Annotated in this window: 103 protein-coding genes and 4 pseudogenes (2 of these 107 running past the window's edge); 42 read left to right on the forward strand and 65 right to left on the reverse strand. The window is 68.2% G+C overall.

All coding sequences use genetic code 11. The features are described 5' to 3' along the window. From ACZ4UV_RS45095 to ACZ4UV_RS45115, 5 genes are all read left to right on the forward strand, one after another. Window positions 1–560, forward strand: partial view of an ATP-dependent nuclease gene (locus tag ACZ4UV_RS45095; RefSeq protein WP_467846683.1) — the 3' end only. The gene continues 1,417 nt to the left of window position 1, outside the view; 560 of the gene's 1,977 nt are visible here — the last part of the coding sequence; the start codon falls outside the window, past its left edge; its stop codon occupies window positions 558–560. 3 nt (window positions 561–563) lie between these two features. After that, window positions 564–2,486 carry a UvrD-helicase domain-containing protein gene (locus tag ACZ4UV_RS45100; protein WP_467846686.1) on the forward strand — a complete coding sequence of 641 codons (1,923 nt, stop codon included), beginning with the start codon at window positions 564–566 and terminating at the stop codon, window positions 2,484–2,486. Window positions 2,487–2,937: 451 nt separating this feature from the next. After that, window positions 2,938–3,375, forward strand: coding sequence for a hypothetical protein (locus ACZ4UV_RS45105; protein ID WP_467846690.1), 438 nt, complete (start codon window positions 2,938–2,940; stop codon window positions 3,373–3,375). Window position 3,376: 1 nt separating this feature from the next. Further along, the gene (locus ACZ4UV_RS45110; RefSeq protein ID WP_467846695.1) at window positions 3,377–5,425 is read left to right on the forward strand and encodes a hypothetical protein; all 2,049 of its coding nucleotides are present in this window, start codon (window positions 3,377–3,379) and stop codon (window positions 5,423–5,425) included. Beyond that, window positions 5,422–6,192 (forward strand): hypothetical protein, encoded by a 771-nt coding sequence (locus tag ACZ4UV_RS45115; protein WP_232646717.1) that lies wholly within the window; start codon window positions 5,422–5,424, stop codon window positions 6,190–6,192. Before ACZ4UV_RS45110 ends, ACZ4UV_RS45115 begins: the two co-directional genes overlap by 4 nt. A gap of 412 nt (window positions 6,193–6,604) precedes the next feature. Here the strand turns inward: ACZ4UV_RS45115 and ACZ4UV_RS45120 are convergent, their stop codons facing one another. Continuing rightward, window positions 6,605–7,150 (reverse strand): IS1096 element passenger TnpR family protein, encoded by a 546-nt coding sequence (locus tag ACZ4UV_RS45120; RefSeq protein ID WP_467846705.1) that lies wholly within the window; start codon window positions 7,148–7,150, stop codon window positions 6,605–6,607. A gap of 439 nt (window positions 7,151–7,589) precedes the next feature. Here ACZ4UV_RS45120 and ACZ4UV_RS45125 point away from each other — a divergent pair, with 439 nt between their 5' ends. From ACZ4UV_RS45125 to ACZ4UV_RS45140, 4 genes are all read left to right on the forward strand, one after another. After that, window positions 7,590–8,786: a helix-turn-helix domain-containing protein gene (locus tag ACZ4UV_RS45125; protein ID WP_467846711.1), complete on the forward strand. Its 1,197-nt coding sequence runs from the start codon at window positions 7,590–7,592 to the stop codon at window positions 8,784–8,786. A 37-nt stretch (window positions 8,787–8,823) separates the two neighbouring features. Continuing rightward, entirely contained in the window at window positions 8,824–9,483 is a 660-nt protein-coding gene (locus tag ACZ4UV_RS45130; protein WP_232646720.1) for a PIN domain-containing protein, read from the forward strand. Between the two features lie 321 nt (window positions 9,484–9,804). Further along, window positions 9,805–11,280, forward strand: a complete 1,476-nt coding sequence (locus ACZ4UV_RS45135) for a hypothetical protein (protein ID WP_467846713.1) — start codon at window positions 9,805–9,807, stop codon at window positions 11,278–11,280. Window positions 11,281–11,874: 594 nt separating this feature from the next. Beyond that, window positions 11,875–13,458 carry a hypothetical protein gene (locus ACZ4UV_RS45140; RefSeq protein WP_467846716.1) on the forward strand — a complete coding sequence of 528 codons (1,584 nt, stop codon included), beginning with the start codon at window positions 11,875–11,877 and terminating at the stop codon, window positions 13,456–13,458. Between the two features lie 168 nt (window positions 13,459–13,626). Here the strand turns inward: ACZ4UV_RS45140 and ACZ4UV_RS45145 are convergent, their stop codons facing one another. After that, window positions 13,627–13,803, reverse strand: a complete 177-nt coding sequence (locus ACZ4UV_RS45145; protein WP_232646723.1) for a hypothetical protein — start codon at window positions 13,801–13,803, stop codon at window positions 13,627–13,629. Between the two features lie 122 nt (window positions 13,804–13,925). After that, a complete protein-coding gene (locus ACZ4UV_RS45150; RefSeq protein ID WP_467846724.1) occupies window positions 13,926–14,828 on the reverse strand; it encodes an SRA domain-containing endonuclease in 903 nt (300 codons plus the stop codon). A gap of 642 nt (window positions 14,829–15,470) precedes the next feature. Here ACZ4UV_RS45150 and ACZ4UV_RS45155 point away from each other — a divergent pair. From ACZ4UV_RS45155 to ACZ4UV_RS45170, 4 genes are all read left to right on the forward strand, one after another. Beyond that, complete coding sequence (locus ACZ4UV_RS45155; protein ID WP_467846727.1) at window positions 15,471–16,742, forward strand: Wadjet anti-phage system protein JetD domain-containing protein; 1,272 nt, start codon at window positions 15,471–15,473, stop codon at window positions 16,740–16,742. Beyond that, window positions 16,739–18,013 carry a hypothetical protein gene (locus ACZ4UV_RS45160; protein ID WP_467846729.1) on the forward strand — a complete coding sequence of 425 codons (1,275 nt, stop codon included), beginning with the start codon at window positions 16,739–16,741 and terminating at the stop codon, window positions 18,011–18,013. The genes ACZ4UV_RS45155 and ACZ4UV_RS45160 overlap by 4 nt, the downstream gene beginning before the upstream one ends. 154 nt (window positions 18,014–18,167) lie before the next feature. After that, entirely contained in the window at window positions 18,168–19,259 is a 1,092-nt protein-coding gene (locus ACZ4UV_RS45165) for a hypothetical protein (RefSeq protein WP_467846732.1), read from the forward strand. Continuing rightward, a complete protein-coding gene (locus ACZ4UV_RS45170; protein WP_467846737.1) occupies window positions 19,256–22,405 on the forward strand; it encodes a hypothetical protein in 3,150 nt (1,049 codons plus the stop codon). Before ACZ4UV_RS45165 ends, ACZ4UV_RS45170 begins: the two co-directional genes overlap by 4 nt. 100 nt (window positions 22,406–22,505) lie before the next feature. On the opposite strand, the gene ACZ4UV_RS45175 is transcribed toward ACZ4UV_RS45170, so the two are convergent. From ACZ4UV_RS45175 to ACZ4UV_RS45205, 7 genes are all read right to left on the reverse strand, one after another. Beyond that, window positions 22,506–23,510 (reverse strand): restriction endonuclease, encoded by a 1,005-nt coding sequence (locus ACZ4UV_RS45175; protein WP_232646729.1) that lies wholly within the window; start codon window positions 23,508–23,510, stop codon window positions 22,506–22,508. A 344-nt stretch (window positions 23,511–23,854) separates the two neighbouring features. Beyond that, the gene (locus ACZ4UV_RS45180) at window positions 23,855–24,166 is read right to left on the reverse strand and encodes a hypothetical protein (protein WP_467846745.1); all 312 of its coding nucleotides are present in this window, start codon (window positions 24,164–24,166) and stop codon (window positions 23,855–23,857) included. Window positions 24,167–24,288: 122 nt separating this feature from the next. Beyond that, complete coding sequence (locus tag ACZ4UV_RS45185) at window positions 24,289–25,143, reverse strand: hypothetical protein (protein ID WP_467846753.1); 855 nt, start codon at window positions 25,141–25,143, stop codon at window positions 24,289–24,291. Further along, on the reverse strand, window positions 25,140–25,856 hold the full coding sequence (locus ACZ4UV_RS45190) for a ParA family protein (RefSeq protein WP_467846759.1): 717 nt from the start codon (window positions 25,854–25,856) through the stop codon (window positions 25,140–25,142). Before ACZ4UV_RS45190 ends, ACZ4UV_RS45185 begins: the two co-directional genes overlap by 4 nt. Further along, window positions 25,853–26,014, reverse strand: a complete 162-nt coding sequence (locus ACZ4UV_RS45195) for a hypothetical protein (protein ID WP_467846764.1) — start codon at window positions 26,012–26,014, stop codon at window positions 25,853–25,855. Before ACZ4UV_RS45195 ends, ACZ4UV_RS45190 begins: the two co-directional genes overlap by 4 nt. Continuing rightward, the gene (locus ACZ4UV_RS45200) at window positions 26,011–26,583 is read right to left on the reverse strand and encodes a helix-turn-helix domain-containing protein (protein ID WP_467846767.1); all 573 of its coding nucleotides are present in this window, start codon (window positions 26,581–26,583) and stop codon (window positions 26,011–26,013) included. Before ACZ4UV_RS45200 ends, ACZ4UV_RS45195 begins: the two co-directional genes overlap by 4 nt. Further along, window positions 26,580–28,085 (reverse strand): helix-turn-helix domain-containing protein, encoded by a 1,506-nt coding sequence (locus ACZ4UV_RS45205; RefSeq protein ID WP_467846770.1) that lies wholly within the window; start codon window positions 28,083–28,085, stop codon window positions 26,580–26,582. Before ACZ4UV_RS45205 ends, ACZ4UV_RS45200 begins: the two co-directional genes overlap by 4 nt. Window positions 28,086–28,850: 765 nt before the next feature. Between ACZ4UV_RS45205 and ACZ4UV_RS45210 the strand changes: the two genes are divergently transcribed. From ACZ4UV_RS45210 to ACZ4UV_RS45240, 7 genes and pseudogenes are all read left to right on the forward strand, one after another. Continuing rightward, a complete protein-coding gene (locus tag ACZ4UV_RS45210; protein WP_351744049.1) occupies window positions 28,851–29,027 on the forward strand; it encodes a hypothetical protein in 177 nt (58 codons plus the stop codon). 202 nt (window positions 29,028–29,229) lie between these two features. Next, window positions 29,230–29,688 (forward strand): annotated as a pseudogene (locus ACZ4UV_RS45215) (transposase); the annotation flags it as partial. A 184-nt stretch (window positions 29,689–29,872) separates the two neighbouring features. Further along, window positions 29,873–30,646, forward strand: coding sequence for a GIY-YIG nuclease family protein (locus tag ACZ4UV_RS45220; RefSeq protein ID WP_451018233.1), 774 nt, complete (start codon window positions 29,873–29,875; stop codon window positions 30,644–30,646). Then, on the forward strand, window positions 30,643–31,827 hold the full coding sequence (locus ACZ4UV_RS45225) for a PD-(D/E)XK nuclease family protein (protein WP_451018234.1): 1,185 nt from the start codon (window positions 30,643–30,645) through the stop codon (window positions 31,825–31,827). The genes ACZ4UV_RS45220 and ACZ4UV_RS45225 overlap by 4 nt, the downstream gene beginning before the upstream one ends. Then, entirely contained in the window at window positions 31,828–32,484 is a 657-nt protein-coding gene (locus ACZ4UV_RS45230; RefSeq protein ID WP_451018235.1) for a hypothetical protein, read from the forward strand. It begins immediately after the preceding gene. Window positions 32,485–32,676: 192 nt separating this feature from the next. Beyond that, the gene (locus tag ACZ4UV_RS45235) at window positions 32,677–33,429 is read left to right on the forward strand and encodes a hypothetical protein (RefSeq protein ID WP_451018236.1); all 753 of its coding nucleotides are present in this window, start codon (window positions 32,677–32,679) and stop codon (window positions 33,427–33,429) included. 383 nt (window positions 33,430–33,812) lie between these two features. Beyond that, complete coding sequence (locus ACZ4UV_RS45240; RefSeq protein ID WP_451018237.1) at window positions 33,813–34,499, forward strand: hypothetical protein; 687 nt, start codon at window positions 33,813–33,815, stop codon at window positions 34,497–34,499. Between the two features lie 57 nt (window positions 34,500–34,556). On the opposite strand, the gene ACZ4UV_RS45245 is transcribed toward ACZ4UV_RS45240, so the two are convergent. The 3 genes from ACZ4UV_RS45245 to ACZ4UV_RS45255 all read right to left on the reverse strand — a co-directional run bounded on the left by ACZ4UV_RS45245 (window position 34,557) and on the right by ACZ4UV_RS45255 (window position 39,413). After that, window positions 34,557–35,993, reverse strand: coding sequence for a hypothetical protein (locus ACZ4UV_RS45245; RefSeq protein ID WP_467846783.1), 1,437 nt, complete (start codon window positions 35,991–35,993; stop codon window positions 34,557–34,559). Beyond that, on the reverse strand, window positions 35,990–38,770 hold the full coding sequence (locus tag ACZ4UV_RS45250) for a golvesin C-terminal-like domain-containing protein (RefSeq protein ID WP_467846788.1): 2,781 nt from the start codon (window positions 38,768–38,770) through the stop codon (window positions 35,990–35,992). The genes ACZ4UV_RS45245 and ACZ4UV_RS45250 overlap by 4 nt, the downstream gene beginning before the upstream one ends. Before the next feature lie 331 nt (window positions 38,771–39,101). After that, entirely contained in the window at window positions 39,102–39,413 is a 312-nt protein-coding gene (locus ACZ4UV_RS45255; RefSeq protein WP_467846792.1) for a DUF4352 domain-containing protein, read from the reverse strand. 122 nt (window positions 39,414–39,535) lie between these two features. Between ACZ4UV_RS45255 and ACZ4UV_RS45260 the strand changes: the two genes are divergently transcribed. The 6 genes from ACZ4UV_RS45260 to ACZ4UV_RS45285 all read left to right on the forward strand — a co-directional run bounded on the left by ACZ4UV_RS45260 (window position 39,536) and on the right by ACZ4UV_RS45285 (window position 43,945). Continuing rightward, complete coding sequence (locus ACZ4UV_RS45260) at window positions 39,536–39,661, forward strand: hypothetical protein (RefSeq protein WP_467846795.1); 126 nt, start codon at window positions 39,536–39,538, stop codon at window positions 39,659–39,661. 117 nt (window positions 39,662–39,778) lie between these two features. Further along, a complete protein-coding gene (locus tag ACZ4UV_RS45265; RefSeq protein WP_451018240.1) occupies window positions 39,779–40,285 on the forward strand; it encodes a hypothetical protein in 507 nt (168 codons plus the stop codon). 64 nt (window positions 40,286–40,349) lie between these two features. Beyond that, window positions 40,350–40,661: a hypothetical protein gene (locus ACZ4UV_RS45270; protein ID WP_451018241.1), complete on the forward strand. Its 312-nt coding sequence runs from the start codon at window positions 40,350–40,352 to the stop codon at window positions 40,659–40,661. Between the two features lie 9 nt (window positions 40,662–40,670). After that, window positions 40,671–41,810 carry a hypothetical protein gene (locus tag ACZ4UV_RS45275; RefSeq protein WP_451018242.1) on the forward strand — a complete coding sequence of 380 codons (1,140 nt, stop codon included), beginning with the start codon at window positions 40,671–40,673 and terminating at the stop codon, window positions 41,808–41,810. A 201-nt stretch (window positions 41,811–42,011) separates the two neighbouring features. Continuing rightward, window positions 42,012–42,314 (forward strand): hypothetical protein, encoded by a 303-nt coding sequence (locus tag ACZ4UV_RS45280; protein WP_451018243.1) that lies wholly within the window; start codon window positions 42,012–42,014, stop codon window positions 42,312–42,314. 14 nt (window positions 42,315–42,328) lie between these two features. Continuing rightward, on the forward strand, window positions 42,329–43,945 hold the full coding sequence (locus tag ACZ4UV_RS45285) for a hypothetical protein (RefSeq protein ID WP_467846805.1): 1,617 nt from the start codon (window positions 42,329–42,331) through the stop codon (window positions 43,943–43,945). Window positions 43,946–44,077: 132 nt separating this feature from the next. Here the strand turns inward: ACZ4UV_RS45285 and ACZ4UV_RS45290 are convergent, their stop codons facing one another. From ACZ4UV_RS45290 to ACZ4UV_RS45305, 4 genes are all read right to left on the reverse strand, one after another. After that, window positions 44,078–45,754, reverse strand: a complete 1,677-nt coding sequence (locus tag ACZ4UV_RS45290; RefSeq protein ID WP_467846807.1) for a protein kinase domain-containing protein — start codon at window positions 45,752–45,754, stop codon at window positions 44,078–44,080. Between the two features lie 49 nt (window positions 45,755–45,803). Further along, on the reverse strand, window positions 45,804–46,085 hold the full coding sequence (locus tag ACZ4UV_RS45295; protein ID WP_451018246.1) for a hypothetical protein: 282 nt from the start codon (window positions 46,083–46,085) through the stop codon (window positions 45,804–45,806). Between the two features lie 113 nt (window positions 46,086–46,198). Further along, the gene (locus ACZ4UV_RS45300) at window positions 46,199–50,425 is read right to left on the reverse strand and encodes an FtsK/SpoIIIE domain-containing protein (RefSeq protein WP_451018247.1); all 4,227 of its coding nucleotides are present in this window, start codon (window positions 50,423–50,425) and stop codon (window positions 46,199–46,201) included. A gap of 138 nt (window positions 50,426–50,563) precedes the next feature. Further along, window positions 50,564–51,508, reverse strand: coding sequence for an AraC family transcriptional regulator (locus ACZ4UV_RS45305; protein ID WP_451018248.1), 945 nt, complete (start codon window positions 51,506–51,508; stop codon window positions 50,564–50,566). Between the two features lie 279 nt (window positions 51,509–51,787). Here ACZ4UV_RS45305 and ACZ4UV_RS45310 point away from each other — a divergent pair, with 279 nt between their 5' ends. After that, window positions 51,788–52,741: a helix-turn-helix domain-containing protein gene (locus ACZ4UV_RS45310; RefSeq protein ID WP_467846815.1), complete on the forward strand. Its 954-nt coding sequence runs from the start codon at window positions 51,788–51,790 to the stop codon at window positions 52,739–52,741. On the opposite strand, the gene ACZ4UV_RS45315 is transcribed toward ACZ4UV_RS45310, so the two are convergent. After that, a complete protein-coding gene (locus ACZ4UV_RS45315; protein WP_467846822.1) occupies window positions 52,719–53,069 on the reverse strand; it encodes a peptidoglycan-binding protein in 351 nt (116 codons plus the stop codon). The genes ACZ4UV_RS45310 and ACZ4UV_RS45315 overlap by 23 nt on opposite strands. A gap of 198 nt (window positions 53,070–53,267) precedes the next feature. Between ACZ4UV_RS45315 and ACZ4UV_RS45320 the strand changes: the two genes are divergently transcribed. Continuing rightward, a complete protein-coding gene (locus ACZ4UV_RS45320) occupies window positions 53,268–54,308 on the forward strand; it encodes a helix-turn-helix domain-containing protein (protein WP_451018251.1) in 1,041 nt (346 codons plus the stop codon). Between the two features lie 651 nt (window positions 54,309–54,959). Here ACZ4UV_RS45320 and ACZ4UV_RS45325 read toward each other — a convergent pair. Both ACZ4UV_RS45325 and ACZ4UV_RS45330 read right to left on the reverse strand, forming a co-directional pair. Continuing rightward, window positions 54,960–55,070, reverse strand: a pseudogene (locus tag ACZ4UV_RS45325) (3-hydroxyacyl-CoA dehydrogenase family protein); the annotation flags it as partial. Window positions 55,071–55,689: 619 nt separating this feature from the next. Next, window positions 55,690–55,860 (reverse strand): annotated as a pseudogene (locus ACZ4UV_RS45330) (pirin family protein); the annotation flags it as partial. Window positions 55,861–55,974: 114 nt separating this feature from the next. Between ACZ4UV_RS45330 and ACZ4UV_RS45335 the strand changes: the two are divergent. After that, window positions 55,975–57,102: a tyrosine-type recombinase/integrase gene (locus ACZ4UV_RS45335; RefSeq protein WP_467847444.1), complete on the forward strand. Its 1,128-nt coding sequence runs from the start codon at window positions 55,975–55,977 to the stop codon at window positions 57,100–57,102. A 348-nt stretch (window positions 57,103–57,450) separates the two neighbouring features. Here the strand turns inward: ACZ4UV_RS45335 and ACZ4UV_RS45340 are convergent, their stop codons facing one another. Beyond that, window positions 57,451–58,578: a tyrosine-type recombinase/integrase gene (locus ACZ4UV_RS45340; RefSeq protein ID WP_467846827.1), complete on the reverse strand. Its 1,128-nt coding sequence runs from the start codon at window positions 58,576–58,578 to the stop codon at window positions 57,451–57,453. Window positions 58,579–58,669: 91 nt separating this feature from the next. Further along, window positions 58,670–59,191, reverse strand: a complete 522-nt coding sequence (locus ACZ4UV_RS45345; protein ID WP_467846831.1) for a helix-turn-helix domain-containing protein — start codon at window positions 59,189–59,191, stop codon at window positions 58,670–58,672. Window positions 59,192–59,854: 663 nt separating this feature from the next. Here ACZ4UV_RS45345 and ACZ4UV_RS45350 point away from each other — a divergent pair. From ACZ4UV_RS45350 to ACZ4UV_RS45360, 3 genes are all read left to right on the forward strand, one after another. Beyond that, complete coding sequence (locus ACZ4UV_RS45350; protein WP_467846834.1) at window positions 59,855–60,190, forward strand: hypothetical protein; 336 nt, start codon at window positions 59,855–59,857, stop codon at window positions 60,188–60,190. An 810-nt stretch (window positions 60,191–61,000) separates the two neighbouring features. After that, the gene (locus tag ACZ4UV_RS45355; protein WP_099504217.1) at window positions 61,001–61,075 is read left to right on the forward strand and encodes a 50S ribosomal protein bL37; all 75 of its coding nucleotides are present in this window, start codon (window positions 61,001–61,003) and stop codon (window positions 61,073–61,075) included. 135 nt (window positions 61,076–61,210) lie between these two features. Continuing rightward, complete coding sequence (locus ACZ4UV_RS45360) at window positions 61,211–61,651, forward strand: hypothetical protein (RefSeq protein WP_467846837.1); 441 nt, start codon at window positions 61,211–61,213, stop codon at window positions 61,649–61,651. Window positions 61,652–61,659: 8 nt separating this feature from the next. Here ACZ4UV_RS45360 and ACZ4UV_RS45365 read toward each other — a convergent pair whose 3' ends face one another. Then, window positions 61,660–66,072 carry a hypothetical protein gene (locus ACZ4UV_RS45365; protein ID WP_467846840.1) on the reverse strand — a complete coding sequence of 1,471 codons (4,413 nt, stop codon included), beginning with the start codon at window positions 66,070–66,072 and terminating at the stop codon, window positions 61,660–61,662. Window positions 66,073–66,991: 919 nt separating this feature from the next. Here ACZ4UV_RS45365 and ACZ4UV_RS45370 point away from each other — a divergent pair. Further along, the gene (locus ACZ4UV_RS45370; protein ID WP_467846842.1) at window positions 66,992–68,536 is read left to right on the forward strand and encodes an ISL3 family transposase; all 1,545 of its coding nucleotides are present in this window, start codon (window positions 66,992–66,994) and stop codon (window positions 68,534–68,536) included. Window positions 68,537–68,698: 162 nt separating this feature from the next. Here the strand turns inward: ACZ4UV_RS45370 and ACZ4UV_RS45375 are convergent, their stop codons facing one another. Then, on the reverse strand, window positions 68,699–69,751 hold the full coding sequence (locus tag ACZ4UV_RS45375) for an outer membrane protein assembly factor BamB family protein (RefSeq protein WP_467846845.1): 1,053 nt from the start codon (window positions 69,749–69,751) through the stop codon (window positions 68,699–68,701). Window positions 69,752–70,356: 605 nt separating this feature from the next. Beyond that, window positions 70,357–70,875 carry a winged helix-turn-helix transcriptional regulator gene (locus tag ACZ4UV_RS45380; RefSeq protein WP_467846850.1) on the reverse strand — a complete coding sequence of 173 codons (519 nt, stop codon included), beginning with the start codon at window positions 70,873–70,875 and terminating at the stop codon, window positions 70,357–70,359. A gap of 99 nt (window positions 70,876–70,974) precedes the next feature. Between ACZ4UV_RS45380 and ACZ4UV_RS45385 the strand changes: the two genes are divergently transcribed. Further along, complete coding sequence (locus ACZ4UV_RS45385) at window positions 70,975–71,760, forward strand: SDR family oxidoreductase (RefSeq protein ID WP_467846856.1); 786 nt, start codon at window positions 70,975–70,977, stop codon at window positions 71,758–71,760. 25 nt (window positions 71,761–71,785) lie between these two features. After that, complete coding sequence (locus ACZ4UV_RS45390) at window positions 71,786–72,145, forward strand: nuclear transport factor 2 family protein (protein ID WP_467846859.1); 360 nt, start codon at window positions 71,786–71,788, stop codon at window positions 72,143–72,145. Between the two features lie 499 nt (window positions 72,146–72,644). On the opposite strand, the gene ACZ4UV_RS45395 is transcribed toward ACZ4UV_RS45390, so the two are convergent. Then, on the reverse strand, window positions 72,645–73,163 hold the full coding sequence (locus ACZ4UV_RS45395) for a MarR family winged helix-turn-helix transcriptional regulator (protein ID WP_467846866.1): 519 nt from the start codon (window positions 73,161–73,163) through the stop codon (window positions 72,645–72,647). Between the two features lie 99 nt (window positions 73,164–73,262). Here ACZ4UV_RS45395 and ACZ4UV_RS45400 point away from each other — a divergent pair, with 99 nt between their 5' ends. The 4 genes and pseudogenes from ACZ4UV_RS45400 to ACZ4UV_RS45415 all read left to right on the forward strand — a co-directional run bounded on the left by ACZ4UV_RS45400 (window position 73,263) and on the right by ACZ4UV_RS45415 (window position 77,087). Then, complete coding sequence (locus ACZ4UV_RS45400; protein WP_467846869.1) at window positions 73,263–74,741, forward strand: MFS transporter; 1,479 nt, start codon at window positions 73,263–73,265, stop codon at window positions 74,739–74,741. A gap of 27 nt (window positions 74,742–74,768) precedes the next feature. Then, window positions 74,769–75,707, forward strand: a pseudogene (locus ACZ4UV_RS45405) (cytochrome ubiquinol oxidase subunit I); the annotation flags it as partial. A 99-nt stretch (window positions 75,708–75,806) separates the two neighbouring features. Beyond that, complete coding sequence (locus ACZ4UV_RS45410) at window positions 75,807–76,004, forward strand: cupin domain-containing protein (RefSeq protein ID WP_467847447.1); 198 nt, start codon at window positions 75,807–75,809, stop codon at window positions 76,002–76,004. A gap of 426 nt (window positions 76,005–76,430) precedes the next feature. After that, window positions 76,431–77,087: a GMC oxidoreductase gene (locus ACZ4UV_RS45415; RefSeq protein ID WP_467846872.1), complete on the forward strand. Its 657-nt coding sequence runs from the start codon at window positions 76,431–76,433 to the stop codon at window positions 77,085–77,087. Window positions 77,088–77,118: 31 nt separating this feature from the next. Here the strand turns inward: ACZ4UV_RS45415 and ACZ4UV_RS45420 are convergent, their stop codons facing one another. The 3 genes from ACZ4UV_RS45420 to ACZ4UV_RS45430 are packed head-to-tail and all read right to left on the reverse strand — an operon-like array spanning window position 77,119 to window position 79,281. Further along, on the reverse strand, window positions 77,119–77,802 hold the full coding sequence (locus ACZ4UV_RS45420; protein ID WP_467846874.1) for a PaaI family thioesterase: 684 nt from the start codon (window positions 77,800–77,802) through the stop codon (window positions 77,119–77,121). A gap of 44 nt (window positions 77,803–77,846) precedes the next feature. Continuing rightward, a complete protein-coding gene (locus ACZ4UV_RS45425; protein ID WP_467846877.1) occupies window positions 77,847–78,857 on the reverse strand; it encodes a zinc-dependent alcohol dehydrogenase in 1,011 nt (336 codons plus the stop codon). After that, window positions 78,850–79,281, reverse strand: a complete 432-nt coding sequence (locus ACZ4UV_RS45430; protein ID WP_467846881.1) for a tautomerase family protein — start codon at window positions 79,279–79,281, stop codon at window positions 78,850–78,852. The genes ACZ4UV_RS45425 and ACZ4UV_RS45430 overlap by 8 nt, the downstream gene beginning before the upstream one ends. Before the next feature lie 102 nt (window positions 79,282–79,383). Between ACZ4UV_RS45430 and ACZ4UV_RS45435 the strand changes: the two genes are divergently transcribed. Beyond that, on the forward strand, window positions 79,384–79,974 hold the full coding sequence (locus ACZ4UV_RS45435; RefSeq protein WP_467846884.1) for a TetR/AcrR family transcriptional regulator: 591 nt from the start codon (window positions 79,384–79,386) through the stop codon (window positions 79,972–79,974). A 19-nt stretch (window positions 79,975–79,993) separates the two neighbouring features. Here ACZ4UV_RS45435 and ACZ4UV_RS45440 read toward each other — a convergent pair whose 3' ends face one another. Then, complete coding sequence (locus ACZ4UV_RS45440) at window positions 79,994–80,470, reverse strand: tautomerase family protein (RefSeq protein ID WP_467846887.1); 477 nt, start codon at window positions 80,468–80,470, stop codon at window positions 79,994–79,996. Window positions 80,471–81,628: 1,158 nt separating this feature from the next. Between ACZ4UV_RS45440 and ACZ4UV_RS45445 the strand changes: the two genes are divergently transcribed. Further along, window positions 81,629–82,525, forward strand: a complete 897-nt coding sequence (locus tag ACZ4UV_RS45445) for a DUF5655 domain-containing protein (protein WP_467846890.1) — start codon at window positions 81,629–81,631, stop codon at window positions 82,523–82,525. Between the two features lie 178 nt (window positions 82,526–82,703). Here the strand turns inward: ACZ4UV_RS45445 and ACZ4UV_RS45450 are convergent, their stop codons facing one another. The 3 genes from ACZ4UV_RS45450 to ACZ4UV_RS45460 form a co-directional block, all read right to left on the reverse strand. After that, the gene (locus ACZ4UV_RS45450) at window positions 82,704–84,071 is read right to left on the reverse strand and encodes an SPDY domain-containing protein (RefSeq protein ID WP_467846896.1); all 1,368 of its coding nucleotides are present in this window, start codon (window positions 84,069–84,071) and stop codon (window positions 82,704–82,706) included. A gap of 65 nt (window positions 84,072–84,136) precedes the next feature. Then, complete coding sequence (locus ACZ4UV_RS45455; RefSeq protein WP_467846899.1) at window positions 84,137–85,255, reverse strand: DnaB-like helicase N-terminal domain-containing protein; 1,119 nt, start codon at window positions 85,253–85,255, stop codon at window positions 84,137–84,139. Beyond that, complete coding sequence (locus ACZ4UV_RS45460; protein WP_467846902.1) at window positions 85,255–86,526, reverse strand: DNA cytosine methyltransferase; 1,272 nt, start codon at window positions 86,524–86,526, stop codon at window positions 85,255–85,257. Before ACZ4UV_RS45460 ends, ACZ4UV_RS45455 begins: the two co-directional genes overlap by 1 nt. A 2,049-nt stretch (window positions 86,527–88,575) precedes the next feature. On the opposite strand from ACZ4UV_RS45460, the gene ACZ4UV_RS45465 reads away from it, so the two are divergent. Continuing rightward, window positions 88,576–89,079 (forward strand): hypothetical protein, encoded by a 504-nt coding sequence (locus ACZ4UV_RS45465; protein WP_467846906.1) that lies wholly within the window; start codon window positions 88,576–88,578, stop codon window positions 89,077–89,079. A 244-nt stretch (window positions 89,080–89,323) separates the two neighbouring features. Here the strand turns inward: ACZ4UV_RS45465 and ACZ4UV_RS45470 are convergent, their stop codons facing one another. The 32 genes from ACZ4UV_RS45470 to ACZ4UV_RS45625 all read right to left on the reverse strand — a co-directional run. Then, window positions 89,324–89,545, reverse strand: a complete 222-nt coding sequence (locus ACZ4UV_RS45470; RefSeq protein ID WP_467846910.1) for a hypothetical protein — start codon at window positions 89,543–89,545, stop codon at window positions 89,324–89,326. Beyond that, entirely contained in the window at window positions 89,542–91,329 is a 1,788-nt protein-coding gene (locus ACZ4UV_RS45475) for a type IV secretory system conjugative DNA transfer family protein (protein WP_467846913.1), read from the reverse strand. The genes ACZ4UV_RS45470 and ACZ4UV_RS45475 overlap by 4 nt, the downstream gene beginning before the upstream one ends. Before the next feature lie 32 nt (window positions 91,330–91,361). Next, complete coding sequence (locus tag ACZ4UV_RS45480) at window positions 91,362–92,138, reverse strand: SPDY domain-containing protein (protein WP_467846915.1); 777 nt, start codon at window positions 92,136–92,138, stop codon at window positions 91,362–91,364. A 2-nt stretch (window positions 92,139–92,140) separates the two neighbouring features. Beyond that, window positions 92,141–92,416, reverse strand: coding sequence for a hypothetical protein (locus tag ACZ4UV_RS45485; protein WP_467846918.1), 276 nt, complete (start codon window positions 92,414–92,416; stop codon window positions 92,141–92,143). Window positions 92,417–92,727: 311 nt separating this feature from the next. Then, on the reverse strand, window positions 92,728–93,549 hold the full coding sequence (locus tag ACZ4UV_RS45490; protein ID WP_467846921.1) for an SPDY domain-containing protein: 822 nt from the start codon (window positions 93,547–93,549) through the stop codon (window positions 92,728–92,730). After that, entirely contained in the window at window positions 93,540–93,902 is a 363-nt protein-coding gene (locus ACZ4UV_RS45495) for a hypothetical protein (protein ID WP_467846924.1), read from the reverse strand. The genes ACZ4UV_RS45490 and ACZ4UV_RS45495 overlap by 10 nt, the downstream gene beginning before the upstream one ends. Window positions 93,903–93,929: 27 nt before the next feature. Then, window positions 93,930–94,724: an SPDY domain-containing protein gene (locus ACZ4UV_RS45500; RefSeq protein WP_467846931.1), complete on the reverse strand. Its 795-nt coding sequence runs from the start codon at window positions 94,722–94,724 to the stop codon at window positions 93,930–93,932. Further along, a complete protein-coding gene (locus ACZ4UV_RS45505) occupies window positions 94,721–95,104 on the reverse strand; it encodes a hypothetical protein (RefSeq protein ID WP_467846936.1) in 384 nt (127 codons plus the stop codon). The genes ACZ4UV_RS45500 and ACZ4UV_RS45505 overlap by 4 nt, the downstream gene beginning before the upstream one ends. 283 nt (window positions 95,105–95,387) lie before the next feature. Beyond that, window positions 95,388–96,035, reverse strand: coding sequence for a hypothetical protein (locus ACZ4UV_RS45510; protein ID WP_467846943.1), 648 nt, complete (start codon window positions 96,033–96,035; stop codon window positions 95,388–95,390). Next, window positions 96,032–96,790 (reverse strand): hypothetical protein, encoded by a 759-nt coding sequence (locus ACZ4UV_RS45515; RefSeq protein WP_467846946.1) that lies wholly within the window; start codon window positions 96,788–96,790, stop codon window positions 96,032–96,034. Before ACZ4UV_RS45515 ends, ACZ4UV_RS45510 begins: the two co-directional genes overlap by 4 nt. A 23-nt stretch (window positions 96,791–96,813) precedes the next feature. Then, complete coding sequence (locus ACZ4UV_RS45520) at window positions 96,814–97,302, reverse strand: hypothetical protein (protein WP_467846952.1); 489 nt, start codon at window positions 97,300–97,302, stop codon at window positions 96,814–96,816. A 220-nt stretch (window positions 97,303–97,522) separates the two neighbouring features. Beyond that, the gene (locus ACZ4UV_RS45525) at window positions 97,523–97,651 is read right to left on the reverse strand and encodes a hypothetical protein (RefSeq protein ID WP_467846959.1); all 129 of its coding nucleotides are present in this window, start codon (window positions 97,649–97,651) and stop codon (window positions 97,523–97,525) included. Then, window positions 97,642–98,112 (reverse strand): hypothetical protein, encoded by a 471-nt coding sequence (locus tag ACZ4UV_RS45530; RefSeq protein ID WP_467846962.1) that lies wholly within the window; start codon window positions 98,110–98,112, stop codon window positions 97,642–97,644. The genes ACZ4UV_RS45525 and ACZ4UV_RS45530 overlap by 10 nt, the downstream gene beginning before the upstream one ends. A 118-nt stretch (window positions 98,113–98,230) precedes the next feature. Further along, window positions 98,231–98,656, reverse strand: coding sequence for a hypothetical protein (locus tag ACZ4UV_RS45535; protein ID WP_467846966.1), 426 nt, complete (start codon window positions 98,654–98,656; stop codon window positions 98,231–98,233). A gap of 100 nt (window positions 98,657–98,756) precedes the next feature. Next, entirely contained in the window at window positions 98,757–99,254 is a 498-nt protein-coding gene (locus tag ACZ4UV_RS45540; RefSeq protein WP_467846969.1) for a hypothetical protein, read from the reverse strand. 102 nt (window positions 99,255–99,356) lie between these two features. Then, a complete protein-coding gene (locus ACZ4UV_RS45545; RefSeq protein WP_467846974.1) occupies window positions 99,357–100,502 on the reverse strand; it encodes a hypothetical protein in 1,146 nt (381 codons plus the stop codon). A 41-nt stretch (window positions 100,503–100,543) separates the two neighbouring features. Next, window positions 100,544–100,879 carry a hypothetical protein gene (locus ACZ4UV_RS45550; protein WP_467846978.1) on the reverse strand — a complete coding sequence of 112 codons (336 nt, stop codon included), beginning with the start codon at window positions 100,877–100,879 and terminating at the stop codon, window positions 100,544–100,546. A gap of 189 nt (window positions 100,880–101,068) precedes the next feature. Continuing rightward, entirely contained in the window at window positions 101,069–102,178 is a 1,110-nt protein-coding gene (locus ACZ4UV_RS45555) for a hypothetical protein (protein ID WP_467846981.1), read from the reverse strand. Continuing rightward, complete coding sequence (locus tag ACZ4UV_RS45560) at window positions 102,171–102,896, reverse strand: hypothetical protein (protein WP_467846984.1); 726 nt, start codon at window positions 102,894–102,896, stop codon at window positions 102,171–102,173. Before ACZ4UV_RS45560 ends, ACZ4UV_RS45555 begins: the two co-directional genes overlap by 8 nt. A gap of 187 nt (window positions 102,897–103,083) precedes the next feature. After that, window positions 103,084–103,611: a hypothetical protein gene (locus ACZ4UV_RS45565; protein ID WP_467846987.1), complete on the reverse strand. Its 528-nt coding sequence runs from the start codon at window positions 103,609–103,611 to the stop codon at window positions 103,084–103,086. After that, complete coding sequence (locus tag ACZ4UV_RS45570) at window positions 103,608–104,300, reverse strand: hypothetical protein (protein ID WP_467846990.1); 693 nt, start codon at window positions 104,298–104,300, stop codon at window positions 103,608–103,610. Before ACZ4UV_RS45570 ends, ACZ4UV_RS45565 begins: the two co-directional genes overlap by 4 nt. A 34-nt stretch (window positions 104,301–104,334) precedes the next feature. Further along, window positions 104,335–105,336: a DUF8094 domain-containing protein gene (locus tag ACZ4UV_RS45575; RefSeq protein ID WP_467846993.1), complete on the reverse strand. Its 1,002-nt coding sequence runs from the start codon at window positions 105,334–105,336 to the stop codon at window positions 104,335–104,337. Between the two features lie 73 nt (window positions 105,337–105,409). Continuing rightward, window positions 105,410–105,952 carry a hypothetical protein gene (locus ACZ4UV_RS45580; RefSeq protein WP_467846998.1) on the reverse strand — a complete coding sequence of 181 codons (543 nt, stop codon included), beginning with the start codon at window positions 105,950–105,952 and terminating at the stop codon, window positions 105,410–105,412. A 7-nt stretch (window positions 105,953–105,959) separates the two neighbouring features. After that, complete coding sequence (locus ACZ4UV_RS45585; RefSeq protein WP_467847002.1) at window positions 105,960–106,703, reverse strand: hypothetical protein; 744 nt, start codon at window positions 106,701–106,703, stop codon at window positions 105,960–105,962. A gap of 1,148 nt (window positions 106,704–107,851) precedes the next feature. Beyond that, window positions 107,852–108,043: a hypothetical protein gene (locus tag ACZ4UV_RS45590; protein ID WP_467847005.1), complete on the reverse strand. Its 192-nt coding sequence runs from the start codon at window positions 108,041–108,043 to the stop codon at window positions 107,852–107,854. Window positions 108,044–108,187: 144 nt separating this feature from the next. Beyond that, window positions 108,188–108,583 carry a hypothetical protein gene (locus ACZ4UV_RS45595; protein ID WP_467847007.1) on the reverse strand — a complete coding sequence of 132 codons (396 nt, stop codon included), beginning with the start codon at window positions 108,581–108,583 and terminating at the stop codon, window positions 108,188–108,190. Window positions 108,584–108,645: 62 nt separating this feature from the next. Next, the gene (locus tag ACZ4UV_RS45600; protein WP_467847010.1) at window positions 108,646–110,157 is read right to left on the reverse strand and encodes a VirB4 family type IV secretion system protein; all 1,512 of its coding nucleotides are present in this window, start codon (window positions 110,155–110,157) and stop codon (window positions 108,646–108,648) included. Window positions 110,158–110,185: 28 nt separating this feature from the next. Further along, entirely contained in the window at window positions 110,186–110,647 is a 462-nt protein-coding gene (locus tag ACZ4UV_RS45605) for a DUF6238 family protein (RefSeq protein WP_467847013.1), read from the reverse strand. 100 nt (window positions 110,648–110,747) lie between these two features. Next, entirely contained in the window at window positions 110,748–112,220 is a 1,473-nt protein-coding gene (locus ACZ4UV_RS45610; RefSeq protein WP_467847017.1) for an SCO6880 family protein, read from the reverse strand. Between the two features lie 82 nt (window positions 112,221–112,302). Continuing rightward, window positions 112,303–113,670: an SCO6881 family protein gene (locus ACZ4UV_RS45615; RefSeq protein WP_467847022.1), complete on the reverse strand. Its 1,368-nt coding sequence runs from the start codon at window positions 113,668–113,670 to the stop codon at window positions 112,303–112,305. 36 nt (window positions 113,671–113,706) lie between these two features. After that, entirely contained in the window at window positions 113,707–114,402 is a 696-nt protein-coding gene (locus ACZ4UV_RS45620) for a hypothetical protein (protein WP_467847031.1), read from the reverse strand. Continuing rightward, window positions 114,402–114,675: the 3' portion of a DUF6112 family protein gene (locus ACZ4UV_RS45625; RefSeq protein ID WP_467847034.1), read on the reverse strand. The gene runs 41 nt beyond the window's last position; the window shows 274 of its 315 coding nt (coding positions 42–315); its start codon lies beyond the right edge, outside the window; the stop codon is at window positions 114,402–114,404. Before ACZ4UV_RS45625 ends, ACZ4UV_RS45620 begins: the two co-directional genes overlap by 1 nt.

The raw sequence follows: 114,675 nt of genomic DNA on the forward strand, positions 1-114,675 counted from the left end.
TCTTCCGCTACAGCCGGATCTTCCAGCGCGGCGGCGAGCAGATACCGGTCGCCGTCGCCTGCATCCGGGACCGGGACCTGGTTCCCGCCGGTACCTCCGCGGAGATGCGCAAGAAGCTGAAGTGCTCGGCGGAGATGACCAAGCAGCAGATCGACGAGCACGTCGCCGCGCTGACGGCCGAGGACAGCGGCCATGTACGCACCTTCGTCTCCGACCACTGGACGTTGGAGTACGACCTGGCCGCCGCCTCCTGGACCATGGCGACCCTGATGCACCAGGCCGTTCGTGCCGCTGTCGCCTCCAAGACCACCTGGCCCACCGCGGACAGACTCGCCGACCTGGACCGCTTGGCGCAGGAGGAGGTCAAAAAGTGGCGCGAGGGCAACGTTCCCCTGGAAAAGGCGGCCCTGGACATTTACGAGCCGCTGCGCATGGGCCGGGGCAGTAAGCCGATCGCCGCCCACCACGCGGCCAGGCTCCTGCAGACCACCTCCGTGACCGAGGACGATCTGCCGCCCTACCTCGTAGCCGCCTTCACGTACCTGTGCAGCGAGGTCTGAGCCATGACGAACCTCTACGCGCCGGACGCCTTCATCAAGGACAAGGTCGAGGCCCTTGCCCAGCAACTCGGCCTCGACCTGCCGCACCAGGAACAGTGGAACTTCATCCAGAGCGCGGAATCCCTGGACCTTCAGGCGGCTCCCGGCTCGGGCAAGACCAGCCTGATCGGTCTCAAGCTCGCCCTCCTGGGCCAGGCCTGGGCCTCTCCCACACGCGGCATCTGCGTCCTGTCTCACACCAACACGGCCAAGGACGAGATCACCCACCGCCTCACGGCCACACCGGCGGGACGCCGCCTGCTGCAGTACCCGCACTTCATCGGCACGATCCAGGCCTTCACCAACACCTTCCTCGCCCTGCCGGCCCTACGGTCCCGGGGCATCGAAGTCCAGACCGTCGACGACCAAGCCTATGCGGACGAGGCTCTCCGGCTGCTCGAACGCCATCCCCGGTTCCGGAAACTCAACACCGCACTCGGGCACCGCACGAACGGCCCCGCACTCGTCGCTGAGGCCCGCTACGTCTGCGACGCCGGAGACCTGGTCGCGACAGGACCTGACGGCACCCCGCCCTTCAAAGCATCCAGCGACAGCGGCCAACAGTTCGCCGCGCTCAAGGAAGTGCTCACCGAGCGAGGCGTCTTCCGCTACCACGACATGTTCGCCCTCGCCGAGCACCACCTCTTCCAGCACCCCCAGCTCGCGCTGGCCGCCGCCCACCGCTTCCCCTTCGTCCTCCTGGACGAAATGCAGGACACCAGCGACCTCCAGCAACGCCTGCTCGACAAGGTCTTCGGCCCGCCGGGCGCGGTCGTTCAGCGCGTGGGTGACGTCAACCAGCGCATCTTCACCGACGCACCGGATGCCGCCCAGCCCTCGTCGTTCCCCCTGCCGCAGGCCGCTCAACTGCCCGTCAGCCGCCGGTTCGGCAGCAAGATCGCAGCACTCGCCAGCGATCTCACGGTCCACCGCCGCCAACGCATCGACGGCGCCGGCCATGAGGGGACCGTGGCCCTCCTGCTCTTCGACGACGACACCGTCGCCGAGGTCGTACCGGCCTTCGAACGGATGGCAGCCGCCACGGTCCCCCGCCAGTTGCTGCTGGACAACCCGCCCCGCGTCCTGGGCGCCCGCCTCACGCGGGGAAGCGCCAAGGCCTTTCCGCAGTCCCTCTCCTGCTACGTACCCGGCTTCACCAGCACGCCGGTCCAGACAACCGGCAGTCTCATCACGACGACACGCGCCGCCCAGGCCCAGCGGCAATCCGGCGACAACCACGCAGCGATCACACTCCTGTGGAACGCAATCCGTGACGTAGCCCGACTCGCCAGTTCCGGCGGCCTGCCCCCGCTGAGGCGACTGGACCGGGACCCGGCCACCGCCGGAGGCAGGGCACGCCTGCTCCTGCACGATCTGCTGACGAGCCCCCTCGACAGCCACGTCGAATGGGCGGTCCTCACCGCCCGGCTTCTGCGGCTGCTGCCCGACCTGACCCAGAGCCCCCTGAAGGGTGTCGCCCGTCTCGCAGATCCCCTCGCTCACATCCCCTACATCGCCCAGCCAGTCGCCGTGCTTGAGACGCCGGCTGATGCGGATCAGGGTGTGGTGGCGTCGGTTGCGGGATCGATCCAGAGCGCCAAGGGCGAAACTCATGCGGCCACACTCATCCTCGAATGCCTGGAACGCAGCGGCAAGAAGCACGACGTACACGAGGTCCTCGGACTCCTGAGCCGACAACAGGACGCCTCCAAGGCCCTGCTCACGGTCCAGCGCGCGGCACAACTCGTCTTCGTGGGCGCCACCCGCCCCACTCACCTGCTCGCCTTCGCCGCGCACCGCACACGAGCCGAACCGCATATCGAGGCGATCACGGCCCGCGGCTGGTCCGTCCACGACATCCACTCGCTCAAGGCGATGCCGATCTAGCCACAGGGGGCTCGGGCGTATCCGCAAGGCGCGGGCGCCGGATCCTCCTCGGTGATGCGGGTGGGCAGGGCGCCGCCGGGAACCCGGAGTTCTCGGAGCATCAGAAGCACCTTGGGCGCCTTCAGCTCTGTCATCCTCAGGGGTATATAGAGGGATGAAGGGCTCATACAGGCGTAGTTCAACCTGTTCTGTATTTGCGCCATTCTTGTCGACTGCTGCGGCCCGGTGAGGCAATCCCGGCTGGCCTATGCATTTCGAACTGGTTAACGCTTGCTGGATGAGACCTGGGCCTGCTGGTGGACAGGCCAGCAGTATCCGGCCATTGGGTATGACGCGGTGTTTGACCGTGCAAAGTCGGATTTCAGACGCTTCCGCGAGCTTTGGTTGCTGTCGGTCCGGTACGTCTCGCACGCTGTCCCAGGCCTACTCCAGGCGTGAAGATCGGGGGATCATGAGCCAAGAGCTGGACGTGATGGTGCTGGCCACGCACGGGGCGCAGGTACTCATCACAGAGATGCTCACCGGCGGCTGGCAGCTGCTGCGCGAGAAGATTGCGCGTTTCCTGCGCAGGGACGGCCAGGAGACGTCAAGCCGTCAGCTGGAGATGCTGGACGAGATCGAGCGAAGCCTGCCTGAGGCGTCCGAAGCAGACCGGGAAGCGATCCAGGAACGTCTGGTGCGGCAGTTTGCCGCCTACCTCGACCGCTTCCCCGAGATGGCCGACGAACTGCGTGAGCTGCTGCCGACCCAGGACGAAGCCTCTTCACCTGCGTCCACGATGGCCGCGTACAACAACACGAACAGCCAGATCCTGCAGTCCCTCGGCGACATCGATGCTGGAGACGGAGGCATCAACTACGGCGTTCCCTCAAGGAAGGGGGAGCGCTGAGGTGACCGTTGCCGCTGCGAGCGCCGAGAGAAACGGTGGCGTGCCCGCTCACCAGCTCAGCGCCGCCGATATCTCGGACTCCGTCCTGTACATGGCCGGGCGGGACATCAACCTCCACACGCGTCAGACGCTGAGCACGGTCCCCGTCTCCCGCGATGAACTGGCAGCGGTCAGGCGTGCCTGGGCGAAACGTGACCGGCAAGGGGACCTCCTTGCGACGGCTCCCGCGGTGCTGGAGTTCCTGAAGCAGGAGGAACCGGTCGTGGTGATTGCCGGAGCACGCGGCATGGGTAAGACCGCTGCTGCGGTCAAGGCGCTCACTGATTACGGCCGTGACCACGTCGCCGAGCAGGCAGGGGCGCCGTGGGTCCTGGAGCACGTCCTGCCGGACTGGGAGCAGCCGGGTGAGGGGCTCTTGCCGGCTAAGCGCCGCCGCGGCTACATCCTCGACGTCTCCGAGGAGATCGACGGGTGGGCTGACCCCGTGGCCGTGGCCAAGAAGATCGTCGGTCACGGCGACGCTCTGCTGAAAAAGGGCTCGCGCCTGATTGTCATCGCCAGCCAGGACGGCTGGCCCGCCAGCCAGACCCCGGGGCTTGGCCGCATCGTTGTTCGTGCCACGGCCGCGCCGTCGGGCAGGGAGATCGTTCAGACCCATCTCGCCCGTCTGTACCCGTCGGTGGCTGAGCGGGCCTGGCTGACGGCAAACGCTGACGACCAGGGCCACGTTCTGACCGACCTGTTGGGCGTCGATATGTATCCAAGCGACGCTGCGGCCCTGGCGTTGGAACTGAGCAGAATCGACGACTCTCCCCATGCGGTGGAGACGGCGCGTGCCGCCGCCACACACTGGCGGGACGTCGTCAAGAAGGTGTTCACCGCCACCCGCGAGAACGCAGATGACCGAGCGTTGCTGCTGGCAGCCATCGCGCTCGAAGGCCTCGCGCCGCCCGACGTTCTCGCGGCGTCCCGCCTGCTGCTGAAGGAGAAGACCTCCAAGAGCGTCCGCCAGATCCTTACCGGACCCGACCTGGTGACACGTCTGGAGGAAGTCGAAGCGCGTGTCGCTTCCGGCAAGGTCTCCTTCGCGCACAAGCCTGGATACCCCAACGCAGTTCTCGGCTATGTCTGGCGTCAACTGAGCGACGTGCAGAAACCTCTGCTGGCCTGGGTGAAGCTCCTCACCAAACACGGTGCACTCGGGTTCAGCCGGCTCTCCCAGATCGCTGACCTCCTCGTGCAACTCGCGACCGACGAACAGGATCTCGGCCCACTCGACGTCGCCCGGGCCTGGGCGACGTCCGGAGACCAGGCCGGCCGCGAGGCGGCGGCGTCGATGCTCGCCACGGCCGCGGCCGACCCCACTTTGGGGACCGTGACCCGCGCCAGACTGCGGGACTGGGCCCAGCAGGATGTGGACCCGGCACGGGTTACGGCCGTGGTCTGCCAGGGCAGTTTCGCCGCCATCTATCCCCGTCAGGCGCTCACATGCCTCCGCCACATCATGGGACGCCCCATCGTGGATGAAGCCGTCGCCGACGGTGAGAAGGCCCTGCGGGCCATGGCCGAGGACGACTTTCTGCTGCCACAGGTATGGGAGGCGATCACCGGCTGGATCGAAGGCAAAGCGAAGCCAGCCGGATGCCGGGCCTTTCTCGCGCTCCTCGACCCAAAGGCCGCACCGTCCACCGTCACCCTCCTGCTGAACGACGCCTTGGCGCACCCTGAGACCGCCGACGAACTGGTCACCGGCTGGTGCGCCTGCCTGGCTGATCCCGCCCTGGCCGATCGCTGCGAACGGCTGCTTGAGAAGTGGGCCGAAGCAGTGGCCGACCACGATCTCGCCGACGACGCAGTCGTCCACGTTCTCGACCGAGTCGTCGATGAGCACATGGTCACCGGGCCGATGGCCGCATTCCTGCTCGGCAAGGAAGGCGTCGCCTACAACTCACCCGCCATCATCGCCATGCGCGAACGACTCATGCTTCGCCGCCACGAGCGCCGAAACCACACCCCTCATGCAGGAGACGAGGGGGCTGCCGCCCTATGACGTACCGATCGGCACGATCGCGGCGGCGTGCTCTCAGGCGCGGCATCACCGAGTTCCCCGCCGTCTTGTCGAGCCTGCGCCCAGGCATTCGCTTCACCACGACCATCACCGCTTACCCCGAGGCCGGCCCATCCGGTGCCTACGACCCCGATGCGCTCGCGGACCAGGTCCGCCTCGCCCTGCGGGCAGCGGCAGCGGACGCGGTACGGCACATGGACCCACGGGACCTGCCAGCAGCCCAGGATGCATGTGCGCGAAGCCTGCGGCGATCACGCCGCATCGACACAGAATCCGGTCTTGAGGTGAGAGCCGAGTGCCGTCTCACGCTCGCATCTGACGATGATGAGGCGGTCCGGGCACTGCTTGAGGCCAGCAGGAAGCAGGGCATTCAGGAAGCCCTGACACGCCAACGCAACCGGGCCCTTGTACGCGAACTCGCGCACCCAGCGGGGGTCTTTGCCTGGTGGCTGCAGCAGGCAGCGCAGCCGGCGGCCGGACTGCCGGATCCCCCGAGCGATGAGGTCCTGCGCCAGACAGCCGATCGCCTGCGGAACTACCCCCTTGACGATGAGGAGCCCTTCGAGGCCCAACTGCTCGAAGTTCTGCGGGACTTCCTCACCACCTTCTCCCGCAACGAGCAGAAACGCATGCTGCTCAGCCTCCTCGCCGACGGCATGCGGGCTGCTCGGCAACCCGAACACGCTGTGGCCATCGAAGTCATCGCCGCTCAGAACGGAACGGGATCACGCGGTCCCGGAAGCCCATGACCACGTTACTGAGGTGCATCCTGGCGCCCCTCACCAGCTGCAGCGCCCTCCGCCTGATGTGGACCAGCCCTGACAAGCCGTCCTTCGACGTCGCTTGGCGGCAAGCACGTATCCGGCGGCACCCGGATGAGGCCCCCTTCCGGCAACACGGTCACGGCACCCCCGGTGCTCGGCGTCCCTCGGCTGCAGACGATCGGCACACTCAGAGCAGGGACTGATGCTGTTCACGCAAGCGGCAATGAAGAGGCCGCTGGCAGCCTCACCGCGTCGAGGTGCCCGAGGAGAGCTGTTCGTCGTCAGATTGCCTGCCGGCGGCCAGCAGATTTCATTTCCCCGCTCGCGGCCACTTCAGCTCCCCACCGTGGCCACTTCCCTTCCCCGCTGGCGGCCACTTCGAGTACGCAGCGTGAGGTCAACCTCGGCGGCGCTCGCCCCACCACGGCAGGATCGGGGGCAGATCGCTGAGCCCGCGGGCCGGCCGCCTCGGCATCGGCGACTCCCCGTCGTCCCCGTCCCAGCGGCGTGCGTACTGGTCCGGGAGGCTGCCCCAGCCCCAGTAGGGAACCGGGAGGTCGGGCACCTCGCCGAGTTCGTCGAGGGGATCGATGCGCTTGTCCGCCACCGTGCACAGGTTGGCCCAGTCATCACCCATGTCGAAGACATAGGCGAACCGCTCGCCGGCCTGCAGCCTGCTCAACTTGGTCGCATGGCCGTCCACGGTGCCGTCCGGGGCCTCGTCGTCCCACCAGTCCAGGGGGCTGACCCGGGCGCCGTCGGACAACGTGAACAGGTGCAGATGGGCCAGATCCCAGCGGCCGAAAGCGAGATCGATGGCCGTGGCGAACTGGGCGAAGGAATGCGAAGGCGCGCCGGCAAAGACCCGGCCGGGGCGAGGCCACAGGTCCGCACCGTGCCCAGAGACCAACTCCACCCGGATGGACAGCCAGGTACGTGCCACGATCAAAACCCCTTCATGCGCCAGATCCACGAGCCAGCACCGAGGCTACTGAGTGTGACTGACCCATAGGGAAACACGCTGCACGTACGCGGGGAATTTCCAACCGGCAGCTGACAAGCTCGGGCGTGGTCTTGCCGAAGGGGCACGCTGCAGTGGCGTCGCGTGGGAGGGCGAGCACCGAATCGGGACCTTGGCCAAGAGGGCAGTCTCCCTTTACGCCGGTCCGGCAGCAGCCGATTGGTTCCTGAGGTTCACACGGCATCGTTGCCGATCTTCACCCGTGGGATGCCACGTGGCGAACCCGTCCGCTGGCCTGCCGGGCTCCTGGCCTCCATCTGTGCTGGCAGCTCCACGGCGAGGACTGTCAGTGGCGAGTGATACACATATCACTCGCCATCGTGAATCAGACGGGTAGAATTGATTCAGAAGGAGGTGCTACGTGGATCTTGAGCTTGTGGGGGAGCGGATCCGCCGTGAGCGTGAACGCGCTGGGTTCAGCCAGCGCGACCTCGCCGCTCGCGCTCACCTCTCCCAGCCAACCTTGACACGCATCGAAAGTGGCGCCCGCGCCAACGTGACGCTCGCTGAGCTGGATCGCCTCGCAGTTGCCCTGGACGTTCCGGTGCGGCTGTTGACCAGCGGAGATCCTGTACGCAGCAGAGTGCGCATCGCGGCCAGGGTCAACGACGTGGTGACCGAGGAGCGTGAGGAGGCCCTGCGGCACACCCTGGAAGTGCTTGAGCTGGATGCTCGTCTGGACAAGCTAGGGCCCGCGGCCACCCAGCAGCGCAAGCCGGATGGCTTTTTGCCCGTGCCGGATGAGCGCCTGCCGCGGGAGCAGCAGGCGAAGGAACTGGCGCAGTGCGTTCGGGTGGCTCTCAACCTCGGCAGTGCGCCCATCGCTGACGTGGATGAGCTGATCGAGCAACTCACCGGCGTAGACACAGCAGTGCTGCAGCTGCCCAGGACGACGGACGGATTCACCGCCACAGATCCAGAGCGTGAGACCACACTCATCGCTGTGCGTGCCTGCGACGTCCCAGAACGTCAGCGGTTCAGTTTCGCTCACGAGCTTGGGCACCTGCTGTGGAACGACGGTGCCCAAGTGCACGAGCTGGATGACGGGCGAACGCCCGGGGAGCGGCGGTGTGATGCCTTCGCCCGCCACCTCTTGGCGCCGGAGGAAGGAATTAACACATGGCTATCCGCCGCTAGGCTGTCTGAAAAGGGCAGTATAAACGAGCGTACGGTAGCGCTCCTGGCCCGCCACTTCCGAGTCAGCTTCGTCGTGATTCTGATCCAGCTTGAATTGATGTCGCTGATCACGGAAATCCAGAAGAAGGAACTTCGCGGGCCGACCGGCGCCCAGCTGGCGCAGCGGTATGGCTGGGGGCCGGCATACAAGCAAGAACAGCAGGCTGCCGAAGCGGTAAGGGCTCCTCGGCGTATCCTGGAGCGCGCGGTCGAAGCATACCGTCGGAATATGATTGGAGTCCGCGCTCTGGCTATGCTTGAAGGGCGTCGTCCGGAAGAGGTCGAAGCCGGACTCAGGGAAGCTGGCATAGTTCCCAGCCCTCCGAGTCCAAAGCGCGCTAATCTCTCGCGGTTGGTCGCCCGCGGCTTGGCGAAGGACTAGTAGAGTAGTCCAGACGGAGGCGTCGAAGGGGTGGGGCTTGCCCGAGGAGCGGATAGAGGCATCCGGTGAGGACGCTTCACTGGAGCAACAGGAACCGGTCTGCATTCTGGACGCGGTCATCTGCGTGCACTTCGTCGGCGCAAACCTCCAGCGCCTCCTGGTGGACGTCCTGCAGAAGGCCGACCTCGTGCTCCTCGTGCCACAAGAAGTCTGCGACGAAGTCGCACGCAAAGACCGGAAGTACAAGGGGATCAAGCTCAGATGGGCCCGCTTCACGAACAGTGACTGCGTCAGGGTGCTGCCGGCGCTCCAAGCCCAGTCAGCACCCGACCGCGTGGTTGAGGTCTTCGTGGAAGTGCGAGGTCGTCAACTCGAAGATGCCCTGCGGGAGTCGAAGGATCTCGGCGAAGCAGTCGTCGTAGCCCACGGAGTGCACTACCAGGACCAGGGTCACGAGGTCCTGGTCGCCATCGATGACCAGGGCGGCCAGGCCCTCGCGGCAGACCGCGATCTCCAGATCATCACCGTCGAGGATGTTCTGGAAATGGCTGTCGAATTCGGAAAATTCCCCACCGAGGGTGACCTCAAGAAGATCTACGAAAAGCTTCGTAAATTCGGCGACGGGCTGCCACCCTACGGGTACACGTCACTGTCCGTCCGTTTCAAGGAATGGCTGGCCCGTAAGTCGGAGGGGTAGTGGCAGGCCCGGTTCCACTCCGTTACTCGCCTTCATCGCATCAACGAAGCAATTACTCCGTCCCCATTATCTCATGTGTGCGCCGGACAAGTGACAGATGATTGGCTCAACTGAGGGCCAGGGCAATTCGCCCAATGCCTCCCGATTCCGGTGGCGCTCAGCACTCGTGGGAAGCGACCTGCCAGCCCTGTGACCCTCGGTGGGATCCAGGTTGTCAGTGGGCGTCAGTACGATCTCGGGAGACGAGCCACATGCCCTTCGTGATCAAGGAGCATGCGGACGGCCGACACTGCAGTACCGCGTTTCGGTAAAGGGCAGGACATGACTTTCGACACGAGGTTGATTCAGACAGCAGTCCTGGGTGATCCCGACTCAGACGAGCCGGTGATCTGTCCAGAGGACCCGATCGAACTGGACATCTTCAAGGAGGAGACGCAAGGGGCCACATTCTGGTGCAGCCCCTTGTTGGGGGGATGCGGCCGGCAGCTGGGGACACGGAGATGCGTTACCCGCGCGTCCCACTTCTTCCATCTTCACGATCCGGAGGGTGTGCAGTCTGATTGCACCCGGCGTACACGGGGCGGAGGTATCGGCAGCGCCGATCACCTCTTCGTCAAGAGCGCGATGCAGAGGATGTTCCACCGCCAGGGACTGGAGCCGCGGTACCGGTTCGTAAGCCTTGATGACGCACCGGTCGGCTCGGTGGTGGACATCGAGCTCAACGGCCACAAACTACGCGTTCACATGAACAAGGACGTCCCTATCGATTGGAAAGCGGTCGGGACTGGTGAACTCATCCTGGGGCCCGGAGTCCAGATCAGCGACGACCTGCTGCAGGTGCTGCGGTATGTCAACCGCGTGAAGTTCAGGAGCGAGGGCCGTCGACGGATCATGGTCATCGGTACACAAGTCGCAGGGGAAGCCACGACCTGGGGCATCGATCCATCAGACTGCAAAATCGCAGATGACGGCTGGCTCGTGACACCCGTCGTGGAACGAGTCTGGAACACCGAGGGCCACGACCCCGCACGGCTGCAGGACGTGTGCAGGAGAGCAGGCGATGAAACGGCATCCGAAGCTTCGCCGCAGATCGGGGAGCTGATCCGCCTGATCAAGTTGGACATGCATGCCGGGCTGACAGGCTCAGTCCAGAGCCTGTGTGCACAGGCCGAGCAAGAGATCAGTAGATGTCGGGGTACAGCCCTCAGCCGGCTGAGCGCGGTGCTAGCGGAGGCCCATGACTGGCACAACGGACAGGACCGTGATCGGCAACGCCTCTTCACCCTCCTCGGCAAGGCTCAGCGAAACCGCGACGTTACCCAGACACGCGCTCTGGTCGCCCGGGCAGAAAAGCTCCTCAAGCGGGGCACGCCAGCCTCACAGGCAGAAAAGGAACTCCTGGCGTCCGCGCGGCGAATGATGGCGACACCTGCTCCGGTGCCAACGCCCAGGCCTCCCACTCCGTCTCACACGGTCAACATTCAGCCGCAACCCCAGCCCGAGCACCAGGCGCCGGCAGACCGTTCACGGCAAAAGCAGCGGGCTGAGCGCGAAGACCTGACGAAAGCCAAGGAAATTATCGTTCGTCTGCGCAACAGGAGACTGTCTGACAAAGAACGGCTGGACCTCCTTACCCGACTGGTCTCGTTGGAGGAGACCGTCGGCCACCGTTTCTCCGTCCGCGAGCGACATGACGTACAGCGCTGGAAGAGGAGGTTTCCCTCCCTGCGCGATAGTGCCGCAGCGACAGTCGTTACTGACAGTGATGTACCGGGGGTCGCTGCCATGTCCGAGTGATGGTGCACCTACTCCGGGAGAATTCGCCCTTCCCTGTTCTCCGGAGCGAGGTAAAGAGCGATGCCCGTCATGAAACTTCTGTCTCTCGCGGTTTGAGGTCGGGCGGGTAGCATTTGCGCGGAGCCAGGTGTCGAGGGCGAGGGCGACGATGTCTCCGTGCGGTACGCCCGTAGCGGCGGATCCGGCGCTGGAGCTGGAGGACTTCGGGGACGGCGTGGTTGAACTGTCCGCGTTTGGTGTGCCGGTTTGCTCCAAGAGTCACTGATGGGCGCCGGGGTGAGTACGGAGCGCGGGCGTAAAGACCACTGCCGTGTTGCTCAGTCACCGCGCGCAGCCAGCTTCGGGGGGTTGCGCAGTGTCCGCCGGCCCCAGACGCTGTCCTAGCTGGACATACCTCGGACCGCAGGGGAGACGCCTTGGAAGAAAAAGAAGAAAGAGGCAGTGGCCGCGGAACGGCGAGTGCCCCTTTAAGTCTGCTGCCAATGTAGCACGGACTCTGCTAGATGAGCAGGGCGCAGTGTGGTGATCGGCTAGGGTGCTGCGATGGCATCGCCCCCTGCTTCGGAGCCCTACGCCCGGCACGTGTTAGCCCGGATGGCGGACTACTTCACTGACGAAGGCACGCCATGGGCGCGTCGGCTGTGGGACATAGGATCCGTGCTGGCTCTGGAAGAGCTGTGGGAGGCGGGCTACTGGCAGGCCCACGGGGTGCTCTCACAGACCGCCTGTGACTGGCAACGTAATGAGCTCAACGCCTTGATCGGTCCCGATCGAGGCCTTGGCGACAGGGAGCTGCGTAAGGAGCTCACCGAGCTGCTGAAAAAGCCGCTGCCGGATCCGAGCCCCACCCGCCGCCGACTCAAGGAGATCATCGGCCACGTGCGGGCCGGCTACCTGGAACGCTGGGCAGCCGCCGTAAATGTTCCCGTCGAGGAGCGCGTCAAGCCGGAGCGCTACTCCCGCACTGTCGCCTCTCACCTCCTGGACTTGGGATATAGCGCCAGCCACCTGAAGGCATGGGCGAACGATCTTTATCAGGCTCGCGCAACCACGGCAGACATCGCAGACAGCTCCGCAGAACTCGCCAGGACCCCGGCCAGCATGTTCGAGGTGCTGGTGGTGCTGGAGAAGGTGCCCCGGCGGGAGCTGGCAGAGCCGCTTGAGAACTGGCTGGACAAAGGCAAGGTCGTGAGCTGGTTGCGCGAGCAGGGCCACGACACATCGGGTGTCCGCCCCGGAGGCGGGTTCATCTACCAGGTCCAGGCCCGCGACCCCTTCAGCGCCGCCGAGCAGGCACGGCAGCTGGTGGAGCGCATGACCGCACGCGCCCAGTTCCTGCGCAGGGACCGGGGCGGTGTAGAGCCTCTCCCGTTCATCTGGGTCGCACGCCACGCGAAGCCTGTCCCGCTCGAACCCCCGGCTCGGGGCGCGGATGTCCTGACCCTGGTCAACGAGGGACACCTCTACCGAATCGCAAGCCAGCGCAGCCGGATCGATGATGCGCTGGAGCTCGCGGCCGCGGTCAACCGTGGTCCGATGGCTCCGGCTGTCGCCGGGGCCTGGGCCGCTGTGGAATCGCTGCTTTCGCATCCGGACGATCCCAAGGAGAACGAGCGCTCGGGCAAAGCGGTGGCAGCCGACCGGATGGCGGCTATCATCGCCTGCTCTTGGCCCCGCGCCGAGCTCACCGCCCTCGCACACCGACACAAGCCCCGGGAAGCAGATGACCTCACCCGCGCAATCGCGGCCTGCACGACGAATCAGGAACGCGCCAGGCTGGTAGCCGAGGCATTGCGTACCAAAGGAGCCGGGGCACTTGACTTCACCCGGACGCCCACCAAATACTCCGACAATCCCGCTGCCCAGCGCATGGCCGACCTGGTCCAAGACCCCCGACCAGTTCTGAACGACGTCGCGGGAGCCTTTCGGATCGCGCTGCGACGCCTGTACCGCACCCGGAACATCATCCTGCACGGCGGTGCCACCCAGGGCGTGGCGCTAGAGGCGTCGCTTCGCACAGCCGCGCCGCTCGTAGGCGCAGGCCTGGACCGTATCGTGCACGCCGCGTACGCCGAGGACCTCCCCCCTCTAGACCTTGCGGCCCGGGCCGAGGTCGCCCTCCAGCTCGTCAACGGCGAAACCAGACTCTCCGTAGTCGATCTGCTGGAACCTGTCTGAACATACTGGCCGTCGGCGGTCACGCTCATGACCTGAGTAGGCCAGACAGTGAGAGAACTGGCCGCCGATGCTGAGGTATTTCGTCAGCTGCTTAAGCCGACTCCCTCGTGAGCCGATCCCGGCAACAGGTGCGACGGCCGCTCTGCGGAGAGCGGCCGTCGCGTATGGCTATCGCCTCTGCTCGAAAAGGACGAGGAAGGGGGAGACGTACCCCGAGGCCTCCAGCGGGGTGGTGTGCCCCATGATGATCAGTAGGACTCCGGCCAGCAGCGCGCTGCTGTACATGTAGAGGATCGCCGGATCGGTTCCGTGATTGCCTTCGGCAGTGGTGCCGCTATCGGACATACTGGAGAAGCTCCTGTTCAATGCTGGACATGGGTGCGGTTACTCACAGCGCCTAGGAACCCTGTGAGACCGGGAGGGCGGTCGGGATGGCGTCGCATGCCTGTGCGGTGTCATCCCGACCGTCAGTCATGGGTCGATACGAAACCTCCGTCTTCGCGTGGCCATACGACCTCGATGCACAGGGACGCGCAGAGATCGAGCAGGTCCTCTCGCGGCTGCGAGGGCAGGAGTACAGCGAGGGTCGGCGTGGGGTTGAAGAACCGCCGGAAGTCCAGCAGCTTCCCGATCGCCTCACGGACAGCAGCCCGGGTTGCGCTCCCCTTCGCCTCGATCAACCGGTTCTCCGTGGAGTCGAGCAGATCCACCCTGTAGGGCGTGGTCTCGCCGGCCAGTGTCAGCTGAGCTTGGGTCAGGCTGCGCCCCGATGCCCGCAGATGCGCGGCGTAGCTTTCCACCAGCTGTGCTTCGGTGTGCGCACGCGACGGACGTATCTCCGAGGTGTGCCTGGATTGGTAAGTCGGCTGCAGTTCGACGATGCGCACCGTTGTCGCTGGTGTCCTGGGGAGCTGCGGGCCTCCATCGGCGATCGCGCCGATGGGCCGAAGCCGAAAGATGATCACGTTGCGGTTGGTGCCGTCGTCGTCCGGGGCGTCTGCGGAGTAGTACGGCGTCTCGTCGTCCAGGCGGAAGCGTCCCAAGTGGCGATACAGCGGAGCCCCACCGGTAGGCCGATTCGGGAGCCGGTGAAACACGTGCAGCGTGCGGTTGTCTTCTTGGTGGCGTAGGAGGGAGCGGTTCCCCTGTGTCATCGTCTGGTTGCCACGGGCGCCCTGCCCCATGAAGTGGAAGGTCCCGTCGTCGCCCCACCCCGTGTAGTCCGAGGCGGGGGAACTGCCCATGGTGAAAAGCATGACCATCCGCGACGCAGAGGAGGGAGCGATGCCTCCCTGTGGGGTCCCGCCGAAACGCCGGTGCAGCTCGCGCCGCGTCAGTTCCTCGCCCACTACCAGCTCTGTATCGGTCATGCCCTCACCTCCCAGTACAGAGGGTAACTAAACCAGGTTGGTATTCGACCCTGGTTTGCATAGCAGGAAGCTCACAGAAGGCTCACTCCAGTCGATGATTTATGGATTACTGCGGACCAAAGGTGCACTCATGTGCTCCTGCTAGTTATCTATTTGTTATATTCCGTCGCGGTCGGCTGGCTTCGCGTCGCCGCGTGGACCCGGTGGGGGCGTGTGGTTGCGCTCGGGCGGACGGGTTCGATGGGGCAAGTGGCTGATTAATGGGCGTGGACTACCGATCGAACAACGTGATCATGACATTCCTGAGAAGTGATGTAGGCCTCAACTCATGTGGTCTGTCCTGTATTCAGTGCACCGATAGCCTCGATGGGGCACACGCCGCTGTTGGCCAGCACCCTGCCGTATCGAGCCGGGGAGGCCTAGCGACAGGGCTGCTGGCGAAGGCCACGGCCGGGGGGAGAGAGACCTGTGGGAGTCGCCGCGCGCACCGGGGACGGGCTGCTCTTCGGAGAGTCGTTCGGGCGGGTGCCCGTCGTACTTGAGGGAGTACCGGAGGGACTGCGTGCCGTCACAGTCCCGACACGGCGAGACGGACAGGACAGGTTGCCGCGTGATAGACGGCGGAAATTGAACGTCAGGCGGGTGGATTTGGTTCCAGCTGGCGAGGTGCCCCTGTTCGGAGCGCCTGAAGGGCTGTCGGCGTCGCACCTGGTGTGGGTCCTGGACTCCGGTCGACGCGAGTGGGTGTCCGTCGTCAAGCGATTCGGTGCGCAGGCCTTCGAGGTGGCGGCCGACCTGGTCCGCTGCGGGGCCGTGGTGTTGCGTTGTGAGGTCGACGAATTGCTCCACCTGGGTCGCCCGGTGCGCTGGACGTTGACTCAGGCCTGGCAGGAGCAAGCGGAAGATCGCCTGGCGGAACTGCGTGGTGCGCGTGATCCGCGCCGCGCGCGCCGTGAGCTTCTACAGCTAATGGAACCGGTAGAGCAGCTCGCGCAGGAGCGCCAGCTTCTTGCCGCAGTCCCCGAAGGAGCCGGGCTGGTCGTTCCAACTGGAAGCCGCGTCCAGACGGCGGCGTGGTCGGTCTACGAGGCCGCGGTCCGGGCCGCCGCGCAGTGGTGGAAGCTGCGTGGTCAGGGGGAGAAAGAAGTGACCTTGAAGCAACTGGCCGCTCACGCGCTGGGCGGCTCCAAGACGTGGACGGCACAGCAACAAGTCGGGTTTGCCAACCTCATCGGCGTGGACTTCGAGGACGCAGTGCGTGAAGAAGACACCGATCTTCGGGTGAAGGGACCCCTGTCGTGGCACATCGGCGAGGTCGCCGCGGACGCCTCGGTCGCTCAACCCTGGGTCGGGCTGCCCTCTCAGGGCATCCGAGTGATCGGCCAGGCCCAATGCAGCGCCCGCGGTGTACTGGTGATCGAGAACTCCGACACCTTCGGAGCGGTTTGTCGCAGATTGCCGGAGCTGACCGCCAAGTGGCTGTGCGTCTGGGGCGCTGGCTACGCACGCGACCAGCTCGTCACGTTCCTCCAGTGGCTGCAGCCCAGGCCGATCGTCGCCTGGTGTGATCTGGACGCCGACGGCATCGGCATCATCCATGACCTGTCCCGCCGGCTCGGCACATCGGTGCACGCCGTCGGAATGGACGTGGACCTATGGCGCGACGGCCCATACCGGCGGCGTAAGAATCCTGAGCAAGACAAGGCCCTTGACGCCGAACATGCCGCGGACCTGGCACGGCACGTGACAGGCCCTCTGCGCGAGCTGGCCCTCGCCGTCGCCGAGAGCGGGGAGTCACGAGAGCAGGAGACGCTTTACCCCTCCGTTCTTCCCCGCCTGCCCGAGCTGCTGGAGCCCTTCCTCCACCTGCCCGTACCTGAGGTCGCCTACCTGAGCCAGGAGCAGACACGGTGAGCAGCGGCCAGCTGCCCTTGGACGAGCAGGACCAGATTCTCCTCGCGCCCGGCCAACGGCTGATGAACTGGCGTGCATTCTTCGCGCCGTTGGCAGCGCACCGCGAGGCACTGGTGAAGGACCCGGAACTGGTTCGCCTGGCCGCGGACGTCGTCGCTGTCTTCGCCGAGCACGCCGCCTCCAGCGGACTGACCCGAAACCAGATGCGGGAGTTTCTGGGACCCAGCGGGAGGGGCTGGCCGTTGGCCGTCCTGGATTCGCGCCTGTCGCTGATGATTGACATGAGTTTCCTGGAGCCCTACGTCCTCAAGAAGCACCAGGACCGCTACGTCATGCGCCCCGCGGGCCTTGCCGGCGCCATCGCCGCCGAACGCCTCGCCCTGCACGGGGGAGTCGACGAACTCATCGGCCTGCTGGACCGTACACGCGAGCTGCTGGAACGAGACGACCCAGATCCCACCCCCGTGCTGGAAGCACTGCGAACGTGCCGGCACGGACTGACTGTCTTCGCACTGGATTTGCAGCGGCAGGTCATCATGGCCACGCCCGCAGAACTCATCAACGCCCAGCGCCAGCACGACCACACCGACTTCACCCGCCAAGTGACAGATCTGAACGAGCTTGTCACCCGGGCATTCTCCGGAGACCTCGTCCTGGAGGACGCGGCCACCGCGCTGATCGAAGCCGCACAGTTCTACCGCGAGCAACTCATCGCGGCCATCGACAAAATCCTGGAGCACGGCGGCGGAAGCCTGAACCTTGACGTCCTTACCCCCGCCGAGTACCTCCACCTCGCCAAAACCGCCGGCGTCGACCGTCTCGGACACTTCGGTGAGTCCCTCGTCGCCGACACGCCCCCGGTGTGGATCGACGGCCAGCACGTGATCGACACCGCAGCCTCGTACACCCCGCAGCGGCCGCCACGACCGCGTCCGGCCCCGCCCCAGCCGACACCCGACGACGCCGCCGATCCCTTCGCCGCCCTGGACGACGCCACCCAGCACGAAAACCTCCGCCAGGAAATCCTCCTGGAGGACCTCCTCGGCGGACAGCAGCACACAGCCCTCGCCGACGTACTCGAAGCACGAGGCTGGCCCGGAGCCGGACGACTGCTGGTCGACCTCCTGGCAGCCGATGCAGACCCCCTCGTCGACTGCCACATCGAGATCGCCGTGCCAGTACGCGTCGATCCCACCGCCAAGGTCACCTACCTCCACGACATCACCCTCCACGCCGGAACCGACGTGGGAGGCCACGACCGTGACCGGTGACAGCGCCCTACCGTCCCCCTCCGCGCTCCTGCTGGCCGCTATCCGAGCCGCCGGATCAGTCGCCGCCCCCCGAAGTGCCCTGCTCAAGGAAACCGCCGACGCCGCCGGGCGAGCTGGCCGGACCGTGCTGCAGCTCCGGGCCGCCGGGGAGAGCATGATGACGCTGAGACTGGGGTGGCCCGCCGGCAGCGCCCCGGACGTCGAGCAGCTGGGGGAGCAAGCTCCAGCTGCTCTGGCCCGCATTCCCACCCTGGTCTGGGCCCTTTGCCTGAAGGCCGCGTGGCCCGATCCCACCCTGCCGCACTACCCCGGGCAGCCCTTTTCCGCCCAGCTGATCGAGACCGCCTGCGCCCACCTGGGCGCGGATTGCAAGAGCGTCTCCACCGCTCTGGAACGCGTACTGCCCGGACACGGGCTCATCGTGGCGGTCGGCCCCTTGCTGCATCTGGGGCCCGCCGTGGCCACGCTGCCCGGTCCTACGATCGCCGCGCTCCGCAGAGGCCACCACCGGCTGCCCGATCCCTACCAGCAGCACGCCGTGCACTGCGCACCCCATCCCCCCGAGGCACACGCTGACGATCCAAATACCGCTACCTCGCCGCACGAGCTCACCCAGCCCGACGCGAGTCCTCAACACAGCAGTGAGCACATCAGCCGCAGCATCATCACCGCCCTGGAAATCGCACGAGGCCCACTGCCCCCACGCGACCTGCCAGCCCTCAACGACCCCGACATCCGTGCCCACGTCCAGGCCGCCTTGGCCGGCATCGGCCGCACACTCATCCGCACACCCCAGGGCAACTGGACCACCGGATACCCAGACCCGGTCGCCGAAGCACTCGCCGCAGCCGGGATCGGCACACTGAGCCCTGCCGAGCGAACCGTCCTCGCCCTCGTCCTTCTGCACACCGTCGCTCTGCCGCGAGCCCAGGGACGCCATACGCACCCGCACTGGAACGCCACCCAGCATTCCGTCACCCTGCGCGAACTCGCCCGCAACCGCGCCCTGACCAAAACCACGATCCGGGAGGCCCTGCGCACCTTGACCGCGGCAGGGATGGTCGACACCGCCGGCCAAGGAAACTACGTCCCCGGCCCGTGCCTGCAGCGCCTGAGCGAAACCCGCATCGCCGCCCTGTGGGAGGACCTCATCCTCGCCGGCCGGCCCGACGGCCACCTCGCCCGCGCCATTGCACGGCGGCGCCAAGCCGCCCGCCCCTCCTCCCCGTCCCAGGAGTACCCGTGACCATCCCGACCGGCCCCGACAGTCAGCTGTCCACCGGCATCATCGGCAGCCGGCAACTGGTCGCTGTGCAGACCTTCGCCATCGCCCGGCTCACCAGCGACCCGGTGGCACTGATTCCTGGCACCTTCATCGCTGTGACCGGCCGAGGCCCCAAGGACTCCAACGAGTCAGGCAAGACCAGCTTCCTCGCCGCCGTGGCGCTGCTCCTGGGCGACCCCGAGTGGCAGATCACCAGCAACGGCACAGCTAATACCGTCAACTTGCTCTTCGAACCCGTCATCGCCGGCGCCTCCACCCAGCTGGTCGACGCAGCCGACCGCGGCTACATCGCCGGCGTCTTCGCAGAGTCCGACGGCAGCCGCCCGCACAGCGTCTGGCTGCAGATCAGCAACGACTCACCCCATGTCCAAGTACGCCACAACCCCGGCGTTCACCTGCTCACCGATGGAACCGACGACGAACGTCACCGCGCAGCACCAGCCTTCTACCAGCAACTCGGTGTCGAGGCAGTGGGCTCCAGCGAATACGCCAACCAGCTCTACGGCCGATCGCCCAAGGTACTGGCCTACGTGGCATCCCGCGGGCAGGTACGCTCACGGCCCTCCCTGCTCAAGCTCGAAGCCGGCACCTACTCACCCGATCACATCGGCGATGCCCTGATCACCTTGTCGGGCCGCTCCAGCCTGCTCGAACACGACAAAGGACAGCGCAAGGCGCTGGAGGACAAGCGAGCCAAGTACGCCAAGGCCCTTCAACGGCACGAAGAGGCACTCGCCCGGGAAGACACCATGCTCCGCGAGGCAGAGGCCCGAGACGAACTCCGCCGCAAGATCGGCAGTGCCGTAGCCGACCGCCGCGCTGCCCTGGCCCGCACCCTGTTGGACGAGACCGCACGCCTGCGCAGTGCCGAGGTTCTCCTGCCCCAGACCGCGGCCACCCTCAAGACGACGACCGATCTTCTCGGACATCTGGAGGCCCAGAAGACCGCTGCCTCCAACCTCACCGGACTTGAGCGGGCCCGTGAAACAGCCGAGCAGACCAAAGAACAATGCCTCACCGACTTGACCAACGCGCAGACCGAGGAACGCCACCTTGTAGAAGAACTCACCAAGGCCCAAAAGACGCTAGACGAGGCCCGGAATCTCAGTGCCACGCACCCCGGCGAAACCGCTGCCGCGCTCCAAGAACAGCTGACACTGCTCGCCCAGCAGACGGCAGAAGCAGAGATCAACTGCGGCATCGCCCAACGTGACGCCCGCCATTACGCCGACCAACTCCGCAAAGCTGAGCAAGGACAAGCAGGACTCGTCGGAGAGGTCCTGAACGCGCTGGCCGCCGAGGAGGACATCAGCGGAGTCGGCCTGCTCGACCAGATCGACCTCGACGACCAGACCCGAGACAGGTGGGAAGCCGCCCTTCACCCATGGCGCCACGCCGTCTGCGTGGCACATTCCGATCTGCCCATCGCCCTGAAAGCACTGGCCGCACTGCCCGGCGCAGTCCTGATCACAGAGGACCCCGAACGGACCGTAACCGCCACATCACCCACCGGCGACGAGATCCCGTGGCCGGAAGGCATCCGCTCGGCGCCAGAACCGGCACGCGGCTTCCTGCACGCCCTCGCCGCCCAGACCCAATGGACCCAACAACCCCCGCACTCCAGCGTCGGCGCCCTCGGCGTCCACATCGTCGGATCCTTCCCCAACCCAACCGTCGGGCGGGCTGCCTTGTGCGCCCACCTGCGCGCCCGTCACGACGAGGCCCTGCTCAGCCAGCAGAAAGCGCAGAACCTCCTCGCGCACCTCGCACGCCGTATTACTCTCACTGAGGCTGAACTCAAACGGGCCCTGGCCTTCGAAGCCCTACCGCAACTGCTGAAAGACCACCGCGAAGCCACGGACAGACTCACCCACAGGCGCAGCACACTTCCCCAGGTCGCAGCACTCCTCGAAGAGGCAGTGGACGCCTGGGCCATGGCCAAAGCCGCCCTCAGCGGCCGCAAGCAACGGATCGAAGAACTCGAGCGGCGCATCCAGGAAACGAACGTCACGCTCCAAAACTGTGACGCTGAGCGCCGCGAACAAGAGGCGGTCATCGAACGACACGGCGCCGACACTGCGGCAGCCGACCGAGGGCTGGACGCGGAAGCCGCCCGTACGTTGCTGAACTGGCCCGCGGACTGGCTACCGATGCAGTACACGCAGCTTCTCACCGAAGCGCCACTTCCACCTGCTGCGCCTCACGGGGAACAGCCCCGGGAACGGCGCTCCGCAGCCCAACTCCACATGGCCGCCAACGCGACCGTCGACGGCTGCATGGTCGCCCTCTCCCTTCGGGCGGGAACCAGCGGCTATCCCACCGTCGCCCTCGCCCACGCCAGCCGCCTCGACGACGCGGACCCCGGCATGAAGGCCGACGCCGCGCTGCAGGCGCTCAGCGAGTGGCTCACCGACAACGAGGCCGCCGACGCCGACATCTACACCACCGTAGAGAAGGTGCGTGCCGAACGCCTTGAGGAGAACGTCTTCATCTCCCGCTCGGTGGAGACCCTCGCCGAGGAACTCCGACACACTCAGGAAGTTATCACCCAACGCGTTGCCGGAGCCCTCGACAACATCACCACGGCCCTGGACCAATTGAACCGCGACGCCGGTCTCTTCGGCGCCGACCTGCACTACCAGATCGACCCACCAACGGACACCGACCACAGCTGGCGCTGCTCCGTTACACCGCGATGGCGACGCAACCCCAACGGCCCGATGCTCGCCTACGACACCGTCACCAACACCGCCCAGGAAAAACTCTTCTCCATCCACCTCGTTCTCGCCGCTCTCCTGGCAGCTCCTCACGCCCAAGGGCGTGTGCTCGTCCTAGACGAACTAGGCGACTCCCTGGGCCAAGAACACCGCCGTGAAGTGCTCAGCGCGATCACCAAAGTTGCCACCGCCCACGGCATCACCGTCCTGGGCACCTGCCAAGACACACTGATGCGAGACGTAGCCCCGGTGTGCGGGCAGATTCTCTACTTCCAGTACCCCTCAAAGTCCGACTACCTCAACCGGCCCACCCGCATGTTCGGATACGACGCTCAAGCTGGCCGAGTGGAGCTCACGGCCGAACAACTGACCCGGCGACTCGCCGGCTGAGACCGACCCGGCAGCAACACCACACTGCTGCCGGGTGCCCCGCGGGTAGCCAACTCGGGCGCGTGGTGGGTGCGATCGACCCGCGCCTGGGGCAGGGCGATCAGGCTGGTGCCTCAAGGGCGCTTGCCCGCGAGATGCCAACGACCTCGTACAGGGAGTCTCCCCATGCAGCCCAGCGCTCCAGTTCCGGTGCACCGATCAAGTGGATCGCGTGATCGTTGGCGAAGTCACGCGCCGGGTCGGAGAAAGTGCCGTTCGTGACCATCAGCGCGATGTCAGCCTTGTGCTCAAGGCGCGCGGTTCCATTGAACGTCTGGACGTTCGTACTGGTCACCAGGTGCTTGGCAGACCTGCTGGTCTGCTTGCACTGCACCACCACGCGTCGGCCGTCCGGCGTCTGAGAGATGACGTCTGCCCCCCGGTCCCCGGTACCGCCGTGCTGCCGGATCACCTTCATTCCGTCGCGCTGAGTGAGCCAGGCGACGAGAATTTCGAAGTCCTTGCCATCGAGCTCCTGGATGCGCCGCAGACTGTAGCTCTTCTGGCTCTGGGCGAAGACGTTCCTTCGGTCGTCGACGACTGTGAGGCGTTCGACCTCTGCGAGTGCCCGGTCATTCATTGCCGCAAAGCGTTCTGTGCTGGGGGCGATCTCGTCCCACTGTTCGGCGATGGTGTTCAGCGGAGAGTCGACGCGGCCGGGAGCGTAGCGTGTGGATAGGTCCTCTTCAGGCAGCCTACTCAGTTCCTCGAAGGCCAGGCTTGCTTGCAGCAAGGAGCCATCGATGAGGTCGAGTTCATCGTTCACCGTCTTGATGAATGCGTCGAAGATCGAGTCAAGTTCGGCCCGAGTGAAGTCCCAGGTGCGCCCACGAAAGTGTGAGGTGCTCTTGAGGCTGCCGAGTCTTTGGAGATTCTCTCGGAGGGCATCTCTCTGCCTTCGCAGCGCAGTGCAGGCTTCGCGGCCGATCGAAACTTCCTGGACCCACAGGTACGCAGCGAGCAGATCGGCGTCGTCGGCTTTACCCAAGGCGTCGCCGATCCTGCTGCGTACGTCGCGGTCGGGGTAGCGGGGAGGGACGACGCGAGCGGTACGGTCAATGATCACCGGGGGAGCGTATACGGGGGCACTGACATCCCAAGGCGGCCTCCCGCCCTACTGTTCATGCGTGAAAGGGATACCTGCCTCGTCGCCAGCGGTGCATGTGACGCTTGATCGTCTCTGAAGATTCGCCTGTTTGATGTCCGTTCCGAATCGCGTGTGCGGTGGAGCGCTTTAGCGGACGTGGTGCTTGGGTTTGAGCCGGGAGGCAACTGAGTCGTCGGTTTGCCCGGCCAACCAGAGTTCGGCGGGTAGCCGAACACGACCGAGCGGCGGGGGATGTTTCCGCCTCCCGGTCGGTATGGGACTGCAGTAGAGGTAAGCCCCTTCGCAGTTCGTCGGCCTGCCGATCATGTTGCGGTCGTGTTGGTGGGGGTGAGGCTCGGCGGGTAGCCCTTTGCGCGGAGCCAGGTGTCGAGGGCGAGAGCGACGATGTCTCCGTGCGGTACGCCGGTGTCGGCGTTGTAGCGGCGGATCCGGCGCTGGAGCTGGAGGACTTCGGGGACGGCGTGGTTGAACTGTCCGCGTTTGGTGTGCCGGTCCTTGATGACGTCCAGGGTGTCCGGGTGCGGCGTGAGAACGTCATCGATCTGCTGGGGCTCGGCGTCGAGCGCGTCGGCGATTTCACGTAGTCGGCGGGCGTAGGGGGAGTGATCAGGCACGCGAGCTGCTCCGGTCGGTCCGGATAGGCGGATAGCTATCCGCCTATGGGGCTATTGAAATAGTCGGCACGGGGCGGCCGCCCCCTTGCGTGAGGGTGGCCGCCCTGTGCCTTGCGGTCGGGTCAGAACCCGCGGGTGGTGAGCCACTCGTCCAGGGCGACCGAGACGATGTCGCCGATGGGCAGGTGGTCGAGTTCGTTGTCCAGCGCGAAGCGCTTGAGCCGCCTCTTCAGCTTCAGCGCCGCGGGGACCGACGAATCGAGACTCTCGCGCGTGATGATGCGCTGGTTGAGAACGACGGCGGTCTCAGGAATGTCCTTGGGACGGCCGGATCCCTGAGCCCACGGTGTTCCTTCGCTGGGCGCTGCCTGTGATTGCGCCTCCTGTTCCTGGTGAGCCCGTGGAACATCGGTCCTCACCGGGAACCCGTTGCCGCCTGCCGTCGGGGAATCTGCAGGGCGAAGCGCTACCTCGGCGCCCCAGGCTGCGCCGGGAGCCGCGGATGTGCCGTGCTGCACAACGGGTGCGGCTGGCTGCGTGGGCTGGATGGCAGGTGCTGCGGGCTCGGCAGCCGGGAGTGCAGGCGATACCTGCCGCTCCATCGGCTGACCGGTGGATTCCGTCCCCGCCTCGGTGGCGGCGACGGCCGGGCGAACTGGCTGACTGGCGGCCGGCTCCGGGACGGGGTCGCTCGGGGCCTCGGCAGTCGTCTGGGCGGAGGTCTGTGCCACTTCGGGCATCGCCTCGGCCCGGCCGTGTGCCGACCCCTCGGGGTTGGGAACAGCGGAAGGAGCGGGCTGAACCTGCGGCTCGCCGACCGCGGGACGGCCTTCGCCCGGGGCCGCGGTCTGTTCGGCGGCGTACTGCTCGTGGGTGAGCTCGGCGGCCGGGGGAGGAGGCGGAGGGGTCGTCTTCCTTGCTCCGCCCAGGGTACGGCCACCGGTGCGGCGGGCCGGGGGCTTCATGCGTTCGGTCATGCCGCGGTCAGCTCCTTCATCAGCTCGGCGTACTCGCTCAGCTCGATCGGGATCTCGCCGAAGGCCTCCATGTAGTGCACCCAGGAGTGGATGGTGGTCTCGGCGAGGGGGAACGGCTCGTCGCGGTCCGGGCCGATGCCCTCGCCCTCGGCGGGGTCGAGGAGCTGGTCCTTTGCCCGGCCGGGCAGGCTGGTGCGGTCGTCGGCCTTGACCATGACGACGTGGGCGGTGACGCCGTGTTCGTTGCGGGCTGCGGCGCGTTCGGCCTCGTCGAAGGTGGCGACGAGCTTGCGGCGCTCGATCTTGGTGGGGGCGACCGGGACGAGCAGCAGGTTCGCCTCGGTAGCAGCCTCGTGGAAGATGCGGGCGCTGCCGCCGCCGGCGTCGACCACGATCGCGCCGAACTCGGCGCGCTTGGCACGGATGTACTCGGCGATGTCGTCGAACGGGTGCCGCTCGACAACCAGGTTCTCGGGAATCTCGAAGCCGGCGGCCTGGGCGACCTTGAACCAGTCGTAGGCGGACTGACTGGTCGCGTCGGCGTCCAGCAGCAACGTGGGCAGGCCGAGGACGACGGCGTAGTAGAGGGCGATGAACCAGGCCGAGGTGGTCTTGCCGGTGCCGCCCTTGAGCATGCCGACGACGATCACGAAGGCGTCCCAGGCGCTCTCAGTGGCCGCGGCCAGGGTCTTGTGACGGGTGTTCTCGTTCACGTGTGCTTGATCTCCTGGAAGGGGGAAGGGATGTTGGTTGGTGCGCGGGCCGGCGACGGGGGTGCCCGTGCTGCCTTGTGGTGGCCGGAATGGCGCACGGCCGCCTTCTTGATCTGCCAGGCAGGGTGGGGAATATCCAGGAGGATGTGGTGGCTCATGGCAGCTTCCTCGCGTCGTGGGCGGGTCCGTGGGCGTGCTGGGGCCGCATGAGGGTGCCTGCCTGGTGCAGGAGCCGGTAGACGGTGGCGACGGAGTAGCTGTGCTCCCTGGCGAGGTCCGGCACCGTTTCACCGGCCTCGTACCGTGCGCGCAGGGACAGCGCGACCTTGTGCCTTTCGGCGGCCCGTGCTGCGGCGCGCATCCGCAGGGTCTGCTGGGTGGTGCGTACGGTGCCGCCGGCCTCGATCAGCAGGCGCCGGGCACCGCGCCTCGTCTCTCCTGCTGCCGTGGCGAGTTCGGTGAGCGTTGCGCCGTGCTGCTCGTACAGGGTGCGCAGGCGGGCGGCGAGTCGCTGGCGGGCTTGTGGGTTCTGCCGCATCCGGCGGGTCTGCCAGGAGGTGCGCATGACGGTTCCGGCGTCGTGCAGCCGGTTGAGGACGGTGCCGTAGGACAGGCCGCTGGCGGTGACAAGTTCGTCGACCGTGGCACCGGACTCGTACTGCTTGCGCAGGGCTTGGGGCGTCACCGCTTCGCTCGTGCTGGGGGTGGGTGGGGGATGTGGGTTCATGCGACGGACTCCCATTCGCTGAGGGCTTCGGCATGGGCGGCGGCCAGCTCGTCGTAACTGCGCTGGTCGGATGGGGTGATGAGGATCAGGCGGCCGTCGGTGGCGATGCGCCAGTCGGCGGCCGGACGACCGGTGACGGGGTCGATGACCCGCCCGCCCGGGGCGTGCCACGGCGGTGGGATCTCGTCGGGACGCGGCACTGGTACCAGGACTTGACGGCCGTCGCGGACGATCACGAGAGCCCTGCTGCGGTGCTCCGCAAGCCGGTTCAGTGCCTTCTGGTAGGCCGCCCGCTCGGCCGTGTGCAGGGCCTTGCGCCGGGCCGCGATGCCCCAGGTGCCGTGTTGCTCGGCGACCTTGTCCCAGCCCTGTGCCGGCGCTGCGGTGTGGCTGTTGTCGGCGTCCGGGAGGCGGATACCGAAGCCCTCCAGAGCATGTGGCGCGAGGGTCCAGGTCTGCCCGGTGTGCTGGACGAGGTGGTGGTCGGCGAGGCGTTTCAGGGTCCGGTAGGTGGTGGCGCGGGAGACCGAGGAGGTGCCGACGAGCTCGGCAACGGTCTGATCCTGGCGTACGCGTAGAGCGCTGATGATCATGAGGGCAGCGCTCCCGAGGCCGTGGTGGGCAAAGGCGTCGTGGGCCATCAGACGGCCGAGGACGGTGGAGTCGATGTCGGCGGTCGTGGCCGTCGCAGGGGTGGTCCACTCCTCAAGTGCCGGGTCGGGGGGGAACTGAGTGGACCGGAAACGAGACAGCAGAGCCGGGTCGCCGTGACCGGGGATGTTGCCGTTGCCCAGGTACCAGGTGGAGCCCTCCCGGCCATGGCCCACCCGCAGACGCCGCAGCCAGCCACGCGGCCGGAGGACCGTCTCGTAGACGACCCGCAGTGTCGTGCGGGAGACCCCCGCTTCCTCCGCGGTTTGCCGCTCACTGGCGTGGTGCAGCGGGCCGCCGGCGATCTCGGCGAAGTTCAGGTGCGCTCTCAGGACCCGCAGCGCGGTCCGGCCCCGCTCCCCGCGCCACGGTGTCGTTTCGATCCGGTCGCGCAGTGCGGCGAGGACTTCGTACGCGTCATGGCGGGAGCCCAGCGTCAATGTGGTGTCGACTGCGTCCGAGGCGCTGGCCCACACCCGACGGATGTAGTACAGGGCGCGGGACTGCCCGGAGCGCAGTGCGATGTTGCGGGCGTGACGTCCGCCTTCGTGCTCGGGGTGCAGCAGGAGCTGCGTCAGCTGGTCGACGGTGCCGCCGGCCCGGGCCACGTGGCAGGCGATGGCCGCCGTGACTCTGTGGCCGTGCTCGGCCGCGCCCTGGCGATCCGCGCGCAGGACCACGCTCCGACGGTCGGAGCCGAGTTTGCTGTAACTGCCGGAGGCGTAGCGGCCGGTGAGGTCGCCGAGCAGGACGAGATCGGCCGCGGCGGGAGGCAGCCGGTGAAGCCCCAGTCGCTCGCTCGGGTGAATGGGTCGTTGGGATGGGTCTGCCTGGTGGGTGTGGTGTGGCACTGTGGGGTCGTCTCGCAAGGACGTGGACACCACCTGGGCCCGCTAAAACCACGGGTGGTGTCCGGAACCGACCTCCAATCGGTGCCAAGCGAAGCCTCCAGGATTGCCGTCCTGGAGGCCTTCGTATACCTGGCCCCGCATCAGAGGCAGGCGTCCCCATCGCGGCTCGACCGAGAACGACTCGGAGGGCCGCCAGAGGAGTCCAGATCCGTTCGACACCGCCCTGACCTCGGCCGATTCGGGGCCAAACAGAGGGCGATTGCCTCTGACTGGCTCCGAGCAGCTCGGGTCGAACCCGGGTCGAATCAGAGCGGTTTCCTCTGACTGCCTCCGATCGCCTCTGCAACCCGACCTAGCAGGTCACAACCGATCCAGCCTGCAAAGGTGCAGGTCAGAAGGGTGCTCAGGAATACCCGGCGTACAGCCCGACTCGTCTGCCGCCACCTGCGGCTTTGCCTGGGAAAGAGCCTCTGACCTGCGTCGGAGGCCCTTTCCGATCTTTCGGGGCCTTGCCGCGTTACGCGGTGGAAAGTCCCTCGGAAGTCCCTCAGACAGAGCTGAAAGTCCCTGAAAAGTCCCTGACGCAGGAAGAGCGGGGACGCCTCTGGCCTGGGGCAGATCATGGTTCTGTCGGTCTCGGTGTGAGGTCTGTGATCGCCGCGTGAGGTGGCAAGCGGCGTCCATCGCAACGTGGACCTGAAAGCGGCGGATGCAGTTCCTGGCGAACGTCAGCAGTGCCTTGCCATGCCCAGTAGCCTCGGGCCCATGACCGAAGAGACGATCATTGCGCTGAAGAACTACGACTGGCTCGTTCGGAACAAGGGCTTGGACGAGGTTGAGCTGCACTGGGACAGTGACTCGCTAATCTCGGGCGAAGGCGGCTACGAGATCTCGCTGCTGACCGATCCCGGGTTCACGCCGGCGACGAGGAAGGAATCCTGAAAGGCGATTTCGTTTGGCGTGATCTTGTGACGAGCTGGCTTGGTGGTGATGTTTGATTGCGTCTGGCTGGTTTGTTCAACGACTTGTCCACCAGGCTGTCCCGGCTCCCGTGGCCGTAGTGGCTGTTGTGACGAGTCACGTGGGTATCTGCCGTATGACCAAGTGCAGCCCGCCGAAGCGGAGTTCGAACTGTCGCAGAGGGTTGGTCACTCTCTTGGAGCGGCCTCACCCCGGCGCCCAACTGCGCTTCACCGACCTCGACGGACTGCGGCTGACCTGCTTTGCGACCAACACCAAAGGCGGCCAGCTCGCCGATCTCGAACTGCGTCACCGACGGCGGCCCCGCTGCGAGGGCCCCATCCGGGGCGCCCGCGACACCGGCCTGCGCAACCTGCCCCTGCACGAGACCGCCCAGAACCGGATCTGGCTGGAGATCGTCTCCCTCGCACTCCACCTCCTCGCCTGACTGCCGATGCTCGCCCTGACCGGCGACACCCGCCGCTGGGAACCCAAGAAGCTCCGCCTGCGGCTGTTCTCCGCCGCCGCCCAGTTCGTGAACACCGGCCGCCGCCACTGGCTGCGTCTGCCCACCCGATGGCCATGGACGCCCGTGATCACCAGCGCCATGAACCGGCTTCAGACTCTCCCGAACCCCGGCTGACCAGCCAATTCGACCGTCCTAACCACCCACACGACCACCCCGGGAGTGGAACCCGGCGCCCACCCCACGCGACAACCGGGCCATCAGCCTGCCCCACCCCCGGAAAAGCCGCACCCCACACGCACAGAGTCCCCGTCAGCGAACTGACGAGGACTCGTGAACGATCGAGGCTAACCTCCATTCCATGCAGTTCACCCTCGATGGCGAATCCTTCGAGCTGACGCCCACGCTTGTTCGTGGGCGTCTTGCTGGTCACGTGCCCGAGGAGATCCGCGCGTACTGGGTCGAAGTAGATGGTGTGCGTTGGCCGGTCAAGCAGGTCATTTCCCTAGCGACAGGTGCCAAGCGCAGCCGGTTTCAGTCGCATGACTCTCGGCGGTGGCTGCAGAACCTCGGGTTCTTGATAGGTGCCGGATCCTCGGCCACCGAGAGCGGCTCGGTCCCGCGGCTGACCGGCGCGTCTCGTCGTGGGTCTTTCGACGCGTCCCGGCTCAAGGAACTGGAGGCGCTCGACGTCCGTGTTGCGTTCTCGTGGCTGAGCGCCGGCCCGATCACGCTTGACGAAGCCAGCCTGCCGAGGTTTCCCGGACTCCCGCGAGTGCCAGGGCTCTACCGCTACGATTTCGGTGTGGACGACGACGGCATCCGTGTGCTCTACATCGGGGAGTCCGTGGAGCTGGCCAGGCGAGCCAGCAACTACCGCAACGCCAAGACGGATCGCTCTCGTCAGCGCACCAGCCGCCGCATCCACAAGGAGATCGTCGGCCACTTGGAGTCCGGTGGTTCGATCGAATTCGCCATCGCAACGTCAGTCCGATGGGGTGACGATGTCGAGCTGGACCTGCGGCTCAAGTCCGTTCGGCGCCTTGCCGAGAACGCTGCGGTGCTCCTCGCGCAGTCGCAGTCCGGGATCCGCGTGCTCAACATCGATGCGGAGCTGGGAGAGGACAGCGAGTGAGCAGTCTCCCGGACCTTCGCTTCCTGCTCTCGATCAACAGCGAGAACGCGTGGAGCGATCTGCTCGCCACCCTCATGAATGCCGACCAGGCGATCACCCGCTCCGTGCTCGGGATCGAGGCTGTTGGCCCGCTCCAGATTCGTCGGGAGGTCTCGAAGTCGCGGGGCCGGAAGGTATCGGATCGACCCGACCTGGTGGTGGAGGCGAACGGTCAGGTTGTCGCTGTCGTCGAAGTGAAGCTGCTTGCTGGCCTCGGAATTGAACAGCTGGAGCGGTACTACAAATACGTCGCCGAGGAGGACCGAGACGACTGCCAGTTCGTGGCGGTCTCGCTTCAGCGTATCCGCCTCGACACCACCCATGCCCAGGACTGGCAGAACCTCACCTGGGAGGAGCTCATCGCTCCCTTCACCTCTTCCCCGGTGCCGTGGGCCGCGACGACCGCCACAGCCTGGACGAGCCACATCGAGTCCCAGGTGCCGGAGGTGGATGGCGACACCGTCTGGAATCAGATCGACGGTATCGACCTGTACCTCGCCCTCCGGCTTCGTGCTGCCTATATGTACGACAACGTCACCTTGCCTGGCGGCTCATCGAAGTCCATCCAGGAGATCGGCTCCGGTGGCCTGTACGTCGCGATCGTGGACGCCCCGATTCCGGGCAGCGGTTACACCGTCCGCTGGGAAGCCACGGCGAGCTTGCCGACTCAGGACGTTGGCAAGCTCGCCGGGGGCAGCGGGCTTCGTGGGGTCGACTTCCGCTTCTTCCTCGTGCAGCAGCAAGTCACCTCCTCCAAGGCCTACGACTGGGATTACCTGGCGCTGCTCTGGCAGGAGTACCTCGCCCAAGAGGACTGGATTCCGTGGAGACCCCATCCGCCGCGCAAGACGGTGCAGTGGGAGAAGGATGGCGTGGCTCGGCTCAAGGAACTCGGCGCTCCAGCGTTCCTCGGCAATGGCTATGGCGAGGGGCAGGCCAAGCTCAGCGGTGAGGTCGAGTTTGGCGCGCACTTCGTGCTGCCGCCCTCAACCACACTCAAGGAAGCCGCCGAGGTGCTCAGCAGGGTGGCCGTGATCGGGTCACGGATGGCACAGCACGCGACTCAGCCGCAAGCCAAGGAGACTGTGATCGCGTTGATCGACGGAGAATCTGATAGCAGCGATGCAGGGGTGGACGGATAGATGACAGGCGACTTTGACCCCGACCGCTTGCGGCAGCTCTTCGGCGACCCGAACGAGGACGGGGTCTACCTTGTCGGCGTCGTGGAGTTTTCGGACGATGCGAGCGAGGACCAGTGGTCGTACGTCGCGAACACTCAGATGGGCACCCTGGAGTCAGTTGCCAACAGGCTCGGCTATGAGCGGCGTGACATCACGATTGCGGAGCCTTACCGAGAGCCTGGCCGTGGGGTGCTGCCGGACGGCACAGAGCTGGCAGTCACGTCGACCACCGTGCGAGGGAGCGCATCCTGGCATCGGAGTAGCCGGGAGCCAACGCCGGAGGAACGGCTCCGGTGGGCAGGGCATCCAGTGCCATCGCCACCTCCGCCCGAGCCGGTGCCGGTCGGTCCCAACATGGAGACGGCGAGGCCTCGGATCGAGGAGCACCAGGGAGAGGTCTTCTACACGAAGACCGGCAAGCCCTTCACCTACCGGACCAACCGCTACACCCTGGTCATCGTCGAGAGCCGGCGCAACGTGCAGTGGCACGAGATCAGGTCAGCGCTGGAGGCATGGCCGATCGCGGGGCCGTCGGAGATTCCACGATGCCCCGAACGTTCTGGGCGGTATGTCTACGGGATCGTGTCCGACGAGCGGATCCGGCAAGGAGACTGGTGACAACCTTGGACCTGCAGCTCTGTGGCGGCTGATGCGATGCTCGCCGAACCTGCTGAATCGTCGGACGCTACAGCTACGGTTATGGGTGAGGTTCTACTACCGCGACATCCTCGTCGACCGAGCGCCGAGGAAGACCCGAGCACTGACGAGGACGCATGACCGAGGACCAGGAGTTCGACGAGGTCGACGCAGTTGTTCGCATCCCCAAGGGGGAGCGTCTCGCGGAAGAGCGAAGGCTGGAGTCGTGGGTTCACTCCCAAGACGAGTGACAAGGGACCGGAGCACGTTGAGATCCGTCTGAAGGCCGAAGATGAGTCCGGTTTCGCAGATAAGCCCGAGATCGTCTACGTCACCGAGTACGTGGAGGATTCGCGTCCTCAGCTCACCCCCGGCCAACAGGTCGTGGCTGACATCGCTGGCCAGATCATCGATGGTCTCGTAGAAATCGCGAAACCTCTCGTTGTCCACTGGTGGCACACCCAGACCGTGCCGTTCCTCGTTGCCAAGCGCGAAGCCTTGGTGCTGAAGCAGCAGGCCCGCAGAGCCCAGAAGAAGGCCTTGCGGGCCGGGGTCACGACGACACCTCCTACTGCTGTCCCGGGGGTCGAGGCTGACGTGCCTTCCCAAGATGTGGCCACCGCGCCCAGCGACCCGAAGGTCACTGTGACGAGCGAGCAGTTCCAGCAGATGTTCATGACTTGGCTCGCTCGTGAGGACGCCCAGCAGGCGCTCTGGAGCCTCATCGTGAATGCCGAGGTCGAGGATGGCGGTGCTGCCACCCTGGCATGGCAGCAGGAACTGAAAGAGCTTTCGCCTGAGCAGCGAACCGAGCGGGTCATGGAGTTCTTCGCTACCAACCCCTCGATCCTGGAGGACTTCGCTCGTCAGCTCAATGGGGGTGCCGCCATTGGGCCCTCGTGCGAGGCTGCCAGCCATGGAGAGTGAACTGCTGGACGATCAGGACTACGCGTCGGTCCAGCCGAGATGGTGAAGCACGCACACGGCGGCGCATTCTGCGAGATGAATGTTGCTACTGCGAGGACTGACATCCGAACAGCGGCTGAGGTCGCATGCGACGAGCATATAACCCGGGTGATATGCGGTCGGTGCGCGATTCGCACGCCGTGTCCGTACAAGCCGAGGCTCTCGCAGAATTGGTTGATCATGCGACTGTTGGCTAATTCACTCACGGTCGCTATAGGTTACCCTTTAGTAACTCGGCAGTGCCTTCCCCGAAGAAGGTAGGACTGTTTCGCGCTGGCGCAATTTTTACGGAGACCCGGGGAAGCGCCGCAGTGGTGAGTATCTTTTGCAGCCGGAGGTCGAGGATGAACGACAGTCTACGGTGGCTCGGAGAGCACTGCTACGAGCCGCCCATGAGCCACCCGGGGATGCGGGGTGGCGTATCGCTGACGGCGGTGCGTGGGCTTCCCGTCGCGGAGCTCCTCAGGCGATTGAGGGCCCGGGAGGATGAAATAGCCGTTCCCGTCCATTACCGGGATTTCGGCTTCGCCGCGGATACGGCATCACGGCGGCCCTGTATGTACGGGACGTCAGGCGAGTGGAGTTATGTCCTGGAGGGCTCGGGCTCTTCCACATGGTACGAGCGTTGGTTCTACGACGATCATGTCGTGAGGCCGCTTCCCGGGGAGGAGATGGTGTGCCTCAACCCGAACATCGCGGTTCAGCCGTGCTGGCTCGCCTACGCTCCGGGCTCTGACGGCTCCGTGTGGTTCACCGAGTTCGGCGACAGCCCCTTGAGCAGCCAGCAGGTGGATACGACCGGGAAGGTGGCGGCCCTGGACGCGGCGCTGCGAGCCGTCGGCGCGGTGAACCCCGGGCCGCCTGAGTTCGAGCGCAGGCCGACGTGGGTGAAGTTCGTCAACGAACACCACGGCGGTGTGCCCGCCGTGGTGTGGCAGGCTGTGGGCGACTGCCTCGGTATTCGCATTCCACGGGTGGACGTCGAAGAGGGGAACCTTCCGATCGCCCTGCTGGACGACCCTTTTGCATGACCTGCAGGTGGGGCGGTACGGAAAATGATTCCGTACCGTCCCACTTTTCTTGTCAGGCTAGTTTGTTGTCATGGTGCACTTGATGAAGTTCCCGGTCCGTGAGTCGCAGTCTCCGGAGATCGCGGTGTCCAGCCAATAGGCGTCCTTTTTCATCAGTCGCATCTTCTTGGCGAAGCCTGCGGAGAAGGCCGCCATGGATCCCTGGTTCTGCACTCCCGAGATGGCCGAGCGTCCGCACACCTCGTTGAAGCTGGGAACCGTTCCAGGGAGATTGCGCAGGTGGATCGTTCCGTTGTCCATTTGCGCGAAGGTCTGCACGCACTCGGAACCGGAGGATACGGGATTGAGGCCTCCCAGCTCGGCCGGCATGCCCCCGCTGTTGTAGCTGGCGTTGAAGGAGAACTCGTCGCAGTTGGGGTCGTCGGCTGTGCTGTTCATCGCCTCTGGGTCGTAGTTCGTCCTGGCCCAGCCGCTCTCGTCGCAGATCTCATCCCGGTTGTCTCCGTCCCGTCCTCCGGGGAGGTAGTAGAGCGGTGTGTTGGCTGACTCCAGGCCGGGAGAGTTGGGCATCGCGTGCTGGATGAGCCACGCGTGTGCGGCGGCCTGGGGGTACTTGGCTGCGTTGAAGGTGTAGGTGGGCGCGTAGTCGGGGAGCACGCAGCCCGCTGAGGTGGTGCCGGTCAGGGTGTCGCAGCGGACCACGTCGAAGCCGCTGGAGCCTCCCAGGCTCCACTGGTAGCCGATGGTCTGGATGGGCTCGTCGTCCGCGGGGTCGATGATCCCGTTGATCTGGACGTCGGGCTTGAACTCGTAGGTCTGGCCTGTGGTGGAGTTGTCCCAGGTGTAGGCGGATGCGATCCAGGCCGTGTGCGTGTCGCCCGCGGTCCAGGTGGGCTGTCCCTTCCAGGCAGACGGGTCGGGTTCGACAGCTGTACAGGGTGAGTCGCACAGGTGCTTGTAGATGCCGAGCTGGATCTGTGCGAAGTCGGCTGGGATGGAGACCGGTTTGACGGTTAGGTACTCCTCGAAGCTGTTGACGCCGTCGAGTTCGATCAGCCGTTGGAAGATGAAGTACGCGGTGGCCTTGACCTCGCCGTTCACGCGGTGATACGCGGGTACTTCGCGGTTCTCGCAGACGAGGGTGCGGGTGGCGCGGGCGACGAGCTTGTCGTCGTCGCACCAGTCGGCGATGCCGGCCGCGCCGCCCGGGTCGTCGGCCGCGGTGAGCTTCTGCGAGCCGCCGGTGGCCCGCGTGCTCTTCTTTCCCCCGGCGCCCTTCGGGATCTTGTACGGCTTGTCCAGGGGCCGCCCGAAGCAGAACTGGCTGCCGTCCTTGACGGGTCCGCAGGACTCCTTGACCTTCTTGTCGGTGGCAGAGGAGGAGGCCTGCGGTGCCGCGACGGAGGCGCTGTCCTCGTCGACGACCAGCGGTTTGGTGACCTTGTCGGTCACCGGCTGGTCGGCCTGGTTGGGATTGGGGCTGTCGCTGTTCACAGGCGGCAGCGCGAGGTCGACGGCGTGGTCCTTCGGATGCCGTAGTCGCCGGGGACGAACGCCACGGCGTCCCATGCGATGTCGTCGTCGCCGGTCCCCGTGTACGTGGAGTTGGACAGCCTGAGCTCGGGGGCCGCGTCGTTGAAGCGGAACGCGCCCAGGTAGACCCACTGGTTGTTGTGGGTGTCCTGGTTGATCTTGACCTTAGCGGTGCCCAGGGCGCTGGGTATCTCGTAGAGCGCGTCCTTGACCTGAGCGCCGGTGTCGGGAATGTGGGCGTAGATCGCGGCCTGCCCTTGATCGACGGCCGAGTTCAGCTTCCAGTCGCCCAGGACGGTCATTCGTCCGCCGTCGCCGCCGAGGTGGTCACCGTCGCGGCTGTGTGCGTACCAGAAGTGTCCCTGGTAGCCGCCGCCGATCTGGCGGAGGTCAGCCTTGGCGTCGTACTGCCCGAGACCCGGACCGGTCGCGTTCGGGTCGGGGTAGAAGGTGAACTGGAAGGCGCCGTCTGTTGTGGTGGTGCCGCAGTTGCTCCAGGTGTTGGTGCCTGCGGGCACGGACTCGACGACCCTCGCGCCCGAGGGTGCGCCGGAGCAGACCGGTGTGCCGTACTGGAGGCGGTAGCCGCGGCCGGGCTCATTGACCAGGGTCTGGTACTTGATGTGCTCGTTGCCGCAACTGGTGGCGCAGTCGGACTTCCAGGTGACGTTGGATTCGTGCCACCAGTACTGGGCGTAGCAGGCGGCGTCGGGGCAGTCGGGTGGGTTGGCCGTGTCGCAGTTGTTCTTGGTGTTGCAGAACGCGTCGAGCGGCGGCGAGACGTGCGCCCGGCGGTATTTGCCGCTTGCTGAATCTGTGACGGACCCGGAAGTGCCGTTCCAGGAGGCGGGGTAGAAGCCGGCGGAGGAGAAGCCGGACTCGCCGGGCCAGTCCTGGCGGCCGGAGGTGGCGTAGGAGTGGCCGGTGTCCTGGGACCAGGCGGCCCAGCCCATCACCTTCTCCTCGTAGGGCCAGTTCTGTGGGTGTGCGGCGTCCTTGGCGGCCAGCGGGTCCAGGTCGGTGTTCATGAAGGCGAGCCGGGAGGCGGGGTAGACGGGGTTGGCGGGGTTGTTGTACCAGCCCAGGCCCCAGTTGCCGTTGGTTCCCGCGTCGGCCTTCTTGTTGAAGCCGAGGTTGTAGTTCCACACGGCGATAAACCAGTTCTCGGGCTTGGCCGGGTCGTCGTTGTTGACCGTGATCGTCTGGCCGGACTGGTGCACCTCGTTCCACTTGTCGGCGAGGATGTAGAGCGAGGCGGCGATGTTGGTGGTGTAGTCGATGGCGATCGCGCGCTGCGTGGTGACGTCCTTGGACTTCTCACCCGGCTTCTCGTATCCGGCCTTGCGCATGCCGTCGGTGACCTGGCCGACGCCGTAGCCGCAGTCGGACTTGTCCCAGTGGATGGTCCAGAAGTCGGCGAGGGATCCGCCGCTCTGGTGGCCGTAGTAGCCGTCGACGGCCGCGAGAGGGCTGCCCATCTGGCCGGGTATGGCACCGGGCTCGGCCTGCCACAAGTTGGACTCCTGCGCCAGGATGCCCAGTTCGACCTGGGCGGGTATGCGCTGTCCGCTGCCGGTGTTCAGCGGCGGGGAGGGAAACGTGCCCTGCGGGTCGATGGTGGAGAGCCCCGTCTGCGCGCGCCAGCCGCCCTGGGTGAGGTAGCCGGAGCGCAGATCGCCGCGGACCGCCATGTCGACGGCCCACTCGACCTGGTTCGGGGTGGGCTGGAGCGCCTGGGTAGCGACGTCGTTGCGGGGCACGGAACACCAGGCGTCGGTGTCGACGGGGTCGTGCGCCCTGGCGTCATCGGCCGTGGTCAGCATGCTCATCGTGGACAGATGCGGCTTCGAGGAACCGGTCAGCACTGGCGACTGCGAACCGCCGGCGGTGCTGCCGGGGGCGGCGACCTTCTGGCTCGTGTGCTCGCCTGTGCGTGGAACCGTACCGGTCACGGTCAGGGCATGACTGGTGTGGCCCGTTGTCGTCTCGGCGGCAGGTTCCTTGGCCGTTGCCCGAGAGAAGCCGCGGCCGGCGTTATTGATGTTGTCGACGCCCGCCTGCACGGCCGGGGAGACCACCGGGTCGACGGCCAGACACCCACGGGTGGAGACCTCCGCGTCCGGCGAGACGTTCAGTGCCTTGATGGCGCTGGTCGCGAAGTTCTTGCCGTGACTGCCATTTCTGACGAGGTAGACCGTGCCGTTGGTGCCTTGGCGCAGGTTCATCTCGATGAGCCTGCCACTCGCGACGGTCGTCTTCCGGCCGTCCGCGTAGGTCTGTACGTTGGCGTCGATGTCGCCGGTGCGGTCGATGAAGCTGACCGTGCCGTCACTGGTCACATGGATGCCGTACGGGGCGTGTTTCGTGGCGGCAAGCCGGGCTGTCCTGCCCTTGCGGTCGACGTGGACGAGCTGGTTTCCGGCGGCGGCGATCACACCGTCCCTGGTGGGGACGGCGGAGGTTATCTCACCCTTCGCGGTGGCGTCCGCGACCGTGGTGCCCTCCGTGCTCACGGTGACCAGACGCGTTTTGGTGTCGTGCAGTGCGGTGAAGACGGCGGTATGCAGGGCCGGACTGCACGTGGGGTCGAAGTAGGCCAACGACACGGTGAACGGCAGCTTGGTGACGTTCCCGTTGTCGAGGTTCACGATCGCGGCGAACGCGCCGCCCATCATCAGGTCGGGCTTGTTGGTGAAGGTACGGGGAGCGTAGACGACGGCCGCGTGATGGTCGTCCATGACGCACTGGTTGCCGAGCCAGGTGCCGGCCGGAAGCTGGGGTTCGCTGAGGACCGCAGCCGTCCTCTAGGCGTAGGCATTCTTGCTGTCGGCAACGAGGAGGTGCAGGCCGTCACTGTCGGCGGCGGCCGTCACAGCCCGGTCGCTGGAAGTCCTCCACCCCTTGCCCAACGTGGTGTCGGGGGCCTTGACGGCGCCCTTCGGAGACGAGGACGCAGGGCTCGAAGTAGTGGATGCGGACTTGAGGTCGGTGGGTTTCGCGGCGGCTGTCTGGGCTTGTATGAGCCCTGGCAGAGCGGCAGTGACGGTGAGGACCGTCACTGCGCTCCGTCTATGACGGGTTGTCACTCGTCCCCTCTTTCTCTACGTCAGTGATGCGGACATCGATGTCCCGGATCGGGATGTCGCCAAGGCTCTCGAAGTTGATCTTCGCGCTCATCGTCTTGTTCGGCGGCAGCATTCCGTCGCTGGAAATCCGGGCGCTTTGCTCAATCCCGGAGTTGGTGGCCCCGATGACAGCCACAGCGATCGCGTAGCTGTACGGCTTGCTGCCGTGGTTGGTGATGGTGAAAGGCACGGTCAGCACGCCGTGCGGTCGGTGCTGCGGCTCATACGCGATCACGTCGTTGCCAGCGGCATACACGAGGGCGTTCCCGTAGTGGTACTGCGCGGGACTGAGCGAGCCGTAGGGACGAATGCCTCGGCAAGTCCGGCAGCGACCAGCACGCCACCTTCACCAACGGCGACTCCTGCGCAGCCTCCAACGTGGTCGTCACCGGCCGCACCAGCCGCTACGACGACGCCGCCTTCTGCGGCCACGACGGCTGGACGGCATGGAGGCCCTCGGACTATCCGTCACTCGGCTACACGGTGTGCTGGAGACCGAAGTAGGACGCCCGTGCGCTGTGGGTCAAGAACTCTGCGCTGGTGACCCATGCGCGAGGTGAGAAGCGGTAGGCACCCTGGCGCTACGCACGCTATGTGCGAGATTCCCGGAGGGAGCACGCCATGCAGAAGTTCGCGCTGTCCGCCGTGGTGCTGGCGGGGGCACTGACGTTGTTCACAGGGCAGACCGCGGGTGCCGCCGTGCCTGAGCACCCGAAGGCCGACACGGCCAGGACCGTGCCGTTGTCGGCCGCCGCGGAGGAGGTCGACATCGCGACCGCCGGCACGCCGGACTGGAGCAGTAGCTGGGAGTGCTCGACGATCGCCGCGGCGCAGGGGTGTTTCGTGACGTACGGGGACCACCTCTGGGTGAAGGACACCAAGCCCGACGGGCTCGCGGCCGATGTCTACTGGGAGAACTACCTGTGGAACGGGAGTTCCTGGGTGTTCTGGCGCAACGGCCGGTGCGAGAACCACCTCGGCTCCGGCCACTGGGGCGGCTGCAACAAGGACTTCTACGAGGACAGCACCTCTCCGAACCCCGTCGGCGGCGAGGGCAGCGAGGTCTGTGTCTGGGCCGAGGTCACCGGTGACGTCGGCCCGGGGTATTGCATGCTCAACGACATGTAGTCCGCCTGGGGGCCCCGCAGTCACGTCCTGCGGGGGCGGGAAAACGCACGGAGGAGTGGGGAATGTGACCGGCCGGCCCGAGGTCAGGTACGACTTTTCTGCGGCGGAAGAAGTGCGCGCAGCACTTCGGCGCCTGAGCGAAGAACTGGGGAAACTGGCTACCTTGCGCAAGAAGAAAATGTCGGTAGATCTCGACGGTCCTGACAGGGCGCCGTACACGACGCCTTGGCGCGGGCAGCGTCGGGAGAGTTTCCAGTCCAATTTCCGGCAGGAGCATGCGGAGTTGGAGCGTTTGGCGGCAGAGGCGACGAGGCTGCGTTCCGCGGTGGAAGCCGCGACGCGTGAAGCGCATAGAGCTCAGTCTCGGCATCACTGAGGGGGCGAGATGGGAGCCGCGTCCGCGACGCCGGAGAAGCTCGTTGAGTACTCCGATGCGATGACCCATGCTACGGGAGAGCTGGCGGCTTGGGTGCGAGGGGTGCTGAACCGCCGCATCTTCGACTACCAGAGCGGGGCCATCGACTTTGGGAACGACATTCCCGGACTGTCCGGAAGCCATCGGGGGCGGGACACGATCGGTATCGAGGTCGACTCCCTCCTGACCAGGATGTATGCCACGGATCAGCAGGTGAGGGCCGTGGGGGACGCCTTCGCTCGCGCTGGCGGCTACTCGACCCTCGATCCGCCCTTCCAGTTGCTGACCGTGGTCCACACGACGGACGCCGCGCTGGATGCCAACAGTCCGCTGGGAATCGCCAGGCGCCTGCTCGGCAACTCCGGCGCGCTGCACCCGATCAATGTGTCCCCGGAGCAACTCAAGGCCGTCAAGGAGGCATCGGCGGAGACCGGAGTGAGTGAACGGCTCCTCCTGGCCATCCTGTGGCAGGAACAGCAGTGGTACCAGAACGACGAGCCCGGTCTGTGGGGGCCGGAGAGGGTCGCCGCATTCTATGCGGACTTCTACGGTCAGGTGGCAAGTAAGTGGGGATATTGGCTGGGGGGCTGGTCGTCCGACGAGCAGGACAAATCGCTCGGGATCACTCACCTGAAGCTGGGCACGGTGCGCAGGGTGATGGAGGCGAATCGCGCCGCCTTCACCATGGACGGGCGGTTTCTCGGAGACCTCAACGACGGGCAGTTGCTCGCCTACGTCGAGCGGAATCCGGATGAGGACATCCGCATCACGGCGTATTACATGAGGTTGATGAGCGAAAACCCCCACGGTGCGAGTTCCGACAAACAGCTGTTCATGCTGTACGCGTACGACAAGGAGGCACGCCGTGATGCGAACGCGAGCTACCACGACGGCGACGGTCTCGCGAACTACCGCCCTCGCGCCCTCAACTGGGACCACCTGCAGCAACCCCTGGACGACGCCGCGGCCTGGGCGTCCCTGGCCGAAGCCCAGCGCCGCCAGGCTCTCGCCCAACTCGCCTCGGAGACCCCACGAGGCCGCCCACTGGACCTCCATCCCCTCTACGCGCCGCCGGGCGTGGCCACGAAGACCACCGGCACGTATCCGTGACGCGTCTTGTCGGGGTCGCGTGGCGCCCTCTTTGCCCAGCGGGTCAACAGGTACGCACGGGTGGTCAATGCCTTGGCGCGCAGGGTGCGGCAGGGTCGGGCAGGGGGCTCCCTGCCGGGACCCGTTCCGCCTGTCGTGCCAGCGCCTTTTGGCGAGCCCGGTGGCAGGCCGACACCGCTACGACGACGAGATGATCACCGAATGGCCAAGCCCTATGAGCACGTCAACTACGACTTCGGCGCAGCCGCCGACGTGTCTTCCCTGCTCGCTGAAGCCACACGTCGCATCAACGAGTTCGGGAACCTGCGGACCAACCAGGGCAAGATCCGGCTGGGGGTCCATCCCTGCGACAACTGGCAGGGTGTCCGGCGCGGCCTGTTCGACGGAAAGGTCGCGTCCGAGCAGGCGACGCTGCGCGGACTGGCCGGCGAGGTGCACAGCCTGCTCCGCGCCGTCGAGCAGGCCACCGCGGAAGCGCACGCGGTGAACACCGGCGCCCACTAGCGAGGAGATCCGACATGGCCCCGCCACCCGGTTCCGGCACGGCCTCCGCCAACCCGGCCCTGCTCACCGCCTACTCCGACGCCTGCACACACGGCGCCCAGGAACTCCAGAACTGGATACGCGCCGTGCTGGCCCCCGCCTTGGAGAGATACCTGACAGGCGCCACGGCGAGGCAGGACGGAGTGAACGTCGACATCGCCGCCGTCAACCGGCTCGTCGGTGTCGTTCAGGACCGCCTGCCCCGGCACATCGCCTCCGTCTACTACACCGACCGGGACGTCCGCCGGGTCGCGCGTCTCTTCGAGGAGGCAGGCACCAGCGGCGGCCCGCTCTTGCCCGGCGTACCCCTCGGCCCGCTCCCGACGCCTGGCACACCGCCCCCCAACCACATCGTACACACGACGGACGGGACGCTGGACCGGTTGGACACCCAGGACGGCGCCCTGCTGGCCCGCCGCCTCGACGTCGCCATGAACCTCGGCGGGCCGGTCCTGAAGACGTACATGAGCCAACTGGCGCAGTACGCGGACGACCCGCTGTTTTGCGCCGGCTACTACAACGCCCTCACCCGCGCACAGTTGGAGCATCTGCCGTGGAGCGCCACCACGGCGCAAGCGCTGGCCACGGCGTTCGCGAGCGGCCAACTCTCGCGCGGTGCGCAGGTCGACATCGCCTATGTCCTCATTGACCGGGACAACGGCGGCGAGGTCCCGACCGCTGTCTTGGCCGGCCTGGCCGCCAACCCGCAGGGCGCCGCCAACTTCACCCGGTACTTGCTGAGCGACCGGAAGGCGCTGAAGGTTTTCCTGCGCGGCCGGGGCTGGGGCGAGGGGTATCCCGGGTTCACCAGTAACCAGCAGCAGGCGGCCTTCATGCGGGGGCTGCTGCGGGTGTTCGCCTCGGCGGAGTCGACAATGACGCCGGACGAGGTGCGATCGCTGGTCGGTGTGGTCGCCGAGAACCTGCCGAAGGGCCTTGACGTCAAGGTCGCGCAGGCCGTCCAGGAAGATCTCCGGAGATTTCTCGTCGTCTCGACCGCCCGCCTGCTGCCGAAGCCTCCCGCCCCGGAACCGGGCGTCCCGTACCAGGTCACCCTCAACAGTTGGGCCGAGAAGTACGGCATGGCGATGCACGGCCTGGTGCCGTACGTGACCTGGCTGCAAGGGATCTATCAGGACAACCAGAAGGCGAACGCCGAACTGCACAACTGGATCGAGAACATCGCCCTGGGAGCTGTGGGAGTCGTCCTTACCGGTGGCGCCACGGCACCGGCTCTCGTCTATGCCGCGAACGGCCTCTATGGTGGCGCGGCGGGCGAGATCCAGGGGCACCTCGATCACCTACTCGGCCTGGGGACCGGACCCAAGGGCCCGCTCAACATGGAGAACGAGCTGCACAAGGGCGCCATTCTCGCCATGGTCGTCGCGGTGTACGGAAGGGGGCTCGGTGATCGCAGCCTGCCGGACATCCTGCGGGACACGGGCCTGGGGCACTTGCTGTCGTCGGTGGAGCAGGGGCACTGGCCCGATCCGGTGAGCGACAAGTGGGCCACGGCTCAGAAGCTGCGCATGGGTCACGGCGGTACCCGGCTGCAAATGCTGCTCGACGCTCTCCAGTCTCACTTCAAGTAGTTGCCGACGCAGGGGCGTCTCGGAGCCAGCAGGTGGTGGAGAAGGCGTCGAACAGCACCCGTCACGTCACTTGCGTCGGCACAGCCCGGTAGTCGTCGTGTGCGGTAACAGCCGGTGGACGGCCTCGCCCTCTCACGCCCGCAGGGCGCGCCAGGTGTTCACGCCGACCTGGCCGTCGACGCGGAGGCCGTGGACGCGCTGGAAGTGCTTGACCTCGGTGAGGGTGTCCGCGCCGAAGTCCCCGTCCACGCCGGCCGGGCCGATGTTGTAGCCGCGGGCCCTGAGGATGCACTGGACCTCCTTCACGCGGTCGCCCTTGTTGCCGTAGACGGTGAGGGCGGTGCCCGAGTAGTACGTGCATGACTTCCAGGGCTCGGGCGCGGGGGTCGGCTTGGGGGGCGGCGGCGCGGGGGCCGTGGTGGTGTGGGTGGGTTGGCCGGGGCCCGGATCCTGAGGAGGGGCAGGGGTGTTGGTCGCGGCCGGAGGCTGTACGGGTGGGGCGCCGCTGCCGCCCGGCGGTTGAGCCGGAGGCGCGGCCGACGTGGGATGCCGTGTCGCCGTGTGCCGCGGCTTCCCGAGGGAGGTGTGCGAGGGCGATGACGTCGCCGTGGCCGAAGAGCGCTGTCCTGCACGCGAGTTGGCGGCGCCACCGCCGTGTCCTGACCCCTGCCCCAGGCCGAGGACGGCAGCGGCTGCTGCGGCCACGACCGCCACGGCCAGCGGCCACCGCCGCTTGGCACCGGGCTGCTCCGGCGTGCGCTCCGGTGTGGTGCGGCGCAGGACCGTCAACTGGTCCATGGGAGGCACCACCACGGCCGTTCCTCGCCACTCGGCCCGGCTGTCGATCACCTCGGCGATCTGCTCCGGCCACGTCTCCCCGCGGGTGTGCTCCCGCGTGACATCGGCGACGTCCTGCGGGCTCGGCCGCCGCGCCGGGTCCTTGTCCAGGCATTGGGCGACCAACTCGCCGAGGGCCGCGTCGCGCTGCCGCACCGCGGTCAGCACATCGTCGCTCGGCGGCGCGTAGATGACCCGGTGGATGATGTCGCCGCTGATTCCCTCGCCGAAGGGCGCGGAGCCGGTGACGGCGACGGCGAGTACCGAGCCGAGGGAGAAGACGTCGGAGGCCGTGCTGACCTCGTGGCCGTTCGCCTGCTCCGGCGACATGAAGGCCGGCGTCCCCAACTGCTGCCCGGTCATGGTGAGGGAGCTGGCGTCGACGGTGTGTGCGACGCCGAAGTCGATGACGCGGGTCCCGTCAGGCCCCATCAGGACGTTGGACGGTTTCAGGTCACGGTGCACAATGCCGGCGGCGGAGATCGCGGTGAGCGCCTGCGCGATCTCGTATGCCAGCCGCCACACGACCGGTGCGGGCAAGGGCCCGTAGCCCAGTACGGCGTCGGCCAGGCTGAGGCCGGGCACGTAGGCGTTGGCCATCCACAGGAGTTCGTCCTGGTCGAGCCCGGTGCCGAGCAGTTCGGCGGTGTAGGCGCCGTGCACCCGGCGTACGGTCTCGATCTCCCGCTCGAAACGGCGCCGGAACCGTTCGTCCTCGGCGTACTCCGAGCGGATGACCTTGACCGCGATCAGCGAGGAACTCGCGTACGTCCCCTCCGCGGACGCGTCCCGCGCCAGGAACAGCCGCCCCATCCCGCCTCCGCCCAGCCGGGCCAGCACGCGGTACGGGCCGATGTCCCGCGGGTCCGAGCGGCGCAGTGGCTGCGCGCCGAGCAGCGCGCAGTCCTCGGCTGTCACTTCGGTGGGGTGCTGCTGTCCGGTTCCGGCCGGGACCGGATCGGTGTCGGGCATGAGGGCTCTCCCGGGCGTCGTCTGCCGACCCTGCGAGGTCGGGGTATCCTCAGTGCGTTCCACCCGCGATGTCGATGGCTTTGAGGATGCGCTGCACCTGGCCCTGGAGGTCGTGCAGCGAGGTCTGCATCTTGTCCAGGTCCCCCTTCGCCTGGGGCCACACTTCGTTGCGGAACCTCTGCGCCAGCGGCCCGTCCCAGTGGTTGGGGTCGCTCAGGGTCTGGCCGTGCTTGTTCAACTTGGCGATGGCCGACGCGAATTCGCCGGTGATGAGACCCATCATGCTCGTGACTTCCGCGTGGGCGGCGTCCGTGGAAAGGATCCTTGCCATGTCGCTCTCTCCTTGCTGAACGGTATGTCGGGTCTACCGAAATTCTCGGATCCGGTGCCCGCGGGCGTCATTGATCCCCAGCGCACAGCCCTTGGCCGCGCGCGCAACGCCGGTCAGCGCGCGAGCTGTACGCCCGCCGCGGTGCCGTCGGTGACCAGGTAGCCGCGGCCCGGTACGGGGGCCATGCGGTCATGGCGGGGGAGGGCGGCACCCAAGAGGTCGCCGTCGAGGTCGTGGTCCGGGACGAGCAGGATGCCGCAGCGGGCTTCACGGGCGCGCTGGGTCCAGTGACCGTAGGTGCGCCGCAGTGCCTCGGCGCGGCCGGCCGCGATGAGGTGGCAGCCGGGGGCGGCGGCCGACAGCCAGCCCTCCAGGACCCCTGGTCCGTCCTCCACCGCTTCGGCGTCGTCGACCAGGAGCAGGGTCGGGCCGGGCAGCGCGGACAGGGCGTCCCGGAGGCCGTCGTAGTCGGTGACGAGGGCGGTCAGCCCGGACACCTCACGCAGCGGTGAGCGGCGGGGGGCGAACGCCACGACGGCGGGCGGGGCAGGGGCCGCCATCACCTGGCGCGCGATGGAGCACAGGGCGGTGCTGCGGCCCGTGCGCTGCGGTCCCGCGATGAGCGCGTGCTCGCGCTCGTACAACCGCAACGTGGCGTGGTCCCGTGTGTCGGCGTCCAGGCCCACGGGGATGGTCCAGGGCTCGGCGACCACCGAGGCGGGTGCCGCCAGACCGGAGAGGGGGAGCTCGGTGGGCAGCAGGTCGACGCGGGGAGCGCTGCGGGCGGCTCCGGGCCAGCGGGCGGCGGTAGCGGCCGCGGCGGCCGCGATGTCCTCACCCGGCCAGGCGATCTGGATCACGTGACGGTTCGCGGCGACCAGCGCCCGGCCCGGTACGTAGGTGGGGACCGAGCCGCGCGGCACGTCGAAGTAGCCGTACTCGGCGGGGTCCGCCAGGCGCATCAGCAGCTTCTGTTGGGTCAGCGCCGCCCAGGCGCCGGGCACCGAGCCCGAGCGGTCCGCAGTGACCGCGAACCGGATGCCGACGGCCGGACCGTCGGCGTAGACCCGGGCCAGCTCGTCGATCAGGTTCATCCCGGTGGTGTCCTTGCCGAAGTCCGAGATCAGGGCGCCGAGGTTGTCCAGCAGCACGAGCCAGTCGGGTAGGCCCGCGCCGCCACTCGACTTGCGCCGGTCGAGTTCCCGGCGCAGCAGCCTGACCAGGCGTACCTGCCGCTCGCGCTCGGCCGGCCCGATGTGGGCGCCGGTGTGCGGGAGCACGGTCAGCGGCGCCAGATCGCCCGCGCCGAGGTCGAGAGCGAAGATGTGGCACCGGTGGGGTGGTGCCGAGCCCGCGGTGGCCAGGGCGAGCGCGGCGAGGGCGGCGGTCGTGCCGGTGCCGCCACCGCCGTAGATCACGAGGTTGCCGGCCGCCGGGTCCCAGCCGACGGGGTACTGGCGCTGCCGGTCGGGGTCGTCGGCGAGGGCGTACGCGGGCAGGCCGGCGGCCTCCGTCTGCAGCCCGCGCTCGGCGACGGGCGGCAACTCGCCGTGGCGTACGACGCCGGGCAGCGGGTCAGGCCAGGGGCGGCGGGGCTCGGCCATTCCCGCGAGCCCCGCGGCCTCCCGGGCGGCCGCGACCAGCCGTTGCAGGTCGGTGGCGCCTTCGCCACCCTGGTCGGCCGGTCCGACGGCGGGCAGACCGAGCAGGAAGGGTACGGCGGTCACCGGGGCGGTCGTCGGGAGCAGCGAGGTGACGCCGGTGGACAACGCGGTCTGCACAGGCAGGACTTCACGGGCGCTGAGCCGGTAGAAGGCGCGTCCCCACTGACGGCTGCCGATCCCGGCGGCGGCCGGGCTGTCGATCACGTCCTGGGAGTCGCCGGTGCTCTCCAGCCGGAGCGCGATGCGAAGTTTGACGTTGTTCTTGATGGCGTCGCTGACCGAGCCCGTGGGCCGCTGGGTGGCCATGATCAGGTGGACGCCGAGGCTACGGCCGCGCTGGGCGATGCTGACCAGCGAGTCGACGAAGTCCGGCAGGGCCTTGACCAGGGTCGCGAACTCGTCGATGACCACGGCCAGCCGGGGCATCGGCTCCAGTTCCGCCCGCCCGCCGTCCCGCAGCCGCTGATAGTCGCGCACATGGCTCAGACCCGCCCCCCGCAACAGGCGCTCGCGGTGGTGGATCTCGGCCTCGAGGCAGCGCAACGCCCGTTCGCTGAGCTGCTCGTCAAGGTCGGTGACCAGGCCGACGGTGTGCGGAAGGGCGGCGCACTCGTCCAGCGCGCCGCCGCCCTTGTAGTCCACCAGGGCGAAGGTCAGGTGCTCGGGGTCGGCGTCGACGGCCATGCTCGCGATGAGCGTGCGCAGCAGCTCGCTCTTGCCGGAACCGGTGGTCCCGGCGATGAGGGCGTGCGGTCCGTCGTCGTCGAGATCGACGGTGAACACCTCTCGCTCGGTGACCCCGAGAACCGCCTGGACCCGCAGCCCGGGGGCGCGTTTTCGCCATTGCTCGGCCACCTCGGCGCCGCGCGCCTCGACCAGGTCCAGGAGGGGGAGCAGCGAGATCCGGTCGGGCAACCCCGCGCCCTCGACCCCCAACTCCGGGTCCTCGAAGCGGGCCAGCGCCCTGGCCGTCGCCCGCGCCTCGGCCTGCGGCACTCCGTTGAGCAGGACCTTCCCGACGACCTCCCCGGAGGCCACGTCGCGTACCCGGCCCGTACCCTCGGCCGAGGCGGTGATCACGCTGGTGCACAGCGCGGGCAGCCGCTGCGTCAGCACCAGCCCGCCGCAGCGTGGGGAGCCGCCCGCGAGCAGGTCCCGCAGCCGGTTGGGGCGACCCTCCAGCAGCGTGGCACCGTCCACGACCACCAGGAGCACGGCACCGCCCGTGTCCTGGGTGCCACGCGCCGCACCGCCAGCTTCCGCGCCGGGCGCGGCCGCGAGTAACTGCCGTGCCAGCGCGTCGGTCTCTTCGGGGCCGACGGCCACCAGGCGGGCCGTCCCGGACCGTGCATCGGCGCCGTGGGGCAGCCACTTCGTCCAGTCCCAGTCGGTGAGCCGGTCGGGGTCGGTGAACACGGCGACCGTCACGTCCGCCGGTCCGCTGTCCACTACGGCCTGGCACAGCAGGGACCTCGCGACGGCCAGGCACGCCTTGCGGTTCCCCTCGAACCCCACCGCCTCGCCGGCCGAGACTCCGACCACGACCGGCACCTGCGAGGTGGTGGACCGCGCGCCCAGTATGGCGGCCGGTTCCGGCGCCGGCTGCGGGTCGGAGCCCGCCAGCCGCGGCGACCAGGGCAGGTCGGCGGTGCCGGCCACCACCCTCAGGAAGTCCTCGGCGCCGGGGCGCCGTTCCCACAGCCGCACCCCCGGGGCGGCGGCCCGGTAGGCGACTTCTGCCGGGTCGGGGTGGGCCTCGCGGCGCTCCCGGACCGCGGCGGCGTGCCGATCGGCCACCGTGAGCTCGAACTCCGCCAGCCGGACGGCGTATTCGCGCATCCCGCGGCGCAGTCCCGACCTGCCGCGTATCCGCTCCTCGATGAAGTTCCCCACGAACATCAGCGGGGTCAGGGCCGCGAGGACCGCGTAGCGCATGTCACCGGTGAGGGCGACGGTCGCACCGGCGAGGGCCAGCGGGGCGAGCATGCTGGAGAGGCTGAAGGGCGCCTTGTGCGTGTTCGGGGGCGGCGCCGGCACGACGACGGGGGACTCCTCACCCGAACGGCCCACGCGTGGTGCCCGGTTGAACGGCAGCGTGCCGCCGGGCCCTGCCTCACGGACGGGGTGGACGCGCTGCACGGGGCCGAGCTGATCGGGCGGCAGCACCCGGACCAGGACCTCGCCACCGAGCGACACCAGGTCGTCGGGGGCGACGCGTACCGCGTGGTGGATACGGATGCCGTTGACGTCCGTGCCGTTGACGGAGCCGAGGTCGGTGACCGTCACCTGCCCGTCCGGCAGGACGTCGAACGCGCTGTGCAGACGGGACACCCCGGTGGCGACGACGCGTACGTCCGCCTCGGCGCCCCGCCCGACGACGGTCCGGCCCATGGCCAGCGCGACACCGCAGCCCGCCTCCAGACCGCCCACCAGCCGCAGGACGGCAACGGGTTTGAACAGGGCCGGGGTATGGCCTCCGGAGGGGCTCACCCTCGATCCGTGGACTAGACCGGACTCGCTCAGCACTGTCTGCGGGGGCACCACACGGCCGTCGATGTCAACCCCACCGCCGGGCAGGCCCACAGCCGCCATCAGGTCTTCCACCAAGGCGTCGGGCCGCCCGAGCCGCAGCTCGAGCTCCCGCTCGCGATCACCCTCGGCACAGACGATCCGCACGGCGCGCTGCCTCCCACTCGGTCCGGATACGACGGGCGCGGCGAGTCTTGCGCACCGGGGCGGACCGGTCATCGACCACGCGTGCAAGGCACTTGACGCGCAGCGCAGATGACGCGTGACTCGTGGTCAGCGATGAGGTCAGCCGCGAAGCCGCAGTCTGCGGTAGGCGCCGGGCGTCACACCGTAAGCGGACTTGAAGGTCCTGTTGAACACCGCGGGGTCCCGGAACCCCCACCGCGATCCGATCTCGCACACGCTCCGTCCGGACAGCGACGGCTCGGCCAGATCCCTGCGGCAGTGCTCCAGACGGCGTTCGCGCAGGAACCCGCCCACGGTGTGCCGTTGCTCCTGCTGGAACACGTGGTGCAGGTACCTCAGCGAGATGTGGTGGGCGCGCGCGATGGAGGGGGGCGACAGATCCGGGTCCGCCAGGCGGCGTTCGATGTATCTCTTGATCTCCGTCACCAGCGCGTTCGTCCGCGAGGTAGCCGGTCCAGGAGGGTGCGACGCAGCCGTGCCGCTCGGCGGCGAGCCGGACTCGCTGCCGAGGAACGCGTTCGTGAGGCTGATCGCCGCATTTCCCAGCCAGGCCGTGTGCGCCGTCTCGACGAGCGGTGCCTGCGCGGCGAGTCCTTCGAGGAAGGACGTGAGGAGGGCCGCCGGCCCCGAGCGCGTCGGCGCGGGGCGCCCGTTCATGACGCGAAGAACCTCCCCGGGCAGGGGGAGCGCCGATTCGGGCAGGTGCAGGGCCGCCGCTCGGGCCTGTCGCCCTCCCACGGCGGACAGTTCGGCACTCTCGGAAGGCCCCGCCAGCACCATGTGACCGGGCTCCAACCGGACCACCGTCCCTTCAACCCGCACCTCGAGGGCTCCGCAGGCGGCGTGGACCAGGTACCACGTGGCTGGGCCGTCGGCGGCCGGCCGACGGCCCAGAGCCGACATGGCGGGCAGCCCGGGCGGGCGTAACAGCGACAGCCGCACCGGCCCGAAGTCCACCTGGTGATGCTCCGGCCAGCCGCTGTCGTCGGCCCGCGGTGCCTCCGGCTCGTAGTGACGGGTTGTCGTGCTGTCGGATGCGTGCATGTCCTGTTCCCCCCGAAACATGCCTGGAACTCTGGGCACTTGCGGCGGCGACCGCGGTCGGAGTGGGAAAGGCAGTAGGTGAGCTGAGCCCCCGGCCGGACCTGTGGTTGCCGTCCAAGCTTTGGCCTCGATGGTGGGCTGGGCGGGCGGGCGCGGGGAAGCGGCGACGGACAAGTGCCCCAATCGCGGGACGATCCAGCCGCTGAGCTGCGGGGACGCTCGGCGACTGGGTAGCGGCGTGGGACGCCCGTGAGATATTTGGGTAGGGGAGGAGGTGACGTGGTGCGCTGGCGACCGCTGCCGAGGGACATGCCGATCGAAGTGGCCCGGCTGGTGAGGGACATGCGCCGGCACATGGACCGGAGCGGGGTGAACACCGCCACGCTCGCCTCCAAGACCGGGTACAGCCGCAGTTCCTGGACGCGGTACCTCAACGGCCGCAGACTGCCGCCCTGGCCGGCGGTCGAGGGGCTGGGACGGTTGGCGCAGGCCGACTGGGAGCAGTTACGCGTGCGGTGGGAGTCGGCGGCCCATGCCTGGACCCCGGCGAGCCGGACTGGTGGAGCCGATCCGCGCGACGATGCGGCCGACGCACGGCAACAGGCCCCGCAGGGACCGGCTGAGCGTGCGGAGGCGCCCGGAGAGGCGACCGCCGGGTCCGCGCCGACTGCGGGCGCGCCCCGGTGGATCATCCCCGGGAGATACGGGTGGAGTGCTGCCGCGGTGGTGGCGGTGGCGGCCGCGAGCTGCGCCCTGCTGGTCGGCCTTCTCTTCTTCCGCCCCTGGTCTTGGTCGGGCGCCGGCCGACCCCCGCAGGGCGCTCCCTCCGGAGCTCCGGCCTGGCCGTGGGCGCTCGCATCCGGTACGGACCAGCAGGCCGCGGCGTGCCGGTCGGCCGGCTGCCGGGGCCTGGACCCGTACAGGGAACGATGCGACCGTGACCGCGTGGTCGTGAACCGTCTGACCGCCTACGGCCACGTGCTGGCCCTGTGGTATAGCCCGGCCTGCCTGGCAAGCTGGGCGGAGATGGAAACACCCGAGGGGTCGACGGACTTGGAGGTCACAGTGAACGGCGGCGGCCTGGAGGTGGCCGGCCCGGGAAGGGCGTACACGGCGATGGTGGGCAGCGGGCCCGGCGCGGTGCGGGCCACCGTCCTCGTCGACGGTCACCAACTCGGTGTCGGACGCTACGACAGTTGGCTCGACTCTGTCACCGGCAGAGAGCCAGGGTGACACTCCTGGTGCGCAGTTGGTGGAATGTCCCTTCGTCGTAGACCTCGTAACAGCCGTCCTGGTCCACCCGCAGAGGCAGGTCGTAGCGCTCGCCCTGGTAGACCGTCCACCGGCCCACAGCGACCAGGCGCTCCAACACTGCACCCCACGTGGCAGACCCGACGATTCCGTCCGCCGACAGTTGGTGGTTGCTCTGCCAGACCCGGGTGACACCGGCCGCGGCCTGGTCGTAGGTGCAGGTGACGCCGGACTGGGAGACGTAGCCGTCGGCCCACAGGACGCTCTGCCACAGGCCGACGACGTCGCTGCGCGGCGTGCGCCCGACCACCAGTTGCGGGGAAGCTCGCAAACCGTCGGCTAAGAGCACGTCGTCGCGGGAGCCGAGCCGACTCCGCGCCAGGCCGCTCCCGGAGCACGCTGCCGCTATTAGCAGCACACACAGCGCGGTACGCACCGCGGCCCTACCGCTCATGGGACTGTCATAGCGCCGACCCGCCCTGCTAGGAGTGCCGTTGGCGTGAATTGATTGTCCGTCACGCTCTGGACTGTCCGAAGTCGCTACGGTGAGACAGGTAGAGCGAAGCTTCGCAACAGCGGCTCGGGGGCAGGCGTGACGGAGTGGAAGCCGTTGCCGGACGGTCTTGCGTCCGACATCGGGCGCCTGGCTGTCGAGTTACGGACATTGAAAGACAGCTCCGGGCTCAGCCTGGCCCGTCTCGCCGAGCGCACGCTCTGCAGCAAGTCCTCCTGGGAGCGCTACCTCAACGGCAAGGCCCTGCCTCCGCAGCATGCTGTGACCTCCTTGGGGAAGCTCGCCGACGCCGACTTCACCCGACTCCTGGCGCTGTGGGAACTGGCGAACAACGCCTGGCACGGTCACGACGACGGCGACATGCCCCCCGTGACGTCGGCAAAGACGGCCGCCGAGCCATCGGCCCCGCGCGCCGACGAGCCCGTGCCCGTCGCTACGCAATCCACCCCGGCGCCCCCCACGGACAGTGCTCCCGCTGGCTGGAGGCAAACCGGGGTACCGTCCGTCGGCGAGCACCTTCAAGGCCGTCGGAAGTGGGCCGTCATCGCCCTGGGTGTCTGCCTGGTGACGGGCGGCGTCCTGTTCGGTGTGCCGGGCAGCGGTTCCGGCCCGCACGGCAAGTCCGACCCGGCGATCGCGACCACCAGGCAACTCGACGTGAACTGCTTCGCCGACAGTTGCACAGGCAAGAACCCCAAACTTGCCGGTTGCGGCGGCGACTCCTGGACCGCCGCACTCACCGAAAGCGGATCGGTCTACATCGAGTTACGCTACAGCGACGCCTGCAAGGCCGCCTGGGCCCGCATCAGTTGGGCCAAGCCCGGCGACATCGCCCAGATCGTGGGCCCGGCAGGCAGGAAGTACGAGGGCAAGGTCCACTACGCCACGGACAATTTCAGCGCGATGATCGCGGCCCCCAGCCCTTCGGAGGCCCGAGCCTGTGCCCTGCTCACCACCAGGGTGCGGTTCTGTACCGACCCCGGTGGCACCCAACACCTCACTGAGGCCCCGAACCCACCCACCTCAACGCCGTAGGCGCTGGATCGCGCCAGGCAAGCAGATCGGGGTACGCCTCAGCCCTCACTCCGACGGTGCTCCGTGTGCCCCGCCGTGGACCGACGCACTGTCCGAGGCCGACAAGCCTGATGATCTGGCCTCATGGCCCCGGCGGTGGCCAGTCGGTGGCCGGACGCCTTAGGACGACCTCGCACGAGCCAACACAGGTCAACCATCTGCGCATGTTCTGACCAGGCAGGACAGCATCAAACAGCACGACCAAGCACCACGCAGCACGAACGCTCGCGGACTCGTAATGCACGGGTCCCGGGTTCGAATCCAGTCGCCCCGCGACACCCGTCCGGGGGCTTGCAAGCGCTCGACAAGCCGCTCCGAATCAGGGACTTTTCAGGGACTTTCAGCTCTGTCCCGGGGACTTTCCAGGGATTTTCCGCTGGGTAAGCGGAAAAGGCCCTGACAGCTTCGAAAGACACAAAGCCCCAGGCCAGAGCCTGTTTGACGCATCTCACCAGGCTGTGTCCCCGTGCAGTCCACATGGGCTGGGTGATGACGCGCGGATGAGGCCCTGGCGGCCGCCGCGAGAGCCACTCACGGCAGTGCCGCCATGGGTGCTGTTCCGTGGCCCAACTCGCCCTGGAACAGCGCCACTTGGCGGCGTCGCCGCACCCCCTAGTACGTGTAGAACCCCGACCCCGTCTTCCGCCCCAGCCGGCCCGCCTCGACCATGCGCTGGAGCAGCGGGGGAGCGGCGTACAGCGGCTCCTTGTACTCGGCGTACATGCCGACGTCTGAGGTGATCGGTCTGCTGAGGGTGCGCATTTTGGGGCGAATGCCAGTGTGTTTCAGTAGGGACGGCCAAGTCTCGGTGCTTCAGGGTTCACGGCATGTCGCGCCGGCTCATCCCGGCCATCGGCCGCAGCGGGGCGCGCGGGGTGGGAAGCATTGCTCGGGCCGTGCGTGGACGCTGCGCACGATTCGGGGTTGGTTGCGAAATTGCGCAGGCTGCCCAATGCCACGAGCCAGGACTGTCGTGTGTGGCGTTTGTGGAGACCCCATAACCGGGGTGTGGTCAGTATGGGTCCTCAGAGGGTGGGGATTTTTGCTCGGCGTGGGAGGAGCGGTCTGTAGGCGACTTGCGGTGCGAGTCCGGGAACGCCGGGGTGAGTGTGGCACGCGAAGCGGGAGCGAAGACTCCCTCCAGAGCTGACTACCTGTCAGTAAAGTCAGCATTGGGTCAGCATCAGTCCGATCAAAGCTGACTACGGCTGGCGAAACCTGCACTTCGAGGTGCGGTGGAACCAGCGGTGTGAAGGGGGTTTGCTCCGCCTGTCTGCGCGAACCGGGCGGGGTGTGTTTCGCCTCGCCCGGCGCTACGCGTGACGGACTGTGAAGTACCTGTTCAGCGCACTCGACCCCGTGGTTTTAGCGGCACCGGCGGCAGTTCGGGTGCAGGGAGGGGCGCCCCGTCGTAACCCTTCACTTCCCCAAATCTCGACCCGTTCATCCAGTCCTCCCGGGCCTGTTTGATATCGTCCTGGGTACGCCCGACGAAGTTCCACCACATATCGAGCCCCATCGCTGTTCCTGCTGGTCAGCGGGGATCGAGCCCCCTGCTGGTCAGCAATAGGTCAGCATCGGTCGTGGGGAGTCGTTCGGCATGGCGCAGAGTTCCTTGCCCAGGGGCATGGGGTCGTTCTTCAAGGAGTGCGGGCATCCGCAGTCTCGGTGGGCGAAGTGCCCTCATCCATACAAGATCCGGTACCAGTCGGCGACCGGGAGTCAGACAGAGGAGTCCGGGTTCGCGAGCCAGGACGACGCCATCGAGCGTTTGACAGAGGTCTACAAGGAGAAGAAGGCGGCACGGCGGTCGGACACCAAGGCGGAGCGCATCCGCAAGTATGGGTCGATGCGCTTCGCGGATTACACCGAGGAGTGGAAGGCCGGGCAGCGGCACCTGGCTGTCCCGTCGGTGCGCCACCTCGACTCGCTCCTGGAGCACCACATCTACCCGGCCCTCGGTAGCCGACGGATGAACTCCTTCGACCACAAGGTCGTTGACGGTTTCATCCGCACCATGGAACGCAACGGCGCCGGCTTGGCCACTCAGTCCAATGCCTTCGACAAGGTGCGGGCGATCCTTCTCGACGCCCACCGACTGGGCCTCTTTCCGGACAACCCCGTTGCTGGGGTCAAGGCGCCGCAGTACGACCCCGCGAAGGCGGTGATCCCGTCCCCGGGCCAACTGCGTGGCATACGTACTGCCGGCGACGACGCATTCATGCTGATCGTCGACTTGATGAGCGGCTGCGGCCTGCGGAACGGCGAGGCGGCCGCCGTGAACCTCAGGAACATCGTGGCGGATGACGTGTACCGGGTCAGTGAGCAAGTCGTCATGTCCACCCGGCAGTATGGGCCGCTCAAGCACCGGAAGCCGGGGGAGTACCGCGATGTTCCCCTCCCGGCGCGGGTCAAGAATGCGATCGAGTGGTACGCCGAGACGTACGGAACGGTCGACGGTTACTTGCTGCGTCAGGCTACTGACCGCAGTCGGCCGTACCCGCACTACGCGATGGACAACCAGTGGCGCCGGATCAGGGCATCGGGCACGGTGGACATCCCTGAGGGGATGGTCCTCTACGGGAACCGCCACTTCTTCGCGTCGAACTGCCTGAGCAACGGCATTCCCATCACAGACGTTGCTGAGTGGATGGGGCACAGGAGCATCGACGTCACATTCAAGATCTACCGGCACCTCATGCCCGGTTCGATCAGCTCCGCTGCCCAGATCCTTAACGTCGGCCTCGTCGCGTGAATGGATGGGTGCATCAGGCTGTGTCCGGTCGTGCTGTAGAACTCAGATTTGATTCGCGGTGTCGCTGAATATGCACCTGCAGTAGCGGGAATCACCAGCGCCTGATCCGATCCTTGAGCAGCAAGGGCTGAGCTTTTACTCCATCGAGACGGCGAACTAGGCCTGGGGGTAGAGGCGTTGGACTGTGCGCAGCGAACGCGCAGGATGCGATGAAGTGCCTGTGGGTGTTTTAGCTCGCCGACGGCTTGAAGTCAACGACCTTTCGGTCTGCTTCGCGCTGCTGCGTGAAACTGTGTCCCCAAAGATATCGTTGCCTGGTTCGCCCCACCGGCGCCCCTCCAACAACTTTTAGGCGGCGAGGTCGAGATCGAGGATCCTGGCGGCTGTACTTATCGAGCCGGGCATCAGGTGCCGATAGATCTTGAAGGTGACATCGATGTTCTTGTGACCCATCCACTCCGCCACGTCCGTGATGGGGATTCCGTGGGTGAGGCAGTTCGAGGCAAAGAAGTGACGGAGTCCATAGAGCACCATCCCCTGGGGGACATCGTCCTGGTTTCTCTCCTTGATACGCCGCCATTGGTTGCTGAGACCGTAGTAGGGGAACGCCCGAGTGGGGTCCTTGGGGTGGCGTAGTAGGTAACCGTCGACGGTTCCGTGTTTGGTGGCGTACCGCTCGATGGTCTGCTTGACTCTCGCTGGCAGGGGTACGTCGCGGTAGTCGTTGGGTCGACGGTGCTTGAGGGGGCCATACTCCGCGGTGGTCTGGTTGACTTGCTCCCTGATTCGGTAGACGTCGTCGGCCACGATGTTGTCGAGGTTGACGGCGGCCGCCTCGCCGTTCCGCAGACCGCAGCCGCTCATCAGGTCGACGAACAACGTGAACGTCTCATCGCCGGCAGAGCGTATGCCTCGGAGTTGCTCGGGCGACGGGATGACGGCCCGCGTCGGGTCGTACTGCGGAGCCTTGACACCGCTGAAGGGGCTTTCGCTGAACAGACCCAGTCGGTGAGCGTCGAGGAGGATTGCGCGCAGTTTATCGAAAGCGTTGGACTGGGTGGCCAGGCCGGTACCGTTGCGCTCCATTTCCTGGATGAAACCCTCAACTACCTTGTGGTCAAAGGAGTTCATGCGCCGGCTGCCGAGCAATGGAAAGAGGTGATGCTGGAGCAGGGAATCCAGGTGACGTACGGAAGCCGGGCCCAGGTCTCGCTGACTGGCCTTCCATTCGGTAGCGTACTCCTCGAAGCGCATCATCCCGTACTTCTGGATACGCTCGAACTTCGGCTGAGAGCGATGTGCCGCCTGCTTCCCGTTATAGATCTCGGTCAGGCGAAGGACCGCTTTCCCCTGGGTTGCGAAACCAGACTCTTCCGTCTGGCTTCCGGCTGCAGACCTGTACCGGATGGTGTATAGGTGAGGACACTTGGACCACTGTGTCTGGGGGTGCTCACACTTCTTGAAGAAGGAGCCCATCCCGCGAATCATTGAACGGTGCAAATGGAGGATATCCGTTCCTGTGGTGCGCAATTTATGACGGGGAAATCTTTCGCAACTGTGCTCTTGTCTATGGGATGCGTTGTTGCCTGGTCCACGCCTCCACCTCCGAGAGCTTGAATCGGATCTTGGCGTTCCGGCCCGCTCCGAACCTATAAGGGGTGAGTCCCATTTGGGTCGCTTTCTTGTATATCCATGAAATGGATACATTCAGATAAGCGGCGGTTTCTTGCGCTGTCATGAATTGGATACTTATGTCCCCTCTGGATTGTCGGCTCTGAGATTCTCTTTGGACGCCGAGCTGCGATGGTTCAATGGTCCGGTCGATCGCCGGTTTGGCCAACCGGCGAAGGGGTGCTACATTCCGCGGCGCTGAAGGCGTCAACGGCCTGCAGGCTCTATGGCTCACGGAATGACTGGCATCGACGCCGGAAGGCTGGCGACGGGAACCGGTCGATCGTCTCGTGCGTGGGGCTTGACGATTCGACCCCAATCGCCAATCCAAGCCTCGCCCTTCGCCTGCGGCGTTGGTGGCATCCATTCCGTTGCGCGTGAAACCTGCCTGCAGGTTCTTCGTCTGCTGGTGGTACATGCCTGCCAGGCTGCTGACCAGCGCAGATAGCGCCTTCCCGGGCGGTGAGCGCGCCGCTGGCCCGGGTATGGTCCGGATTTTGATCCGAGTCTCGGCTCGACGGATGTACGCCGTCTCTTCTGAGTAGGTCTGGCCAGTGGTTGCAGATGGCCTCGTGTTCGCGGCTGGCGACCAAGTCGTCCCACGGAGCGAGGCGTGGCATCACCGGGCTCGGCTGCTGGGGCCGAGGTTGTGACCCCACGCAGGGGCGGTGACGAGCCCGACGCGGTCCGCCGGCACCTGCAGAGGCCCATCTGGTGTAATCCCTCGCGGGGGCGAGGGAAGAGTTGGAGGCGGGGGCCTGATGTACGAGCTGGACTGCACCGGCTCACGGCCGACAGTCGGTCGTTCATTCGATGCGTGGTGCCTGCCCCCATACGGATGGCGCCAGCACGACGTGTACGGCGGATGGTGTCCGCCGTCCACTCTCCGGGAGGTGTCGCCCAAGCGCGGGTGCGAGCCCGGTCGCCCAGGTTGCCCCACGCCCCGCACCGGCACAGGACCGACTGGTGCTGCAATGGGTCGCCAAGGCATCCCGTCCTCTGGTGGATCTGCATGATCCGGCCCTGGCGCGTGACGTGTTGGAGTCGCTGCGCCGCAAGCTGGACGGGGGGTGAGGCGGCGGTGGAGACGATGCGCCGCAAGCGCAAGGTGCTCGTGCATGCGCTTCACTACGCCGTGGAACGGGGTGAGCTGGGTCGTCTGGAAGGCCACGAAGATCAGGAACGTGGTGGCCGCGGCACCCACGACCCGCCGGTCGGCGAGCGGTGCCAGCCGCCGCTCCCGGAGGGTCAACGCGGCGGCCGCTTGCGGGAGTTGCCGAAGGAGGGCGGCCAGTTCGGCGAGGGCGGCCGCGCCCAGCCCGGTCACCAGCCACATCGTCGGCCGCCAGTCCGTGCGGCCGATCCCGGTGCCCAGTGGAACCCCGAGTGCCGTCGCGACCAAGCAGCGTTCGCCTGATGCACCGTCAGACTTGTGATCGCGTAGACGTGTTCAATCGACACCCTCCTGGTGCGCAGGGTGCGCCGTCGTCGGACGATCTGCAGTGCCTGGTCGGCTTGCGGGAACGGCAGTCCCGGCACGGTGGCGGCCTTGAGCCAGCGGATCTCGTCGCGGTCGTGCGCGGTGGCCCGGGTGCACAGCGGGTGACGGCGGCCCGGCGGTGGCGCGGGTCGGGCGGGCGAGACAGTCGGGCCAGCAGATCGCGTAGCTCGTCGGGGGTAGGCCCGATCACAGCCCGCGAGTTGTGACAGCTCGGCGGGGATGGGTGACGATGGAGCAGTAGGCACGTTCTTCCGTTGTGGTGATCAGCGAACTCGATACTCCATGATCACCGGAAGCCGTGCCTGTGCGCGTATCCGTCGCCCTTCACGAACCGCCCATCACCGCCGACTTGAGGTATCGGGCACATACCGGCAGCTTCAGGTCAACCGCGAGGACGACGGAGCCATGACGCCGAAGGGTGGGCGGCCAATGACCTCTCCGCTGACCCGTGTCCCTACGGGCAAAGCTGCGATGGGTGCCGCTCCGTTCCGCACAACCCCCTCTGCGGCGGGCACGTCTGGGCCCGCGGGCCGCGCGTACTCATCCATCAACAGATCATGACGCAGTGCGCGGCCAGGGGCTCTGGAAAGTGCTTGATGGTCCGTGCCATGCGCTGCCTCTGACCTGCGGCCGGCAGCACGCGCCCGCAGCGCCGCTGATGCGGACACTCCGGGCCGAATTTAGACTGACGAAGGCATAGAAAGTGCCAGATTAGGGAGATGCGCCATGGCTAAGCGAGGGAACAAGCGACGCGGCCGCAAGAAGAAGAAGGCGAATCACGGCAAGCGTCCCAATGCCTGAGCCAACCTGAGCAGAGGGCCGGACTCGACGAGACCGAGGCCGACTTTTGAAGACTGGGGGTGCTGACCTGGGCTTTCACCGGTCTGTCGGGCAGGGGAGGTGTCGGTCGTTCCGACACAGAGTCACCCTGACTTCGTGAGCAACCGCCCTCTCATCGTCGTGGAGGCCCCAGACGCACGGGGGCTGCGGGCCGTGCGCGTCCGAGGAGAGACCATCGGACCGGTCTGGTCGGCGCGCGGGCTGAGACGCCTTCTCCGGCGGGCGGGCCTGCCTCCGGACGACCTTGATGTCGACGACCCCGGCCGGGTCGACTGGGAGGCGGACAAGTCCTCCTGGCCCGACTGTCCATGGCGAAGATGTGCCGCCGGCGCCTTGATGGCGCTGGGCCTACTGGTCTCGGCCGCGGTCCTCTTTCATGTGGGCACTACGGACGCGTTCAACGCCCTGCCGTACGGCGGTCGCGTCGTGGGCGTCGCCTTCATCGCCGCGGCGCTGGCCGAAGCGGTCACAGCGCTGGCCGTGTGCGACTACTGGGGCAAGAGGGCCATCTGGGTGCGCCCAGTGACTGGTGCATAGAGCCAGCTTCAGCGTTCGGAGTCCAGGGCGCTGAGGAGATTGTGGGCGCCTGCCAGAGAGAGTGCGTCGATGAGGTCCAGGCATCGTTTCCGTAGGTGTGGAGGGCTCTGGCGGTAGAGTCTGAGGACGACCGACACCAGGTAGTAGCCCTCGGCTGCCCGTCGGGTTCTGACGTCGCCAATGTCGGCGCCGCTGAAGCGGAGGATGCGTTCACAGACGTCGATGGCGACGGTTGGGAGTATGCCGGCGTGCTGGTGAAGAGCGAATGACAAGTGCTCGGAGTTGGTCGAGAAGGCCGCACTGTCCATGAACGCATGGATGAGATCGTTCGCTTGCTCTGGTGGCAAGTCGAAGACGTCACGCAGGGATTGAGAGGCGTTGGTCCGCGTTTCCTCGTCTGGGTCGTTCAACAATTCGGTGAGAAAGGGCGAATCGCCGGGGTGCTGGGCGAAGACGGCAGCGGCACCCCTTCGTGCCTCGACGCTCAAATCGTGCGGGTCGTCGGGTAGGCCGGTGGTCGGCCATCCGTTCAGGAGTGCGACGGCCCAGGTCTGACCTGCGAGTTCCGCTGCAGTGCCTCGGGTGCCCAGCGCGCGCTTCAAGTGCGGTGTGAAGCGGCCGGGGGCGTGGAACAGCGCTTTGATCAGCAAGCGCTGGGTGGTGGTGGCGTTGTGGATGCCGGCGCTTGGATGATTGAGCAGACGGTCGGCGGCGTCCAGCGCGATATCCGGTGCATGGTCCATGAGACTGCTCACCGCTCGGGCCGCGCAAACTCGGACCGCTAGGAGAGGGTCGTCGGCCAGACACATGATGCGTTCGGTGAGGAAATGCCGGTGCTGGTCGTGATGACCCACGAGTGAGCTCAACGTAGTCGCTGCCTGACCGCGCCTGGAGTTCATCCCGGCGGCCAGCAGATCATCACCATCGCCGCTTCCTGCCCCGGCTGGGTCGTGATCTGGATCTGAGTCGGTGGTGTAGCGGCCGAGGATTGTCGCCAAGTCAGGCGTGAACAGCTGCGGCATCGATTGCAGGATGTTGCAGACCGCATGTGTGATCTGAGGGCCGGCAACGCGGTCCGCGTGGGCCACCAGGTTCGTCCAGCGCGTGGCGGTGACGTGCGGTGCCACGCTCGTGATGATGGCCGTGAGGTAGACAGCCGATGCGTCACTGTCCAGAGTGAGCGCCAGGTCGCAGAACCGGTCAGGTTCACCCTCGGCACAACCACGCAGGACCTCGGCGAGTTCAAGAGGGCCGCCACGGCCGAAGACGGGGCGGTAGTCGGACCTGGCGTACTTCGCGAAGGCTCTGCGCCAATGTTCGTCGGCCATATGCCGGGCTGCCTCCGGCCTGATGGGGGAGCCGACGGAGGACACCGTGGTTGCAGCAGGTGGTGTGGGCCGTTGACCGGGGAATTTGCGATCCCACTGGGCCAGCCGGTGGCGGACTGCGGGACTCCGGCGGAACTCTGCGATGGCTGATAGCAGCTCGTACTGGGACCATCCCCACCCGCTCGGTCGGCCCTTCTGCGGGAGCTCCCAGGACGGATAGTGGTCGAGCAGCGCAGCGGTCAGATGGTTCAAGGTCGGTTCGCCGCAATGCGGAGTAGCGGCCTCTATGAGCTCTCGCGTTGCCCAGCGGCGGCTGCCGCTCCAGCCCAGGCGTAGGTTGCGTTCGTCGGAGAGTAGCCACTCGATGGCGTCGTCAGGGCGGCCGAGGACCGCGTACATGCGGCACACGAGAAAGCGAAGTTCCTCCGGGTTCTCGTGTGCCGGGAGTGTCAGGGCCCGCAAGGCGGTTTCGACGGCTTCGGGAGCGGCGGTGGGCAGTGTGCGCAGAGCCCTGTCCAGGTTGTTGAACAGGGACTGATCGACGCCATGGCCCCCTACAGAGCGGTATGCCCAGTGACCTGTCGGTGTCTGGCGCTCGGCGCTGCTGGCGGTGGCCACGTCGATGACGAAGGGCAGGACCGCTTCCACGTACGACTGGGGCTGTACTGCGGCGATCCCCGAGAGCACCTTGCCCGCGGACTGTGAGTGCGTAGGCAGGTGCTGGGAGGAGAACGGGTCCCCGGAACCAGAAGCACGCGCCCGTGCGGCACCGCGGCGCAGGTAGGCGCCGACCAAGCGAGCAGCGCCGACAGGGTCCGTCTCTTCGAGACCGTAGAGTACCGACCAGAAGTCGCTGTTGACGGCAATCGGTCCACGCAGTTCGTCCAGATGACCGGCCTCGACAAGACCCGCGGCCAGGTCGACGAGTCCCGGGGTGAGTGACCACTCGACCAGAGCTTGCACACGACGCTGCCACTCGGGTGTCGTGGCGATGAAGGGACCTACGAGCTCGGCAGCCCGCTTGGGTCTTTCACGGGCGGCGGTCAGCAGACTCCCAAAAACGTCATTGACGGTATCGGCCGTGCTGAGCCAGGTTTCCCAGCGCTGGTCATGGTCGGCAGCATCGAACCACTGGGGCCGGGAGAGCAGCCCACGCACCTTCGCGGACGAAGTCGCCGTGCCGAAAGCGACCGGCTCGACGGCCTGCCAGTCTTCCGGCTGGGCATCCAATTGGCCGAGCACGCCGATGACGACATCATGAAGGTGAGGACGGATGTCCGCGGAGTCCAGTAGCCGGGCGACGGTGGTACGGAACCGCGCTCGGTCGGTACCCGCGAGGTGTTCCAGGATCTGACGGGTCTGTGCCCGTCGGAACAGGTACTGGCCGGAGGATGCCAGGAATTCGTGAACGTCGCGGCCGTCAGACAGAAAAGCCAGTGCGAACAGGTAGTCGAAATACGTCTCGTGGAAGAAGCCAATCTTGTCCTGGTCACGGAACAAGACGGCCTCGGACTCCATCGCCGCCACTTGGTGCACGGAGAAGGCGGCAAGGACGGACTCCGGCGCTTGGAGCACTTCATGCTGGCTGAGATGGGCTGTTAGCGCGCTGGTGATCTCTGGCCAGGCGAGAGCTCCGAGCCGCTGCTCGATCTTCCTGCGTATGTCGGCGGTGTACCGGTCGTACAGCTGCTGCAACGTCCGGAAAGGCAGGGCGCGGGCTTCCGGAGACAAACGGCTGAAGACCGACAGGTGCAGAGGCGTCCTCAGTAGCTGCCGCGTGGCGGCACTCATATGCTCGGGATTATCACCTGCCGCGGTGAGCACCTCCCGTACTGCGTCCTCTCCGAGGATGTCGAGCGAGAACCGCTCTACACGTCCCTGGTCGGACACCAGATCTGACAGCCTTGGATCGTTGGAGATGTCGACTGTACGGACGGCTAGAAGCACTTTGACGTTCGGGGCAGCCGACAATTCCTCCAGCACGTCCTCGACGGCATCGTAGGCATCCGACATGCGGCCGCTGTACGCGCTGACCGCGTCGAGCTGGTCGACGACCAGCAGGGCAGGCCCCTCGTCAGCGACCGCTGCCAGCAAAACACCCGGTGAGTCTGCGAGGTCCATCCGGCGACCCAGTGCCTTGGCCGTCTGGACCGTCGCGTTCATGCGATCCATGCTGACAGCTGCTGCCGGCCAGCCCCGCTCCGTCATAAGGGCCACCACGTCGGCGGCCACGGTCGACTTCCCCGACCCCGCACCGCCCTCGCACACCACGATCTGCGGACCATCCTCAGGACTCAGCCGCTCACACAGCTGTGCCAACTGAGGCTGGGACGCCAGTCCGAAAGCCGGTTTGGTCTTGGCCACGCGTCGGACGAATCGCTTGACAGTTGCATCGAGGGCCAGGTGAGTGCTGGGATCCCCCGGTAGCAGACGAGGGCGCACACCGGGCAGACCAAGCAGATGGTCCCGGATTTCAACCGGCGTAATCCTTTGGTGGAGCCGGTCGCCCAGGTAGCTGCCCAGCTTGCTGACGATCATCTCCGTGTCTCCGGCGAAGAGGCACTCGTACTTCGTCGACACCATGCGCCGCAACGCCTCGGGGGGCAGATGCTCCACGTGCACGCGTCGCAAGTACTGCCAGCCGGTCTGCTGATCGACAGGGTGCTCGCCGATCGTCCAGTTGCCGATCACGGACGCGAAGTCGGGTGGCTGTTTCTGAGTCAGGACTTCCTCGAACTCGTCGAAGGTTTGCGCGGCGCGAGCCCGATCGGCCAGGTCGTCAAGCTTGGGGCAGCCAGTCGACAACACCAGCCTGACCCGCTTGCCCACTTCGATATGACCGTTGACTGCTCTGAGGATTTTCCCGACCCGGGTGATGCTCCACTCTCCCTGAGAGGGCACGTTTTTGGCCTGCTCGCACCACGGTCCGTCCGGTTCATCGATCTCGAACTCGATGCCCTCGCCGGCACTTCCCGGGGGCTCCAGTCGGATCGCGGTAGCCTGGCCCGTGAGCAGATCCGCCACGCGCAGGGCGGTCCACCAGTCCTCGTACTGGTTTCCCACCTTGTCCGCCGCGCCGCCCGGCAACCCCATCCCGGATCCCCTTTTGCCGCCCCAACACAAACCGCCACACACTCTAAAGGCTCCCACTGCCAAGGGAGCCAACCGTAGGACGTCGCAATTTAGGGGACGATACGGGCCTCATTCGGAGGGGGCGCAGTGCCTCCCCGCAGGCGGGCATCCCGCCAGCATTCCGCAGGTCTCCGGTGGCATCTTGTCCCTCTTGGAGCCAGCCGCCCGCGGCAACACCAAGTGGTGGAAGACACCGCTGGTTCTACCCCTGGATCCTGGGCCGCACGTACCGGCTTCTGTGCGGCAGCTTCGGGTTGGTGGGGCTGGAACACAGAGGCGACGAGATCACTCGGCCGTGACGCTCGATTGACGCTCGGACTGAGGGCCCCGCATCGACCGGACCAGCTGCAAAGCCACCATTAGCTCGACATCCTCGCGCCCACAGGCCCTTGACGGCAGGGCCCAGCCGCACACTTCACGGCCTTAGGATCAGCCCCGGCCCAGGCGGCGGCTCGGCCACGGTCGGCCCTGGACGCCGAAGATGAGGAGATCGTAGGTGGTGGGGTCGGGCCACCGCCGTGCTCCAGGAGATAGGTGGCGAACGGTCCCGCCCGGTACAGCGGGCTGTTCACCGTCAGGCCGGGCTCGCGGTACTCGTGGTCCACGGACCCAGTGACGCCGTCGAGCCGGCGGACCGCCGCTGCCGGGTCGGAGCCGGGAGGGTTCAGCCGGGCGCGGGCGCGCAGGAATGCCGCTCGCTGTCACCGGCGAAGTCGCCTGTCCCGCCTGGCGGGCGCTGCGCCGTCGGTGCCTCCTCGCCGATCTTCGCCTATACACAAGGCGTTGATGGGGATTCTTGGAAACGGGTCTGGGCGGAATTTCGTGACGGTCACGATCGGGCAGCCGACGTCCCGTGTTTGATGGCGGGAATGCCCTGGTCATGGGGGATCTGTCTGCGTTGAAGGACGTGCTGTTCCCGAACTCGCCGGGGATGGTGCTCGACCGGTTGACCGAGGTGGGCGGGGTCGTTGTGGCCGAAGCCCACAGCGCCGTACTGGAATTGAGGTGCCCGGACTGCGCGGCTGCCTCGCGCCGGGTGCACAGCCGTTACGGGCGGCGGCTCGCCGAACATCCCGCCGGCGGGCGCCGCCTGGTGGTGAAGCTAGAGGTCCGGCGGTTCTTCTGCGACGCACCCGATTGCGGACGACGCACGTTCGTCGAGCAGATCAAGGGTCTGACCACGCGTTATGCCCGCGCCGGGCCCGGAGTGAAGGCGTTGTGGCGGTCCGTTGCACTCGTGGCGGGCGGCCGGCCGGGCATGCGGCTGTGCAACTCGCTGGCCGTGCCCACCGGCAGGGCCCGGCTGCTCGGCCAGCTGCGCGCGCCCGAGGTGCCCGCCCGTAGTCCGCGGGTACTGGGCGTCGACGACTTCGCCTTCCGCCGCTCGCGCACCTACGGAACCATCCTGGTCGACGTCGAGAAGTCCGCCCCAGTCGACCTGCTGGCCGACCGCACCAGCGAGACGCTCGCCGCCTGGCTCACCGCACACCCCGGCGCCGAGATCATCTGCCGGGACCGCGACAGCGGCTACAGCCGTGCGATCAAGAAGGCAGCACCGGGCGCAACCGAGGTGGCCGATCGCTGGCACCTACTTCAGAATCTGTCGGCCGCGGTCGAGAAGACCTGCCATCATCACCGCGCCTGCCTGCACAAATACGCCTTGGACGACGTAGTCGCGCCCACACCGGCGACCGCACCACCCACGGCACTGTTGCCGCTGACGCCGCCGCTCGACAACATCCCCACGACCCCGCTCATGCAGCGGGTGACCGAACGCTATGCGGAGATCCACCGGTTACGGGAGGCGACGTGGACAATCAGCGCCATCGCCCGCCGGTTCGGACTGGACCGCAAGACCGTCCGCCGCTACCTCACCACCGACCTCGACGTACTGATCGCCTCGGCCCGCGACCGCCGCCCCCGCCAGATCGACCCCTACCGTCCCTACATCCAGCAGCGTTTCGCCGATGGCTGCACCAACGCGACCCAGATCTACCGGGAGATCCGCGAGCACGGCTTCCGCGGGAACCACCAGGCCGTGCGTCTCCACGTCCGCAGCCTGCGGGACGGCACCGCGGCCACCGAAGCCTCCTGGCCGATACCCAGCCCTCGCAAGCTCACGTCCTGGATCATGCGCCCACGCGACACGTTGAGCCGAGACGAGCAGGCCCAGCTCGACGAGGCACGCATCGCCTGCCCAGACATCGCCGCCGCCTGTGACCTGGCCCGCGTCTTCGCCGGCCTGGTCCGCGACCGCCGCGGCCACCTCCTGGCCGCCTGGGTCCGCGAAGCCGAGACCAACGGGCCCGGTCCGGTACGGGGCTTCGCCGGATTCCTGCGCCAGGACTGGGACGCCGTCCTCGCTGGCATGACGCTCGCCTACAGCTCCGGCGTCGTCGAAGGCCACGTCAACCGTTTAAGATGATCAAGCGGCAGATGTACGGCCGCGGATCCTTCCAGCTCCTCCGCACCCGCGTCCTGCTGCGATTGTGACCGCCCTCTGACGATCACGGATCGGGGCGCGAATACCCCTGTCATGCTTGCACGGAGACCGACACCGTGCTGTTCGCAACCCTAGCCTTCCGTGTCAGCGCAGCCGGAACATCTGCACCGGATGCCAGGTCCCTCCACCCCAGCGGGCAATGCGGACGAGGCGCCGGTCTCCATCGAGGTAATACCGGCCGCGCATGCCGGCTTGGTATCCATGCAGCCGGCGCACCGTCATCACCGCACCGGTGGCGCCGTTGAGCTGGTGAACATGGACGGTGCCGTCCGGTCCCTCAGAGGATTCCCACTTGCTTACCGCCACAACGTTGTCGCCGAGCGCAAAGACGCCGCTGATCGTTCCCTTGGAACGCCATGTCCAACGCGGCGTTCCACCATCGAGGGCGAACGCGGTCAGATGGTCCCCGTAGGCACCCGGGGGACGGACCATGGCGACCAGCAAGTCCCGGACGGCCGCCACCGGGTGGTCGTCCAGCAGCCCGTACGGGGACCGGACGCGCAGCTCACCGTGCGGGCCCTGGACCGGTATCCGGACGGTCGGCCGCCCGTCCTCGCCGTCGAGGACCAGCAGCATCTCTTCCGCACGGCGTCCCTTTCCCAGGCAGAGGATGGCGAGGGGATCCTCATACAGCACGTGGACCTCCCCGACGGGACCGTCGGTGGACGGCCTGACTTCCCAGCGGATGGTGCCCTCGGAGGCGTCGAGGCACCGGACGGTGACGTGGCCGTCGGCGAGCCCGATCTGGACGATGCCGTGCCCGCAGACCGCAAGCCGGCCGTCACCCTTCAGGGGTGCTATCGGCGGCCAGACGCTGTTCCCGCTGCGCAGCGCGTGGGCCGTGGGGCTTCCCTGTGTCAGGACGACGGCCCGGTCCGGGGCAAGTGCGATGGCGCCGGCGAAGCGGTCGTAGTCGTATCTCCAGGGCTCGTTGCTGAAGTCATAGGGAACCGACCACAAGGCGTTGCCGTCTTCGGTGCTGAAAGCGGTGACGGCGCAATCGGCGCCCCACTCACCTGGACCGTTCTCGTCGGCGTGGACAGCCAGGCCCACCCCGCCCGTGGCCGTGCGGCTCATGGCGAGCAGCAGCCTGCGGTCAGGAGCGATCCAGGACCAGCGGGGTTCACCGGTCTCCACGTCGTATCCATGCAGCCCGTCAGGACGCCCTCGGACCACCAGTCCCGCCGTGCACCAACCGCCCACGGCGTCGTGATTCTTGCCCGGGGCCCCCGGTACTTGCCAGACGGTCCGCACCTGCCGCAGGCGTCTCTTTCTGACCCGCTCCGCTGCCATCGCTCCCCCGACGATCGACGGATGTCCCCAACAGGCTCAAGATTATGCGTCCCTTGCACCGACCATGCCGTTTCTCCAAACGCAGCGGTGGTCGAAGCACTGCAGGCGCTTCGACCACAACCGTCAGGTCCGCTCCGATGAACCGGTCGAGCACCCATCCGGTCGCCTGCGGAAGGAGAGCTGCTGCACCACGGACATGGCCTGCACGACCCGGGCATTCCCACCCCATACAGCTGATCGCTGCGAACAACGATCGTGACCGTCCCGAGATGTCGACCAGAGCCTTGGAAACGACCGGTATTGCTCGTCGCCTCACTTGATCCAGTTCTCAACGACTGGGGAGGACGGGCAGGTATCACGCCGGCGACAAGCCGGTGCCGCGAGGTTGGTCAGGTGCAGCCCGTGCTTGCGGCCCTGCTCAAGGCTGTATGAGGCTCTTCTGGGCGGACTTACGCCTCGTGCGCGGGAATGACCGGCCGTGCCGCGTAGCGGTTGCGCATCGCGTCGCTGGCTGCGGGGCCCGCGGTGAAGACGTAGGCGGCGCTGTCGTCGAGTCGGCGGCCGGTTCTGGCGTCGACGACGACGGGCTCGACTTCCTCTCCGCTGTGCGCGTCGACGAGGATCATGCTGCGCTCCGTAGGCGTGAGGCGGGCATTGCCCCACGCGGCCAGGGCGACGATCACCGGGCGCAGGGAACGCCCGAGTTCGGTGAGTACGTACTCGTGCCGGACGGGGCCGGTCTGGTAGGGCTGGCGCTCCAGCAGACCGTCCGCGACCAGGGTCTTCAGCCGGGCGGTGAGCATGCTGGAGGAGATGCCCAGGCTCTCCTGGAACTGGTCGAAGCGGGTGTAGCCGTCGAAGGCGTCGTGGAGGATCAGCAGTGTCCACCACTCGCCGACGTGTTCCACCGTCGTGGACAGCGGGCACTCCCGGTCCTCCAGCCTGATCCGACTTGCCACGGCGACCATCCCCTCAGTTACTGCTAAAGTCGAAGTTAGTGGCTTCTATTTTAGCAGTCGGAACGGGAGCGGCGCCCCGTATACCCGCGCCCAGGAACGGAGCACAACGTGAGCACATCCATCAGCGAATCCCTCGAAGGCCGACGCGCTCTGGTCACCGGCGGCACCAAGGGCACCGGAGCCGCGATCGCCCGACGGCTCGCCGAGGCCGGCGCGACCGTGCTGGTCACCGCCCGCAGCCGCCCCGACGACGTCGAGGAGAAGACGTTCATCACCGCCGACCTGTCCACCGCCCAGGGCGCCGCCCACGTCGCCTCCGAGGTGGACGCCCGCACAGGCGGCGTCGACATCCTGGTCAACACCCTCGGCGGCTCCGAAGCACCGGCAGGAGGATTCGCCGCGCTCGGCGAGGACGACTGGGCCAGGGAGCTGAACACGAACCTGCTGGCCGCCATCCGCCTGGACCGCGCACTCCTCCCGCACATGATCGCCACGGGCAAGGGCGCGGTCGTCCACGTCACCTCGATCCAGCGCCGCATGCCGCTGTGGAACGGCACCCTGGCCTACGCCGCCGCCAAGGCCGCCCTGACCACGTACAGCAAGGGCCTGGCCAACGAGGTCGCCCCGCACGGCGTCCGCGTCAACACCGTCTCGCCCGGCTTCGTCCAGACCTCGGCCGCCGACAACCTCGTCGCCCGGATCGCCCACGACGCCGGCATCAGCCAGGAAGCGGCGCTGGGCCGGCTCATGGACTCCCTGGGAGGCATCCCGCTCGGCCGTCCCAACCGGCCCGAGGAGGTCGCCGAGCTCGTCGCCTTCCTCGTTTCCGACCGCGCCTCGGCCATCGTCGGCGCCGAACACGTCATCGACGGCGGCACCACCCCCACCGTCTGAACCCGCCACCACCATCAGGAGCGTCATGCACGACAGCCAGCCCCGGACCATCACCCGGGACGACCTGCCCGCGGTGATCACCCGCTACCTCACAGCGCACCGCACCCACGACACCGCCACCGCGGTCACGACGTTCACCGACGACGCCACAGTGATCGACGACGGCAACACCTACCAGGGCAGCACCGCGATCGAGCGGTGGCTGGACCGATCCGCCACCGAATTCACCTACACCATCCACCTCACGAACGCCCAGCAGACCGACACCGCCCACTACATCGCCACACACCACCTCGAAGGCAACTTCCCCGGCGGCACCATCGATCTCCACTATCGGTTCACGCTCCGCGACGACCTCATCGAACACCTCGCCATCGAACCCTGAGCCCGCTCCCACACCACCTGTTCCCGCCCACAAGAGAGGCCCCACCCACCCCAGAACGCCCCGTCCCAGCCCCTGTGCCCACCCGGCCACCCAACCAAGAGCCAGCCCTCAAGTTCGGCATCCACCCGCAGATCAGCACTTGCACCCCTGAGGAATCAAGGCGAGCAACTCCGGGGCCATCCTCAGCACGGGGTGAGGAGATTCAAAGATCCCCATCAGCGTGACCCGCCGCGAACTGGGTCGGCGCCGCCCTCACCGCCGTTTCCGGGCTGGTCGTCGGAGTCGCCTGCCCGAAACCGATCAGTGCGCCGTGAACCAGGTCACTGTTCGCGCGGATCCACCGCCGTCCGATCGCGGCGGCCGGGGTCGGGGTTGAGGCCGTGGCGGGGCGCAGCTGGGCGAGAGCGCACGGGCCAGATCCTGACCGGCCAGGTCGCCGTGCGGCTGCCCGGCGAGGGGCAGGGCGTGTGCCGAGGTGGTCGACTGACCCAGCGGGCCGTCAGGGGTGTGACTGTGCCGCCGGACGGGTGACGCGGGTTCGTGGTCGTGTACTGGTCAGCCCCGCTTCCATGGCGGAGAGCAGGGTGAGGGCCGCGTCGAGGTGGGTGGTGTCGTGGCCGGCCGCGGCGGAGACGGCCGCGGCCCATTCCCGGCGGACGAGGGCGTAGTTGGCGCGTCCGTGTTCCGTGGTGTGGACCGTCACCCCGCGGCCGTCACCGGGGTCGGCGCGTCGTTCGACGAGGCCCTTGCGCTCCAGTCCGCCCAGGACGGTGGAGAGATTGGTGCGCTGCAGCCCGGTCGCGGCGGCGATGCGGCTGGGCGGCGCGGCGTGGTCGTGCTGGAGGTGGCGCATCACCATGCCTTCGGACGGTGACAGGGGGATGGCCCGTTCGTCGGTGTAGCCGCGGAACTGAATCTCCCGGCTGATGATCAGCACGAGGTCGGCGAGCTCGGCCCACCTCCGGTCCTCGTCCGTTCCGGCCGTCGGGCTCGTCTGATGCGTCTGGTCCTCCGTCACGGCTCCAGGGTACGGGCTTGCCCGTAAGTCGTTATGAGGCCATACTCCTTATGGCCTAATAGTTATTAGCTCATAACAACATCGCTCTCTGGAGCTGTCATGACGACAACCACTTCCTCCCGGCGCGCCGCCACCACGACACTGTCGCCCCGTGCCGCGGCCCGTGCCGGCGGCCTGCACCCGGTCGGGGTGTTCATCCTGCTGGCAGGCGCCTTCCTGCCGATCATGGACTTCTTCATCACCAACGTGGCGCTGCCCAGTATCGACGCCTCGCTGCACGCCTCGGCGTCGTCGCTGGAGCTGGTGATCGCCGGGTACGGCGTCGCGTACGCGACCCTGCTGGTCCTCGGCGGCCGGCTGGGGGACCGCTACGGCCGCCGCCGGATCTTCCTCGGCGCGCTCGTCGGCTTCGTACTGGCGTCCCTGGCCTGTGGCCTCTCCCCGGGTGTGGGCGCGCTGATCGGGGCCCGGATCGTGCAGGGCGCCACCGCCGCCCTGCTGATCCCGCAGGTGCTGGCGACCTTCCACCATGTCCTCGAAGGGGAGCGCAAGGCCCGTGCGCTGGCCCTGTACGGGGCGACCTCCGGTATCGCCGCCGTCGTGGGACAGCTGGTGGGCGGCCTGTTGGTCAGTGCGGACATCGCCGGTACCTCCTGGCGGCCGATCTTCCTGGTCAACGTGCCCATCGGCGTGGTGGTGCTGTGGGTGGCGGCGCGGGTCGTGCCCGCCACCCGCTCGCACCACCCGGTCGGCATCGACCTGCCCGGCACCGTGCTGTTCGCCGCCACCCTGACCGCCCTGCTGGTCCCGCTGACCGAGGGCCACTCGCTGGGCTGGCCGTGGTGGACCTGGCTGCTGATCGCCGTCGCGGTCGTCCTCGGCGCGGCCACTTACGCCGTGGAGAAGCGCGCCGAGCGGCGCGGCGAGGTCCCCCTGCTGCCGCCGTCGCTGCTGCGCCTGCCGTCGATGTCCCGCGGCCTGACGATGGTGTTCGCCTTCAGCATCGGCTTCGGCGCGTTCATGTTCGTCTTCGCCCTCACCGTCCAGAACGGCCTGCACGCCGACGCCCTGCACGGCGGCCTGGCCATCCTGCCGATGGCCCTGCTGTTCTTCGCCGGTTCCCTGCTCGCCCCGCGTCTGCTCACCCGGTTCGGCAGGGCCGCGCTGTCCGCCGGCGCCGTCGTCCAACTCGCCGGGCTGGCCTCACTGGTGACGGTCCTGCTGATGAAGTGGCCGCACGTCAGCCTGTGGGCCATGGCGCTGCCGCTCGCCCTGGTCGGCGCCGGTCAGTCGATGCTGTTCGCCGGCCTGTTCCGCAGTGTCCTCGCCGACGTCCCCACCCACCTCGGCGGCATCGGCAGCGGCGTGCTGATCACCCTGCAGCAGAGCGGCCTGGCCCTCGGCGTGGCCACCCTCGGCACCCTCTATCTGACCCTGGCGCCGCACGGCGTCCAGCACGCCTTCGCCGGCGTCGAGTACGTGCAGATGGGCATCGTCGCCCTCCTCACGGTCGGCGCGGCCGCCCTGCCGCGCTTCTCCCGGGCCACGGCGGCCGCCACCCCCGTCGTCGACGCCTGAGGCCGGGCATCTCGGAAGGGACCAGTGATGAGTCTTCTCGACTTGTCGCGATGGCAGTTCGCCATCACCGTCATGTTCCACATGACCTTCCCGGCCATCACCGTCGGCCTGTCGATCTTCCTGTCGGTCGTCCACGGCCTGTAGCGGCGCACCGGCAAAGCGGTCTACCTGCAGATGTTCCGCTTCTGGCGGCGCATCTTCGCCGTCGGCTTCGCGATCGGCGTGGTCGCCGGAGCCGTCATCACCTTCCGGATGGGCCTGAACTGGGGGGTGTACGGGGCCAGAACCGGCCCGGTCATCGGTCCGATCATCGGCATGGAGGTCGTGACGGCCTTCTTCGTCGAGGCGGGGTTCATCGGTGTCCTGCTCTACGGTGAGGGGCGGGTGCGCGAGGGCACCGTGTTCCTGTCCACCGTCATGGTGGCACTGGGCACCGTCCTGTCGTCGACGTGGATCATCGCGGCGAACTCGTGGATGCAGACCCCGGCCGGCTACAAGGTCGTACACGGCCGGTTCGAGCCCACGGACTGGATGCGGGTGATCTTCAACCCGTCCTTCCTCTGGCGCTGGCCGCACATGCTGGCGGCGGTGCTCATCTCGGCCGCTTTCTTCGTCGCCGGGATCTCGGCCTGGTACCTGGTGAAGGGGCGCGCGATGGGCTTCGCCCGCCGCTCGATGTCGATCGCTCTCGGCGTCGCCGCGCTGCTGATGCCGGTCCAGCTCTACCTGGGGGACAACGTCGCCGGACACCAACTGCCGTACCAGCTCTCCAAGTTGGAGGCGATCGAGGGCAACTGGGGCAACGGCGACACCGGGTTCGTGCTGTTCGGGATCCCGGACCAGCAGGCCGCGCGCAACATCGCCGAACTCGACATCCCGTGCCTCGGCAGCTATATCGCCAAGGACCTCACCTGCGGGACGGCCATGCCCGGTCTGAAGCTCACCCCGGCAGCGGACCGGCCGGACATGGCCGTGATGGCCGACCCGGCTTTCGACCCCGTCCCCTTCGACACGGAGCAGCGGGCCGACTCACCCGGCGTCGCCGAGCTCATCGAGCCCGACGGCATGCACGCGTCGTCGACCGTGGACTACGGCATCGTGCTCCAGGGCGAGATCGTTCTCGAACTCGACGACGGGTACTGCACACCGCTTGCGGCAGGGGACATCGTGATCCAGAACGGCAACCGCCACGCCTGGCACAACCGCAGCGACCAACCGGCCACGATGGCCTTCGTCCTCATCGGCGCGGAAGCCGACCACTGACGGAGCGGCCCCTAGCCCGTAGCCGGCGCGCGAAGGCGCAGGAGTTGATCGAGCAGCTCGTCGCCGAAGAGTGCGTCCGCTTTGCTGATTCCGACGACGGCGGGGTCACGGAGTTGCGACGCGTGGTCAACTACGCCAAGCTGCATGGCCGTCGGCCACCAGCGGCACCTCGTTCAGTGGAACACCCCCGCGTCGGAGTGGACGACATGCGGGTGTCGCCTGGTGCTTCACGCTGACGCGGAGGTGCGACGGTCGGCACGGCCTCTGGCTACCGCGGGTGTTTCGTGGACGGTGTCGACTTTCGAGTGAATTTCCACCGGTTCTTCGGCCATTCCGTACCCGTCGGTACCACTTGATCAGGTGCGCTCGCTCTGTAGCCGATGGCTCACGTCGACCACCGCGTTCCCGTGGTCCGCCTCGACCTCGATGTCGAGAACGGTGCACACCCCGTGGCAGGACCTGGGCGAGCCCACCGACTCCTGGCTGGGCGGCTGCCGGCACCTGTCCTCCTCCGACGGCACCCACCCCGGTGACCAGGAAGTCCTCCAGTCATTGGCCCCGATGACGGCACTGGTCGGCGGAACCGTGACCGTCCCGGGCGCCCCGCTGGCCTTCCTGGTATCGGCCCAGACACCCCGGCGCACCGGCAGTCTGCGCCTCCGGTCAGCCGACCCCGCGACGCCCCCGCGCATCGACTACGGCTACCTGCGGGCCCCCGAGGACCGGCGATCTCTGCGTGAAGTCGTCCGTATCACAGCGGAGTTGACGGCTACCCGCGCCTTCCGCGAGGTCTCCCGTGCTCTCCTCGGTCCCGACCCCGGAACACTCGCCCACGACCATGCCTTGGACGCGTGGATCGCAGGCCACTTGGGAACCGCTCATCACACCTGCGGCACCGCACCGATGGGACCGGTCGACGACCCCGGAACAGTCGTCGACCAGTACGGCAGGGTCCACGGCATCGCCGGGCTTCGTGTCGCCGATACGTCGATTCTCCCGGAGGCTCCCTTGCGAGGTCCGGCGGCCACGGCTGTGCTGACAGGCGAACTCATCGCGCACGCCATACGCCACGACCTGCGCTGAGCCGATCTGCGGTGTGTGCTGTGGACAGCACTCAACGGATGTCCGGGAACAGGGCGCGAGCGCGGTCGGGGTCGGGTGAGACGAAGACGCCGTCTGCTGTGACCACGACGACCGACGGGTCGTCCTCGGTGCTGATCGAGCCGTCCACGAAGACCTTGCGGCCCTCGGTGCCCGTGACCCGGGCGTGGACCCGCAGGGGTGTCTCCAAGGGGACAGGGCGGTGGTAGCGCACCTGCAGGGAGACCGTCATGCCGGGCATTCCGGCAGCGGCGCAGGCCCAGCCCATCAGTTCGTCCAGCAGCATGGCGCTCATGCCGCCGTGCCCGTAACCGGGCGGACCCTCGTGGGCGATACCGAGGGTGCAGTGGCCGACGACGCCACCATCGCCCGGAGTCACCTCCATGGGCGGCGCGAGAGGGCTGCCGGCTCCGGTGACCGGGCTGTACATGCGTACCCCGCCGGGGAACTGGTCCACGGTCGGGATCTCCGCTCGTACGCGTCGGCGTCCGGTCAATTGCCCAGTGAGTCGGCGCACGCCGTCCGTCACGCGGTGCAGGACTTCGGTCGAGGCCGCGGTGCGCACGGTGGCGTCCACCAGGGCCCGCAGTTCGTGGCCGAGAGCGGCGATCGCCGCCCGTTGGTGGTCCAGTTCCTCTCCTTCCGGTCGTATGGGGTAGGGGTTCGTCGCTGGGGATTCGGTCGGTACTACGTTCATCAGGTTTCTCGGTTGGGGCGCAGTTGGTCGTGGTCGCGACGCTGTCAGCCGTCGGCGCGGACGAAGACGGGCTTGAGGCGCTTCTCGGGCAGTTCGGCGGGGAGTTGTTCCCAATCGAGGACGTGCGAGACGACCCGCGCCGGGTCGACCTTGCCCGAGCCGGCCAGTTCGAGGGCGTCGGGTATGTGGTTGCGGACGTTGTCGCGGGCGACGCGGAGGGTGACGCCGGTGAGGTACATGTCGAGGAGGGGGAGTTCGCCGGGGCGGAAGTGGTTGCCGGCGGACTCGCAGATGCCTTCCGGGGCAAGGGATTTGACGGCGAGGGCGAGTTGGTCGACGCGGCCGGTGGCCTCGACGGCGATGTCGAAGCCGTGCCGGACCGGTTCGAGCGTCTCGGCGGTGGCGGCACCGTAGCTTCGGGCGATCTCGCGGTGCTTGGGGTCGGGGTCGACGTACAGGACGACGGAGGCGCCGAGTGCGCGGGCGATGTCGCACACGTACAGGCCGATGCTGCCCCGTGCGATGACCAGGACGCGGGCCCCGGGCCTGTTCTTCAGGTGGGGTGCGACCAGGCGCCAGGACAGGGACCAGTTGTCGCTGGCCGAGGCCATGGCGACCGGGTCGAGGCCGGTGGGCAGGGGGACGAGCATGGCGTCCGCGAATGGCACGCGGATCAGGTCGGAGAACAGGCCGCCCCAGCTGCCGCCGATCGGTGCGCCGTACATGGCCATGTGCGGTACGGCCGTGCAGTGGGCGGTGAGTCCGGAGCGGCAGTTGTCGCAGGTGCCGCAGTTGATGGACCAGGGGACGACCACCAGATCCCCCGGGGCTACGGCGGTCACGGCGTCGCCCGTCTCGACGACCCGGGCCACGCATTCGTGGCCGAGGGCGAACGGCGGGTCGATGAAACCGTGCCCGGCCAGGATCGCCGAGTCCACATCGCAGGAGGTGGCCGCGACCGGGGCGACGACCGCCTCCTGGTCCGACTGGAGCTTCGGGTCGGGCGCCTCGCGCCACTCGACGGTGCGTTTGGCGACGTAGGTCAGTTCACGCATCGGCGCGCTGCCCCTTCGCCAGTGCCACCAGGTCGGCGTACCGGATGACCGAGCCGCCGGCACCCCAGGTGCCGTCGGGCTGCTCGTGCACCAGCACCCACACCCGCAGCGCATCGTCCGGGGTAAGTCCGGCGGCGGCCAGCACGGCCTTCGTCGCGTCCTCGACCAGGCCTGCCTTGCGGTGCTCGGACAGCGCCCCCTGCGGGACGGTGACGTCCACGAGGAAGCGGGGCTCGTCGTCCTCGGCGGTGGTCTGCGCCCCCTCGGGCAGCTCGATCAGGTAGCTCCATGCCTGGGCCCGGAAGAACGCTGTGTCGGGTGCTCCCTCCCAGCGCAGCAGTACGGCGGCCAGGTCGCGCTGGACGGTCTTGCGGCCCTCCTCGGTCAGTGAGGCGGGCGGGACGGTGAGCCGGATCATCGGCATGGCGGAGTCTTCCCTTCAGCGGGCGCACGGTCTATGACGATCGTTATAACCGGAGATCACGCTAGACTATGACGAGCGTTATATCCAGATGGGAGTGCGATCTTGGCCAAATCCAGCGCGCCGTCGCGTGAGCGCATCGTGGCCGGTGCGGCCGACATGATCAGCAGGCGCGGCCTGAGCGCGACGAGCATCCGTGACCTGGCCAAACACGCCAAGGCGCCGCTCGGCTCGACCTACCACTACTTCCCCGAGGGCAAGCAGCAGCTGGTCACCGAGGCGGTGCGGTACGCGGGGGGAGCGGTTGCCCGCATCCTGCGCGCCGAGCTGGGCGCGGGCCCGGTCGCCGGCGTGCGGGCCTTTCTGGGCCTGTGGCGCGGCGTCGTCGTCGAGAGCGATTTTCGGGCCGGCTGTCCCGTGCTGGCCGTCTCCGTCGAGGAGCCGCCGCCCGACGAGGTCTCACCGGCGCTCACCGCCGCCGCTGAGGCGTTCCAAGGCTGGGAGCGGCTGCTCGCCGAGTCGCTGGGGGAGCACGGGGTGGCCCTCGACCAGGCCGAGGGTCTCGCGGCCCTCATCGTGGCATCGGTCGAGGGCGCCACCGCCATGTGCCGCGCCAAGCGCACCGCGCAGCCCCTGGACCAGGTCGCGCAACAGCTCGAAGCGCTGATCGTCGCCACGATCGACCATCCGGCTTGACGGCGGAGGGCTCCGGGGCTCAGTCGTCGATCGCCGCGCGGACGGCCTTGGCCTTCTCCTCGGTGAACACACCGCTCTCGAGGAGGGAGAGGACGGAGAGCGCGCCGCCGCTGGAGCCCCAGCTGCCCTCGTCGATGACCCGGAAGTTGACCCACCAGGCCGGCGACGGCTTCGGCAGCCCGCAGGCTTCGGCCAGCGCGGCCAGCACGCGCTCGATGACCTCGGCCCGGACCTCCCGGCGCCAGTCCCCGTCCATGACCGCCACGTCGATCACCATGACGTCGAGCCCCGGACCGGTGTCCGCCAAGAGGCGGCCACCGATGGCCATCATGTCCGGCTCGCGCTCCACGAAGTGCACCTGGAACCCGACCCGCGCGGCCGGCGCGAACTGGCCGACCTCCGGCACGAGCACCGCGTCCGTCAGCGTCTCCGCCAGCGCGCGGCGCTCCTCAAGGCTCAAGCGTCCCTTCGGGGTGTTCACGGTGATAACGGTCACGACTAGCTCCTATAACGATCGTTATAAGGTGACTCTGCATCAGATCTATAACGAGTGTTCTACTCGCTCGGCGCGGTATGGCTCGGCAAGGCCACCGGCGTCGTACGCCTGTGCACTGGGAGTGCTGCTGGATGAGAAGGTCGCGCGCTGGGACACCGCCAACTGACCGTGCGGGCCGGCACGGCCGGCATTCGGGGGTGTCGCAGGCCTCGCCCTGGGGGCGTGGGGTGTTGAAGTCGAACGGGGGTCTCCCCGGTGGTGCTGGGCCGGGAGGATTCGGCCCTGTTCTCGTATGGCTACGGGGCCCGTCGGTTGGACGCCGTTGTCGTGCCGATCACCGTGAGCATCGGTTCGAGGGGGCAGCTCTTTCGCGAAAACAACACGCTGATCAAGTTCGGTACGCCAATGACGGCTCAGCCGCGCGGGACGACGAGAGGCAGGACGATGGTGTCCAGGATCTCCTCGATCACGCTGGGGGCACCGCCTCATAGGTCTGCGTGAGTTCGACCATCAGTTCGGCGCGCAGCTTGACGGCGTCGGCGGAAGACCCCCGCGTCGGCGGGAGTGCACCGGAAGACGCGGAGGCGAGCACCGGGCGCCGCGAGTGCTTCTCGTCGACGCGAGGGTGAACCGCAGAGGTAGTACCCGAGCTCTGCACCAGGGAGTGCCTGTTGCCGACGTGGGGGGCTTAGCGGAGGGGTAGCTAATCGAGAAAACTGAGAGCTGGGGATCCACCGTCTGAGTGGAGACACTCCGGTTGATACGGCGACTGGATGCCTCGGGTGTTTCGTGGACGGCGTCGACTTTCGAGCGGAACCGTCTGCCGGACAAGCCGATCCCTCGCGAGACACAGTGGAATGGCGGGAGTTGTGATTGGGCGCGCTTTGCTCAACTTGGACGAGGACAGTGCTTAGAAGGCACGTGTCCTATCCACTGATCTACGGGGGCTGACCTGCGTAAACACGGCTTCCAGGCGCTATCCCCTGGGTCTCGGGGGACACATGGGGGAATCGCGGATTCCCGGCGACCGGGGGACGCGAGCGCTCCACGGTCGGGCCGTACGTAGGATCTCACACTATCTTCACGCCCCCGAAGCCCCTCGCGGAAACAATCCCGCACCTCATCGGCGTTGGTGATCTCCGAGCCGAGGAGGGGAAGGTGTCGGGCCTGAAGCTGTTCCGCACGGACGCGACGAATTGCGGCATGACCGAGGTCATTTCGCGTCTTGCTGAGATCGAGGCCGATGTGCAGAGTCTCGTCGAGACGCACATGGAGACGCTGCTGGGCGTCCGGTTCCTGGCGAGCGAGTACGGCACCGGACCGGTACACGGGGGCCGGATCGACTCGCTCGGGCTGGACGAGAACGGCTCGCCGGTCATCGTCGAGTACAAGCGTGGTGTCGACGCGGGCGTCATCAACCAGGGCCTGTTCTACCTGGCCTGGCTGATGGACCACCGTGCCGAGTTCGAGCACCTGGTCCGCGACCGGCTCGGGGTTACGGCCGCGTCCCAGGTCCTGTGGAGCGGTCCGCGCCTGATCTGCATCGCCGGCGACTTCACTCGGTACGACGCGCATGCCGTGCGCGAGCACCGGCGGTCGATCGACCTGGTCCGCTACCGACTGTTCGGCAGCGACCTGCTCGGGCTTGAGACCGTTGCCTCGGTGAGCAGCGGCATGCAGGTGGCTCGCCGGGCACGGCGCCAGCCGGTTGCCCGAGCGGCGGCCGACGTCCAGGGCGCGGCGATGATGGAGTTGGCGGGCGCGGTCGACGAGGTTCTGCTCGGGCTCGGGGACGGCGTGAACCGCGTTGAGCGCAAGACATACCGGGCGTATCAGCGGCTGCGGAACTTCGCCTGCCTGTGCCCGCCGCAGCGCAGCAAGCTGCTGGTCTACCTGAAAGTCGACCCGAAGGACGTCGACCTCGTTTCGGGCTTCACCCGGGACGTGTCCGGTCTCGGTCACCACGGAACGGGCGACCTGGAGGTCCAACTCCGTACGCCGAGGGACGTGGAGCGAGCACAGGATCTGTTCCGGGCGAGCTACGCGGCGGCGTGATCGGATGCCGCCGCCCGTCTCCTGGCGGGCTGCGCTTCGTGCTGTGTCTGCGGTCGTGGGCGGGGGCCATTCGACGGTCGGGCAGGGGGTGGCGGTGGACTATCTATGGTCCGCGGGATCGCCGGTTTGGCTAACCGGCGATCCCGCGCTATGTTGCCCCGCTCATGCGGGCCGATGATCAGCGTGAACGGCTGACGGGTCGGCCGGCCGCGACCGCCGGAGCTGCCGGCGCACTGGCGGCGAGGCGGGTCCGGTGCTCGCAGCCCAGCTGAGCCTGACGCGTGCCGGTCTCCTGGGCGAGGGCCTCGGAGAGACCCGCCAGCAGCGAACTCGGGGTGCGCGGGGACGCGGTGATGGCCCAGGTGGGCCGGTCCGGACCGGGACCGGCCCAGATGGTCCAGGTGGCCAGGTTCTGACTCGGGCGCTGTGCGGCGAAGGCGTCGAACTGGACGCCCGCGTCCCCGTCGGGGGACGTCCAGCGGATCCATCGCCCGTCCACGGTGTGCTTCCATCCGGCGTCGGAGAGCGGCTGGGTGGCCGCGGTGACCTTCTTTTCGTCCACCGGGGCGCCGATGGCGGTGTCCCAGCCGTCGCCATCGGCCAGGTGGGCGAGCAGATCCTGCAGCACCGGGGCGGGGGTGGCGCCGGTCGCGGTGAGGACCCACATGCGTTCGGAGACGGGTGTCTCGTAGGCGGCCACGGTCCAGGCGGTCTCGTGGGCGGGGGTTTCGTGGACGCGCTCGATGCGCAGGGTCTGCGACTCGTGGATGGCGTGGGTCGTGTCATCCGACCAGGTCCGCCACTTCTCGAACTCGCCGTGCGCGTCGAGGAAGGTGTCGAGGACCGCGTCGTGGTCGCCGGCATCCACCAGGTAGACGGGGACGATCTCCGGCTCCGGGCGGGAAGGTCCGGACTTGGCCGTGGTGACGTCGAAGACGGAGCGCGCTTCGATGGCGGCGCGTTCGGTGTCGGTCAGGGGCGCCGGGCCGGGGCGCATCGCGGCCGCGTGGACCTTTTCGAAGGCCATCAGTGCCTCCGCAGGCGAGTCGAAGGTGTCGGCGACCTGGCGCAGGTGGTCCTCGCCGTGCAGGTAGACGGACTTGCCGCCTCGGTGGAGGTAGGTGCCGACGGCGACGGTGGTGTGGCCGTCGTGGGCGTGGGCGTGGATGAGGAGCTGGCCGTGGCGGATGTCGTCGTGGATATTCTGCGCCTGATTGGAGACCTCGCGGATTTCGCTGCGCGTGCACCACGGCGTCGGATAGTTCGCCCAGGTCCATTCCTCGTTGATGGCTTTCTGGAGCTGCGGGGTGATCTCGACGGTGATGCCTTCGGCGGTCAGGTGCTTTGCTGCGTCGTTGGCCCAGTAGGGCTCTTCGTGATCGATGCGGGCCAGGATCAGGACGTTGGTGGCGGCCACGCTCCAGTCGGCAGCCTCCAGAGCCATGAGGGCGACGTGGGCCTGCGTGCCGGTCAGGACGGCCTGCACGGCGCTCGGGTGAGTGGGGTGGGTGTCGAGGTGGACGTGGGCGTCGATGGCGGGAGTCACGTGGGGGTCTCGTCTGTTCTGCCGGTGGCCGGGCCTTCGGGTCTGGCCACCGGCGTACGCGGGGGCTATCGGGTTGCTCGTGTGGACCGGGCGGCGTGCGCGACCGTGGTGGTCGGCGGGCCGGCGCGGGTGGTGGGAGCGGGCCGTTGCCGCTGTGGCGGGGTGGCTGCGGTGGCGTGCTGCCAGCGGGTGCGGACGGCGCCGATGTCGGCGAGGGCGCGGCGGGCGCCGACGACGAGCTGGAACGGGGTGTTCGCCGGGTCGCCGGCGTACGCCTCGATGCGCTGGCCGGTGTGCTCGGCCGTGGCCAGGAGGGAGCGCTGCAGGGCGCGCTCGCCCCAGTGCTCGACGGAACCGGCGGGTTCGGCCAGCATGCGGAGGACCTCGCCCGGTTCACTGCCGTCGTCCAGCAGGCTGCGCTGCTGGGCTTCCCACAGGACCGTGACGGGGTCGACGGGCTCGTGTCGGCGGGCCAGGGCGGTCAGGCACTGCCACAGGCCGGCGTGCAGCGGCAGGGTGAGGTCGTCGGGGAGCAGCCACCGGACGGCGTCGATGTCGGAGGGGTACGCCGTGGCGGTGGCGAGGAGGATCTGCTCCTCTTCGACGGCCTCTGCGGGGTCGGGCGCGGTGGGTGGCGGCGGTGTCGTGGTGCGGGGCAGCACGCCTGCGCGCGGTGGGAAGCGCTTGGCGATGTCGTCCACGACTGCGGCGAGCGCGTCGGCCTCGGCGAGCACCGTCTGGACGGGATGAGGGAGGGAGACGTTGTGGACGGTGTGGACGAGGCGTTCGGCGGCCGTCTGCAGGCGGCGGCGGACGTGCTCCGCCTCGACCATCCGGGCATAGGCGGGGGCGTGGCTGGGCCAGGGGCAGACCTGGACGAGGGTGTGCAGGTAGGAGGCGGTCAGCCCGCGCGCCTGCTCCCGGCTGGTGGTGAGGACGCGGTCGAGCCACGTGGTGTTCTTCGCGTGCTCTGCGGGGTCGGGCCGCGGCAGGCTGCTGATCGCGGCGTACAGGGCGGCGTGCGCGGCGGTGGAGAACGAGTCGGCGGCGATGCCGCTCACGTCGTCCAGACGGTGCGGGTCGAGGAGGAGGGCACCGAGGAGGGCCTGCTCGACGTGGAACACCGGCTGCGGGGGTGCGCTGGCGTAGGGGTCGTCTTCGTCGGGTTCGGGGGCTTGGGGCATCAGGCGGCGAGGGTGAAGTCGTCGGGGTCGAGGGTGACGCCGAGGTGCGGGGCGAGGAGGTGGCCGGCTAGCAGTGGAGGTACGGCGTTGCCGATCTGGGAGAACTGCTGGCCCTTGTTGCCGGCCCAGGGGTAGTCGGCGGGGAAGGTCTGCAGGAGGCCGGCCTCGCGGGCGGTGATCCGGATCGGCTCGGGAACGGTCGGCGCGTCGGATGCTTCGGCCGGCGGTGAGGCAGGCTCGGCGACCCAGGTGCACTCGTTCGCGCGGTGCCCGAAGAACAGCGTGCCGGCCGGCTCGGACAGCGGACGGACGGTCGCGTTGGCCTGGTTGTTGCTGCGCAGGGACCAGGACCAGCGGTGGGCCTCGGCGGTGCACGCCGGGGCGAGAGCATCGGCGGCACGGTTCTCGCGGGTGCCGTGCCGTGCCGCCCATCCCGCGCCTTCACGACGGGACTTGAGGACCATCCCGTCCGGCCGGGGCATCCAGGTGCCGCGCTCCCGGGCGTCGGACAGCGTCTTGCGGGAGCCCGACGGGAACGGCTCGGGCCCGCCGCCGGGCCCGCCGCCCGCGCAGACGGTGGGGACGGGCCGGTCGGTCGCTCCCCATCCCAGGGCTTCGGCCATGCTGACCCAGCGGGCGCGGCCCGGCCCGAACAGCGAGTCGGGCTCGGCGAGTTGGGCGTGCGTGGGCGTGGGCGGCTGCGCCGTTCGGACGCGGGAGGCCAGGAGGATCGCCCGCTTCCTGGTCTGCGGGACGCCGAAATCCGCAGCGTTGAGGATCCCGTACCAGACCGAAAAGCCCCACCGGCGCAGGACGGCCGCGTACTGCTTCCACAAGGGCAGGACGTCCGGTACTTCCTCCATGGCGACCCAGTCGGGCTCGCCGACCGTGTTCAGCGCGTACAGGTACCGCATCGGCTCCGCGGCGAGCAGGGAGCGCTCGTCGCGGCACGCGGCGAGGAGGCGTTCGCGGGTGTCGCGTCCGGCGGCCAGGTCGTCGACCGCCGCGTGCACCAGCGGCTGGTCGAGCAGGCCGAGCCGCTTGCCGGCCATGCTCCACGCCTGACACGGCGGAGAGGCGATCACACCGCGCGTGCGGCCGACGAACGGCCAGGTCGGATACATCGCCACGTCGGTCCGGACGGTCAACTGCCCAGCAGCCGCACGGGTCTTGCACGCCCATTGGTCCCATTCCAGCCCGACGTCGCGCGCGCCCAGGACGTACAGTGCCCTGCTCCAGCCGCCCGGCCCCGCGAAGAGGTCGAGTATCAAGTGGCCAGCCCGAAGTCATCCTGCGTCAGCGCGTCGGCGTCGCCGCGGCACGCCCAGGGCGAGCAGCCGCCCTCGACACCGTTCTCCAACACGTCGGCCTCGTCCACGCTGATCCGCAGGGCGGCCCGCTCGGCTGCGGTGACGTGGTCGATCGGCGCCTGGCTCAGCGGGACGCGGGAGCGGTGCAGGAACGCCTCGCCGAGCAGTCGGCTGCCAGACGCATTGGCACGGGCATTCCCTTGCCGGATGGCCGCGTCGAATTCGACGACATCCGCCCACTCGGACGGAAAGGTGTCCCTGATGTGCCTCCACTGCGCATTTCCGTGGAATGGACAAGTTATTGAGAATCGAGACAGGGCTGTGACCTTTCAGTTGATGGGATGAGGGTGTTGCAGGTCCGCCCGCCGGCCGCTTGAACAGGCACATGTCGCGGCTGGGCGGCTCAGGCTCGGGTTGCTCACCTGCGGATGGGCGACGGCAGGCGTGACCCCTCTGATGCTCGGCGCCCGGCTCCGCGCCATTGCAGCCTTCGCGTCCGCCGGAAGCTGTGAGTGGAGATCGACGAGGCGTCGCTCGGGACCGTGGCTACCCGATCGCCTTCGGCTGATCTTCCATTGCGTCAACTAGCGCAGGCAGGGTGTACGTTGTAGCGGGCTCACTGACACGCAGGCTGTGACTGGACGCGAAGAGGCGAGGATGCGGAGGCGCGGGCCCAGGTGGATGTGCCTGCGCTGCAAGGGGGACCGTTGATCGGTATCGTTGCCAGGCCCAGCGGCCGCTGGATCGTCCTACTCACTGCTCAAGGTGCGCTTTATGTAGCTTTGCTCGCGTGTGCTTCGATCCTGGGCCACCGGTCTGCCTTCGACGTCGGCCGACTGAATGGCCGTGCAAGCCAGTGGAGCGCGTCGAACACCTTTGGTTCTGCGGGCGCCGTTGTGGTGTTCGTGATCACTCTGTTGTTGTTATCGATCGTTGCGGCTGTTGTCATAGCTCTGTCGGGCTGGGGGATTGAACAGACTTGTGTTATGGGGCGATGGCCGCGTCCCATAGACCGCCTTTTGCGTCGCCACATTGATAATCGTCGCCGCCAATGGGATTGGGCGATGCAAGCGTGGCAATCGGCGATGGCAGACGCATTCAGAAGTCCGGACCAGGAGCCGGATGGGTCCGTGTTGCGAGCAGATCTTCGGATCGAGCGCATTTCCCTCACGCGTCCGATGCATGCCACGTGGATGGCTGACCGCCTTCAGGCCGTAGAGGGTCGACTGTCGGCAACTCGCGGGGTCGACTTAACGGTTATCTGGCCGTACGTCTGGCAGATTCTGCCGGATTCGAACCGTGGGGATCTCGCAACTGCCAGACGTTCTGTGACATATGCGGCGGTATTCGCGGCATGGGGGTTTCTCCTTCTTCCCTTTGTTGGTGCTCTGTGGTGGCCAGCCCTGCCTCTTGGGGCGTTGGTCTCATTCGCGGGATGGCGGTGCCTTAACGCTGCGACGAGGACTTTGGCCGAGCAGACTGAGGCAGCGGTTGTTCTGTATGCGCCTGATCTTGCGCTTCAGGTTGGGCTTCCCGGACCTTTTACTGCCACTAGCGGCCGGGAGTTGACTGCTTTCCTGAAGCGTGGCAGTCCGCTGCCGGATTCTTCCTGGCAGGGACGTGTAGTCCCACACGCGGAGGCGGATCCTGTAGCTAGGTATTCTGTGGAAGGTCTTCACGTTCCTCCGAGGTTCACAGGTGCGACCTGGGATAATGCGCGATGGCGTGCTGAGTTCCGCGCTTTGGTGTATCTGGTCCTCTTGTCCGCAGTTGCGTTCGCCGTGGGCGGAGTGACCGCCTGGGGCGGCGTGCATGGAATTCAGGTGCACGGAGAGTTCGCACCGGTGGACGCCGCGCAGATTGTTGCTGCGATCGGGGCTACGGCAGCCGGCATCGGGGGAGCTGTTGCGGCCGTGATCAAGGCGTATGCCCTTTTCGTGCATGCAAAGGCAGATCTCATCCGGGCCCAAGCAGCGCTCCCGGCTGCTGATCCTCCCGCCCCCTCGGCAAATGAAGAAGGTGACGCAGCTTGATGGCTCGTTAACGCCCATCTGCGTCTTGGGGTTCTGCGCCGAGCGTGCTCATGAGCTGTGTCAGGGGAATGAGACTATCCGCGGTCCCGAGTTCTTTGGGAGTTGGGCCAGCCGGTGTTGGGGTGTCTGCGAGTCGTTCGGCGAGGGCGGTGACCGCTTCTCGGTCTCCTTCGAGGGCTTCGCGTTCGTCGTCGGTGAGGTCGAGTTGTTCGAGCATCTGGTCGATGCCGTCCCTCACAGCCAGGAGTTGTCCGTGGGCGGACTGCTTGGGGACGTAGAACGGGCAGCGTGCGCAGGCCAGACGGTGGGGGCACTTGGCGAAGAAGTCGTAGCTGCAATAGCCCTCGCCCAGGTCGTAGTACTTCCAGGGCTGTTCGCCGCCGGCGGCGGCGCCGGACAGGATGGACTCGTGGTCGATGAAGACCTGGATGGTGCGGACGTTGCGGGGCGAAGTAGTCGGCCTTTCTATAGGCGGCGGTGAGGGTGCGTTGCAGGATCGCGGCGTAGTAGCGGGTGCTGGCGGGGTGCTTGTGGCCGAGCCGTTGCTGCAGGTCGTGGAGGGGCAACGGTTCACGGGCGTTGAGGAGTTGGGTCGCAATCGTGGCGCGGGCAGGTGGTTCAGGGGGCTTGCCACAGGAAGCGGGCGATGTGGTCGCTGCCGTGGCCCGCCCGGGGCGGGAGGCGGTGTGCCATCCGGCCCGGGGCGGGCGGCTGGCGATCAGGTGCTATCCCGCGCCGCGCAGGGACGCGTCACTCTCGCCCTCCTGGGTGAAGGCGATCAGGCGCAGGTATCCGATGGCCACGGCCCGCAGGATCCCAGTCTCGTCAGCGGAGCCGACCGCGAAGATCTGCCTTGCGGGCGGCGGGTGGTGGCGGTGCCAGGCACGCACGAAGTGCTTTGCCTGGCGTGAGCGCACCGGCACCAGGTGCAGCGAAGCGTCGCTCACACGGCCTTCTGGAAGTCGGACTGTGTCGGCGCGTGCTTCGCCACGGCGCGGGTGGTGATTGCCTGCGAGGCGCGGGCGGATGCTGCGGACAGTTGCTCTGCGCCGGGTTCCAGGTACCACGGCCGCAGGTCGAGCATGGCGGCGCGCATACCGGTGGCGAAGCACAGCGCGGTTCCCTTGGGGAGGGCACGGATGGCGTCGGCGGGCAGGATCCGCTCCTGCCGCATGCTGACCGAGGTCGACGTGCCGGACTCCGAGTGCGACGTCGAGGTGGTCTCGACGTCGTGGTCGCCGATCAGCCGGCTGAGCTTGTCTGCGAAGTCCGGGTCGTCGATGCCGGAGCCGATGACCTTGACGGTCGAGGCGGACCACATGGCGTCCATGCCCGCGTCTCCCCAGACCTTTTGGCCCTGGCGGTAGGACTGCAGGATCGTGATCGGGATGATCCCGCGCGAGCCGAGGTGCGAGTACAGGTCGGGGAGGTCCGAGATCTTGCAGACGTTGGCGGCCTCGTCGAGGATCGCGAGCATCGGCGGGTCGAGGCGTCCGCCGGCGCGTTCGGCCTGGGCGGTCGCGGCCCGCATCACCGAGTCTGCGCACGCGGCGATCAGCGCCGAGGCACCGCCTCCGCCGTCTTTACTGAGCAGGAACAAGGTGTCGCTGGACGACACGAACGCGGATGGCCTGAACTCTGCCAGGTTCTTCTGTGGGGTGACCCAGGCGGCGATCTCGCTGTTCAGCAGGGCGGCGGCGTACTGGCGGGCGGTCTCGTAGATGCCGTCGCGGGTTTCCGGCGGTCCCTCCACCGTTCCCTTGAGCTGGGCGGCGACGGCGGTGAACTGGTGGTCGCGGAGGATGTCGAGCGGGGTCCGATCGGCGGGGAAGGCCAGCCACTGCATGACGTCGGTGATCGGCCGTTCGTCGAGGGCCGCGGCGAGGAAGAGCTGGGCGAGGATGTTGGATCCGGCTTTGGACCAGAAGTCACCCTGCTGGCTCGCGTCCACGCTTGCGGCGAGGAAGTGACCGGCCAACCGGCCAGCACCGTCAAGGGTTTTGGCGTCCGCCAAAGGGTTCCACCACATCGAGCGTTCGGCGTGCGCGATCTGCTGCGGGTCCATCGACCACACCTGTCCGACGCGGGCCCGGGCGTCGTAGGTCGCGGTGAAGGCATCGCCGGCGGCCTTGTTGGAGGTCAGCAGGACCGGGCCGGGCGCGGCGAGGATCGAGGGGATGGCGAGCGAGGTCGTCTTGCCCGAGCGGGGTGCCATGATGGCGACGGCCACGTCCTCGTAGCCCATGCGTACCTCGTGCCGGGTGCTTTGTAGGTTGCCGAGGAGGATGCCCGTGTCGCGGGCCTCGATGTGCTTGGCGTCCTTCAGACTCGGGCGCAGCGAGCGGGCCTTGTCGGTGATCGCCTTGGCCATCAGCGGTTGGATGTCCCGGGCCTTGGCCATGCCGGTGACCTTCTTCTGGCCGCCGCTGCGGTTCTTGTACCGCGCCCACACGATGCCCGCGGCCGTTCCGAGGGCAAGGAGGAGGACCACGGGGACGATGCGGGAACCGATCAGCAGGGACGTTTCCCCGGCATGGGGCCAGACCTGCTCGGGGTGGAGCAGCGCGTTGGTCGGCTGGTAGGAGGCCCAGGCGGTACCGGTGAGGTAGGCGGTGATGTTGCCGGACAGCCAGGCGAGGTGGGACAGGGGGACGACGACGGCGAGCACACCGATCACGAGGCGTAGGACGAGGTCGTATCCGTCGGTATTGCTGGAGGAGGAAGGGGGCAAAGGCTACGTGCTTCCGGGCGGGGGCGGAGGGATCAGCGGCTGCGGCCGTTCTTGGACGACGGCCCGGGCTCGGGGAGCGGCCGCGAGGGCGGGGCGGAGTGCCGGGCAGCGAGGGTGTGGCTGCGTTCGTCCAGGGCTCCAGCGACGTAGACGACGAGCACGTCCGTGGTCCTGCGGGTGATGAGCTTTCGGTCGCGGGTCGGAAGCCTGCGCCCGCTGTCGATGCGATGCACGGGCTTCGGATCGGCGAGCGCAGTGGTGAACGCAGCGACGAGGTGCCGCGGGGTGTGTTCGCCGAAGCGGGCCTCCCACACCTTCTGATACAGGCCCAGCGAGACGGTGACGCCCCAGGACTCCCGCGTCTTCGGCGTTCCCAGGCGCTCGATGCACGCCGTCTTGTCGGGCGATACGAGGCCGTCGTCGCCATACGGTGACCAGCCGCCCTGCCGGAGAGGTTCGTACGGGTCGCACGGTGCGCTTGCGGTCGGGGCGGGGTCGGTGAGGGCGTCGGTGACGGCGGCGATCAGTTCGACCGGGGTGCGGGCGCCGAAGCTCGCGTACCAGGCGGGCCGGTCCGGCGCGGCGGCGTGGTGAAGGGTCCACCACGATCCGTCGGGGTCGGGCTCCAGGTGCAGGAGGGCCTTCCGGCCGGGGCTGGAGAGAAGGACACGAGGCATGAAGAGGTCGTCACCGTGACTCCAGCCGCAGGCACGGTGGAGGGGGACGGTGACCCAGGCGGGGTCACCACCGGCGAGGTGGCGCGGAGTGATGAAGTCGACCTCGACGGTCTCGGGAGTGGAGGAGACCATGGTCACCTCCGCGCCGGGGTCCGCGGGTCGGCCGCGGGAGCCGGCGCGGTTGTCAGAGGTGAGGGAGCTCTGCGGGCGGCGGCGTTGATCTCGCGGAGCGTCTTGCCGTGGGTGGCCCAGTCGTCGAGGTAACTCCACGATTCGGCGTGGTACTCGGCGAGGGCGTCGTCGAAGGCGGTCGTGCCGGGCTTGGCCGCGGCGGGGAGGGCGTCCCGGGTCTGAAGCCACTGCTCGTGGAGCTGGTCGAGCCGGTCGACGGCGGCGTGCAGGACGCCCAACTGGTTGACCCAGCGGCTCTGTACGGCGCCTTCCGGCAGGCACCCCAGTTGCGTCTCTGCTGTGGCCAGCAGGTGGCGGGCGCCGTACCGGACCGATTCGAATGCCTCGGCGGTGTTGGCGTCACGCTGGCTCGCGCGCAGGCCGTAGGCGTGCTGGTCGTAGGGCCATCCGTCGAGGTCGGTGTGCTCGTCGGAGTAGGTGTTCCAGGCGTTGAGGATCTTTTGGCTGTTGCTCAGGTAGCGGTCGAGATGACGGAGGAGGTCGCGGTGCGCGCGATGATCGGCGGAAATGAGGGAGGAGTCCTGTCGGTTCAGCGGCGGGCGGTCGGCTGGGAGGTGTGGGCCTTTGCCCGGGTCGTTGCGGGTTTCGTTTGCTGCCGGCGCGCGGCGCGAGACTGGGAGCGGAGCGACTCGATACGGGCGGTGTGTGCGTCGACCACCTGCTGCGGACGCAGCGGGCTAGGGTCCTGCACGGCGCTGTAGTGGCCGGTGCGGTCGTACATGCCGCGCTGGAGCGGGCTCGGGTCGGTCAGCGCGGTGAGGAACGCACCGACGAGGTGGGTGGGGGTGTGCTCGTCGAAGTAGGCGTGCCAGATGAACGGGCCGGGGTACTCGCCGTGGCCGGGTTGGCGGGTCTCGACGTGCCAGGACGGCCGGGCGCTGAATTCGCTCAGCGGGCGCAGCTCGACGTGGCACATGGAGTCCGGCGAATGCGCGGTGCCGTCCGAGTCGACGTGCCAGCTCGCCGAGATCACCGGTTCCCACGGGTCCTGCTGCCGTAGCGGCGCGCCGACGAGGGCGTCGGTGAAGCCGGCGAGGACCTCGGCGGGCACCAGTTCGCCGAACTCGGTGTACCAACCCGGTTCGGTGTTGGTGGGTTCGGCCCGCAGCCGCCACCACGCGGAGGTGGTGGACTGCGGGTCGAACTGGAGGCGGTGGCGCAGGTCGGGGCTGCGCATGATTATCTCGGCGCTCAACGGGTCGGAGACGGTGCTCCATCCGGCGGCGGCCAGGCCGTGGGTGACATGGCGGGCATCCCCGGGACCGGCGAGGTGGCGTGGGCCAGTGTCGAACGGGATTTGCCAGGCGTGCTTGTCCGCGAACGCGGCGAACTGCCGTTCGCTCAGCGGCACCGGCCGCACCCCTGCTCGCCCCCGGCGACGTTGCCGTACAGGTCGCGGAGGTCGTCCAGCACGTAGTGGAGGGTGTGTTGGTCGGTCTGCTCCCACGCGGCCGTGCGCAACTCGTCGATCAGGACGGAGACTTGCATGGTGCGTGGCGTGTCCGGGTGTTCCTGCACGGCGCGTGCGAGGGCCCGCAGCGTGTCGGCGAGTTGGACGGGCAGGCCCGTGTATTCGTCCAGGAGAGGCTCTACGAGGGCGAGGGCGAGGGCCTGCGCCGGGTCGGGGCTCTCGCGCAGGTAGTCGGTGAGGTCAGAGAGGGTTTCGGTCAGCGTGCGGATGGTGTCCGGGGTGAGCGCGGGCATCAGGCTCCTTGGAACGGGGGCGTCAGGTCAACGGCGGGTCCGGGCGCCGCCGTCCGGAGTGCGGGGACGGGATCTGGTGCGCAGCTGGGCGCTGCTTTGGGCCCAGAGGGCGGCGCGGGCGGCCGTGATTCGGGCCTGCTGCCACGCCCCGAGCTGGGAGGGCGTGACGGAGACCGACCAGGTACGGATCTGTGCGCTCAGCGGCACGCGTCCGCGCGGGCGCATAACGGGCTCGGGGTCGGCGAGTTCGGCCGACAGGGCTTGCACTAGGTGCATCGGGGCGTTCGGCGTGAAGGTGGCCGTCCAGCCGTTGCCTTGCTGGTCCTGTGCTCCGGTCCACCACATCGCTGGCCCGTCGGCTTCCTGGAGGTACTGCATCCACGCGGTGCCGCCCGGGCTGGTCGCCAGGTAGTTTGCGCCCTCGAGACGCGTGTGCCACTGCTGCTCCTGCAGCGGCGCCCAGACGTTGGGGGCGTGGGCGGGGCGTGGGCGGGTGAGGGCGTCGGTCAGACCGGCGACGATCTCCACCGGGGTCTGCTGGCCCAGGTGTGCCGACCACTCGCTGTTCCGGTCGTCTGCTGGGCCGTGGATGGTCCAACCGCCGGGCAGGACGTAGGGGTCGTAGGCGACGCGGACGGTGCGGTCCGGGCTCTGCATGAGCAGAGGGCCGCCCTTCTTGGACTTGTCCCGCCATCCCGAGGCGCGCAGGAACTCCGAGACGTGACGGATGTCGCCGCCGCCGGCGAGGGCACGGGGCTGGACGAGGTAGTGCTGCTCGGCCGGCTCGCCTGCCCCCCAGTCCTGCCACTGCTTGGTGATCACCGGTGCCGCCGGACCACGAGGGGTGCGGGTGCCTGTCGCGCCGCCGTGGTGGTGGAGGGCTGGGTGCTGACGTGCTGCAGGGTGTCCTTGTGTTCGTCCAGGTCGAGGGCGATGTCGCCGAGTTCGTTCGAGGCGCGGCCCAGGGCGAGCCACACCTCCGCGGGCAGGGCGCCTCGTTCTGCCTGGTCCTTGGCGAACATGCTGCCGGTGGCGACGAGGTGGGTGATGCCGCCGAGGACTCCCGTGTCCGGGTCGAGAACGCGGGCGATGACTTGCGAGGCCTGGGGCGGGGGAAGCTGCGTGAGGTGGTCGGCGAGCAGGCCGAGCTGGCGGGTGATCTCGTCGGCCAGCCGTACCGGGTAGGGGGCGGGGTGGGACATGCTCCTCCGGGTCGGTGAACGGTCAGGGATGGGGGCACGGGTCGGCACGCTGGGTCTCGGCGAGGACGGCGTCCGGACGGGCGCCAGCCAGCGGGTAGGCGCGGTCGGGGCCGGTCGGGATGCAGGCGCGCAGGTAATGGCGGAACAAGGCCGTTGCGAGTCGGGGCTTGAGCCGGTGGCTGATCACGGGAGGTGTACGGGGTCCTACGGGTTCCTCCGGGAAGCGGGTGGAGGCGGTGGCCCCGGCACGGTGCCGGGGCCAACGGGGAGTCTCTTTTCGGGGTCAACGGCGGCAGGATGCCGAGGACGGGGTGGTACTCGGCGGCGGAGTGGGGGCCGGCGGCCGCGCCGTGCGGGCGGCGTGGTTCCGGGCGTGGAGGATCATGTGCGCGGCCTGGCTCATGGAGCCAGCGGTGTCTCCGAGTCGTGCGAGGGGCTCGGGTTCCTCGCCGGGGGCAGCCTCCTGGAGGTCACTGGCGGCAATCCAGGCTCGGACGACCACCTCTCTGGTGAGGGGGAGCAGCCCGGTGACCGGGGCGGCGATCTCGGTCAGGACCTCGGCGATCTCACCGCTGGTCTCGGCGGCAGCGACCCGCTCGGCGACACGGGCGAGGTAGCGCAGAGCCGCGTCGTGGTCGCCGTTCGGCGTGGCCAGGGCGTTCAGTGCGGGGTCGAGGTGGACGCTGTGACCGGCGGCGAGCAGGGCGTGCGAGGCGGCGGTCGCCTTCAGCCGCTGCTGCCCGACGGACAGGCCGTGGGGAAGCTGGTGGTAGTCCCCACGCGGTCCGGGAGCGGAGAGGAAGCCGCCGGCGCGCTGGAGGATGTCCGCCGCCTTCTCGGTGCCCCCGATGGCGACGACCAGGCCGGTGCGGCGGTCCTTGGTGATGGTGACGTACTCCATCACCCAGAAGGCGGGCTCCCTGAACGTCATCGAGCCTGGGTGGCCGGCGCACGGGGGCCGGCCGGGACCGGAGGCATGGAGGCCGGTGCGGAAGTGGGCGCCCTCCGGCCTGCGGGGTGCTGGAGGGCGGTGCTGATGCCGAGCAGGTCCAGCTGCGGGCCGATTTCCCGCAGAGCGCGGGCCTGCGCCTGGGTGTCGTCGCCGGTCAGGCGGTAGATGCCGCTGTGCGGGTCCTCAACGAAGCCGTGGGCGATCAGGATCGCACCGGCACGGTCGTCGGCGGGGGCGGCGGCAACGCTGCCGTCCGGCTGCCAGGTCAGGACGACTCGGTCCGGCTGCGAGGGCTGGATGCTGTCCAGGGCGTTGTGGCGGACCTGGGTGAGCGCGCGATCGTAACGGGCGAGCAGATCGCCGACGACCTGCTCCGCGCTCAGGAACGGGTCATCCGCCAGAGCGATGCCGTTGGGTTCGGGAACGGCGCGGTACGCCTCGTCGGGCAGGGCCCGCGGGGCGACGGCGGCGATCAGGAAGCCGCCCAGCTCGTCGTGCCGGTCCAGGACGACGAACTGGGCGCCGTCCGGGCGGCTCAGGACGGCGGCCTGCTGCAGCGGGTGCTCGGCGAGCGAGGCGGCGACCAGATCCAGGTCCCAGATCCGGTCCGCGAGTTCGGCGAGGTCGTCCTTGGCGTCCGGCGGAAGATGGGAGCTGGTCCAGGTGTCGGGGAGTTCACCGGCGAGGACGTCGGCGTACGAGGCGAGGCGCTGGGAGGTGTCGTGGTCGTGCATGGTGTCCTTGGGCGAGATGAGGGTCAGCGGCGCAGTCCGGCGGCCACCGGGGGCGGCGGGGACGGGACCGTGCGCGGCGGGGGCGGGCAGGCACACACGGCGGAGCGTTCGAGTTCGGTGGCGGGTACTTCCCCGGTGCAGGTGCTGCGGCCGGGGTGCGGGGCGTGCCGGTCGGCCAGCCGCTCGCGGGCGTGCGCGAGGTCGGAGTGGATGACGCGTACGTACTCGTCGGCGAGGTAGCGCAGGCGCCGGGCCGTGTGAGGATCGCTCGCGCTGCCGAGGCCGTCGAAGAAGTCCGCCAGGGCGCCGAGGGTGTCATCGACCCCGGCGAGGATGCCGTCGTGGGGTGCGGTCAGCTCGGTGAGGATGCCGGCTGCCTCGTCGGTGTCGGTGGCTTCGCGCAGACGCTCGGCGAGGTGGGAGACCGAGGCACCGAGCGCGGGATAGCGGACCGGCCGAGCATCTGTTTCGAAAGGCTCGTCGCAGTCGACGTGGTACCCGGCGGCCCGCAAGCGCGCTACGGCGTCGGTGGCGAGACGGGACTCCTCGTCTTGGGTGAGGCTGGCGGAGGCGCGGTGGTAGGTCTCGTGAAGGCGGACGACGGCGACGAAGCCCGCGCGCTGAAGGATGCTGTGCGCCTCGGAGTCCCCGCCGCGGGCGAGGAGTTCGTCGGAGTGCGGGTCGCGGCGGATGTCCAGGAAGCGGTCGGTACGGGGCAGGGAGACGATTCTCCTATGGCGATCGGTGGGCGGTGTGCCGGACGGTGATGGGGACGGCGGCGCTTCGGGGCTGGACGAGGCGGGCTGCGGCGGTGTCCAGGTCCTGCTGGATGGAGTGGAGGCGGCGGGCGATCAGCTCCATGCGGTGCGCTGTGTCGGCGGCGGCGGGATGACGGTTCGCGCCGTGGGGCCGGAGCGGACGGGGAGCAGGTGGAGGTCCTGCTCGATACGGCGCGCCTCGTCCGCAAGGCGCCGCAGGATGTCCGTGGGCGGGGCGTGCCACGCGCCGTCGAGGTGGATCAGGTTCGCGATCAGGTTGAGGCGTTTGGGCTGGGCCTGAACGGCGATCCACCAGCAGCCGTGCTCCTTGCCGGGAATCTCGACGCCGGCGGCCCGTGCGAGACGGTGGGCAGCTTCGGCCCCCTGCGGTCCGGTCAGCTCCCGGTCGTCCGGGTGAAGCCGGATGTCGAGGTGGAGGATCGCCCGCCGGTCGTCGTCCGGACTGGCAGCGAACTGATGCTCCAGATAGGGGTCATAGAGGTGCTCGGCCCACTGGGCGGCCGTCGAGATCTTCTGCTCGTCGTCCGGGGTGAAGGAGTCCACCCCGGCCAGTGGGCGACGACCGTGTACTCCGTGAGGCCCTCGTTGGGCGAGACCGGCCGCCCCAGCGCCTCGGCGAGCGAGTCGTGCGGCATCTGGGTCCGCTCGTGCAGGCGGACGATCACCGGCCGCCTCGGACGTCGGCGATGTGCACGAGCTGGCCCAGGGCGGTGGTGGTGTACCAGCCGCAGTCGATCAGTTCGTCGCGGCCGGAGAACCGAGCTAGGAGAGCTTCCTCCATGGCCCGCAGGTAGATCAGGCAGTCTGGGCATTGGCGCGAGAGGTGCACGAGGTAGCGGGGGTGGGCGGTGACGTAGGACTGAGCTCCGCCGGTCGCATCACGCAGCCGCCACCCGTCCTCGTCGGTCGGGGTGTGCCAGGACGGGGCGACGACACGCATCGCATCGCCCCACAGCTCTCGGTTGGCTACCCCCTTGAGGACGACGACGGTGTCACCGGGCTGGAAGTGGGCGTGGGTGATGTCCCGGTCGGGGGTGAGTGGGTCAGGTGTCGGCGCGAAGGCGGACGTGGGCGGGGGCTGGGACATGCGGTTCCTTCCACGCAATCGGCAGCGGGGTGGGAGGAACAATGGTCCGGAGGAACGCCGGTTTGGCTAACCGGCGTTCCCCGGCTATGTTCCCCCGCCGTCAGCGGAACGGGTTCTCCGTCCCACGGTCCGCCTCACCGGCCGCGTCGAGGAGTTCGAGCAGGTCAGTGCCTTCGGCGTCGCGCTGGTCGATCCACCATCCGGCGCGGGTGACGGAACGGGCCTTCTCCTCCAGCTCCGCCCAGTCCGCCTCGTCCCAACTCCCCTCCACGACCAGCGCGGTGTGCGCGGCCGTCACCAGCTGATGGCGTGAGCGCTCGCCCCACTCCAGGGCCCTCTCCGGGCCCTCCAACCGCGGCATGTGGAACTGCGCCGCCCACGCGAGGGCAGCCTCCTGCTCGGCGGCGCGCTTGGCCGCGAGCCACTCCTCCTTCGACTCGGTGTCGGTGTCACGCGACGCCTTCCAGCAGTCGGAGCAGTCCTTGGCAGCGAGCCAGCGTGCGAATCCGGCGCGCCGGTCGGCGGAACGGCCGGACAGGTCGTGGACGACGTCGTGGCCGCAGGCGTGCTGGATGGTCCATTGCGTACGAACGGGCATGAAGTAACGATTCTCCTTGTGGTGCAGATGAGCGGGACGCCACGGCGCCGAGTGCGCTCAGCGGGTCTAGAAGCGGTCTGCCGTGGCGGTGCGCCGCCAGCGTTACGGGCGGCGTGCCGGGGACCGAGCGCCTGCCGGGGTTTGAGGCAGGGTGGTGTCCACGGCGGGACGGTGATGGAGCTGGGGCGGTCGGGGAATGCGGTGCGGGGGCAGGACGCCGACCGTGGCGCCGAGATCCTCGGCCGCCTCGTGCACCTCGCGGGTCAGGAAGGCCAGATGCCGGCCGAGTGCGTTCAGGCGGGCGCCGACCTGTCGGCCTTTGACGGTGTCGAGGGCATGGGCGAACTGGGCTGCGGTGTCGAGGAGTTCTTCCAGCCGCACGAGGGCGCCGGCTTCGTAGCCGGTCTGCGTGGCGGTGAGCAGGGCGTCGGAGACCTCGCCGGCGGTGCGGGCCTCGATGACGTCCCGCAGCAGTTCGTGCAGGTGCTGCTCGGGCGCGGGCTCCGAGCGGCTGAACCGTGTCGGGGAGTCGGCGCGCAGGAAGCCCGGCGGGACGGGGCGGGGCAGTGCTCGTCCAGCTGTGGTTTCGTTGTCGTAGTGGCCGATCACCTCCCAGCCGGGCGCGTCCGGGTCCCCGGCGAGAGCCACGACCGTGTCGGTGTCGTCCTCGATGAGGTAGGCGAGGGTGACCAGGCGTCCGTCGGCCGCGTACCAGGACTCGATCAGGTCCAGCTCGCCCCTACGCTGGGCGGCCTGAGCCGTCTCGGTCCACAGCTGCCGCTCTTCGGCGGTCAATACGGGGTCGGGCTGGTGGCGTTGGTCGGCGAGGTCTGCGGCGATCAGGACCTGCTCCGTCCAGAAGGAAACGTGTGGCCACACGGCGTTGTGCTGCTCGCGCTCGGCAGGGGATCCGGGTGTCGCGGGCTGGTCGAGGGCGCGGGCGATCTCGGTGTGCGAGGCGTCGAGGGCATCGAGCAGTCTCCGCCAGGCGTGGGTGTGCCGGGCCTCGGGCAGTGCGCCGAGGGCACGGCGGGCAGTGGCGAGCAAGTGGTCGCTGTGTGTGCGGAGATGGGTGGCATAGGTGGCGAGGGCGGCTTGGTTGCGGCGGGCGAGGGCGGCGGCTGCGGCGTGCTGGTGGACGGTGCGGCTGTAGCGGTCGCGGGTGGCATCGAGCGCGGTCTGCGTCTCGCGGTCGAGGACGGCCATCCGCAGCCGGAAGCCACGCGCTCGGGAGACGATGTCCGCCAAGTCCGGTTCGGGGATGTCGGGGATGAGTGTTCCTCCGGGAGTCAGGGGCGGCGGTGTGCGTGAGGACGGGGCGGAGGACCGGCTGTCACGGCGGGCGGTTGTGCTGGAGTAGCGGGGGAGGCTGGGCGGAGGTCGGGGTTGAGATGGACCGGGTAGCGGGCGGCGGTGAGCATCTCGGCTGCCCAGGAGGCGTGTTCGTTCTCCCAGGCGCGTCCGAGGTCGAAGGGGAGGCGTACCCAGGTTCCGCGCATGACCGGTTCGAAGCGGAAACCGGCCCTGCGCAGTATCTGGCTGGCGAACGCGTCGAGGGGGCCGTCGACTTCGACTTCGCCGCCGCGCCCGCGCACGATGCGGATCGGCGTGGTGCCGGACGTCATGGGGATCGTTCCTTCTGGATTGCGGGTGAGGGTGTGGGGTGTGCGGCACGGGGTGATCGAGACGGTCGCCGTCCGGCAAGCGTGGGGGTGGGTGGAGGTCTCGGCGACGCCGTGCTGCGGTTGAGTACCGTGCACAACGGCGGGATCGGGGCGCCGAGCCGGGTGTTCCTGATGGGGACGGGCTGCGGATCAGCGACGGGGCGCGGGCCGGCCCGCGGGGAGGGCTCTGGGCAGGGCCGCACTGGGTGCGGCGGCCGGTGAGGGCGGGGCGGCAGCCCGGGCCTGGCGCAGGAAGAGGTCTGCGTGGGTGAGCCAGGTTTCGATCGCCGGCCAGACCTGCCGGTTGTGCTCGGCCCGGGAGAGTCCACCGGTACTGTGCTCGCGTGCCGTCTCGGCGTCGACGAGGGCGGCGGCGAGGTCGTCGAGGACGTCGGCGCCCTGCGGCGAGGGAGCGTCGCTGGGGTGGCACTGATCGAGCAGCGCAGGGGCGTGATCCAGGACGTCGAGGAACTGGCGCCACGCGGTGTCGAGGAAGTCGGCGGTGCGAGCGCCGAACGCGTCCGCGCTCAGCGGTGTGACGTCGCCCTCCCATGGCGCAGCGGCCACCGCGGTCCACGTGTCGTGCTGGCCGCGGATGATGTCCAGGGCTTGCCTGATGATGGAGAGCCGACGGCTGTGGACCGCGTGGTCGTAGGCGGGCAGGTACTTCTGGGTGATCGCGTGGGCGGCCCGGTCGGCGCTGGGCGCCAGCACGATGCTGCGCGGGGCATCCGGCTCGCTGTCTCCGCAGCCGCCGATGATGTCGGGAGCGAAGGCGCCGACAAGGTAACTGAGTGTGCGGCCGGGGCGTTCGACGAGTAGCAGCGAGGTGTCCGTGTCCGCGTTGGCCAGGACGGCGGCGTAGGGGATCCGCTCGTTGCGCGCAGCGGATGCGAGGTCGCCGCTGTCCCACAGCCACGGTACGACGTCCTCCTGCCACGCCTGACGGGGGTAGCACTCGACTGCCGCGTTCCAGCGCCCGGGCAGGCGCCGGGCGATGTCACTGGCGAGGTCTCCGATATAGCCCCGGCGGCTGCTGGTCACGGCGACATCACGTTCCTCGGCGCAATGCGTGAGGTGGGCCAGGGCGGCTCGCCCGGCCTCCGGGGCGACGGTCGGCAGCTGGCGCACGCCGGAGTCGTTGCGTACGAAGCCGGCTTCGGCCAGGACGGCCTCCGCGATCTCGTGGTTCTCGCCGTGGGCGAAGGCCATGAAGCCAGTGTGCTTGCTGTAGGTGAGGATGATTTCGGCGTCAGACATGGTGCAGCCCTCCATGGCGGCGGGCGCAGCACTGGCCGCGGTTGTACTGCCAGGCGTGCTCGACGGCGGCCCGCTCCTTGATCGTGAGGACGGCGACACGCGTCGGCGAGGCGGGGCTGGTGCTGTCGAGGGCGATCACCGCCTCCCGCGGGACGTTGTGGCGAGTGCGGCTGGCGTGCATGGCCGTCAGAAGGGCCCGCCGGGCTCTGATGAGGAGGGGCGCGAGAGCGGTCGTGATCGGGTGAGTGGACAGGGCAGGGTCTCCAGGGAGCGGGGCAGGACTCAGCGGCGGGTGGCCCGGCGCGGTGTGCCGGCGTCTGCGGCGGGCGATGTGTACGGCGACCGGGAGGCGCGGGAGCCGGCTGACGGGGGTTCCGGGGACCGGCCAGTGCGCGGGATCGTTACTGAACGGAGTGCGGGGATCGGCACTCCAGCTGACGACAGGTCCGCAGGGGGCATGCTGGACGGCGATCACCTCGATGCCGGACGGACGCAGGATGTAGCCCCACTGGATGTCCTGGTGGGCCGCGGTCTTCTCGGTGACGCCCATGCGCACCGGCGCGCTGCCGTCCGGGGTGATCATGTTGGACGGCGTGGTGCTGGGCCAGCGTTCGGTGCCGACGAGAGCGGTCACGATCTCGGGCGGGGCGCCGTCGAGGAGACCGGTGCCCAGCTCGTCCCAGCAGACGGGCACGTCGTCCACGAGATGCCGCGTCATGGCCTCGACATCCTGACCGAACCGGTACCGGTAGGCGGCGAGCAGCAGGGGGAGCTTCTGGCTCGGATCACCGTCGAGGTGGACAAAGATGCCGTCGTAACCGGACTCGCTGAGCCGGGCGATGAAACAGCGGGTGGACAGAGGTTCTCCAAAACTGCCAGGACGCGAGGGAGCAGGCGGAACGGGTCTAGGGATGGCGGCGTGGAGACCGGGTGCCGTCGGTCTCGGTGGCCCGGTGATGCTGATCGGTGACACCGCGCGTCGGGGCGGGCCTGGGCTGGGAACCGGTGACAGATTCCAGCGCCCGTTTCAGACTGCGCAGCGCCGCTGCATGCCCGAGCGTCAGGGCCAGCTGGCTCTCGACCGCAACAGCGGGGCCGTGCCGGTGCGCGAAGCGGTGCGTTTCGGCAAGCCCGGTGAGGGCCGTGCTCAGGTGCGTGGCCGCCCGGTTGGTGTGCACGAGCGCGGTGGCCAGCTGCACCACGTGCTCGCGCCCCGCGGTGGTGGTGGCCAGAGCGCTGTCCGCGCAGTCCCGCAGATCCGCGAGGAGACCGGTCGCCAGATTGTGCACGGCGACCAGCTCGTCGGTGGTGGGGGAGATGGCCGCCTGCGGGCTTCCGGTCTCGGGAGGCACGAGGGCGGCGGCGGTGTCGGTGATGCGCCGCTGCCAGGTCGTCAGGCGGGCATGAACGAAGGCTTCGTTGGTCAGGCTCATCGGCGCTGCCCCCTGTATGCGGCTTTTCGTGGCAGGGGCGGGTGCGTACCTGTTCCGTCGCTGCTGTGCAGGGTGATGTGGAAGTTCTGGTGCCGCAGGCGCTGCAGGCTGATGATCAAGTGACGCCGTACCTGCTCCGGGCTGAGGTTGTCCGGCAGGTGGCACTCGCCGGTTACGGGGTCGAGCAGGAAACCGCCGTGCGCGAGCAGTTCGGCGTTGGCACCGAGGTAACCGGACCGGATCCGAGGCCGCTGCTGGGCGTCGAAGGCGACGTGGACCTGCAGGTGGCCCGGGCTGCTGCGCCGGATCGGGGTAGGGGCGGCGAGCCGGTAGGCGAGCAGCAGCCGGCGGTGCAGTGCTGCCGCGGCCCGGACCGGGTCGTCAGGTACCGCGATCCCGCGCGGGGCCCGGATGCCCTGGACGTGCCGGTGGCTGGTGTTCGCAGGCAGCATCGGCAGCACCAGGTACTGGCCCGGCCGGTGAGGGCGGGGCATGACGTACAGCTGGAGGCCCCAGTGGTGCGTCAGTACGGTGCGCTGAGCACCGGCTTCGTACGCCGTGTACGGCAGCGGCCCGCTGTCCCACATCCGCCCGCCTGCCCGGTCGCCGGCCATGGGGACCGCGCTGGGAGAGGGCTGCCAGCCGGGCAGGCGCTCGGCGAGAGCATGGGTGAACTCGGTGATGTGCAAGGTGGGTTCCTCGTGAAGGTGTCGGTGCCGCTGGTCACGAGGAGGCGGTCATGCCGTGGGCGTCGGTGCGGCGGCAGGTGTAGCCGATCAGCGTCGACTTGCCCGGCGATAGGGGGACGGTGGCGACATCGGAGCAGGTGAACTCGTAGGTGAAGTACGGGCTGTTGTTGGTGCCGAGCCAGGCACGGTCGTCCTTCTCCGGGATGATCTCGTAGCCGGAGAAGACCGTGTCGCGCTGGGTGTGGCTGTGGGCGAACACAACGAGGGCCTGGCCGTCGGTCGTCTTCAGCGCGTAGCTGTCCGTGAACTCCGGCGCGGCGGCCGAGAACGAGGTGCTGCCGTGGCTGCCGAACTTGTGCACCGTCTTGTCGTGCACCTTGATCTGCCGGGCGGCCGCCTTCGACGAGGTGAAGACCTTCTTGCCGCTCAGCTCGGCGCCCGTGGCGAAGTTGTCGCCGACGGCCGTGCGCAGGGTGGTGACCGGCGCGGCGACGTCCTTGCTGGAGGTGGCGTCCAAGGCGGTGGCGTAGCCGCCGGTGTCGAGGGCGATATTCGGTAGCTTCTTCGGGTCGGCGAGGTCGACGGCGGCGACCATTTCCCACTGCTTCGTCTTCGCCTGCTGGGCGAGAATCATCACCCGGACGTACTGCTTCTTCTTGCCACTGCGAGTGACGGCGGCGAACCACCGCTGCTGGCCGGCCATGAAGCGGGGGATATAGACGTCGGTGGCGGCGAGGTCGTACGACCACGGCTTGTACTTCTTGCGGTCGGCCTTGGGCAGGCCCTCGTCCTCCTTGTAGTCGGTCACCGACATCGCGTACAACGGTCCGCCCTCAATCGTGTCCAGGAGCGCCCGGTTGCGGTGCTTGTTCGCCTCGTTGTTGGTCTTCGAGTAATGGGCGATCTGGGCCAGAGCCTCCTTCTTCGTCAGTGCCGGGACGGCGATCGGCGTGGGCGCAACGCTGGGGGCTGTCTTGACCGTGGTGCTCGCGTTGTTGCTGGTGGTGCAGGCGGAGGCGGTGAGGGTGGCCGCCATGGCGGCGGTGAGCAGGACGGCGGTGCGGCGGGCGGGTATGTACTGGGGGATGTGGTGCTCCGGGTGCGTACGGTCAGTGGGTTCGGGTGGGGGTGGTGGATGCCGCAGGTGGGGGCCGTGTGGCTGAGGGCGGGGGCCGGGTGTCGGCGGCGGTCCGCAGGTACTTCGCGGCCTCGGCGAGGTGCGTACGGGTCTCTGCGATGCGGTCGGCGAGATGCTGGTGGCCGGTGGTCATTGCACGGGCCCGGCCGGGGCTGGGTGCTTGGTGGCTGAGATCGGCGAGGCAGCCGAGCGCGTGGACGGCGGCGCCGAGAGCTGCGAGCGCGGCACCGGCGGGCTCGGCCGCGCGGGCGAGTCCGAGGGCGAGGCGGCGCTGGGCGGCCGTGACTTGGTGGGGGTAGTGGGCGGCAGCTCGGTGTCGGAAGGCGTGCTGGCCGGCCAGGTAGCCCAGCAGACGTGCCAGGTGGCGGACTTCGTCGTCCAGGAGGTCGCTGAGCACTGGGTCCGCACGGATCTGGTCGGGCAGCGGCAGGTGGTCGCCGACGGAGTTCAACCGGTCGGCCACGTCGTGCAGCAGCATCCGCTCGTCGAGATCAGTGGCAGCTTCAAGACGCATCAGAGGTCTACCGGCGGGCTGCGGACGGTGTGCCGGCTGCTTGCCCGGAGCCGAGGGCCGGTGCGGGGGCGCGGGACGTCGGGCGCGGGGTGATGGGGGTGGCGTGACGGAAGTTGACGCCGATGCCCTGCGCGGTCAGCTGCCGGACGGCGGTCTGGATCAGCAGGGCGCGGTCGCTCGTGCTGTATGAGTCGGGCAGGACGAAGGCGGCTTCGTGCGGTCGGTGCTGGAAGTGGCAGCTGTACAGCACCGTGCGAGCGCCTTCGGGCACCGACGCGTAGGGCGCGTCCACGACCCCGTCGGGGTACAAGACCAGCGTGAGAGTCTGCGCGGTCTCCGGCGCGGACCGCCGGTAGGGAGGCTCCGGCTGGGCGCGGGCGTTGCGGTGCACCGTGTCCAGGGCCAGGCGGTAGCGGGGGAGCAGGCGACGTGTGACAGCGGCGGCGGCCCGGGCCGGATCGCAGGGGACCGCGATGCCGTTCGGCTCGTCGACCGTGGCAAGGTGATGGGGCAGGAAGCCCTCGGGCTCCAGCGGGGCCACGACGAACTGGTGGCGGTACAGGGGCCGGTCGGCGACGTAGAGCTGCTGCTGGTCGGGCCCGTGCAGTACGGCGTCGTGGCCGAGGACGTACTGGCTGACGATGTAGTCGACGTGCCCGGTGTCCCAGAGCCGCTCGATGATGGGGGACTGCTCGGCGTAGGAGGACAGGAAGGTCGTGCGGCTCGGCGGCACGGGCTTCGTGGAGGTCACCGGCTGGGACCGCCAGGGGCAGGCGGTGGCGAAGGCGGGGGAGGCCCCGGCGGTGTCCCGCGAGCCGTGCGGGCGCGTTGCGCGAGCGCATCGGGATCCGGCGGCGGGTCGTAGTGCGCCCGGAGGATCTGCAGGTCGGCTTCGGCGGCCATGGCGAGCGCGGAGGAGATTCTGCTGGCCGCGTCGCGCAGCAGCTTCGGCGGCGACCCGGTATGCGCGCCGCGGTTCTGGTAGTTCCAACGGGCGGTGAGGGCCAGGTGGTCGATGACCTCGCCGAGGAACGGCTCGACCGGCGTCCAGCAGTGCGTTGAGGACGGTGCTGAACTCGGCCGGCGTGTCGGCGGCGTCCAGCGCCTCCCGGTAGGGGCTCAGGTCCGGGACGGGGAAGGGCGCGGCCGACAGGGGGTGTGCGGTGCGGAAGTCTGCGGCGTCGCGCTCTGCCCAGCGGTGCAGGTCGTCCGTGGTGGCCGACCCGGTGTGGTGGGCGCGGATCTGTTCGCTGGTTCGGCCGACGTTGTCGTACAGCTCGAAATCGGGGTGCTGCAGGAGGGACTCCGGAAGATCTAAAAGGGCGTTCCGCCGTTTCGGTGGGGCTGTTGTCAGAAGCGACGGTGTGCACGGGACGGTGGCCGGGAGGGGAGAGCCGTTGCTTTCACGGCGCCGCCCCCGGGCTGGGGAACTCCGCCTGCGACGCGCGGGAGTGGAGGTCTCGGCGGTCCGCCAGACTGCGCTGTTTCGGGGGTGCCGCCGAGGAGGGAGGGGTGGTCGCCGAGGTCGCGGAGCCAGCTGAGGAGCTTGGGCAGGTTCTTGTCGGGCCCGAAGGCGAGGTAGGTTCCGTCGGCGGTGTCGCAGCCGAACCAGTCCGCGATACCGAGACGGAGCCGGGAGTTGACCCGGCCCATGTGCACGCCCTTGCCGCGTTCTTTCGCCTCCCGCGCCAGCCGCTCGGCGACCGGGCCGAGTTTCCACTCGGTCGATCCGGCCAGGAAGAGGACGTCGAAGGCATCCCAGGGCAGCAGCCCAGGCGCATCGCATCCGTCCTGCGCCGCGTAGGCCGCCGGAACTCCCAGCTCGCGGATACGGGCTAGCCATGGCAGGGACTCGGTCAGGGTGCCGGCTGCGTCGAACGGCTGGTCCGGGGCGAGCGCCTACAGACATCGATCGGGCCCGTAGCGCTCGACGGTGCGGTTCAGCCATGCGAACCATGTCTCGGTGCCCGGCCAGTAGCGGCCCTTGCCGTCGCTGCCGAACTTGGAGTTGTCGCATGCGTACAGGGCTCCGTCGGGGATGCGGCTGCCTTGTGCGGGTGTCGTCATGCAGCTGATGCGTCCGGCGCTCATCGCGGCCCGTATGTCAGGGCCCGAGGGAGTTCCGAGGTACGGCACCGTGGACCTCCCGGGCGGACGGAAGGCGAGTCCCCTGGGCTGTGGGAACCCGTTGATGAGAGGGAGGGAAGGTGCTCCGTGGACCTGTGCGGGTTCGGGTCACCGGCTTTGCGGGCGGGTCAGCCAGGTGCGGGGTGCGGCAGGATCGGGGAGCTGCCTGGACTCCGAGGGCTTGATGTGCGGGTCGACGGGCTGCGCTGCGGACTCGTAGCCGGGCAGGGCGTGGCCGTCGCGGGTGAAGTACATGTGTGCGTAGTGCGCGTGCTGGGTGCCGTCGTCGGGGTCGCTGCGGCGCCGGAAGTAGCAGAGGGTCTCTTCCCAGGCACCGTCGGGGCCGTGGCGGGTGCTGTAGATGCACAGTTCCCAGCGGTCTTCGGGACCGGGACAGCCTTCGCGGCGAGGGTGATTCGTCAGCATGCGATGTGCGAGGAGGTCCTCGAAAAGGGCCAGGTCGTCCGGGGTGAGCGTGCGATGGTCAACGTAGGCGTAGGGCATGGGGCGTTGGGGTGATTCGTTTTGTGGTGAGGGCTTCGGGATTCGCGAACTGGCGGGGGTTTTCAGTGCATGCGGGCGTCTGTATCGAAGAGCGCGAGTTCGTGGCTGTGCAGGAGGTGTTGCACGATGAAAGATCGTCCGGCGACTTTCCACAGGCCACGGCCTCGGTTGAGGTGGGCGATGGCGTCCATTTCGACGGAGGTCAGGCCGAGTAGGGAGGCTGCCGACGGGAGTTGGTCGGTCTCCTGGCGGTAGATGATGCGGGTGGAGCAGTCGGCGAGGAGTCCTTCGGCCAGGGCGCGTCCCTGTGATCCGGCGTCGCCGGCGGTGAGCAGGTCGGACAACCGGTGGATCACCATGAGGTTGGCGATACCGAGGCCGCGGCTGATTTTCCACTGGGCCTGCATGCGCTGGAGCAGTCCGACGTGCCGCATCAACCGCCATGCCTCGTCGTACACGATCCAGCGCCGGCCGCCGGACGGATCGGAGAGGGCGGACTCCATCCAGGCGGAGGCGCAGGTCATCGCCAGGACGAGGGCGGTGTCGTCGCCGGAGCCGCCGAGCCGGGACAGGTCGATGGTGAGCATCGGTGCGTTCGGGTCGAAGGCGACGGTGGAGGGAGCGTCGAACATGTCGGCCAGGTCACCGTGGACGAGGCGCCGCATCGCGTGGGCCAGGTCGCGGGCGGCGTCGCCGAGCTGGCCTGACATCATCCCGGCGGCTTCGTCGAGCGCATCGGAGTTGTTGAGGGTGGCGGCGACATCGCCGAGGAGCGGGGTGCTGCCGGGGGCGGCGCCGGTGACGACGGCGTCCAGGGCGACGTCCAGGGCGGTGTGTTCCATGGGCAGCAGGTCCCGGCCCAGGACCGTCCGGGCCAGGGAGCCGAGCAGGAGCAGGCGCCGTTTGCGGATCTCGCCGACCCAGTCGGCCTCCGTCACGCTCTGCGGGCGCGGGGCCGCGTCCAGGGGGTTCAGTCTGCCGGGCAGTCCGGGGCCGAGGGCGACGGACCGGCCTCCGAGGGCGTTCGCCACCGGCGTCCACTCGCCTTTCGGGTCGCACGGTACGTAGACGCGGTATCCGAAGGCTACTGAACGCAGGGCGAAGGACTTGGCCAAGGCGCTCTTGCCCTGGCCGATGACTCCGGCGAGCAGGAGGTTCGGGTTGGTGAATCCCTCCACGCGGCCGTACAGCGCGAACGGATCGAAGACGAACGACGCTTCCGCGTGGACGTCGCGCCCGATGTAGATGCCCTCGGCGCCGAGGCCGCCTTCGGCCAGGAACGGATACGCGCCGGCGACCACGGCCGTCGTCATGCGGTGGGCGGGCAGCTTCAGCCGGTTCTTCCGGGCGGAGGCAGGACCGGGACGTCCGCTCGGAGGGTAGAGCGCGGCGGGCATCTCGTGCTCGGCGGGCGTGCTCTCGGCCTGGTGGGCACGGGCTTGTGCGCGGGCTGCGGCGGTGGCCTCGGCGAGCTGGCGGCGCGCGGCCTTGCGGCTGGCGCGGTCGGTGCCGTGGGGGGTGAAGAGCGGGCTGGCGGAGGCGCGGCGGGCGCGCCGGGCGGGCCGGTGGCTCATCGGGGGCCCTCGATTCTGCGGGTGGTGCTCATCGCACGCAGGCCGTGGTGTGAGGGCGGAGGTCGCTGGGGGTGGTCCTGCGGCGCAGGACGTGCCCGGCGGCGAGGTGGCGCTGGCAGATCGTCAGCACGGGCGGTCCCTCGGGAAGTCGCTCGGGATGGCAGGCGCTCGTCTCACCGTCTGAAGCGGTGTGGGCGGGCAGCAGGTGGAAGGCGGCGTGGACCTCGCTGGTGGCCTGCCAAAGGTGGGTGTGCGCGCTGGCCAGGTGACGGCCGGCGGCGGGGTGCGGCGGACGGGTGGTTTCGGCGAGGCGGTCCAGGAGCTGGAGGAGGGCGGTCAGGTGGGCGTGGAGCACGTCAAGGTGCAGCCGGTCCGCCCGCCGGGGCGGGGTCGTGTCCGACGGGGCAAGGGCCCGGGTGTGGTGGCGGACTCCGGCGCTCGCTGCGCGGAGGTAGGGGTGCGCGTCGTCCGGAGGTGTGCGAGAGGTCAAAGGTGGTGGTCCTTCCTGCCGGAAGGCAGGGGCGGCGACGGGTGGTCCGTCGCGGATGAGCGAAGAGCAACGGGCCAGGGCGTCTGCCGACGGGCCTTGCTCACAGGGCGGTCCGGGCGAGCGGAAGCGCGGTGAGCACGAAGGCGTCCGGCTGCTGGTAGTTGAGCCGTCGTAGATCGACGCCCGAGGTGACGGCGTGGGTCTCGATCTGTGCGCAGGCGGCGTCCAGGAGGGCGTCGGTCTCGGCGGTGACGGTGACCAGACCGGTCAGGGCCACGTCCGCGTGCCCGGCGATGAGCTGGCGTTCACGCTGCTTGACGTCGGCGTACTCGACGGAATCCTCTTCGGAATCGACCTGTCCGCGACGGGCACGTTCACTGGCGTCGGCGATGATCGCCGCCTTCTTCCGCTGAACGTCCCGCAACGCGGACTCGAGCCCCTGCGGCACATATATCAGGGAGAGGCTGCGGCGCACGCCGGCCGTGAACATGATCCCGTGCAGGAACCCGGCCCCCATTTCGGTGCGCGGCCAGTTCTCCACCCAGTAGGTCGCATGCCGTGCGGTGTCGGTGACGAGGCGGTCGTACTCCTCGAACTGGACGACGGGACCTGCGGCGGCGGGGTCGGCCTCGGCACGGCCGGTCTCGGACCACTGCTGGAGTGCGGCGAGGGCCTTCGGGTCGTAGGCGGTGCGGATGACGGCGGCGATCTCCCGCGCGGTCAGCCAGTCGGTGACCTGGAGTCCGGCGTTTCGGGCGGCCTGGGCGATGGACGCGGTGGTCTGCTCCATGACGGTGAACGCCCCGGGCAAGCCTCCGCCGGCCTGGCTGATCAGGCGCCGGGCGGCCTTGAGGTCGAGGGAGATGGCGAGGTAGGTCTCGTGCGGTGCGGCGGCGGGGCCGGCCGAGGCGACCAGTTCGGAGTAGATCTGTCCGGCGACGGGGGTCTGGGGCTGCCCGTGGTGGGTCCAGTGGCGGGTGAGGGTGTCGCCGCTGTCGGGGACGGTGCGCTCCAGCACCTGGACGGTGGCGATCTGCCCGGTGCGGGCGATGCCCGCCAGCGCGCGTCCCCAGCTGCTCACGTTGTGGTTCTGGGCGGCGGGGTCGAGGAGGGCGAAGGCGCGGCTGGTGACGCGGGCGATGGCGGTCAGTGTCTGCTGGTGCGGGTCGTGGACTGCCGCGGCGCCGCCTGCGGAGTCGCCAGGCGTGACCACCTTGAGGGAGGCGGCCGTGCCGGGCAGGTGGAGGATGCCGTCCTGCCGGGGCCGAGTGACGGGCCGGGCGAGCCAGAGGGTCTGGCCACTGCGGCGGCGGTGTGCGTAGCGGGCGACGATCGGTGCCCAGTCGATCAGGGAGCGGCCGTGCCGGTGGATCGCGACGAGCGCACCGGATACCGCCCACAATGGGGCCAGGGCGACGGCGCCGAGCAGTCCGGTGGAGATCACCGTCATCAGCAGCAGTGTCAAAGTGACTGAAACAAGCACGAGTTGGGGCAGGGAGAGGCCGAGGAGGATGCCGCGGCGGGACCGGTGCGGGAACTTCACCGTGACCGGGGCGACGGAGAGATCAGTCAAGGGGCGGGTCCTGGAGGCGCGGGTGGAACCCGGGGGCGGGAGATGGTGTGCACATCCCGCCCCCAGTAGACGGGCAAGGGGATCAGAGGCCGGTCGGAGACGGCGGTCCGCTCACCCCGCTGGATGTGGCGTTCTGCGAGCCGGAGGACGGCGGTGCGCCCTGCGGCGGCGGGGTCGTGGCCGGCGGGACGGACTGCCATCCGCCGCCCTGGCCGGACGCGGCGTACGCCCCGGATCCGCCCGGCCCCGGGCTGCCGACCGCCTGGCCGCTGGTGTCGCCGGACACACTCGCCGGCGCGGGCTGGACGGCCTTGTCCAGACCGGACTTGACCGCGTCGCCGCCGGACGAGACGCCCGTGCCGCCGCCCTGCGAACCTTCCTTGCCGTCTCTGCCTGTGCCGGTCGGGTTGGCGGCGATGTCGCCGGGGAAACCGCCGGCGTCTGGGCCCTGCGGTGCGGCGCCCGCTCCGGCGGCAGCGCCACCGGTTCCGGCGGTGGCCGCGGCTGCGGCGGCCTTGCGGGCGGCCTTCTCGGCATGTGCCCTGGCGATCTGCGCTCCGGCGCCGCCGGCACGGTGGATGGACTCGCCGTCGGTCCCGTCGGCCGCCCAGTGCACGAACTTGAAGACGGCGTACGGGCACAGCAGAACCAGGATCATGATCACGATGCCGGACATGACGTCGGCGAGAGCCGCGATGCCGTCCTTGGCCTCGGTCTTGCCCATGGCGGCGATGCCGAGGATGAAGATCACGGTCATCAGGAGCTTGGAGACCACGAGGGTGGCGGTGGCTTCGATCCAGCCCTTGCGCCAGCGCCGGGCGACCTCCCAGCCGCCGCCGGCGGAGGCGAAGACGGCGAGGGTGACCATGACGAGGATGCCGACCTTGCGGACCATCATCACGCACCAGTAGAGGAAGGCCCCGATGGCGGCGCCGAGTCCTGCGACGACGGGGACGAGCCAGCCCAGGGCCGTCAGCGACCCGATCTGGTCGACCTTCACGATGCGGCGCACGGCCGACTCGATGTTCAAGTGGGCGGTCTTGAACAGGCCGTCGCTGACGGCGTCGACCACTTCGACGGCGGCCGTGGTCAAGGCGATGGCGCAGAAGGCGAACAGGACGCCGGACGCGGTGCCGGTGAATGCCTGGGTGAGGGCTTGTCCGTCGCGTCGGACAGCGGCCCGCACCAGTTGCGCACAGAAGGTCGCGACCAGCAGAGTCAGCCCGAGCGGCAGCAGCATCTCGTAGTTGTCGACGAACCACGTCGCGTTGAGGTCCACCTTCGTGGTGGTGTCGACCGCCTTGGCGGCCAGATCGCCTGCGGCGGCTGCCAGTTCACCGGCGGACTTCGCCATCCAGTCACCGATGGCCTTGCCGGGATCCGAGGCGAAATCCACCGCGTCACCAACGGAGCACAACTTGTCTGCCAGGGGATAGTCACAGAAACCCACGGGGAGTTACTCCTCCTTTCGTGTCTCAGGCGCGGATCACTGCGTGACGCTCGGGGCGATGGCGGCCAGGGTGCAGTCGTGGCTCGGTCGGCACTGGACGGCAAGGGTCACGGCCCGTTCCTCGGCCCCGCTGCCGCCCTTCTTCCAGGCGATCTGCTGCGTGCCGTTGACGGTGACGACGTAGATGTACGCCTCGGTGATCGCGGACGGGTCATCGGCCAGCGCCTGCTTGAACGCGGAGGGGTAGTGGCCCTCGGTGACGTGGGCAATGGCGTACTGGTCCTGGTCGGCCATCCGCGACCACAGCACCGGATCGGGAACCTGACCGGAGACCGAGGCCCAGTCGGCGTACTTGGTCTCCGTGGTCATCCAGGCGCGCATGCCAGCGAGCTGCTGGTCGCGGCCGGTGTCGCGGGTGTCGTAGGACCACAGCATCTGGGCCGCTGCCTTGGCGTAGGCGACCGGCTCGGCGATCTGAGGGGGCTTGGGCACCGATCCGGACCCGGACGACGGCTTCGGGGCGGCCTCGCTGGATGACGGGCTGCTGTCCGCCGGGGCCGACGCGGCGGTGCCCGCAGCTTGGTGGCCGTTCCCGCTGCCGGTCACCACGGCGGCGATCCCGGCGATGGCGAGCAGGACGGCGACGACGCAAGTGACCATCGCGATGCGCCGGTTGGCTGACCAGCCCACGCCGTACGAGGACAGCGAAAAGGAGGGGAGTCGGTTCCGCATCAGTGGACCTGCGACCCCAAGCCGGAGAAGAAGGCAACGATTCCGTTCGCGGCACCCAGACCGAGGGCAGCGCCGGCGGCCACGACCGCGCCCTTCTTGCCGTTGGCTTCGGCCTGGTGCCCACCGGTGTGGTGCCCCCAGGCCCATACGCCCAGCGAGACGGCGAGGGCGCCGACTACGGCGATGATCCCGAACAAGTTGATGCTGTTGACGACGTTCTTCAGCACGCTCAGGCCGGGCAAACCGCCGCCCTGGGGTGAGATTCCTGGGTCG

It is taken from the genome of Streptomyces sp. NPDC028289 (genome assembly GCF_055565975.1).

Excerpts from the sequence above, each read along its gene's own strand:
- ACZ4UV_RS45525 (WP_467846959.1), bottom strand. The coding sequence starts at position 97,651 with ATGGAGCTGATCGCCCGCCGCCTCCACTCCATCCAGCAGGACCTGGAC.
- ACZ4UV_RS45420 (WP_467846874.1), bottom strand. The coding sequence starts at position 77,802 with ATGAACGTAGTACCGACCGAATCCCCAGCGACGAACCCCTACCCCATA.
- ACZ4UV_RS45210 (WP_351744049.1), top strand. The coding sequence starts at position 28,851 with ATGACCGAAGAGACGATCATTGCGCTGAAGAACTACGACTGGCTCGTT.
- ACZ4UV_RS45290 (WP_467846807.1), bottom strand. The coding sequence starts at position 45,754 with ATGCCCGACACCGATCCGGTCCCGGCCGGAACCGGACAGCAGCACCCC.
- ACZ4UV_RS45430 (WP_467846881.1), bottom strand. The coding sequence starts at position 79,281 with ATGCCGATGATCCGGCTCACCGTCCCGCCCGCCTCACTGACCGAGGAG.
- ACZ4UV_RS45370 (WP_467846842.1), top strand. The coding sequence starts at position 66,992 with ATGGGGGATCTGTCTGCGTTGAAGGACGTGCTGTTCCCGAACTCGCCG.
- ACZ4UV_RS45265 (WP_451018240.1), top strand. The coding sequence starts at position 39,779 with ATGCAGAAGTTCGCGCTGTCCGCCGTGGTGCTGGCGGGGGCACTGACG.
- ACZ4UV_RS45105 (WP_467846690.1), top strand. The coding sequence starts at position 2,938 with ATGAGCCAAGAGCTGGACGTGATGGTGCTGGCCACGCACGGGGCGCAG.
- ACZ4UV_RS45565 (WP_467846987.1), bottom strand. The coding sequence starts at position 103,611 with ATGAGCCTGACCAACGAAGCCTTCGTTCATGCCCGCCTGACGACCTGG.
- ACZ4UV_RS45410 (WP_467847447.1), top strand. The coding sequence starts at position 75,807 with ATGCACGCGTCGTCGACCGTGGACTACGGCATCGTGCTCCAGGGCGAG.
- ACZ4UV_RS45415 (WP_467846872.1), top strand. The coding sequence starts at position 76,431 with ATGTCGAGAACGGTGCACACCCCGTGGCAGGACCTGGGCGAGCCCACC.
- ACZ4UV_RS45140 (WP_467846716.1), top strand. The coding sequence starts at position 11,875 with ATGGCGGACTACTTCACTGACGAAGGCACGCCATGGGCGCGTCGGCTG.
- ACZ4UV_RS45115 (WP_232646717.1), top strand. The coding sequence starts at position 5,422 with ATGACGTACCGATCGGCACGATCGCGGCGGCGTGCTCTCAGGCGCGGC.
- ACZ4UV_RS45380 (WP_467846850.1), bottom strand. The coding sequence starts at position 70,875 with ATGGTCGCCGTGGCAAGTCGGATCAGGCTGGAGGACCGGGAGTGCCCG.
- ACZ4UV_RS45295 (WP_451018246.1), bottom strand. The coding sequence starts at position 46,085 with ATGGCAAGGATCCTTTCCACGGACGCCGCCCACGCGGAAGTCACGAGC.
- ACZ4UV_RS45620 (WP_467847031.1), bottom strand. The coding sequence starts at position 114,402 with ATGCGGAACCGACTCCCCTCCTTTTCGCTGTCCTCGTACGGCGTGGGC.
- ACZ4UV_RS45150 (WP_467846724.1), bottom strand. The coding sequence starts at position 14,828 with ATGACCGATACAGAGCTGGTAGTGGGCGAGGAACTGACGCGGCGCGAG.
- ACZ4UV_RS45390 (WP_467846859.1), top strand. The coding sequence starts at position 71,786 with ATGCACGACAGCCAGCCCCGGACCATCACCCGGGACGACCTGCCCGCG.
- ACZ4UV_RS45480 (WP_467846915.1), bottom strand. The coding sequence starts at position 92,138 with ATGGTCTCCTCCACTCCCGAGACCGTCGAGGTCGACTTCATCACTCCG.
- ACZ4UV_RS45555 (WP_467846981.1), bottom strand. The coding sequence starts at position 102,178 with ATGTCTGACGCCGAAATCATCCTCACCTACAGCAAGCACACTGGCTTC.
- ACZ4UV_RS45455 (WP_467846899.1), bottom strand. The coding sequence starts at position 85,255 with ATGCCCCAAGCCCCCGAACCCGACGAAGACGACCCCTACGCCAGCGCA.
- ACZ4UV_RS45505 (WP_467846936.1), bottom strand. The coding sequence starts at position 95,104 with ATGTCCCACCCCGCCCCCTACCCGGTACGGCTGGCCGACGAGATCACC.
- ACZ4UV_RS45195 (WP_467846764.1), bottom strand. The coding sequence starts at position 26,014 with ATGAGCCACCACATCCTCCTGGATATTCCCCACCCTGCCTGGCAGATC.
- ACZ4UV_RS45575 (WP_467846993.1), bottom strand. The coding sequence starts at position 105,336 with ATGGCGGCCACCCTCACCGCCTCCGCCTGCACCACCAGCAACAACGCG.
- ACZ4UV_RS45550 (WP_467846978.1), bottom strand. The coding sequence starts at position 100,879 with ATGACGTCCGGCACCACGCCGATCCGCATCGTGCGCGGGCGCGGCGGC.
- ACZ4UV_RS45220 (WP_451018233.1), top strand. The coding sequence starts at position 29,873 with ATGCAGTTCACCCTCGATGGCGAATCCTTCGAGCTGACGCCCACGCTT.
- ACZ4UV_RS45540 (WP_467846969.1), bottom strand. The coding sequence starts at position 99,254 with ATGCCCGTTCGTACGCAATGGACCATCCAGCACGCCTGCGGCCACGAC.
- ACZ4UV_RS45100 (WP_467846686.1), top strand. The coding sequence starts at position 564 with ATGACGAACCTCTACGCGCCGGACGCCTTCATCAAGGACAAGGTCGAG.
- ACZ4UV_RS45365 (WP_467846840.1), bottom strand. The coding sequence starts at position 66,072 with ATGGGGTTGCCGGGCGGCGCGGCGGACAAGGTGGGAAACCAGTACGAG.
- ACZ4UV_RS45185 (WP_467846753.1), bottom strand. The coding sequence starts at position 25,143 with ATGACCGAACGCATGAAGCCCCCGGCCCGCCGCACCGGTGGCCGTACC.
- ACZ4UV_RS45560 (WP_467846984.1), bottom strand. The coding sequence starts at position 102,896 with ATGACGCGGCATCTCGTGGACGACGTGCCCGTCTGCTGGGACGAGCTG.
- ACZ4UV_RS45250 (WP_467846788.1), bottom strand. The coding sequence starts at position 38,770 with ATGGACGACCATCACGCGGCCGTCGTCTACGCTCCCCGTACCTTCACC.
- ACZ4UV_RS45275 (WP_451018242.1), top strand. The coding sequence starts at position 40,671 with ATGGGAGCCGCGTCCGCGACGCCGGAGAAGCTCGTTGAGTACTCCGAT.
- ACZ4UV_RS45580 (WP_467846998.1), bottom strand. The coding sequence starts at position 105,952 with ATGCGTCTTGAAGCTGCCACTGATCTCGACGAGCGGATGCTGCTGCAC.
- ACZ4UV_RS45590 (WP_467847005.1), bottom strand. The coding sequence starts at position 108,043 with ATGAGCGCCGGACGCATCAGCTGCATGACGACACCCGCACAAGGCAGC.
- ACZ4UV_RS45230 (WP_451018235.1), top strand. The coding sequence starts at position 31,828 with ATGACAGGCGACTTTGACCCCGACCGCTTGCGGCAGCTCTTCGGCGAC.
- ACZ4UV_RS45595 (WP_467847007.1), bottom strand. The coding sequence starts at position 108,583 with ATGCCCTACGCCTACGTTGACCATCGCACGCTCACCCCGGACGACCTG.
- ACZ4UV_RS45335 (WP_467847444.1), top strand. The coding sequence starts at position 55,975 with ATGGGGTCGTTCTTCAAGGAGTGCGGGCATCCGCAGTCTCGGTGGGCG.
- ACZ4UV_RS45135 (WP_467846713.1), top strand. The coding sequence starts at position 9,805 with ATGACTTTCGACACGAGGTTGATTCAGACAGCAGTCCTGGGTGATCCC.
- ACZ4UV_RS45400 (WP_467846869.1), top strand. The coding sequence starts at position 73,263 with ATGACGACAACCACTTCCTCCCGGCGCGCCGCCACCACGACACTGTCG.
- ACZ4UV_RS45535 (WP_467846966.1), bottom strand. The coding sequence starts at position 98,656 with ATGTCCCAGCCCCCGCCCACGTCCGCCTTCGCGCCGACACCTGACCCA.
- ACZ4UV_RS45600 (WP_467847010.1), bottom strand. The coding sequence starts at position 110,157 with ATGAGCCACCGGCCCGCCCGGCGCGCCCGCCGCGCCTCCGCCAGCCCG.
- ACZ4UV_RS45285 (WP_467846805.1), top strand. The coding sequence starts at position 42,329 with ATGGCCCCGCCACCCGGTTCCGGCACGGCCTCCGCCAACCCGGCCCTG.
- ACZ4UV_RS45340 (WP_467846827.1), bottom strand. The coding sequence starts at position 58,578 with ATGGGCTCCTTCTTCAAGAAGTGTGAGCACCCCCAGACACAGTGGTCC.
- ACZ4UV_RS45425 (WP_467846877.1), bottom strand. The coding sequence starts at position 78,857 with ATGCGTGAACTGACCTACGTCGCCAAACGCACCGTCGAGTGGCGCGAG.
- ACZ4UV_RS45510 (WP_467846943.1), bottom strand. The coding sequence starts at position 96,035 with ATGACGTTCAGGGAGCCCGCCTTCTGGGTGATGGAGTACGTCACCATC.
- ACZ4UV_RS45495 (WP_467846924.1), bottom strand. The coding sequence starts at position 93,902 with ATGCCCGCGCTCACCCCGGACACCATCCGCACGCTGACCGAAACCCTC.
- ACZ4UV_RS45240 (WP_451018237.1), top strand. The coding sequence starts at position 33,813 with ATGAACGACAGTCTACGGTGGCTCGGAGAGCACTGCTACGAGCCGCCC.
- ACZ4UV_RS45465 (WP_467846906.1), top strand. The coding sequence starts at position 88,576 with ATGAAGAAGGTGACGCAGCTTGATGGCTCGTTAACGCCCATCTGCGTC.
- ACZ4UV_RS45305 (WP_451018248.1), bottom strand. The coding sequence starts at position 51,508 with ATGCACGCATCCGACAGCACGACAACCCGTCACTACGAGCCGGAGGCA.
- ACZ4UV_RS45165 (WP_467846732.1), top strand. The coding sequence starts at position 18,168 with ATGATGACGCTGAGACTGGGGTGGCCCGCCGGCAGCGCCCCGGACGTC.
- ACZ4UV_RS45200 (WP_467846767.1), bottom strand. The coding sequence starts at position 26,583 with ATGAACCCACATCCCCCACCCACCCCCAGCACGAGCGAAGCGGTGACG.
- ACZ4UV_RS45145 (WP_232646723.1), bottom strand. The coding sequence starts at position 13,803 with ATGTCCGATAGCGGCACCACTGCCGAAGGCAATCACGGAACCGATCCG.
- ACZ4UV_RS45515 (WP_467846946.1), bottom strand. The coding sequence starts at position 96,790 with ATGCACGACCACGACACCTCCCAGCGCCTCGCCTCGTACGCCGACGTC.
- ACZ4UV_RS45280 (WP_451018243.1), top strand. The coding sequence starts at position 42,012 with ATGGCCAAGCCCTATGAGCACGTCAACTACGACTTCGGCGCAGCCGCC.
- ACZ4UV_RS45345 (WP_467846831.1), bottom strand. The coding sequence starts at position 59,191 with ATGTACCACCAGCAGACGAAGAACCTGCAGGCAGGTTTCACGCGCAAC.